Genomic DNA, 109709 nt, shown 5'->3' with positions numbered 1-109709 from the left:
TCGTATCCGTCGCACCGCCGCTGTCCCGCGGCCGGCGTCGGCCAGTAATAGCCAAATGGGGGTAGCGGGCGCTTTGATGCAGGTCAACCTGAGCGGCCAGTGTGGAAAACCCGCCTTTGCCAATGTCCGACATTGCCAGAGCATGCCCCCCATATTGTCTTGTTATTATAGTCAGGTTTCCGATGAATTCATTTTTCCAGCCGGGCCAGGGGTGGGTTCTGCCCCTCGCCATCGGCGCCGCCCTTGCCTACGCCCTTGCCACCGCCGGGATGAAACTGGCCGCCGGAGGGCAGGTCGGCTTCGCCTACCCGCTTGTAATCATTTGCCTCATCGCCGCTGCAGCCATCGAGATCACGCTGCTGCGGCAGACCGAGCTTTCCGTCATCTACATCTCGATCATCGCGCTCGAGACCATCGTGGTGCTCGGCTACGCGCATGTGATGGGAGAGCCGCTCAGCCTGCGCCAGCTCGCCGGCGCGGGCCTCGTTCTGGGGGGTCTCGTCATCACGACAGTATGAAGCCGGGGCCCATGCGCGGGGATTTGTCGCGCCCTGGCACGGGGGTGGATTCTGGGGCGGGGCGGGCCTAGCCTTCGCGCCAACCCTCTTTTCCCCTCATGGAGCCCCCGATGAGCCTCGACGCCGTCCTCGCCAAACTCGATTCCGATCTCGACCCCGCGCTGGAGCGGCTGCTGGAGCTCCTGCGCATCCCGTCGATCTCCACTGACCCGGCCTACAAGCAAGATTGCGCCCGCGCCGCCGACGCGCTGGTCGCCGACCTGCAATCCATCGGCTTCGAGGCCTCCGCCCGCCCCACTCCCGGCCACCCCATGGTCGTCGCCCATGGCGGGCCGGAGGGCGAAGGCCCGCATCTGCTGTTCTACGGGCACTATGATGTGCAGCCGGTGGACCCGCTGAAGCTGTGGAACACCCCGCCCTTCGAGCCCAGCATCGAGGAGACCCCCTCGGGCAAGGTGATCCGCGGGCGCGGCGCCGCCGATGACAAGGGCCAGCTGATGACCTTCATCGAGGCCTGCCGCGCCTGGGTGGCGGTTGAGGGCGCCCTGCCCTGCCGCATCACGATCTTCCTGGAGGGAGAGGAGGAGAGCGGCTCGCCGAGCCTCGTGCCCTTCCTCGAAGAGAACAAGGATGAGCTGTCCTGCGATCTCGCGCTGATCTGCGACACCGGCCTCTTCGACGAGAACACGCCAGCCGTCACCACCATGCTGCGCGGGCTGCTCGGGCAGGAGATCACCATCACCGGCCCCAACCGCGACCTGCATTCGGGCAGCTTCGGCGGCGCCGCGATGAACCCCATCCGCGTTCTCGCCCGCGTGCTCGCCAGCCTGCATGACGAGACAGGCCGCGTGACAGTGCCGGGGTTCTACGATGGCGTCCCCGAGCTCAGCCAGGAGATCTATCAGCAATGGCAGGGCCTCGGCTTCGATGCCGATGCCTTCCTCGCCTCCGTCGGCCTCAGCGCCCCGGCGGGCGAAGCCGGGCGCTCGGTGCTGGAGATGCTCTGGTCGCGCCCGACCTGCGAGATCAATGGGATCTCGGGCGGCTACGAGGGCGACGGCTTCAAGACGGTGCTGCCCTCGCAGGCCAGCGCCAAGGTGTCGTTCCGCCTCGTCGGCACGCAAGACCCGATCGCCATCCGCGAGAGCTTTCAGACCATGGTGCAGGAGATGCTGCCCGAAGATTGCACCGTGGAGTTCCACAATCACGGCGCATCGCAGGCCTCGGTCATGTCGACGGACAACCCCGCCTTCGAGCAGGCCCGGCTGGCCCTCTCGGCCGAATGGCCGAACGAGGCGGCTTTCATCGGCGCTGGCGGCTCTATCCCCGTTGCGGGGCACTTCAAATCGGTGCTGGAGATGGATTCGATGCTGATCGGCTTCGGCAAGGATGACGACCTCATCCACAGCCCGAACGAGAAGTACGATCTCAGCTCGTTCCACCGCGGCATGCGCTCGTGGGCGCGGGTCCTGAGCAACGTGACCAGCGGCTCCTAGCGCACTCTAGGTTACTTGCACGTTAACCTCTGGGGCACTCGCAAGGCGCAGGGCGGGCGAGTGCCCTTCTCTTGCCGAAGTCCCGCCCGCATAGCGCCCATTTGGCACCGCAGAACGGCCCAGACACAGCATCTGGAGAAAACCCCGTGCGGCGCGCTAAACACAGCCAGTCTTCGGACCCTGGCCTCGTAGCAGGTACAGCGCGACCCGGGCTGACCGTCGTGCCACTGACGGTGGCGGACGACGAGTGTTCAGAAGCCCCTCTCGCCCCCATCACCCCCCTCTGTGTTCTGCTGGCGCCCATCAGCTTCGCGGCCTGCTATCTGGCGGTCTTCTCGGTGCGCAACTGCGGCGCGCTCGGATTGATGGATAACGGTCCGCACATCCTCCACACCCAAGAGCCCGGCTTCCCGCTCGTCTGCGGCTCGGCTGCTCTGCTGGCTCTGGTGGCGGGGCTGTTCATCTTCGACCAACTGCGCGGGCTGCCATGGCGGTCGCTGCGCGCCTTCGGGCTGTCGGGCGTGTCAGGCGCCTCGGTGGGCCTGATCTTCGGCGCCGTATTCTGATCTGAAAATCTGGCGGAAGACGCTTCGAGACCAGCAGGTGCCGGCCCCGGAGGGCTAGCAAACCTGATGGTCTGGAAGGGAATGGCGCGGTTGACGGGGCTCGAACCCGCGACCCCCGGCGTGACAGGCCGGTACTCTAACCAACTGAGCTACAACCGCGCGTGGGGGGCCTTCTATGGCGAGCCAGTGGGGGCGTCAAGCGAGAATGTCGCCCCTTTTTGCACTCCGTTCGGAATGTCCCTGACACAGTGAATTTCGCATGAATAGTGACGTAGGGGCCGCCTGCTCGAAGCTCAGGAAGGCGCACTCGCCCCAGCCCCCAAACGCAAACAGGGGGCCGCGATTGCTGCCCCCTGCCCGTCTAGATCCGACCGCGCGCGGGGGCGCGACCGGAGGTCCGAAGACCCAAGCTTAGTTGAAGCTGTAGACCACCGAGGCGCCCAGCGTGCTGGAGGTGCGCTCCAGATCGTTGAAGTCCGAGCCGCCGAATTCGATCAGGTAGCTCGTGCGCAGCGACAGGGCGTTCGACAGGGCAACGCTCACCGCCAGGTCGTTCGAGACCGTGGTGTCGAAATCCGAACCGATGAGCTGGGTGTCGTTGGTCAGGGCGATGCCTTCGCTCAGCTCACGGTAGTAGTTGGATTCGACGACATAGGCAGCCTCGTCCACTTCGAAGCCAGCGCCGGTCTCGATGTAGCGGTAGCCTGGGCCGGCTTTCACGAGCCACTGGCTGTTCGCCTGGTCGATCACGCGGTAGCCGGCACCGAAGCCGAGGAAGCCGTCACGCGAGATCTCGTTGGCCTTCGCGACACGGTCGACGCGCACGGTGGCGTCGGCGAAGCCGAAGAAGCGCGTGCCGAAGTCACGGGTGTAGCCGATGCTGCCCGTCAGCCGGTCGGTGTCGGCGTCGCCATCTGTTTCCTGATAGGTGTACGACAGCGTCGCGTCATAGCCGTTAAGGCCATCATAGACGCTGTAGGACAGGCCAACGCCGAGCGAAGAAGTGTCTTCGCCATCGGCATCATCGGTGTCGACATAGCGCAGCGCGACCGAGCCGAAGGTGCCGATTTCGCGGCCACGGTTGCCGACGTTGATATCGCGCTCGGCGTCCGTCGCGATTTCCTCTTGCAGGTCTTCGACTTCCTGATCAGCGGCATCGTCGAGATCGAAAGCGGTCGTTTGCGCGACAGCCGTGGAGGCGACGAAGCTGGCCAGGACGGCCCCTGCGAATGCGTAGTTTTTCATGTCCATAGTTCCCTTTTTCCAACCTCATTCGGAGGAGGTCTTGCTCTGCATCTAAACGTAGGGTTGAGCGGCCGTTTGGAAACACGTCGCCGTCATGAATCGAAGCTATTTCCCTCACGATTTCGGGAACTTGCCGTGAATTGACGTGACGCGAAGCCAGCTGAGGCCCGGCGTGAGGTCAGGCCGCGCTTTGCGCCTTGCTATGCTGGGCTCTGGCGCTTTCGAGTACCTTGGAAAGGATGCTCGACGCCGCGGCGTCACCCATGTCTGCGGCGTTCACGAGGCCTTGAACGAAGGGGCGGCTGCGCAGCAGCACCGGCAGAGCCAGGCATTGCACGCTGCCCGGCTGATAGCCCGTGAGAGGCACCTCGTAGCCATGGCTCGGCGGGAAGCGCCCCGCCTCGGTCGCCCGCGTCAGGCTGCGAAAGCCGAGCTGCTCCAGCGTCGTCGCGCGCTGACCCCGTGCATCGACCACCGCATCAACGAGGAGAGGACCGGTGGCCAGATCGAAGCGGATGGCGCCGCCCTCCGCCTCCGGCAGGGTGTCGCCGCCTACTCGCTCCAGATGAAGCCGGCCCGCATCGTGCAGCGCCAGAAGACGCTCGATGGAGCGGTGCGGGACGCTTGCATAGCCATCGGTGAAGACAGGCTTCAGATGTGTATGGAACCGCTCCAGATCGGCCTCGGAGAGGAGCGTCGTCACCTCCTCCAGCACCTCATGCGCCGTCAGCAGCACCTGCCGCCATGGGACGCTCTTCTTGTGCAGCCGGTTGGCGCGCGCTTCGTCCAGATTGGCGCGGGCCCAGTCCCATGGGTCGGTAGCGAGGCGTTCGGCAAAGTGGCGCTCGGCAAATCCCTCGACCCGGTCGAGGGGCACGCGGGTGACATAAGACGGGTCCGCCGCCGCCATCTCGGTGGCGAGCAGTGCGAAGATGCGGTCGAGCAGGCCGGCCTGACCTTTGGCCGCCTCGCTCGAGACGGCCTCGGGAGTGAAATGGTCAAGCTCCGGCAGCGGCAGCGGGTAGTACCAGTCGGCCTCGGGCAGCAGGCCCTTGCGGGAGAGCAGCGTCAGCTCCATCTCGCCCGCATCCCCGTCAGGCTCCCAGACAAGCGCCTCGCCCTCGGTCACGAAGGCTCCGGCAGCAGTCGCCAGCGTCACCACCACGTCAATGGCAGAGAGCGAGGAGCCGAGGATAGCCACCCGCTGTCGCGCCAGAGGGCGCAGGCTATGGGCGGGCCAGGGGCTGCGCAGCGCCACGCCGTTCGACATGACCTGGTCGGGCCAGTCATGGCCGGTCGCGATGACGACATGGTCGTGCAGGCTCCGCCGCCGTCCTTCCGTCGTGCGCGCGGCAATCTCGATGCCCTCCGGGCCCGGGGCGATATCTTCGACATGGTGCCGCGTGGCGATCTCGATGGAATGCCCGGTGCTGCGGCCAAGGGCGACGACCTCTGCCAGCTCGGCAGTGTAGAAGGCGCCAAGGACGAGACGGCTGTAGAAGGTGGCATCGTCGATCGTCTCGCGCGCCACGCCGAAGCCGGCCAGCTCCTCGCTATCAAGAGACCGCAGGAAATCGACGAGACTGCGTGTTACCGGCGGCACCTCGCGAGACGCGATGTTCGACAGCATGATCGCCTCGTTGGTCCCCTCCCGATACGGCATGCCGGGCCCGGCGGAGCTTTCGCGCTCGAAGATCGTGACCTCCAGCGGCACGGGGGATCGGATCAGATGCAGCAGCGTATATACCGCCGTCGGCCCGCCGCCGACGATGGCGATGCTCGGCCGGCAGGCGGTGTCATCGCCAGCAGACTCCCCGGGCGCGCCGGTGATCGCCGCAAGAAGCGAGTCGATGTGATCCATGTTGTCTCCGAGGGAAGGCTGCGGAGAGAACGCCGGGGATGAGGGATAGTTGCAGCGCACCATGACATCACCGCGACGGGGCGAGGCGGAAGCCGGATGGTGGGTGATGAGAGGCTCGAACTCCCGACATCCTCGGTGTAAACGAGGCGCTCTACCAACTGAGCTAATCACCCTGCCGGCCGCATGTAGCAAGCGGGCGGGGCGGGAGGCAAGCGCGTCTCGACCGGAGCGCCGCGGTTAGGGCGCCAGCTCCTCATGCGCGCCGTTCGACAGGAAGTGGGCCACCCCCTGCCCGCCCGGCAGCTCGTCCAGCCTGTCCATCTCGTAGCCCATGGCAATCGTGCGCAGGACGCGGCTGGTGATGCCGTGGGTGACCAGAACGCTCGGGCCGGTCAGCCCCTCCAGCACGGCGCGGGCGCGGGCCCAGAGGGCCTCGAAGCCTTCGCCGCCCGGCGCCAGAGCGTAGAGGTCGAGGAAGTCGAGCTCTTCCGTCTCCGGCCGCTGGGCCAGGATCTCGTCGCGCGTCCAGCCCGTCCAGAGGCCGACGTCGATCTCGCGCAGGCGGGCGTCTTCGCGGGGCGGATGTGGCCAGCCGGCGGCCTCGGCGATCAGCTCGGCAGTGCGGCGGGCGCGGCCCTGCGGGCTGCACCAGAGCGTGTGGCTCTCCGCGATGCCTCTTGCCGCCAGAAGGCCGCCAAGGACGCGGGCTTGTGCCTCGCCCTGCGGGGTCAGCGGCGAATCGAAGGCGCCCTGCCAGCGGCCGAGGGCATTCCATTCGGTCTGACCGTGGCGGATGACGTAGAGGTCGGGAAGATCCATCGCTCGGGCCCTTTCAGCTGCGCGCCGCAAACGGCGGCCCGGCGATGCTTAAGGGGCGCGAGCCGGCGGTGCCAGCCCGCCCTGCCCCTCAGGAGACCTGATCCGTCCACACCTCGAAGCCCGTCAGCTCCGCCGGGCCGAAGCTCTGCGTCAGCGGCACGTCCGCCGCGTCGCGCCCGCGGGCCACGAGGATGCGGCTGCGGCGACGCGTATTGTTGCGCGGGTCGAACACCCACCAGCGCCCGCCGAGATAGACCTCCATCCAGGCGGCGAAATCGGCCGGCGAGAACGGCGGCGTTTGCCCGACATCGCCAAGGTAGCCGGTGCAATAGCGGGCCGGGATGTTCATGCAGCGGCAGAAGGCGACGGCGAGATGCGTGTAGTCGCGGCAAACGCCCTGCGCCTCGGCTAGCGCCTCGGAGGCGGTGCGCGTGGCCCGGGCATATTCGTAGCCGAACTGAATGTGGTTATGCACCCAGTCGCAAATCGCCTGCACGCGGCCCCAGCCCATGGGCGTGTTCTCGAACAGGCGCCAGGCCTCCGCCGACAGGATGTCGGTGTCGCAATAGCGGCTGCCGAGCAGGTAGACGAGCGTATCGTCCGGCAGCTCTTCGACCGCATGCTGCCAGGCGGCGGGCTCATAGCTATCAGCCTCTCCCGAATCGCGGATATAGGCGTCGCTGGTCAGGCTGAAGGTGCCGGCGGGCGCCACGAAGCGGGTGCACCAATTGCCGAACTCGTCGCGATAGGCATGCATCGGCACGGGCGGCGTGCTGAGCAGATGGTCGGGCCGGTCAAGATCTGGCGCGCGCGAGTAATGCACGTTGAGCAGGGCGATCATGGGGGTGGGCTGCGCCAGCTCGTAGGTCAGGCGGCAGCCGAGGCGGATCTGCATGAAGAATGTCCTCTCGGGGATGGGCGGCGGCCAGGGCGCGCCGGGCAAGCAGGCTTTGGGCAAGGCATCGGGCTGGGGGAGCGGCAGGCGCCCGTCAGCGGACCGTCAGAAGCAAAGGGGCACCGCCAGATGCGGCGCCGGGGCATTCATGAACTTCGCCGGCCCCGAAGGGGGCATGGCCAGCCATCAGCACGAGAGGAGTGGTGGGTGATAAGAGATTCGAACTCCTGACATCTTCGATGTGAACGAAGCGCTCTACCACTGAGCTAATCACCCGTGGGCCGGGCTGATAACGACACCCGGCGCCGGGTTCAAGTCGTCTCTTGCGCCCGAGGCGCCCGCTCTTCGTCTTTCGTGTTCTGGCGCGTCTGTTCCAGCCAGCTCAGGCAGGCCTCGCACCAGGCCGAGACGTCATCGCGCAGCACGCCCTCCAGCAGCGCCTGATGGCGCGCCTTGCGCTCTTCCAGCGGCATGGCAAGGCCGCGGGCGATGGCGCGGGCGATGTCATCGGCATCGTAGGGATTGATGAGCAGCGCCTCTTCCATCTGCTCCGCCGCACCGGCGGTGCGCGAGAGGACGAGAACGCCCGGGTCCTCCGGGTCCTGCGCGGCCACGTATTCCTTGGCAACCAGGTTCATCCCGTCGGCAAGCGGCGTCACGAGGCCGATGCGGGCCACACGGTAGAGCGCAGCCAGCGTCTCGCGCGGGACAGGGCGATGGATGTAGCGGATGGGCGTCCAGTCGAGCTCGGTATGGGCGCCGTTGATCTGGCCGGAGATCGCCTCCAGCTCGTCGCGAATCTCGGCATAGGCGGCTACATCCTCGCGTGTGGGCGGCGCGATCTGCAGAAAGGACACGCGGCGGTCGCCCTCTTCGCTGAGCTCCAGGAAGCGGCCGAAGCCACGGAAGCGCCCGGGCAGGCCCTTGGAGTAATCCAGCCGGTCGACCCCGATGATGATGTCTTCGCGGGGTGAGAGGTTCAGCAGGCTGCGCCCGTCCTGCTCTTTGGCCAGCTCGGCGAAGGCCGCGCCGTCGATGCCGATGGGCAGCGACAGCACGTCGAAGGTGCGGTCGCCCGCTTTCAGGCGGCCGTCGAGCATCATCTCGCCCTTACCGGCAGAGCGGTAGGCTTCAAGGCAGCGGGCGACGTCAGCTTGGGTTTGCAGGCCGACGAGATCGAAGGCCGCGATCCAGCGCAGGAACTCGTCGCGCTCGCTCAGCGCTTCGAGGTCGCCGGCATTGGGGAAGGGAATGTGCAGGAACAGACCAATCCGGCAGGTCACGCCCTCTTCCCGCAAAGCGGCTGCAAGGGGGAGGAAGTGGTAATCCTGCACCCAGATCTTGTCGTCGGGCTTGGCGATGCGGGCGATCATGCGCGCGATGCGCTTGTTGAGGCCCACGTAGCCGGGCAGATAGCTTGGGTCCATCGCCAGCAGGTCTGCCCGGTGGTGGCAGAGGGGCCAGAGAACGGAATTGGCATAACCGAGGTAATGGGTCTGGTGATCCTCTTCGGTGATGCGGAAGGCCTTTTTCTCGTAATCGCCCGAAGGCAGGTCTTCGAATTCCTCGCCTGCCTCGTCCACCCGGTCGGGATGCGCGCCGATCCACAGCCCGCCACGACCGGTCAGCGCCTCGTGGATTGCCACGACCAGCCCGCCAGAGGGGACATCCCCTGTCGGAATACGGTTCGAGACGACGATGAGCCGGCCGGTCATTGGGTCAGGTCCTTTCTATCCAGGCGCTGAGAAGCGCACGAAATTCTGAGGGCGTATCCAGCCGCAGGGATGCGGCGGTCTCGCCTGTGCCGATCTTCAGCGCGCTGCCACCCCGGGCCAGCGCCACCTCCATCATGGCTTCGTCGGTTCTGTCGTCGCCCGCGACAAAGGGCGTGCGGCCCGCGAATCGGCCTTCGATCAGCGCCTGCACGGCGGCACCTTTGGAGACGCCCTTGGGGTGCAGCTCCAGCGCCATCTTGGCGTGATGCAGCTCGTACCCCTCATGGGCGGCAACGATCTCTTCCATCGCGGCGCCCGCAGGCTCCAGCAGGCCCGGCGCCTGACGGAAGTGCAGCACAATGGAGACGGGCTTGTCCTCGACCAGCACATTCTCCTGCCGGTCGGCCCAGTCGCGGGCGGCGGCCTTCACTGCCTCCAGCTCGGGCGAGCCGGTTGCGGGGTGGCTTTCAAACTCACCGTCGATCCGACGCTCGGCGCCATGAGAGCCGACGACGGGCCCAGGGAAATCGGGCAGGAAACGGTCGATGTCAGAAACCTTGCGGCCCGAGATCAGCGCCGTGTGACCGCCGCTGCGCCGATAGAGCTCGGAAAGCAGCGCGGAGAGATCAGAGGGGACCTTCACGCCGTCCGGCGTTTCCGCCAGATCGACAAGGGTGCCGTCGAAATCAAGAAAGATCGCAGCTTCACCGAGCGGTGGCAGGGCAAGCGGATCTATCGAAGCGGGGCGTTCTGATGCTGTCTTTAAGGTCATAATCTGATGGCTACGCCCAAAGTCTATCCCCTCGATGACATCCACCAATCAACACCCAGGCGCCAAGATTGGTTCCAATTTTGGCAAATGCTGAATGGTCTGGCAGGTTGCCCGGCCAGCGGGCGAAGATGAGGCAGTGCTTGACCTAAACCTTACTTGAGATGCCACGGTTCTGAAAAGAACGATTCGGATCAACAAATGTCATCTGCCGATAGCCTCCAAACCGCCCCACGCCTGCTCGCCCCCGGCAACAGGGCGGCGCTCGCCCTGATTTCTGCGGGGATCGGCATGCATGCCTTCAACGATCTGGCCATCGCCGCCTCGCTGCCCATCGCGTTAGAAGAGCTGGGCGGCCTGCGCCAATTGCCGCTGCTCTACGCGCTCTATTTCATCGCGGTGGTGGCGGGCGGGCTGAGCTCGGCGCAGCTGCGCGCCCATATCGGTGCCGGGGCATTGGGGCTGGGCGCCGGGGTGGTGTTCTGCGCCGGGCTGGCGCTGATGGCGCTGGCAGAGGCGCCGCCCCTCTTCCTCGCCGGCCGGGCGATGCAGGGCCTGTCGGATGGGCTGATCGTGGCACTCTGCTACGGGCTGATCCCCGAGCTTTTCCGCCAGAGCCTGCTGCCCAAGGTGTTCGCGGTGGAATCGACCGTCTGGGCCAGCGCCGCCGTGGCAGGCCCGCTGCTCGGCGGACTGGCGACGGAGGGGCTGAGCTGGCGCGCCGCGATGCTGGTGGCCGCCCCCCTGGCGCTGGCCTTCCTCGCCTGCGCAGGGGTGGCGCTGGACAGCAGTCGCGGGGCACCGCCGCGCAAGGTCGCCGCGCTGGCGCCGGCCGCGCTCTGCCTCGCCGGTGCCGCGATCATCGCGCTGGCCTCGATGGTGCCGGGCGGCGCGCTGCTGGCGCTGCCACTCGGCCTGATCATCATCGCCGCTGCCTTTCGCATCGACGGCCGCTTCGCGCCGCGCTTCTTCCCCGCCGGCGCCTTCGGGCGGGGCGTGGTGGGGCGAGGCACCTGGCTGATCGTGCTGATGCCGGTCGGCCATGCGGCGAGCCAAGTCTACCTCGCCTTTGCGGTACAGGCGATCTGGGGCCTCTCGCCGATCTGGGTGGGGTTCATCATCGTCACCCTGGCCCTGAGCTGGAGCGGCACGGCCTTCACCATCGGCCAATTCAAATCGCGCGCGCTGTTCCAGCGGCTCCTGCGCACCGCCCCTGCCCTGCAGGTGGTGGGCTCGCTGGCGATTGCCGCCGGCCTCTCCACCGGGGCGCTGCCGCTGCTGATCGCCGGGCAGGCGCTGGTGGGCTCGGCCTTCGGCATGGCCTGGGGCCCGGCGATGCAGGCAATCATGGCGGCGACAGAGGAGGCGGAACGCAGCCGCACCTCCTCGTTCATGCCGAGCCTGCAGACCTCTGGCAGCGCTGTGGGTGCCGGCGTGGCGGGGCTGGTGGCGGGCAGCGCCGGGCTGGTGGGCCAGCTGCAGGCCGGCACGCCCTTCCCCGCGGTGGTCTGGGTGTGGGGAACGGCTGCAGTGGCGGCGACGCTGGCGCTGCTCGCGGCGCGGGGGATGGTGATCGGGAAGGATCGGTCGGAGTGAGGCGGGCAACGGGCGCCGACAGATCGAGCCGGTCCCATTCAGGAAACGTGGGCGGAAGAGCTGCCCCTCGCACGCCGGCCCGTGGGGTGGCGCCACTCCCTCCCCGCTACCGTCCTCTATACCTACCACACCCCTCCCAGCGGCGAGCTCAGCGCATACGACGGCCAGAGCGCCAGCCCGCCGGGACGGGCCGGCGCTCGCGCGGAGGTCTCAAGCCCTTGATTACGCGCAGGGCGGAGAGGTCTGAGCTAGGGCGCGGAGAGACGACTGGCTGAAGACCGCACCCAGTGCATCACGCATCCCCCGATGGCCCTACACCCCCACAAAAACAAAAGGCCCGCCAAACTGGCGGGCCTTCCGTGCCTCTCACCTCAAGGTTCAGTGCGCCGTGGCGCCCGGGCCTTCGGGGCGGCTGCTTTGGGCCGCCGCGAGCGCCGCGGCTTCCTCCGCCTCTTCGTCCCACTCGATGGGCTCCGGCTGGCGCACGAGCGCGGCCTTCAGCACCTCCGAGACGTGGCTGACGGGGATGATCTCCAGCCCCTGCTTCACGTTCTCCGGGATTTCGGTCAGATCCTTGGCGTTCTCCTCAGGGATGAACACCGTCTTGATGCCGCCCCTCAGCGCCGCCAGCAGCTTCTCTTTCAAGCCGCCGATGGGCATCGCATTGCCGCGCAGGCTGACCTCGCCCGTCATCGCGATATCCTTGCGGATCGGGATCTGCGTGAGCACCGAGACGATGGAGGTCACCATCGCCAGGCCCGCACTCGGCCCGTCCTTCGGCGTCGCGCCGTCGGGAACGTGGACGTGGATGTCGAGCTTGTCGAACTTCGGCGGTTTCACCCCGATGCTCGGCGCTATGCTGCGAACGTAGGAGCTCGCCGCGTCGATGCTCTCCTTCATCACGTCGCCCAGCTTGCCGGTGGTCTTCATCCGGCCCTTGCCAGGCAGGCGCAAAGCCTCGATCTGCAGCAGATCGCCGCCGACGGAGGTCCAGGCCAGGCCGGTGACGACACCGATCTGATCCTCTTTCTCCGCCAGGCCGAAGCGATGGCGCGGCACGCCGAGGAAATCCTCAAGGTTCTCGGCCGTGACCGAGACCATCTCGGTCTCCTTCTTGACGAGCTTGGTCACCGCCTTGCGGGCGATCTTGGCCAGCTCACGCTCCAGGCTCCGCACGCCCGCCTCGCGGGTGTAGGTCTGGATCATCGCGGTCAGCGCGCTGTCGTCGATCTCGAACTCCTTCGCCTTCAGGCCATGGTTCTTCATGACCTTGGGCAGAAGGTGCTGGCGGGCGATCTCGCGCTTCTCATCTTCCGTGTATCCGGCCAGCGGGATGATCTCCATCCGGTCGAGCAGCGGCCCCGGCATGTTGTAGCTGTTGGCCGTGGTCAGGAAGAGCACGTTCGACAGATCGTATTCCACCTCGAGATAGTGGTCGACGAAGGTGCCGTTCTGCTCGGGATCGAGCACCTCCAGCATCGCCGAGGCCGGGTCGCCGCGGAAATCCTGGCCCATCTTGTCGATTTCATCGAGCAGGATCAGCGGGTTGGTCGTCTTGGCCTTCTTCAGCGCCTGGATGATCTTGCCGGGCATCGAGCCGATATAGGTCCTCCGGTGACCGCGAATCTCCGACTCGTCCCGGACACCGCCGAGCGAGATGCGAATGAACTCGCGCCCCGTCGCCTTCGCCACGGATTTGCCGAGCGAGGTTTTCCCCACGCCGGGCGGGCCGACGAGGCAGAGGATCGGGCCTTTCAGCTTGGACGAGCGCGACTGCACCGCGAGATACTCGACGATCCGCTCCTTGACCTTCTCAAGGCCGTAGTGGTCGTCATCGAGCACCTTCTCGGCGTGGCCGAGATCCTTCTTCACCCGGCTCTTGGTGCCCCATGGCACGGCCAGGATCCAGTCGAGGTAATTGCGCACAACCGTCGCTTCCGCGCTCATCGGCGGCATCGACTTGAGCTTCTTGATCTCGGCTTCGGCTTTCTCGCGCGCTTCCTTCGAGAGCTTGGTCTCTTCGATGCGCTTCTCCAGCTCGGCCACTTCGCCTTCGCCGTCGTCGCCGTCACCCAGCTCGCGCTGGATCGCCTTCATCTGCTCGTTCAGATAATACTCGCGCTGCGTCCGCTCCATCTGGGATTTCACGCGGGTCTTGATCTTCTTCTCGACCTGAAGAACCGACATCTCGCCCTGCATCAGGCCGTAGACCTTCTCCAGCCGCTCGGCGACGGAGAGCGTCTCCAGAAGCTCCTGCTTCTGCTTCACCTCGATACCAAGGTGCCCCGCGACCAGATCCGCCAGCTTGGCCGGTTCGGTCTCGTCGGTGACAGAGGCCAGCGCCTCTTCGGGGATGTTCTTCTTCACCTTGGCATAGCGCTCGAACTCATGCGCCACGGTCGAGACGAGCGCCTTCACGATCTGCTCGTCACCGGGGATCTCGGTGAGCTTGGCGACCTTGGCCTCGAAGAAGCGGTCGTTCTCGACCCAGTCGGTGATGCGCACGCGGCCCTTGCCCTCAACGAGCAGTTTCACGGTGCCATCGGGCAGCTTGAGGAGTTGCAGCACATTGGCCAGCACACCGGCCTTGTAGAGGCCCTTGGTGGTGGGCTCGTCTTCCGACGGGTCCATCTGGCTGGCGATCAGGATCTGTTTGTCATCGGCCATCACGTCTTCTAGCGCGCGGACCGATTTCTCCCGCCCGACGAACAGCGGCACGATCATGTGCGGGAACAGCACAATGTCGCGCAGCGGCAGCACCGGGTAGGAGGGGCGAAGGGGGTCGTTCATGCTCGGTTCCTTGTCTGGCAGGCCGGTGCGCCCCGATTTCGGCAGCGACGCCGGCCCCTCTTTTTTCGGACACGTCAGGAGGTTGAACTTAGGCGCGGCGCCGCGCCGTTCAACCGCCCATGCACCTTTTGAGCCACCATGCCCCCGGCGGACCAGAGGGGCAAGGGTATGGCCCGGGGCGCCGTCGGATGGCGCGCCGCAAAATGCCCGCCGGCCGTCACGGCCCTGCCCCGCAAGTGCCGCATTAACCCTGCAGTGCTAGCAAAAGAGCGCTTCGCCGCCCGGCCCCGATCGCAAGGGGGCAGATGGGCGGCGGCAAAGCGTGTGACGGTTAAAGAGGCAGCACATGTTCACGCGGATCATCCGGCAAAGGCGGCGGCTCTTCGTTGGCACGGCGGGGGTGATGGTGGGCGCGATCCTGCTGTTCGGCCCGGGCCTGACCGCGCAGGCCGTGGCGCTGACCATGCTGATCTGCTCGGCGCTCGTCGTCACCTTCACGCCGCGCCTGCGCCAATGGGTCGAGGCGGTGGGCCTGGGCTTTCCCATCGGCGCGCTGCTGCCGGTCGATTCCGACGTGCGCATCGGGGTGATCCTGCTCGTCTCGGTCATCTTCCAGCGCTTCTTCTCCGACCGCAGCCTCGACGGGCTGCCCTTCAACGTCTCGCTCTCCTCCTCGCGCTCGGCGCGCTTCAACGAGCCGGCCCGCGAGATCTGGACGCGTCTGATCCCCGGCGAGAGCCACCCCGAGGATCACTGGACAGGCACGCTCATCGATTTCGACCGGGACTCCGAGGATGCCGACACGCTGCATCTGCGCTATCGCAACCCCTCCGGCCTCTTCGACGAGGTGACGGTGACGTTCCTCGAGCGCCGCTACCCGCATCACTGCCGCTATTACATCCAGCGCAGCGAGGGGAACCTCTTCGAGGAATCGGTGATGGACATCCGCTTCACCGAGCTCGGCAAGGGGCAGACGCTCATCGAGTCGCAGCTGAGGCACGAGCCGCTGCCGGTGCGCACAGCGCTGACCCGCTGGCTCGACGATGCCTTCGGCGACGAATGGGACAGCTTCTCCGCCTCGGTGGCCCGCCGCACGGATTGGTCTCTGCACCGCCACCAGCAGGAGCATGGCGAGCCGAAGCCGGAGACGAAGGCCGATGCCAAGGTGATCTGGTAAAGCGAAGGCGCGGGCCCAGCCTCTAGAGCCGCTCGATGTCGCCCTCGGCGCGCAAAGCGTGGAAGCCCTGCTCCCAGGCATCGAAGCCGCCCTCGGCAATCGCGCCCCGCATCCCCGCCATCAGCTCCTGATAATAATGCAGGTTGTGCCAGGTCAGCAGCATCCCCGCGATCATTTCCCCGGCCCGCACGACATGGTGCAGGTAGGCGCGCGAGTAATTGCGGCAGGCCGGGCAGCCACAGTCCTCATCCAGCGGCCGCGGATCATCGGCGTGGCGCGCATTGCGCAGGTTCACCTGCCCCCGCCGCGTCCAGGCCTGCCCCGTGCGGCCGGAGCGCGAGGGCAGCACGCAATCCATCATGTCGACGCCTCGCTTGACGGCGCCCACGATGTCATCGGGCTTGCCGACGCCCATCAGGTAGCGGGGCTTGTCCTGCGGCAGCATCCCCGGCGCATAGTCCAGCACGCCGAACATCGCCTCCTGCCCTTCGCCCACCGCGAGCCCGCCGATCGCATAGCCCTCGAAGCCGATCGCCCTCAGCGCCTCGGCGCTCTCGCCCCGCAGCTCCTCCGTCACCCCGCCCTGCTGGATGCCGAAGAGCGCGTGCCCCGGCCGGTCGCCGAAGGCGTCGCGGCTCCGACGCGCCCAGCGCATGGACAGCTCCATGCTCTTCTTCACCGTCTTCTCGTCGGCCGGCAGCGCCGGGCATTCGTCGAAGCACATGACGATGTCCGAGCCGAGCTGCCGCTGGATCTCCATAGAGGTCTCGGGGGAGAGGAGGTGCTTCGAGCCATCGATATGGCTCTGGAAGGTCACGCCCTCCTCCGTCAGCTTCCGCAGCCCCGCAAGGCTCATCACCTGAAAGCCCCCCGAGTCGGTCAGGATCGGCTTCTGCCAGTTCATGAACCGGTGCAGTCCACCCAGGCGCTCCACCCGCTCCGCCCCCGGCCGCAGCATCAGGTGGTAGGTATTGCCGAGCAGGATATCGGCGCCCGTCTCCGCCACGCTCTCGGGCATCATCGCCTTCACGGTGGCGGCGGTGCCCACCGGCATGAAGGCCGGCGTGCGGATCGCCCCGCGCGGCGTATCGATCTGCCCCGTCCGGGCGGCGCCATCCGTGGCATGCAACTGAAACTGAAATCCCATGACCGGCGCTTCTACCCCCCACTGCCCCCCTGCGAAAGCGCTTTCAACTCTCCCCCCTTCCAACCTTCGACTGCCAAATATCCTCGGGGGGGGCTGCCAACGGCAGCGGGGGGCAGACAGCCCCCCTCCGCCCTCTCCCCCTTGCGTCTCCCTCAATACTTCAATACTTCCCGAATCATGGAAATGAACTCCGCCACCACGGCCTTCGCGGCCCTGTCCCAGCCGACCCGCCTCTCGGCCTTCCGCCTGCTCGTTCAGGCGGGATCGGAGGGGATCGCCGCCGGCGACCTGGCAGAGCGCCTCGCCAGCCGCCCCAACACGCTCTCGGCCAATCTCTCGGTCCTGCTCTCCGCCGGGCTGGTCAGCAACCGGCGCGAGGGGCGTTCCATCCGCTACTTCGCCGAGCTCCCCCGCTTCTCGGCGCTGCTGGAGTTCATGATGGAGGAATGCTGCGGCGGCCGGCCAGAGCTCTGCCGCCCCGCAATCGCCGAAGCCATAGGAAGCAACACATGAGCCTCGCCCGCCGCCTGACTGCCGAGGCCCTCGGCACCGGCCTTCTCGTCTGCACCGTCGTCGGCTCCGGCATCATGGCGGAGTCGCTGACGGGCGACACCGCCCTCGCCCTCCTCGGCAATACACTGCCCACCGGGGCGATCCTCGTCGTGCTCATCACGCTCTTCGGCCCGCTCTCCGGCGCGCATTTCAACCCCGCCGTCACACTGGCTTTCGCGCTCCGCCGCGACCTGCCAGCCCTCGCCGCCTTTGCCTATGTGGCGGCACAGATCGCCGGCGGCATCCTCGGAACCGTCTCGGCCCATCTGATGTTCGCCCAGCCGGTGCTGCAGGCCTCGCTGCATATCCGCACCGGCGGCGCGCAATGGCTCGCCGAAGGGCTCGCCGCCTTCGGCCTGCTGCTCACCATCTTCGGGGGGCTGCGCTACCGGGCCGAGGCGATCCCGATGCTCGTCGGGCTCTACATCACGGCGGCCTATTGGTTCACCGCCTCGACCTCCTTCGCCAACCCCGCCGTCGCCATCGCGCGCAGCCTGACGGACACCTTCTCGGGCATTCGCCCCGCCGACCTGCCCGGCTTCATCCTGGCTGAATGCGCCGGCGCCGTGCTGGCGCTCGCCCTCGCCTCCTGGCTCTTCAAAGAGGACTGACATGGACATCGTCATCCACCACAACCCCGCCTGCGGCACCTCGCGCAACGTCGTCCGCATCGTGGAGGCCGCCGGCTATACCCCGACGGTAATCGAGTACCTGAAAACCGGCTGGACGCGCCCGCAGCTCCTCGCCCTCTTCGCCGCCGCCGGCCTAACGCCGCGCACGGCGCTGCGCAGCTCCAAGAGCCCGGCGGAGGAGCTGGGGCTGCTGGACGAGGGCGTCAGCGGCGAGATCATCCTAGATGCCATGCTGGAGCACCCGATCCTGGTGAACCGCCCGATCGTGGCGACGGCAAAGGGCGTCAGGCTCTGCCGCCCCTCGGGCGAGGTACTCGACCTGCTGGAGCACTGGCCCGCCGCCCCCTTCGCCAAGGACGACGGCTCGCTGGTGATCGACGCCGATGGCAAGCGCGTCGCAGGGGCCTGAGCGCCCGGAATTCGCGCGAATTCCGGTACGATTTCCGCGCGAAAATCGACTTAGCCCAGAAGCACCAGCGCAATGATCGAGACGGCGAGCAGCACCAGCCCCTGAAACTCGCGGCGGCTGATGCGCTCGCCGAACCATAGGGCAGAGAGGGCGAGAGAGAAGATCAGCTCCACCTGCCCCACCGCATTCACATATCCGACCGTCTGCAGCGTGAAGGCGGTGAACCAGCAGAACGAGCCCGCAAGCGAGGTCAGCCCGGTCACCCCCGCCACCCGCCAGGCGGCGAAGACGCGCCAGAGCTCAACCCGCTGCCGCCAGAGCATCCACAGCCCCAGGCCGATCGCCTGCGCCGCCGTCACGCACATCAGCGTCACCAGCGCCCGCAGCACCGCATCGCCGCCGCCGAGGCTGAGCGAGGCACCCCGGTAGCCCACGCCCGAAAGGCCGAACAGCAGGCCCGAGAGCAGCCCCAGCCCAGCTGCCGGGTGGAGGAGACGTCGCCAGCCGCTCCCCAGCGATGGCGTGTCGGTCAGCAGCAGCACGCCGCCGAAGCCGGCCACCATGGCGGCAAAGCCCGCCCAGGTGACGCCCTCGCCCAGGATCACCCAGCCGACGAGCACGCTCATCAGCACCTCGGTCTTCTTCAGCGTCATGCCGACGGCGAAGTTGCGCATCGAGAACAGCGTCACCGTGCAGACCGTCGCGAAGATCTGCGCCAGCCCGCCCGACAGTGCGTAGGGCCAGAAGCCGGCCGGCACCTGCGGCACTGCCTGCCCGCTCCACCTTGCATAGCCGAGCATCAGGAAAGGCACGAGCGGGGCCGAGAAGGCGAAGCGCGCGAAGGTGGCGCCGGCGCTGGAGAGGCCGGCGCTCTTCAGGTGCTTCTGCGTCGCGAAGCGCAGGGATTGAAACCCGGCGGCGGCGAGGGTGATGAAGATCCACGGCTCCATGGCGGAGCCATTGGCACGGCCTCAGCCGCGGCGCCAGAGCGGGTGCGACACCGGATCCTTCCGGGCGAAGAAATAGCGCCGGAAGACCTCACCGTAGCTGGCGAAGCGGTAATGCTCGTTTCGGCCGAGGTAGCGGCCCGGATTGGCCCGGTAGAGGCCGGGCAGCCGGTACCAGGGCACGCGCGGATGCATGTGGTGCACGACATGCAGGTTGTTGTTGAGAAAGAGCAGCGCCAGCGGCCCGCGATCCTCGATGATGACGGTGCGGGCGCGCACCTTCTCATGCGCCTGATGCTCCAGAAAGGTGCGGATCTTCAGCAGGCTGAGGCCCAGATAGGCAGCGACCAAATAGGCCCAGAGCGGCAGCGGCGACAGCGCGGCGAGGAGGAGCGGCGCGAGCATCGCCGGCAGGTGCCCGGCCCAGGCGCGGCTCACAGCCCGGTTGCCGGCGCGGATGGCGCGCAGGTCGCCCGCGATGAAGCTCGCCGAGCCGATGATCGGCCCGATGACCAGCCGCCCCAGCAGCGTGTTGTTGAAATTGTAGATCGCGCGGGCCATGCCCGGCAGGCTGTCCCACACCGTGCCGTCCAGATAATTCGTCTCGGGGTCGTCGAAGGGGTCGGTCAGCTGGCTGTCGCGGTGATGCGCCAGATGCGTGTCGCGGAAGCGCCGGTAGGGGATCACCAGCGCCAGCGCCGGCCAGACGATCAGCTCATTGGCCCAGCGCGCCTCAAACGGGTGGCCATGGATCGCCTCGTGCTGCAGCGAGGCATGCTGGGCGATCGCCCAGGCGAGCACCGGGATGGCCAGCCACGGGCTGAGAAGTGACAGCCCGAACAGGGCGGCGCCCCAAATGGAATAGGTGAGGGCCAACAGGCCCAGCGTCGGCCATTCGGCCGATCTGTGTTTTGCGATCATGTCTGCCCCTGAAGCCGCATTTCCCCTGCGGCTATGTCGCAGGCTAACTCAAACATGCCCCGCGTCGCAGACGGGATTGCTGCACCAGAACTTGAACATTGTTTCGTTTTGTCACCATATGCGGGAATGGACAAACGCGACCGCGCCACCATCTTCCGCGACCGGCTTGACCGGGCCATGCGCGACCAGGGCATGAGCCAGGCCCGGCTGGCCCGGCTCGTCGGCTCTGATCGCTCGACGATTTCGCAATTGTTAACGGATGGTAACCTCCGCCTGCCCAATGCGCAGTTCGTCGGCGAATGCGCCGCGGCGCTTGGCATCTCGTCGGACTGGCTGCTGGGCCTGACGGCCCGGCGCGAGCGCGCGGCCGATCTGGTGGCGGCCGCGATCTCGATGACAGAGGCGCCGCGCGCGCTGATCGATGAGCGCATCTTCGCCTGGCACCGAGAGGCCGCCGGCTACAAGATACGACATGTCCCGGCCGCCCTGCCCGACATGCTCAAGCTGCCAGAGCTGATGGCCTGGGAATACGAGCCGAGCCTTGGGCGCACCACGCAGCAGGCCATCGGCGCCTCGGAAGACCGGCTGACATGGATGCGGCAGAGTCAGTCCGATTATGAGATCGCCATGCCGCTGCACGAGGTCACCACCTTCGCGCGGGCCGAGGGCTATTATGCCGGCCTCTCAGCCGAGATCCGCCGCGCCCAGCTCGCCCATTTTCAGGCGCTGCATGCCCAGCTCTACCCGGCTCTGCGCATCTATCTCTTCGATGCGCGCCAGCTCTATTCGGCGCCGGTCACGATCTTCGGCCCGCTGCTGGCCGTGCTCTACCTCGGCCGCAACTACCTGACCTTCCGCGATACCGAGCGGGTGCGCGCCATCTCGCTGCATTTCGACACACTGGTGCGCGCCGCCAGCATCTCGGCCCGCGACCTGCCGGTGCATCTGGAAAGGCTGGCGGCGGAAATCGAGTGAGCCGCGGGGCCCCTACCCCTGCAGCGCAGCCAGGTCGTAGCCGTTGAAGTCGAGCATCTCGCGGGCGGCGTTCATCAGGTCGGGCCGCTGCCCCAGCTCGGGCCGCGTGAGCACGAAACCGAAGGAGCCGCCCGGCGTGCCGAGCACCGCGACGCGGAAGGTCTCGTCCGCCCAGAGCAGCCAGAGCGGCCCCGCCGGCGTGTCCCACCGCCCGGGCGCCACTTGCGTCAGCGCCCAGCTGCCATTGCCCCAGCGCAGCTCACCGGCCCCGCTGCCGGTGAGGCTGATGCTGACAGGGGCGCCGACGGCAGGCCCGGGTCCCGGATAGGCCGCCGCGACCTGCCAGTTCCCGGCCAGCGCATCCGCCGTGCCTCGGGTGGTGGAGGCGATGGGAGTGCCGGCCGTGCGATACGAGGCGGGTGCCGGGGCCTCGCGGGCGCAGCCGGCGAGAGCCAGCAGCGCAAGGGCGAGGGCCGCGCGGGGCAGGCTCAATACGGCATCGGGTGGCGCTTGTGGGCCACCTCGATCTCTTCGATCAGCTCGGGCGACAGCGTGGTGCCATAGCCGTTGAGGATATGTTCGAGCTGCGCATCCGTCCGGGCGCCGATGATGGGGGAGACGGCGAAAGGCCGCGTCGCCTGCCAGTTCAGCGCCATATGCACGGGGTCGATCCCGTGGCGCGCGGCGATCTCCAGATAGACATCCACCACCCCGTCGACCCGCTCAGAGGCGCGCCCACCGAGATCGTTCTGGCGCGATTTGCGGCTGCCCTCCGGCACGGCGCCTCCGGCATATTTGCCGGTCAGGTACCCCGCGCCGAGCGGCGAGTAGGAGAGGAGCGTCACGCCCTCATGCACCGACATCTCGGCCATGTCGGTATCCCACAGGCGGCAGAGCAGCGAATATTCGTTCTGCACTGTCACAACGCGCGGGGCGCTCAGCGCCTCGGCCCGGTCGATCCAGCGGATCGTGCCCCAGGCGCTTTCGTTGCTGAGCCCGAAATGGCCGATCTTGCCCTCGTCGCGCAGCGCCTTCAGCGTCAGCAGGCAATCGTCCATATGCGCCAGCGTCTCGGCGGTGTTCTGGTGCGAGGGATCGAAGCGCCAGTTCTGGCGGAAGGAATAGGCACCGCGGTTGGGCCAGTGGAACTGGTAGATGTCGATGTGATCGGTCTGCAGCCGGCGCAGCGAGGCGTCCACCGCCGCGCGCACGGCGGCGCCGTCGATGGGCGCGCCATCGCGGGCCACGCCGCCCTCGCCGGTGATCTTGGTGGCGATCTTCCAATCCTGCCGGCCATTGGCGGCGATCCAGGTGCCGATGAATTCTTCAGTGCGCCCAAGGGTTTCGGCGGTGACGGGAGCGACAGGATACATCTCGGCGGTGTCGAGAAAATCCATCCCGAAGGCGCGGGCGCGCGAGAGCTGGCGATGCGCCTCTGCCTCATCCGTCTGATTGCCGAAGGTCATGGTGCCGAAGCACCAATCGGACACATCGAGGCTGCCGCCGATCACTCGTCTTTTCATATCGTCCCGTCCCTGCTTCGGCGCGACACCCTAAGGACGGGGGCGCCGGGGGCAAGGGCGGCGGGGCGGAAATCTGAGCGGCGGTGGCTTGGGGGAGCTGGGAGGCGGCGTTTTGGGGCCGTGTACGGCACAGGCGAGGGCATTGTGCGACGCATGCTCCACCCGCCCTGCCCTTGAGTGCCCGCCTCGCACGCCGGCCCGTGGGGTGGCGCAGCTCCCCAGCGCAGGGCTAAGCGCAAGCGTCACCAGAGCGCCAGCCCGCCGGAACGGGCCGCGCTCGCGCGGCGGCCTGAAGGCCTTGATTCCGCGAGGGGCAAGGAGCGGTGCCGGCTCTGCAGAGAGCGGCGGTGCCGATTGCTCCACCACCGAGCATCCGAAAACGCCGCCTCTTGTCGCTATTGGCCAAGCAGGGGGAAAGCGGAAGGCGCACCCATTGCCCGGCCATGCGCCTGATGCTCACCTTCCTCCCGCTGCTGCTCTCCGTCATGCTCCTGCAGCTCTCCTCCGGCGGCGTCGGCCCGATGGACGCGCTGACGGGGCTGGCGGCCGGGTTCTCCACCGGCTCGGTCGGCCTGCTCGGCTCCGCGCATTTCCTCGGCTTCTTCGCCGGCTGCTGGTGGGCGCCGCGGCTCATGGGCTCCGTCGGCCATGCCCGCGCCTATGCCGGCTTCACCGCGCTCGGCGCCATCGGCCTCGCCTCGCATATCCTCGTCACCGACGCCTGGGCCTGGACGGTCATGCGCATGGCCACCGGCCTCTGCGTCGCCGGCTGCTATACCGTCATCGAAGCTTGGCTGATGGCGCGGCTGACCAACGAGACGCGCGGGCGGGCCATGGGCTCCTACCGGGTGGTCGACATCTCGGCGAGCCTCGTCGCCCAGTATCTGATCGGCGGGCTGGCCGACATGCCGACCTACACCGCCTATGCGCTGCTCACGATCCTCTGCTGCGCCTCGATCCTGCCGCTGGCCGTCACCCGCATCCCCGCCCCCGCCGCACCCACCGCCGGGCGGCTCCGCCCCGGCCTGGCCTGGCGCTGCTCGCCGCTCGCCGTGGCGGCGGTACTGGTCTCGGCCGTCTCCGGCGCCTCGTTCCGCATGGTCGGGCCAATCTATGGGCAGGAGGTCGGCCTGCAGGCCAGCCAGATCGGCGCCTTTCTGGCCTTCTATGTGGGCGGCGGCGGGCTGGCGCAGATCCCCGCCGGCTGGCTGGCCGACCGGGTGGACAGGCGGCATGTGCTGATCGGCCTCTCCGTCGCCGCCATCTTCGCCTGCGGCGCCACGGTGCTGGCGGCGGGCGGCGGCACGCTGGCGATCATGGCGGCGGCGATGCTGTTCGGCGCGGTCACGGTGCCGATCTATTCCGTCGCCACCGCCCATGCGCATGACTTCGCCACCTCCGACGAGCGGGTCGAGCTCTCTGCCGCGTTGATGTTCTTCTATGCCGTCGGCGCCATCGCGGCGCCATGGAGCACCTCGGCCCTGATCGCGGCCTGGGGCCCCTCGGCGCTCTTCCTCGTCATCACCCTGGCGCATGTGGCGCTGGTGGGCTTCAGCCTGATCCGCATGCGCAGCCGCCCGGCAGAGCGAAAGACCGCCTATGCCTATGCCCCGCGCACCAGCTTCCTGATCGGCTGGCTGACCCGGAAGGAGCGCGAGGCCCCTCAGAGCGCGAAACCGGGCACCCAATCGTAAAGCATCCGCTGCGGCAGCAGGATCGAGGGCACCCCCGCCTCTGAGCGCAGGGCGCCACCGCCGATGGCAGAGCCGGGGATGCCGGGCTGGCGGGTGCCCTTCTGCCAGTTCTCATAGGCATAGCTCAGCCCCTCGGGCCCCTCCGGCGGCTCGGCCAGCTCGACGCTCACCCGATTGCCGGACACCTCCACGCCACGCACCTCGCCCCGCGCCATGGCAAAGCCGTGCCGCCCGGATGGCGGCGCCGGGTCGAGCGCCAGCGGCCCGTCGGCGGCGAAGTCCAGATGGATGTGCCGGCCCTCCAGCCCCACACTCTGCAACAGCGGCAGGCCCCGAGCCTCGCCCCTCAGATCCGCCGCGATGGAGCGGCCGAGCGCCTCGCCCAGCAGCGCCTTCCCCTCGGCGCTGTGATGCACCCCATCCTCAAGCGGATATGGGTAACCGGTGGCGGCCAGAGTCGCATCCGGCCGCGCCGCCGCGAGATCGGCCACGGCCAGCCGGTTGGGCCAGGCATTGCCCGCGCCCTCCACCCCCGGCCCGGCCGCCTGCACGAAGTGCCAGTGGATCGGCAGGCCCAGCGGCGAGAGGGCTTCAGCGGTCATGTCGAGCATCGCGCCGGCATGGGTGAGGTACTCCGCCCGGCCCATCCGCCGCTCGCTCTCGCCATGCAGGAAGAGGCAGGCGATGGCGCCCACCGGCGTGCCGTCTCGTGCCGCCGCATCGCAGATCGCAGCCGTCACCTTCAGGAAATCCGTGAAGAGCGGCGAGAGCCCGCCGTCGAGCGTCTCCAGCAACCCGTCGATCTCGCGTTCGCCCTGCTGCAGGCCCAGCAGCCGCCGCCCGCCCTTGGCCCCGCTGCGCAGGATCACGCGGGCCGGCGCCGCCTCGCCCATCTCGTGCAACACCCGCGCCCCGGCAGCGGCGGTGAGCGACATGACGCGGCGCTCGAAGGGGGCAAAGGGCTCAAACCCGGTGATCGGCGCTTTCGGCGCCAGCCCCATGAGGCCGCGAAAGCCGTGCCCATCGTTGGGGATGACGAGACGCGGGTCCTCCAGCGGCGGCGCCTCCAGCCGCGGGCCGGCATTGTGGACATCGGCGTTGGACTGGCCGAAGGCCATGATCAGAAGGCTCTTGCCCTGCATCGCCCGCTCCCTGCCACGCGCCCTTTCAGGATGGCGGCTCGCACGGCCGCCCGCAAGGCCGCCCCCTCTGGCCAGCCCGCGCGCGCAAGGCTACATGGGCAGCGAACGACAGGAGACCCCATGGCCCGGCATCTCATCACCTCGGCCCTGCCCTATATCAACGGCATCAAGCATCTCGGCACGCTGATCGGCAGCCAGCTGCCCGCCGACCTCTACGCCCGCTACCTGCGGAACCGCGGCCACGAGGTGCTCTTTCTCTGCGCGACCGACGAGCACGGCTCGCCCGCCGAGATCGCGGCGCAGAAGGCCGGCATGGAGGTCGAAGCCTATTGCGCCGAGATGCACGAGACGCAGGCGCGGCTGGCCGAGGGCTTCGGGCTCTCCTTTGACCACTACGGTCGCTCCTCCGGGCCCCAGAACCGCCGGCTGACGCAGCATTTCGCAGCGCGGCTGGAAGAGGCGGGGCTGATCCGCGAAGTCTCCGAGCGGCAGATGTATAGCCATGCCGACGGTCGCTTCCTGCCCGACCGCTATATCGAAGGCACCTGCCCCAACTGCGGCTTCCCTGAGGCGCGCGGCGACCAGTGCGACAACTGTACCAAGCAGCTCGACCCGGTCGACCTGATCGAGCCGCATTCCACCATCTCGGGCTCGACCGACCTCGAGATGCGCGAGACCAAGCATCTCTACCTCCGCCAGTCCGCCATGAAGGACGCGCTAAACGAGTGGATCGACGCGCAGGGCGACTGGCCGATCCTCACCACCTCAATCGCCAAGAAATGGCTGAACGATGGCGACGGGTTGCAGGACCGCGGCATCACCCGCGACCTTGCATGGGGCGTGCCGGTGCAGAAGGGCGATGAGCCCTGGCCGGGGATGGAGGGCAAGGTCTTCTACGTCTGGTTCGACGCGCCCATCGAGTACATCGGCGCCGGGCAGGAATGGGTCGATGCCGGCAAGGGCGACGACTGGGAGCGCTGGTGGCGCACCGACAAGGGCGCCGACGACGTGCGCTACACCCAGTTCATGGGCAAGGACAACGTGCCCTTCCACACGCTCGGCTTCCCGGTCACGATCCTCGGCTCGGGCGAGCCGTGGAAGCTCGTCGATTACATCAAGAGCTTCAACTACCTCAATTACGATGGCGGCCAGTTCTCCACCTCGCGGGGGCGCGGCGTGTTCATGGACGCGGCCCTGGAGCTGCTGCCGGCGGATTATTGGCGCTGGTGGCTCCTGTCGCACGCCCCCGAGTCGGGCGACGCCGAGTTCACCTGGGAGAATTTTCAGGCCGGCGTGAACAAGGACCTTGCCGACGTGCTGGGCAACTTCGTCTCCCGCGTCACGAAGTTCTGCCGCTCCAAGTTCGGCGAGGCCGTGCCCGAGGGCGGTGCATACGGCGAGCGCGAAGAGGCGCTGATCGCCGAGATCGAGCGCCGCCTGCGCGCCTACGAGGCGCAGATGGAGGCCATCGAGGTGCGCAAGGCTGCCGCCGAGCTGCGCGCCCTCTGGGTCGCCGGCAACGAATACCTGCAAGCCGCCGCGCCCTGGGCCACCTTCAAGGAAGACCCGGACGCTGCCGCCGCGCAGGTGCGCATGGGCCTCAACCTCGCCGCGCTCTACGCGGTGATCTCCGAGCCCTTCCTGCCCTTCACCAGCGCCGCGCTGCGCAGCGCCCTCGGCATCAGCGGCGCCGGCTGGCCGGGGCCTGCGGAAGAGGCGCTGAGCGCCCTGGCCCCGGGCCATGCCTTCACGGTGCCGGAGAACCTGTTCTCCAAGATCACCGACGAGCAGCGCGAAGACTGGCAGGCCCGCTTCGCCGGCAAGCCCTCGGCGCTCAGCGAGGCCTGAGCAACAAGGCGGGGCGCTTCGGCGCCTCGCTGTTTAGGGGCCATCTCGCCGGTCCCGCCACCATAGGCGACGGCTGGCCTCCGCTCTGCGATTTCCTCAGCGTGCCCTTCCCCGCTATCCTCTACCCGAGCAGCAGCCCGGCCCACTCATTCAACCAAGAGCACAGCGAGCGCCCTCCGCGCTCGAAACGCTAGCCGCGCGCGCTCCCTCCCCGATCGTCGCCCCACACCGAAGCCAGCCCCTACCCCATCTTTGCTCAAACAAAATCCTCGGGGGGTGAATTGGCCCTCAGGCCAAGAGGGGGGCAGACGGCCCCCCACCGCCTTCTCCTCCCACGCACCACGACAGGTGCATTTCCCCCTTCCGCCGTCTTGCAATCACGCCCGCCCGGCTGTATCCGACCGCTCGCGTGCCGCCATAGCTCAGTTGGTTAGAGCGCTTGATTGTGGATCAAGAGGTCCCCCGTTCGAGCCGGGGTGGCGGTACCATTCCTCCCAGACAGCACCGGCCTCTCCCAGTGTCTCACCGGGAGCGTCGCGCCTAATCCCTCCGCAGCACCATCTCCACCGCCGCCGCGCTATGCGCAGCGACCAGCCGTTCCCTGTCGGCCCAGGGAAAGTGCGGGCGGGCGAGGAGCAGCGAGACGAGGCCGTGCAGCGTCGCCCAGAGGCTCTGGGCGCGGATGTCCAGCGCCTCCCCGGTCAGGTCGGGCCGCACCGCACTCACGATACGCAGCACATGTGAGAACGCGCGTGGCCCTGGATGGTCGGCCCCGAAGAAGTCGGTGACCCCGGTCTCGGACGCGGCCTTCGGGTGCTCGATCATGAAGGCGATGCGATAGGCCTGCGGATGCGTCAGGCCGAAGGAGACATAGGCTGCCACCAGCGCCGTGAGCTGCGCCTCGGGCGCCTCTGCGCGGGCCTCGTCCAGGCGAGCGGCGAGGCGGGCGAAAGCGCGGGCGCTGACCTCCTCCTCGATATGCTGGACCGAGGGGAAATGGGCGTAGAGCGAGGGCTGCGAGATACCCACGCGCGTCGCGATCTGCCGGGTGGTCACGGCCTGCACGCCGTGCTCGGCGAAGAGCTCCTCCGCCACCGCGAGGATCACGTCACGGCGCGAGGCGCCGCCTGCATCTGCGCGGGGTCTGCCCAGAATCTGCCCTTTCCGCTCGGCTGAGACCTCACTCCTAACAGGCGGGCTTGCCAGCGCAACCTATCATCGATAGGTATTCTGCCTATCATTGATAGGATGATCCCGATGACCGACCATCTCGCCGCCTGGCTGCCCGCCCCCTTCGCTTCGCTGGAGGTGGGGCCAGCCCCGCACATGCCGCCGGGCGAGGGGCAGATCCTCTTGCGGGCCCGCGCCGTCGCGATCAATCCTGTCGACCGCTACAAGCAGAAGATGGGCAACCTCATGTATTCGTGGATCAAATACCCCTTCGTGCTGGGCAACGATCTGGCGGGCGAGGTGCTGGAGGTCGGCCCCGGCGTGACGGGCTTCGCGCCGGGAGACCGCGTCGTGGCCCATGCGACAGGTATGGAGAAGAGCCGCAATCGCGCCGCCGAGGGCGCCTTCCAGAGCCATGTGCTGGTGCTGGCGCATATGGCCGCGAAGATCCCCGACAGCCTGGCTTTCGAGGCGGCGGCGGTGCTGCCGCTGGGCCTGTCCACCGCCGCCTCCGGGCTGTTCCTCGATGACCAGCTCGGGCTGGCGCCGCCGGGCCCGGTGGCCCAGGACCGGGGACAGAGCCTGCTCATCTGGGGCGGTTCGACCAGCGTCGGCAGCAATGCCATCCAGCTCGCGCGATTGGCCGGCTACCGCGTGGTGACCACCGCCTCGCCGCGCAACTTCGACTACGTGCGCGGCCTTGGCGCGGCAGAGGTGGTCGACCATGCCCCCCCCGACGCTCTGGACGCCGTGAGCCAGGCTTTGACCGGGCACAAGGTGGCCGGCGCGCTGGCGATCGGGCCGGGCTCGGGCCGGGCCTGCATCCGGGCGATGGCGCTGTGCGAAGGGCGCCCGAAGGTGGCCATGGCGACCTTCCCGCTCGACATCGACGCCCTGCCCGAAAGGCCGGGCACGGGCACCGCGATGACCCGCCTTCTGCCGCAGATGCTCGTCGGCGGCGGCGGGCTCTGGCTGCAGGCGCGGCGGGCGGGCGTGAAGACCAGCTCGATCTGGGGCACGGCGCTGATGGACAAACCCCTCAGCCGCCTGCTCTACGGCGAGCTCCTGCCCCGCTGGCTGGCCGATGGCTCTTTCACCGCCGCCCCGCCGCCCCTCGTCACCGGCCACGGGCTTGAGGCGATCCAGCCCGCGTTCGAGCGGCAGGCGCGCGGCGTCTCGGCGCAGAAGGTGGTGGTGACGCTCTGAGCGTCAGCCGCGCTCCGCCACCTCTCCCGTATTGCCTGATCGGCCGCCGCCGGCTAGCGCGAGAGCGGGCAAGCCCGTGCCGCCCGCCGCTCGCATCCTTCGGGACAGGGTGAAGGCTCTGGGACAGATGCCAAGAGACGCCCCCCGTATCCGCGCGGCACCTCCGGCAATGCGAGCACCGACGCCCAAGCCGCGCTGACATGGAGGTCGCTTCATGCGAACCTATCTCGACGCCAAACCCATGGCCCGGTCCCTGCGCGAGGCGCTGGCCGAGCAGGGCATCCCCCTCTCCCACTCCGCCAGCCTCGAGCTGGTCGCCCGCCAGTTCGGCCTCGCCGACTGGAACACCCTCGCCGCGAAGATCGGGCAGGTGCAGCCAGATGCGGCGCCGCTGCGCCTCCCCGCCGGCTGGGGAATGACCGGGGACGCGATCAACGGCGTGACCCATCGGCTGGGGCTCGACCCCGAGGCCCCCGGCGTTGCCCTCATCGAGAGCATCACGCCGCGCGGCGAGGGCACCGACCTCGCCGGCAAGATCGCCGTCCTGATGCAGAGCCTGCGCGCCGAGCCCTACCTCGGGCAGCGCCTCCGCCTGACCGTCTCGCTGCGGTGCGAGGCGGCGGACGAGGTGACGGCCTTCTTCCGGGTCGATGCGCCCGGCACCGGCACCCTGCGCTTCGACAACATGTTGAACCGGGGCGGCGGGCTGACGGGCACGGCGGGCTGGACGGAGCGGCAGATGGTGCTGGAGGTGCCGGACGGCGCCGGCAGCATCCACTACGGTTTCTTCCTTCGGGGCTACGGCCGCGCCTGGGCCCGCGACGTCTCGGTTGAGGCGGTGGGAGAGGACGTGCCGATCACCGCCCGCAACAGCCAGCACCTGGAGGCGCCGCGCAACCTCGACTTCCGCGAAAGCGCCTGACGGCCAAAAAGAAGGGGCCCCGCCAGCCGGCGGAGCCCCCCCCAAAGATCTGCGAGACGGACCGGCAGGTCCGGCAAGCGTCAGCCGTGCTCGGCCCGCACGATCTTCGCGCCTTCGGCCATCGCCTTCATCTTGCCGAAGGCGACATCGGCCGGCAGGTACTTCAGCCCGCAATCGGGGGCGACGATCACCTTGTCCGCATCGACATGCGGCAGGGCGCGGCGAATGCGGGCGGCGATCACCTCCGGCGTTTCCACCTGCATGTCGGAGAGGTCGAGCACGCCGAGGATGATCGTCTTGCCGCGCAGGCTCTCCAGCACCGAGGTATCGAGGTTCGACTGCGCCGTCTCGATAGAGATCTGGTTGCAGGAGCAGGCCGAGAGCTGCGGCAGGAAGGAATAGCCCTCCGGCCGGGCGTGGATGATGGCGGCATAGCCGAAGCAGATATGAACTGCCGTGGTGCCGGCGGCGCCGTCGAGGGCGGCGTTCAGCGCCTCCAGCCCGTATTGCTCGGCCGCCTCAGGGCGGGCCTGCATGTAGGGCTCATCGAGCTGCACCACGTCGGCGCCGGCGGCGAAGAGATCGGCGATCTCCTCCTTCACCGCGGCGGCATAGGCGAGCGCCAGAGCGCGCGGGTCACCGTAGTGATCGTCCTGCGCCTGCTGTGACATGGTGAAGGGGCCCGGCACGGTAATCTTCACCCTGCGGTCGGTGTGCTGGCGAAGGAACTTCACGTCCTCCACCTCGACGGGATGCATCCGGCGGATATCGCCGGTCACCCGCGGCACCGGGTTGGGGTGGCCCGAGCGGTCGAGCGCCGAGCCGGGATTGTCGAGATCGACGCCCTCCAGCGCATTGGCGAAGCGGTTGGAATAGCTCTCACGGCGGATCTCGCCATCGGTGATGATGTCGAGCCCCGCCTCTTCCTGCAGCTTGATGGCGGCGATGGTGGCGGTGTTCTGCGCCTCTTCCAGATGCTCGGGCGGGATGCGCCAGAGCTCGGTCGCCCGCGTGCGGGGCGGGAAGCGCCCTTTCAGCTTTTCGCGGTCGATCAGCCAGTCGGGCTGGCAATAGCTGCCGACGAGAGAGGTCGGGAAAAGCATGGAACATCCTCCACCAATGAAAAAGCCGGAGGCGACGGCCCCCGGCTTAGTCATAGGCGGGCCTTGGCCCCCTGTCAGCCTGCTGGGTCAGCCTTCGGGCGCCAGCGTGAAGTCGAACTCCACCACCGCGTCGGGGCGGCGGGCTGTTTGGAACGGCAGGTCGGCGTCGGATTTGACCGGCTTGACCTTGGCGATCAGCGAGTTGCGCACCCCGAAGACGGCGTCGTTGTCGACATATTCGGTGCCGTCGAAGAAGATCTCCGTCGTGATGGCGCGGTAGCCCTGCGCCCGCAGGATGAAGTGCAGATGCGCCGCCCGCCAGGAATGGCGCTTGCCGGCGCGCAGCAGGTCACCCACGGGGCCGTCATAGGGCACCGTATAGGGCTTGGGCAGCACCGTGGTGTAGTAATAGCGGCCCTGATCGTCGGCCTTGAAGATGCCGCGCAGGTCGTACTTGTCCTGCCCCTCCTCCTGGATCGGATAGGTGCCGGCGCTGTCGGCCTGCCAGGTGTCGAGGATCGCGCCCGGCAGCGGGTTCTTCAGCGTATCGCGGATCTGGCCGTGCATCAGCACCGTCACGCCCTCGCGCCCGTCGGACAGGTCCTGCCCCAGTTCCATCTTCGGCGCATTGTCGAGATAGAAGGGCCCCAGGTTCGACCCTTCGGTCGAGCCGCCCTTGGTGTTGATCATGTCGACCAGCGCCGACCAGCCAAGCACGTCGCTGAGCAGGATGAACTCGTGCCGCTCGGGCGTGGAGATCTGGCCGCAATTGTACAGGAACATGAGCGTCGCCATCCACTCGTCGTGGGTCAGCTTCGTTTCACGCGTGTAATCGTGCAGGTGATCGATCAGGTTATCGAGCAGATATTCCAGGCGGCTGCCCTTCTCGGTGTCGAACGAGTCCTTCACCCTCTGCGTCAGATTATATTCGTTGAGATCCATGGACATCCTCCCCGTTCATGGCTGTCGCGCTGTGCCCTCCTCGCGCGGCGCCAACTTCGCGAAAAGGCGCTGGCTCCGCAATGCGAAATGCGGGGGCTGCGACATCGGGTCGGGGATCTAGCGCTCGGGCAAGGTGAGGCGCTGCAGCTCCTCCCCCGACAGATCGTAGGCGATGACAAGGCCGCTGCGCGTGACGACGATGTAGTAATCTGGGCCGGCGGTCACCGCCTCGGCCGCCTCGCCGTCCGGCAGGGCGATGCTCTCAGGCAGCGGCAGGCCGGGGCCCGGGGCATTGAGGCGGGTGACCAGCACGGCTATGAGCAGGACGAACCCCACGATCATCACGCCCGCCAGCGAGATGACGAGCCATTTCAGCCAGAGAAGCTGCGGTGGCAGCTGGCCCAGCTCTTCGGAATCGTCCTGCATGCGCGTCACCTTTCAGATCGGGCCAAAGCCCCCCGCCCGGCTTGATAGGGCCCTGGCCCGCGATGTGCCAGACGAGGCCGCCCTCTCGCGCTCTCGCCTCGCCAAACTGCTGGCCGACGGCGCGGTGACGATCGACGGCGCGCCGGCCGGCTCGCCGAAGAGCGCCGTGGCCGAGGGCGCGTTGGTGGAAATCGAGATCGACGCGCCGGCAGAGGTGGAGACGGCGGCGGAGGAGATCCCGCTCGATATCGTCTTCGAGGATGACGAGCTGATCGTACTGAACAAGCCCGCCGGCATGGTCGTGCATCCCGCCCCCGGCAGCCCCGGCGGCACTCTGGTGAATGCGCTGCTGGCCCATTGCGGCGACAGCCTGGCCGGCATCGGCGGCGAAAAGCGCCCCGGCATCGTGCACAGGATCGACAAGGACACATCGGGGCTGCTCGTCGTTGCCAAGTCCGACCGGGCGCATCATGGCCTGTCGGCACAGTTTGCCGCCCACAGCGTCGAGCGCGCCTATCTGGCGCTCTGCCACGGTGTGCCCGACCAGGGCGATCCGCGGCTGCAGGGCGTGCGCGGCACCAGCTTCGAGCCGGGGGGCGTGCTGAAGATCCAGTCGCTGCTCGGCCGCCACAAGACCGACCGGCAGCGCCAGGCCGTCTCGTTCGAGCAGGGGCGCCACGCGGTGACGCGGGCGAAGGTGCTGGAGCGGTTCGGCGCGCCCGCCGCGCTGGCCCTCTGCGAATGCCGGCTGGAGACGGGGCGGACGCATCAGATCCGCGTGCATATGGCCCATGTCGGCCATGCGCTGGTGGGCGATGCCACCTATGGCGGCCGCCGCCGTGCCCCCTCCAAGGCGCTGGGCGCGGAACTGGCGGCGGCGGTGGATGCCTTCCCGCGGCAGGCGCTACATGCGGCGACCCTGGGCTTCGACCACCCGATAACTGGCGAACGGCTGACGTTTTCCGCCGAACCGCCGGAAGATCTGGCCGGTCTGCTGGCGGCACTGCGGGGCTGAACCCCACCCTAACCATCTGATCGCACGGCGATCTCCATATGGAAATCGCGGTCGGAAACCATATGGTTTCCGCGCCTCCGGCAAACCAATCTTTTTTCACTACCGGTCTTGAAAGAGAACCGGTAGCATTCCCATATCGGGTTCATGACGAATACAAGGCCCGTTTCATGCCACTGACGCACCGTTCTGACTGCCCCATCAACCTCGCCATCGAAGTGGTGGGCGACCGGTGGACGCTGCTTGTGCTGCGCGACATCATGTTCGGCGGCCGCCAGCACTTCCGCTCGCTGCTGGAAGGCTCTGAAGAGGGCATTTCTCCATCTGTTCTGGCCGAACGCCTGCAACGGCTCACCCAGGCCGGTATCCTGCGGCGCGAATGTTGCGCCACCCACCGCCAGAAGGGCTACTTTCGCCTCACCGAGATGGGCGCCGACCTTGTGCCAGTGATCGCGGCGCTGGGCGCCTGGGGCGCGCGCCACCGCGAGGCCAACCCCGAGCAGTGCGACAAAGTGCTCCAGCTCGAGCGCGGCGGACAGGATGCCTGCTGCGCGTTGAAGGCGAAATTGCTGGCCGATCAGGCGCCGGAAGCCGCCACGGGGGCCAGCGCATGACCAACGGAATAGCCAAAGGCCGCGCAAAATTGCGGGCCCAATACGAAATCTTCACCGAACAGGTGCAGGCCCCTCTTGAACAGGCCGGGCCAGCCCCCAAATCGAATGTTAATACGATAAACATGAGGGACATCTCGTGAGCACCTACGCCAACCTGCCGGCCCCCTCCCCCGAACAGGGCCTCAACCGCTACCTTCAGGAGATCCGGAAGTTTCCGCTTCTGGAGCCCGAAGAAGAGTACATGCTGGCCAAGCGCTGGGTGGATCATGAGGATACTCAGGCCGCCCACAAGATGGTCACCTCGCACCTTCGCCTCGCCGCGAAGATCGCCATGGGCTACCGGGGCTACGGCCTGCCGCAGGCAGAGGTGATCTCCGAGGCGAACGTGGGCCTCATGCAGGCCGTGAAGCGCTTCGACCCCGAGAAGGGTTTCCGCCTGGCCACCTATGCGATGTGGTGGATCCGCGCCTCGATCCAGGAGTACATCCTGAGGTCGTGGAGCCTTGTGAAGCTCGGCACCACCTCGGCGCAGAAGAAGCTCTTCTTCAACCTGCGCAAGGCCAAGGCCCGCATCGGCGCGCTCGAAGAGGGCGACCTGCGGCCCGAGAATGTCTCGCAGATCGCCCATGATCTCGGCGTGACCGAGACGGAAGTCATCTCGATGAACCGGCGCCTGTCAGGCGGCGATGCCTCGCTCAACGCCATGGTCGGCAGCGAAGGCGACAGCGCCACGCAATGGCAGGACTGGCTGGAAGACGACAGCGCCGACCAGGCCGGCGATTACGAGGAACGCGACGAGCTGGAAGCCCGGCGCGAGATGCTCGGCCAGGCGATGGACGTGCTGAACGACCGCGAGCGCGACATCCTCATGCAGCGCCGCCTGTCCGACGAGCAGGTCACGCTCGAAGATCTCTCGGGCCGCTACGGCGTCAGCCGCGAGCGCATCCGCCAGATCGAGGTGCGGGCCTTCGAGAAGATCCAATCGCGCATGCAAGAGCTCGCCAAGGGCAAAGGCATGCTGGAAGACGCGTAAGACCGGCCAGGAGCCGGGATGAGGGGCGCCGATCGGGCGCCCCTTTTTGCGTGCGGATCGCGGAGAGGGGACGCTTGCACCGTCTTTCTCCCTGTGGTGCCGCCCCCCGTCTCGGTTATGATGATTCAGAGCCGCGAGGAGCCTGCCATGTACGACCCCGACAGCCCCGAATACACCGAACCCACCCGGGATTCAGACGAGCATAAAGAGAGCCTGTGGCTTCGGCTGGTCTGGATGATCCTCATCGCCATCATGCTGCAGCTCGCCCAGACAGTGCTGGCCGTCGCGACGGTCTTCCAGTTCATCCTGATGCTCTTCAGCCGTGGCCAGCCCAACGAGCGGCTGGCGGAATTCGGCACGTCGCTGGGCATCTGGATCGCCAAGGCCGTGCGCTTTCAGACCGCCGCCAGCGAGACCCGCCCCTGGCCCTGGACGGACCTGGACTAGCCCGCCTCCTCTCAGGCTGCCGCGCCATCATAATGCGTGGCCTCTACAGCGCGAGGGTCGATGCCCTCAACGGCGTTGAGGTTGATCGCCACGATGGCCGAGCCGTCGGGCGCATCGCCGAAGCCGAAAGTCTCAATTCCGCAGGTCTTGCAGAAGCGGTGCGAGATCTTTTGGGTGTTGAACAGATATTCCGTCATCTCCCCCTCGCCCGAGAGCTGGGTGAAATTCCCCTTTGGTACGAAGGCGAAGACCGCGCCGAGCCGCTGGCAGCGCGAGCAGTTGCAGGTGACGGCGTGGTCCATATCGACATCCGCCTCGAAGCGGACGGCGCCGCATTGGCAGCTGCCTGTGACGTGAGTCAAAGCCATGGCGATTCTCCTTGGGCTGGCCGGGCGATCCTAGCCGCGGCGGGGCGCGGCGCAAACGATTTGTTCTCTATTTGTTCTTGCCCTCCTGCCCGAATGCGCGCCACCCGCTGTGGCGGCCGACTGCCGTCGCGGCGCGTGTCTTTACACTTTCGGGCCAGGGCCTAGGGTCTCCTTCGGGGTAGCATCGGGGGCGAGATGGCACGCAAATTGGGAATCCTCGGCGGCTCAGGGCTCTACGAGATCGACGGGCTGGAGAATGCCGCCTGGCAGAAGGTGGAAACGCCCTGGGGCCAGCCTTCCGATGCCTTCTTCACCGGCAGCCTCGATGGGCTGGAGCTGGCCTTCCTGCCCCGCCACGGGCGCGGCCATGTGCACAGCCCCAGCGACGTGCCCTACCGCGCCAATATCGACGCGATGAAGCGGCTGGGCGTGACAGATATCCTGTCGATCTCCGCCTGCGGAAGCTTTCGCGACGAGATGGCGCCGGGGCATTTCGTGGCCATCGACCAGTTCATCGACCGGACGGTCGCGCGCCCGTCGAGCTTCTTCGGTTCGGGCTGCGTGGCCCATGTCTCGATGGCCCATCCGGTGTGCGACCGCCTGCGCGGCGCCGCCGTCGCCGCAGCCCGGCAGGCCGGCGCGACGGTGCATGAGGGCGGCACCTACCTGGCGATGGAGGGGCCGCAATTCTCCTCCCGCGCCGAAAGCCGGATGTACCGAGAGAGCTGGGGCGCCGACATCATCGGCATGACCAACATGCCCGAGGCGAAGCTGGCCCGCGAGGCCGAGATCTGCTTCGCCACCCTCGCCATGGTCACGGATTACGACAGCTGGCACCCCGAGCACGGCTCGGTCGACATCCGCGACATCATCTCAACGCTCGCCGCCAATGCCGACCATGCCCGCAGCACGGTGGCCGCAATGCCGGGCCACCTGGATCACGCGACGCCCTGCCCCTGCGGCTGCGACCGGGCGCTGGACCATGCCGTAATGACCAAGCCCGAAGCCCGCGACCCCGAGCTTCTGGAGCGCCTGTCGGCGGTGGCGGGCCGAGTTCTGGGCTGAACGGCGGGTGAAGGGACTTTCAATTTTGCAACCTCAGGCGGCCTTAATGACCGATATTCGCCAGTACATCCGTACAATTCCCGACTTCCCGCATGAGGGCATCCTGTTTCGGGACGTGACGACCCTGTTTCTCCATCCCGACGGGATGCGCGAGGCGATCGACCAGCTTCTGGAGCCCTATCGCGGCGAGAAGATAGACGTCGTGGCGGGGCTGGAGGCACGTGGCTTCATCCTTGGCGGCGCCATCGCCTACCAGCTCGGGCTGGGCTTCGTGCCGATCCGCAAGGCAGGCAAGCTGCCGGGTGCGGTGCTGTCACAGGCCTACCAGCTGGAATACGGCGAGGCGGTGATGGAGGTGCATGACGATGCAGTGCAGCCGGGCCAGCGTGTGCTGCTGGTGGACGACCTGCTGGCGACCGGCGGCACGGCGGAGGCCGGCATTCGTCTGATCGAGAAGATGGGCGGCGAGGTGATGGGCTGCGGCTTCCTCATCGACCTGCCGGACCTGGGCGGACGGGCGAAGCTGGAAGGGCTGGGCATGAAGGTGCATGCGCTGACAGCGTTCGAGGGGGAGTGAACGGGGTGGCGGGCTGAAGCCGGCCTTACGGGAGAGGCACTCCCAAAGATGCGCGCTTCGCCGAGGCCGCTCCGTACTTCGCCCGGAATCAAGCCGCAGGCGCCGGGCGAGCGTCGGCTCACCTTCCCCTCCCTGCCCTCTCCCCCTACCCTCGCGCCATGCTCGACCGTCTAGAACTCTTCCTCATCCTCGCGCGCACCCGGCATTTCGGGCGGGCGGCGGAGGAGGCCGGGATCACGCAGCCGTCTCTCTCGGCCGCAATCCGGCAGCTGGAGAACCAGCTTGGCGTCGTGCTCGTCAACCGCGGCTCGCGCTTCCAGGGGCTGACGCCCGAGGGGGAGCAGGTGCTGAGCTGGGCGCGGCAGCTGACCGGCGACGTACGCGCCATGAAGGCGGAGCTGCGGGCCGCCCGTGAAGGGCTGACGGGGCGGCTCCACCTCGCCGTCATCCCCACCGCGCTCACCGCCGCCGCGCGGCTCTCCGCCGCCATTGCGGCGAAGCATCCCGGCCTGAAGCTCACGATCACCTCTGCCTCCTCCAGCGACATCCTCGCCGGGCTGGAGGACCTGACCATCGATGTCGGCCTCACCTATCTGGGCAACGAGCCCCTCGGCCGCGCCCGCACCCTGCCGCTCTATGAAGAACGCTACGTGCTGGTCACACGGCAGGACGACGCTCCCGGCACCGAAACCCTGCCCTGGGCCGAGCTGGCGGAGATGAACCTCTGCCTGCTGACGCCGGATATGCAGAACCGCCGCATCATCGACGGCCATCTCGGCGAGGCGGGCATCGCCGCCAGCCCGCAGGTAGAGACGAACTCCACGATCACGCTGATCGCGCATGTCCTCTCCGGCGGCTGGGCGACGATCCTGCCCCTGCGCGCGGCCGAGGCCTTTCTGGCCACCGGGCCGCTGAAGGCCACGCCGCTGGTAGAGCCGGATGCGCATCACCAGGTCGGGCTGGTCTATGCACCGCGCGAGCCGCAGCCGCCGCTGGTGCGGGCGTTTCTCGATATGGCGAAGGGGTTCGTTGATTGAGAGGATGGAGGGGGCGCTGCCCCCGCCTGCGGCCCCCCGGGATATTTCCAGAAAAGCGAGGCTCGATAGGGAGCGCCTATCGTTTGACTGATCTGCGATATTGATTTGGCGCCCAATCGGGCGGAGGGTCGTCCTGTATATTCGACGGGGCGCCCCATGACTGACACGACCTCGCCGGCAGACCTGCAGTCGCGGCTCGCCGAGATCCTTGCCGAGCATCAGGCGCTCGAAGGGCCGCTTTTGCCTATTCTTCACAGCGTGCAGGCCGAATGGGGCTATGTGCCCAAGGCGGCGGTGCCCGTGATCGCGCAGGGGCTGAACATCAGCCGAGCCGAAGTGCATGGCGTCGTCTCCTTCTACCACGATTTCCGCAAGGCCCCCGCCGGCACGCATACGCTGCGCATCTGCCGGGCCGAGGCCTGCCAGGCCCAGGGCGGCGCGGGGCTGCAGGAGCTGGCGCAGGAACGGCTCGGTATCGGCTGGCACGAGACCTCCGCCTCGGGCGGCGTGACGCTGGAGCCGGTTTACTGCCTTGGCCTTTGCGCCTGCGGGCCGGCGGCGATGGTGGATGACAAGGTGCATGGCAACCTCACGCGCGAGCGGTTTCTGGCGCTGATCGAAGGGCTGGGCGCATGAAGATCTGGCTCTCGCAGGATGCCGCCGCCCGGGCGCTCGGCGCCGATGAGGTCGCGGAGGCGCTGGCCTCCGCAGCTTCGGAGCGCGGCGTGGAGCTGGAGCTTGTCCGCACCGGCAGCCGCGGCATGGTCTGGCTGGAGCCGATGGCCGAGGTGGAGGTGGCGGGCGTGCGCCATGCCTTCGGGCCCTTGGAGCCCGGCGATGCCGAGGCGCTGCTCGCCGGGACCTGCGAGAAGGGCCAGGGCCCGACGGAGGAGATCCCCTTCTTCGCCGCGCAGACCCGGCTGACCTTCGCGCGCTGCGGCGTGATCGACCCGCTCTCGCTTGAGGACTACCGCGCGCACGGCGGCCTCGCGGCGCTGGAGCGCGCGCGCGCCATCGGCGCCGAGGCGGTGCTGGAGGAGGTGATGACCTCAGGCCTGCGCGGGCGCGGCGGCGCGGGCTTTCCCGCCGGCATCAAGTGGACGACGGTGGCGAAGGCGCAGGCCGACCGCAAGTACATCGTCTGCAATGCCGACGAGGGCGACAGCGGCACCTTCGCCGACCGGATGCTGATGGAGGGCGACCCCTTCACGCTGATCGAGGGCATGGCCATCGCCGGGCTCGCCTGCAACGCGCATAAGGGCTACATCTACATCCGCAGCGAGTATCCCGATGCGATCCGCGTGCTGGGCGAAGCGCTGCGCATCGCGCGGGGCGCGCAGGTGCTGGGGACCGGCTTCGACATCGAGCTGCGCGTCGGCGCCGGGGCTTACGTGTGCGGCGAGGAGACCTCGCTACTCAATTCCCTCGAAGGCAAGCGCGGCGTCGTGCGGGCCAAGCCACCGCTGCCGGCGCTCGAGGGCGCCTTCGGCGCGCCGACGCTGGTGAACAACGTGCTCACGCTGGCCTCGGTGCCGGCGGTGCTGACGGGGGGCGGCGCGGCCTATGCGGGCTACGGCGCCGGCAAATCGAAGGGCACGATGCCGATCCAGATCGCCGGCAACGTGGCGAGGGGGGGGCTCTTCGAGGCGCCCTTCGGCATGAGCCTCGGCGAGCTGGTGGAAGAGATCGGCGGCGGCACCCGCTCCGGCGCGCCGGTGAAGGCGGTGCAGGTGGGCGGCCCCTTGGGCGCCTACTTCCCCCCCGCCCTCTTTGACACGCCCTTCACCTATGAAGATTTCGACGCGGCGGGCGGGCTGATCGGCCATGCCGGCATCGTGGTCTTCGACGACAGCGCCGACATGGTGGCGCAGGCCCGCTTCGCAATGGAGTTCTGCGCGGTGGAAAGCTGCGGCAAGTGCACCCCCTGCCGGGTCGGCGCCGTGCGCGGGGTGGAGACCATCGATCGCATCGCGAACGGCGACGCCGCCGCGCTGCCGCTGCTGGAAGATCTCTGCAACACCATGAAGCTCGGCTCGCTCTGTGCGCTGGGGGGCTTCACGCCCTACCCGGTGATGAGCGCCGTGCGGCACTTCCCCGAAGAATTTCAGCTCGCGCGGGAGGCGGCGGAATGAGCGACAAGGTCAAAGGCCCCGCCTCCTACTTCCCCTCCATCGAGGCGAAATACGGCAAGCCCATCGATCACTGGATGGGCACGCTCGACGGTGCCGGCGAGAAGACACACATGGACCATGTGACCTGGCTGAAGTCCGAGTTCGGCATGGGCCACGGCCACGCCAACGCCCTCGTCGCCGCCTGGCGCGCCGGGCGGGAAAAAGGCTGAGCCGTGCGTACCCTCGGTCGATCCATGGAACTCTACTTCATTGACGGTGACCCGAATGGGATGCTCACCGCAGAAGTGTTCAACTGGACGGGCCATATTCTCATGGCCCCAAGAACGCGAATCCGCGAAGCTCTGACACGCCGGGAGGCGAGCTATTCGGGCGTTTACCTTCTCATTGGCGAAGATGAAGGCCGAACGAAAATCTATATCGGCGAGTCTGACAATATCGCACGGCGCATCGGCCAACATGATGTCGCCAAAGATTGGTGGACGTCAGCCGTGATCATCGTCTCGGCGGCCAATACGCTCCACAAGGCTCATGCAGCATATCTTGAATCTCGACTCGTCGAGATTGCTTCGGACGTGGGCCGCTATGACGTCGACAACCGGAACGCTCCGTCGCGTGCCAGCTTGCCGGAAGCTGCAGTGGCTAACATGGAGGCGTTCCTAGAGAACATTCTCATGGTGCTGCCAGCGCTAAGAATTGACGGCTTCTTGAGTCGCAAGCGGCGGTCCAAGGAAATTGCTGACGAACGCCTTCCGGGCGACCCCGAGTTCGAGATGGGTCAAAAGTCGACCGGCATCAATGCAAGAGCACTGTTGAGCGACGGTGAATTTGTGGTTCTTGCTGGCTCGCAAGCGCGCCATGAGTGGGTCGGGATTCCGTCAGGATATCAGACGCTCTACGCCGAACTCGTCGACCAAGGGGTTCTAGGCCCCCAAACAGGCGACAAACGCTTGTTCCTGGACAACTACGCATTCTCCAGCCCGAGTGCTGCAGCAGCCGTCATTCTGGGCCGCGCGGCAAATGGCACGACGGAGTGGAAAGCTAAAGGCACTTCTCAAACCTACAAGGCTTGGGAAGCAGCTCAACTCATTGCAGAGGTGGCAGAATGAAAGACTTCATCATCCCCGATGACGGCCCCTTCTCCACCCGCGACATGGGCACGCCCGCCAAGCAGGGCGCGCCGGTCACACTGACGATCGACGGCTTCGAGGTCACCGTGCCCGAGGGCACCTCTGTCATGCGCGCCGCCGCCGAGGCGGGCATCTCGGTGCCGAAGCTCTGCGCCAGCGACAATCTCGAGGCCTTCGGCTCCTGCCGGATGTGCCTCGTCGAGATCGAGGGCCGGCGCGGCACCCCCGCCTCCTGCACGACGCCGGTGGCCGAGGGCATGGTGGTGCAGACCGAGACGCCGCAGATCCGCCAGCTGCGCAAGGGGGTCATGGAGCTCTACATCTCCGACCACCCGCTCGATTGCCTGACCTGCGCCGCCAATGGCGATTGCGAGCTGCAGGACACCGCCGGCGCCGTCGGCCTGCGCGACGTGCGCTACAAACCCGGTGAGAACCACTACGACCCCGCGGGCATCGGCGCCCGCAGCCAGGCCGAGGCGCATTGGCGCGCGCCCGAGGCCGACGCGAACCCCAAGTACATCCCCAAGGATGAATCGAACCCCTATTTCACCTACGACCCGGCCAAGTGCATCGTCTGCTCGCGCTGCGTGCGGGCCTGCGAAGAGGTGCAGGGCACCTTCGCGCTGACCATTGAGGGCCGGGGCTTCGACAGCCGCGTCTCCTTCGGCGATGCCGGGGCGGATGTCTTCTCGTCTGACTGCGTCTCCTGCGGGGCCTGCGTGCAGGCCTGCCCGACGGCGACGCTGCAGGAGAAGAGCATCGCCGAGCTCGGCACGCCCGACCGCAAGGTCATCACCACCTGCGCCTATTGCGGCGTCGGCTGCTCGTTCGAGGCGCATATGCGCGGCGATCAGGTCGTGCGGATGGAGCCCTACAAGCACGGCAAGGCCAACCGGGGCCATAGCTGCGTGAAGGGCCGCTTCGCCTATGGCTATGCCAATCACGCCGAGCGCATCACCGAGCCGATGATCCGCGACAGCATCGACGAGCCCTGGCGCGTGGTGAGCTGGGAGGAGGCCATCGCCTTCTCCGCCACCAAGCTGCGCGGCCTGCAGGAGAGCCACGGGAAAGAGGCCATCGGCGTCATCACCTCCTCGCGCTGCACCAACGAGGAGACCTACCTCGTGCAGAAGCTGGCGCGCGCCGTCTTCCACAACAACAACACCGACACCTGCGCCCGCGTTTGCCACTCGCCCACGGGTTACGGCCTGAAGACCGCCTTCGGCACCTCGGCCGGCACGCAGAACTTCGACAGCGTCGAGCACACCGATTGCGCCATCGTCATCGGTGCCAACCCGACCGACGGCCACCCCGTCTTCGCCAGCCGCCTCAAGAAGCGGCTCCGGCAGGGCGCCGGGCTTATCGTGATCGACCCGCGCCGCATCGACCTCGTGCGATCGCCCCATATCAAGGCCGCGCATCACCTCGCCCTCCGCCCCGGCACCAATGTCGCCGTGCTCACCGCGCTGGCGCATGTGATCGTGACCGAGGGCCTGATGGACGAGGCCTTCATTCGCGAGCGCTGCGACTGGGACGAGTTCCTCGCCTATGCCGAGTTCGTCAGCGAAGAGCGGCACTCCCCCGAGGCCGTGGAAGCCAACACCAGCGTCCCCGCCGCGACGATCCGCGAGGCGGCCCGGATGTATGCCTCCGCCCCCAACGGCTCGATCTACTACGGGCTCGGCGTGACGGAGCATAGCCAGGGCTCGACCACCGTCATGGCCATCGCCAATCTCGCGATGCTCACCGGCAATATCGGCCGGCCCGGCGTGGGGGTGAACCCGCTGCGCGGCCAGAACAACGTGCAGGGCTCCTGCGACATGGGGAGCTTTCCCAACGAGTTCCCCGGCTACCGCCATGTCAGCGACGATACCGCCCGCGGTATCTTCGAGCAGGCCTGGGGGGTGGAGCTGGAGTCCGAGCCCGGCCTGCGCATCCCCAACATGCTCGACGAGGCGGTCAACGGCCGCTTCAAGGGCATCTACATCCAGGGCGAGGACATCCTGCAATCCGACCCCGACACCAAGCATGTCGCGCGCGGCCTGAAGGCGATGGACTGTGTCATCGTGCAGGATCTCTTCCTGAACGAGACGGCCAATTACGCCCATGTCTTCCTGCCCGGCTCGACCTTCCTCGAGAAGGACGGCACGTTCACCAACGCCGAGCGCCGCATCAACCGCGTGCGCGAGGTGATGAAGCCCAAGAACGGCTATGCCGACTGGGAGATCACCCAGCTTCTGGCCAACGCCATGGGCGGCAACTGGCACTACACCCATCCCTCCCAGGTGATGGACGAGATCGCCTTCACCACCCCGGGCTTCGCCGGCGTCAATTACGAGATGCTGGAAGAGCGCGGCTCCGTCCAATGGCCCTGCAACGACGCGGCGCCCGAGGGCTCGCCCGTGATGCACGTGGATGGCTTCGTGCGGGGCAAGGGCCAGTTCATCCACACCGAATACGTGGCGACGGATGAGAAGACCGGGCCCCGCTTCCCGCTGCTGCTCACCACGGGCCGCATTCTCAGCCAGTACAACGTCGGCGCCCAGACCCGGCGGACGGAGAACGTGCGCTGGCACGAGGAGGACCGGCTGGAGATCCACCCCTTCGACGCCGAGAACCGCGGCCTGAAGAGCGGCGACTGGGTGCGCCTCGCCTCCCGTTCCGGCGAGGTCTCGCTGCGCGCCGAGGTGACGGACCGGGTGGCGCCGGGCGTGGTCTACACCACGTTCCACCACCCCTCGACGCAGGCCAACGTGGTGACGACCGACTATTCCGACTGGGCGACGAATTGCCCGGAATACAAGGTCACGGCGGTGCAGGTCGGCGCCTCGAACGGGCCGACGGATTGGCAGGAGAGCTACGAGGCCGAGGCCGAGCTGGCCCGCCGCATCCTGCCGGCGGCCGAATAGCCATGGCGCTGCCGCCGGTCAGCCGCGTCGTCGCCGGGCGCCCCCTCGCCGAGGAGGTGCCCGTCGCGCTCGTCTTCAACGGCACGACGCAGGCGGTGATGATGGCGACCCCGGCCGACATCGAGGACTTCGCCACCGGCTTCGCGCTGACGGAGGGGCTGGCGGCGCGGGAAGAGATCGGCGAGGTCGAGGTCATCGCCCAGCCGAACGGCCTCGAAGCCCGCCTCTGGCTGCCGAAAGAGCGCGCCGCCGCCCTCGCCGCCCGCCGCCGCGCCATGGCTGGCCCGGTGGGCTGCGGCCTCTGCGGCATCGACTCGCTGGAGCAGGCGGTGCGCCCTCTGCCCCGGCTGCCGGAGGGCGGCATCACCATGAGCCCCGTCCAAGCGGCGGGTGCGCTCGACGCGCTTCGCCAGCTGCAACCCCTGCATGACGAGACCCGCGCTGTGCACGCCGCCGGCTTCTGGCTGCCGAACAAGGGCGTTTTGCTGGCGCGCGAGGATGTCGGCCGCCACAACGCGCTCGACAAGCTCATCGGCGCGCTCCTGCGCTCCGGTCTCACCGCCGCCGAGGGCGCTCTCATCGTCACCTCGCGGCTCTCGGTCGAGATGGTGCAGAAGGCGGTGATGGCGGGCGCGCCGATCCTCGTTTCTGTCTCCGCTCCCACCGCCCATGCGGTGCGACTCGCCGAAGAGGCGGGGCTCACGCTGATCAGCCGCGCCGGCGGCACGCTCACCGCCTATAGCCATTCCCACCGTCTTCACGAGGGCGCCCATGCAAGCTGAGAAGCTCGTCCGCATGACCAACCAGATCGCCACCTTCTTCGCCACCCAGCCGCAGGGCGACCCGGCAGAGCGCACGGCGGGCCACCTGCGCGACACCTGGTCCCCCCAGATGCGCCGCGATCTCAAGAGCCTGCTCGCGGAAGGCGGCGAGGGCCTCTCGCCCATCGCGAAGGACGCCGCGGGCCGGCTGGCCTAAGAGGGGGCCCTGCCCCCGCTGCCTTCGGCAGCCCCCCGGAGTATTTTGAAGAAAGCGAGAACAAGGAAGCGCGCCCCACACCGACCGCTCACTTCGAGCTCGACGTGGAGCGCGCCCTTTGCGGCTGCCGGCAACCTGCCTGTCCCGCGAGTCGGAGCTTGACGGATCTTGGTTAGCAAGGCGTGAACTGCTCTCGCTTACTTCAAAATACTCTCGGGGGGTCCGGGGGGCAGACGGCCCCCCGGCCTCTGAACCCGCGAACCCGCCTATATCGGCAGCGCCACCGTCGACTTGATCTCCTCCATCGAGAGGAGCGCGGTCACGTTGTGGATTTTCACCTCCGAGATCAGCGCCTGGTAGAAGGCGTCGTAAGCGCGGGCGTTCTTCACGCGCACCTTTAGAATGTAGTCGATATCGCCCGCCAGCCGGTGCGCCTCCTGCACCTCGGGGCGCTCGCGGAGAGCCTTCAGGAAGCGCTGTTGCCACTCGGCCTCGTGCTCGGCCGTGCGGATCAGCACGAAGAAGCAGGCCTCGAAGCCAAGTGCCTCGGCATCCACCAGCGCCACCTGGGCGCCGATGATGCCAGCCTCCTTCATCTTGCGAATGCGGTTCCAGACTGGGGTCTTCGACGAGCCGATGGCGCGGGCGATCTCCTCCAGCGGGCGGGAGGCATCGCGCTGCAATTCCGAGAGGATTTTCCTGTCGATCTCGTCAATGCGGACAGACATTCCGGCTGACCTCCCAAGCTAGGACATCCGGCCTGCGGGGCACCCCGGCCGGGAAGGGCGTTCTTATTTCCTCGCAGACATGGCGCCGAATTGGAACAGGGTTCTATATTCGGGGCCAGACAACGGAGACGCCGCAATGCAGCACTTCCCGATCTTCCTCGATCTCGACGCCCGCCGCGTGCTTGTCGCCGGCGGCGGCGAGACGGCCCTCGCCAAGCTCCGGCTGATCCTGAAAACGACGGCGCAGGTCGAGGTCTTCGCCGAAGAGGCCAAGCCAGAGCTGCACCGCCTCGCCCGCGCCGGCAAGCTGACGCTGCACACCCGCAGGATGACGGCAGAAGACGCACAGGGCGCCGCCCTCATCTACGCCGCCGAGGACGATGCCGCGCGGGATGGCGAGACGGCGCGGCTCGGTCGCGCGGCGAGCGTGCTCGTCAATGTCGTCGACGATCTGCACGGCTCCGATTTCATCACCCCCGCCATGGTCGACCGCGATCCGGTCACCATCGCCATCGGCACCGAGGGCGCAGCCCCGGTGCTGGCGCGGATGATCAAGGAAGATCTCGAAGCCCGCCTGCCCTCCGAGCTTGGGCTGATGGCCCGCGTCGGCAAGGCGTTTCGCAGCTTTGCAGACCAGCTTCCCATGGGCCGCAAACGCCGCGACTTCTGGGCGGAGTATTATCAGCAGGTTGGCCCGCGCCTGGCCGAGGGCGGCGCCGCCGCGCTGGAAGGCGGGCTGCACGCCCTACTCGCCAAGCACGAGCATGCGGCCGAGCGGCCCGGCCATCTCGACCTCGCCGGCTACGGCCCGGGCGACCCGGAGCTGATGACGCTGGCCGCCCGCAAGGCGCTCGACGCCGCCGATCTGGTGATCCACGCCCCCGGCACCCCCGATGCGGTGCTGGAGCTGGCGCGCCGCGAGGCGATCCGCGTTGAGGCCAGCGATATCGAGGCCGCGGCCGCCCGCGCCGGGCGCGCTGTGCAGCGCGGTCGTCAGGTGATCTGGCTGGAGCCGGGCGCCCCGGCTGCCGAGGGCGCGCTGGCCCGGCGGCTCTCCGCTGCCGGCTGGTCGTTCCACCTGATCCCCGGTATCGCCGCCCTGCCCGCGCATGGCCCTGCCGCCAACCAGCCTGACTACCCCAAAACGAGAGACACCGCCCGATGAGCCGCCGCTTCACTCCCAAGGTCGTCACCGCCAACGCCCTTCTGGAGGGCGATGCCGTCTGGCTGCGCGCCGATGGCGGCTGGAGCCGCGAGATGCACGAGGCGCAGCTCTTCGAGGAGGAGGAGCTGGCCAACGAGGCCCTGCGCCACGCCCTCACCCAGCCCGACCTCGTCGTCGGCGCCTACCTTGCCGACGCCAAATCCGGCCCCGAGGGCCCGGTACCGACCCATTTTCGCGAGGAGTTCCGCACGCACGGGCCCTCGAACTACCCACACGGCAAGCAGGCGGAGGCCTGATTCATGTATCGCTATAATGACTTCGACGATGCCTTCGTGCGCAGCCGCGTCGCCCAGTTCCGCGGCCAGGTCGAGCGGCGGATCGACGGCTCGCTGACGGAAGACGAGTTCAAGCCGCTGCGGCTGATGAACGGCCTCTACCTGCAGCTGCACGCCTACATGCTGCGCGTGGCCATCCCCTACGGCACGCTGCGGTCCGACCAGATGCGCCAGCTCGCCATGATCGCCGAGCGCTGGGACAAGGGCTACGGCCACTTCACCACCCGGCAGAACATCCAGTTCAACTGGCCGAAGCTGAAGGACGTGCCCGACATTCTGGAGGCGCTGGCCGATGTCGAGATGCATGCCATTCAGACCTCGGGCAACACGATCCGCAACGTGACGGCGGACCATTTCGCCGGCGCCGCCGCCGACGAGATCGAAGACCCGCGCCCGGTGGCCGAGCTCCTGCGGCAATGGTCGACCGACCATCCGGAATTCCAGTTCCTGCCCCGAAAGTTCAAGATCGCCATCACCGGCAGCCCGAATGATCGCGCCGTGGTGAAGGCGCATGACATCGGCCTTCGCATGGTGCGCAATGCGGCGGGCGAGCCCGGCTTCGAGGTGCTGGTGGGCGGCGGCCTTGGCCGGACGCCGATGATCGGCCAGGTGGTGCGGGAATTCCTGCCGAAGGAAGACCTCTTACCCTATTGCGAGGCCATCGTCGGCGTTTACAACCTGCTTGGCCGGCGCGACAACAAGTACAAGGCGCGCATCAAGATCACCGTGCACGAGAACGGCATCGACAAGATCCGCGAGCTGGTCGAGGCGAAGTTCCTGCAAACGCGCGAGGCCTTTGGCGGCGCCGATCAGGAATTGCTTGCCGAGATCGAGGAGGCGTTCGCTCCCCCGTCCTTCCGGACGGTCTCGCCCGAGGCCTATGAGGCCGCGCGAGAGGCTGACCCGGTGTTCCGCGCCTGGGCGGATACGAACCTCGCCGACCACAAGGCCGAGGGCCATACCATCGTCACCATCAGCCTCAAGAAGCACGGCGCCACGCCGGGCGACGCGACGGCCGAGCAGATGCGCGTGATGGCCGAGCTGGCCGACCTTTACAGCTACGGCGAGCTGCGCATCAGCCACGAGCAGAACGTCATCCTGCCGCATGTCGCCAAGGGCGACCTGCCGGCGCTGCATTCGGCGCTGAAGGCAGTGGACCTCGCCACGGCGAACCTCGGCCTCATCAGCGACATCATCGCCTGCCCCGGCATGGATTACTGCTCGCTCGCCACGGCCCGCTCGATCCCCATCGCGCAGGAGATCGCCGAGCGCTTCGACGAGCTGAAGCTGGAGCACGATATCGGCGAGCTGAAGCTGAAGATCTCGGGCTGCATCAACGCCTGCGGGCACCACCATGTCGGCCATATCGGCATCCTCGGGCTCGACCGGGCGGGGGTGGAGAATTACCAGATCACCCTCGGCGGCGATGCCACCGAGACAGCCTCGATCGGCGAGCGCGCCGGCCCCGGCTTTCCCGCCGAGGAGATCACGGGCGCCATCGAGCGGCTCGTGCTTGGCTATCTCGATGTGCGCGAGGGGCCGGAGGAGACCTTCCTGCAGGCCTATCGCCGGCTCGGCCCCGCGCCCTTCAAGGCCGCGCTCTATCCGGACACCAAAGATGCCGCTTGATACCCCCATCGGCGAGCGGGTTGACGCGCTGAACAATCGCTATCGCCACCATTCGGCGACGGCGGTTCTGGAGCACGCGCTGCGAGACCCGCAGGTCGGCCGCGTGGCGCTCGTCTCGTCCTTCGGGGCGGAATCGGTGGTGCTGCTGCACATGGTGGCGACGCATCAGCGCGACCTGCCGGTGCTGTTCATCGACACCGAGATGCTCTTCCCCGAGACGCTCGCCTACCAGAAGGAGCTCTCCGAGCGGCTGCATCTGACCAACGTGCAGGTCATCAAGGCGACCGAGGAGGAGATCGCCAAGCGCGACCCCTTCGGCCTGCTGCACAAGGCGAATACCGACGCCTGCTGCGACCTGCGCAAGACCGTGCCGCTGGAAGACGCGCTCTCCGCCTATGGCTCGTGGATCACCGGCCGCAAGCGCTACCAGGGCGGCCAGCGGGTGACGCTGAACTTTTTCGAAGAAGAAGACGGCAAGCGCATCAAGATCAACCCGCTCGCCCATTGGACTCCGAAAGACGTGCAGGAGTATATCGCCGAGAACCGTCTGCCCCGGCATCCGCTGGTCGCGCAGGGCTACCCCTCGATCGGCTGCGCGCCCTGCACCAGCCGCGTCGCCGAGGGGGAAGACCCGCGCGCCGGGCGCTGGCGCGGGCAGGACAAGGATGAATGCGGCATCCATTTCATCGGCGGCAAGATGGTCCGCGGCAAGGAAGCGCCCGGTGAGATGCCCCGTGCCGAGATGTCGCCCGATGGCGTCGAGGTGCTGACCACCGAGCCGGCCCAGCCGGTCGCCGCCCAAGTTGATAAGACCGTCGCCGAGACGGCAGAGGAGAGCCAGATGAACGTTATCGTCACCGACACAGGCTTCGCGCCCGACAGCTTCAATGCCGAGCCGCTGGACCTTGGGTCGGACACCGATCTCGCCAATCTGCCCGAGCATTGGGAGCAGGCGGCGATGATCCGCATCGCCTTCCCCTCATTCAGCGACGGGCGCGGCTTCACCCTGGCCCGCGGACTGCGGGCGAAGGGCTTTGAAGGTCGCCTGCGCGCCCAGGGGCACGTGATCGCCGACCAATATGCCATGGCGCGCCGGGCCGGGTTCGACGATGTCGAGATCTCGCCGGAGCTTGCCGAGCGTCAGCCCGAAGAGCAATGGCTGGCCAGGGCCGACTGGCGGGCGCATGATTACCAGGCGCGCCTGCGCGGCCGCCCCGCCGCCTGAGCCGACCCATCCTGGAGAGAGCCCGAAGGCCAGGGCAGCCGCCCCGACAGACCGAGAGAGCCATGACCGATCAGACCGCCGCCAAAGCCGAAGCCCAATCCGCCACGCAGCCGACCAAGGCCAAGATGACCCTGCCCGACGCGCAGACCGTCACCTCGGTGCGCCATTACACCGACCGTCTGTTCGCCTTCCGCGTGACGCGGCCGGCGAGCCTGCGCTTTCGCTCGGGCGAGTTCGTGATGATCGGCCTGATGGGCGACAACGGCAAACCGCTGCTGCGGGCGTATTCCATCGCCTCGCCTTCGTGGGACGAAGAGCTGGAGTTCTACTCGATCAAGGTGCAGGACGGCCCGCTGACGTCGAAGCTGCAGCACATCCAGCCGGGCGACCAGGTGATCCTGCGCCCCAAGCCCGTGGGCACGCTGGTGCATGACGCGCTCCTGCCCGGCAAGCGGCTCTACCTCTTCTCGACGGGTACGGGCTTCGCCCCCTTCGCCTCGCTCCTGCGCGACCCCGAGACCTACGAGCGCTTCGACGAGGTCATCATGACCCACACCTGCCGCGAGGTCGAGGAGCTGACCTATGGCCGCGAGCTGATCGAAGGGCTGAAGAGCGACGAGCTGATGCAGGAGCTTCTGGGCGAGGGGCTGAACAAGCTGAAGTACTACCCCACGACGACCCGCGAAGAGAGCGCCAAGATGGGCCGCATCACGACGCTGATCGAGAACGGAGAGCTGTTCGAGGATCTGGGTGTGCCGCCGCTCAACCCCGAGACGGACCGCGCGATGATCTGCGGGAGCCTGGCGTTCAACGTCGATCTCAAGGCGCTGCTGGAGAAGGCGGGCCTGCGCGAGGGCGCCAATTCGGAGCCGCGCGAGTTTGTGGTGGAGAAGGCCTTCGTGGGCGAAGGGGTTTAGGCGCGGCGTCCGGTAGTGGCGGGGTGAACCCCGCCGCGGGTCACGACGTCAGGACGGACCGGCCCCGCGACGGTGGGTTTGTGACCCACCCTCCCCCGCCAGCCACAAGCGTCCCCCTTCGCACGCCGGCCCGCGGGCTCGCGCCTGCGCGTCGGCCCGACGGCCTTTGATTCCGCGCGAGGGGAGAGAGCGGCATCGTTGCAGCATGGTGGGTTACAAACCCACCCTACGGCGCGCATCCCCGGAACCGGCCTCACCCCCAAACCCTTGATCCCCGCGCCCTCCCCGGTCCAGCATCGCCCCCATGCTCTGGATCGCCCTCGCCGCCGCCGCCGCCTTCGCCCTGCTCGCAATCACCTGGCTGATCCTGCGCCCTGCATGGATGGGCCTGTCAGGCCGGACGATGTGGGACTGGATCAGCCTGCTCGCCGTGCCCAGCATGGTGGCGCTCGCCACCGCGCTCCTCACCGCCGCGCAGTTCCGCATCGAGCAGGAACGCGCCGCCGAGGAGGCGCTGCTCAGCTATGTTGACCGGATCAGCAATCTCGTCCTCGCCCGGCCGGAGGGGCTTGATGCCGCCGGTGCCGCAGTGGCGCGGGCGCAGACCGATGTGATCCTGCACCTGCTGGAAGGCGAACGGGCCGGGCGGGCGCTGTCGTTCTTGGCCGAGCTGGAGGTGCTGGGGATCGTGCGCCCGCCCTTGGAGGAGCGCGCGCTGTCGGGGGCCGACCTGAAGGGGCTCGACCTGACCGGAGCGGATCTCGAGGGCTCGGACCTCGCTGGTGCCGAACTGGAAGAGGCCGTTCTGATGGGAGCCGACCTTGAATCCGCCGATCTGACGGGCGCCGATTTCAAGGATGCCGACCTGAGGGGCGCGGAGCTTGGCCATGCCCGTCTGCAGCGCGCCGATCTCGACCATGCCGACCTGCGCGGCGCCGATCTGCATCTCGCCGAAGGGCTGACGCGGGCGCAGATCGCGCTCGCCTGCCTCGATACCTCCACCCGCCTGCCCGACGATCTGGCCCGCCCCGAAGGCGGGGGCCGCCGCTGCACCGGGCGCGCCGAGATGGCGGAGCCGCTCTTTATCGCGGGAGAGGACGACGACGAAGATGACGAAGAGGATGACGATTGAGCCCGCCGCCGGAGGCTGAGCGGGCGAGGCAGCTTATCGCCGCCCCGCCGCAATCGCCTAGCTGATCTTCGTCAGCAGCTCTTCGACGCTCTTCTTCGCGTCGCCGTAGAGCATCCGCGTGTTGTCCTTGTAGAAGAGCGGGTTCTCGATGCCCGAGTAGCCCGTGCCCTGCCCGCGCTTCGAGACGATGACGTCCTTGGCCTTCCACACTTCCAGCACCGGCATGCCGGCGATGGGGGAATTGGGGTCGTCCTGCGCGGCGGGGTTCACGATGTCATTGGAGCCGATGACGATGGCGACGTCCGTCGAGGGGAAGTCGTCATTGATCTCGTCCATCTCCATGACGATGTCGTAGGGCACCTTCGCCTCGGCCAGGAGCACGTTCATGTGCCCCGGCAGGCGGCCCGCGACGGGGTGGATGGCGAAGCGCACCTCTTTCCCCTTGGCGCGCAGGCGGCGCGTCAGCTCCGCCACCGGCTGCTGGGCCTGGGCGACGGCCATGCCGTAGCCGGGGATGATGATCACGCTGTCGGCCTCTTCGAGCAGGTTGGCCACGGCATCGACATCCGTCGCCACCATCTCGCCCTCGACCTCCTGCGCGGGGCCAGAGGTGCCGCCGAAGCCGCCGAGGATCACCGAGATGAACTTCCGGTTCATCGCCTTGCACATGATGTAGCTCAGGATCGCCCCGGAGGAGCCGACGAGCGCCCCCGTCACGATCAGCAGGTCATTGCCCAGCGTGAAGCCGATCGCCGCCGCCGCCCAGCCGGAATAGCTGTTCAGCATCGACACGACGACGGGCATGTCGGCGCCGCCGATGCCCATGATCAGGTGCCAGCCGATGAAACCGGCGAGCAGCGCCACCAGCACCATCGTCCAGAGCCCGGCGCCCGAGACGAACATGATGCCGAGGATCAGGCAGAGCACGGCGGCCGCCAGGTTCAGCATATGGCCGCCCGGCAGCTTGCTCGGCTTGCCGTTCACCCGGCCGGCGAGCTTGCCGAAGGCGACGACGGAGCCGGTGAAGGTGACCGCGCCGATGAAGATGCCAAGGGCCACCTCGACATGGAAGATGTTCAGCTCGACCGCATCCTTCATCCAGAGCTTGACGCCAAAGGCCGTCAGCTCTTTCTGCGCGATCAGTATCTGCGGGTCAGACCCGGCAAGCTGCAGCTCCTGTACGCGGCTCAGCATGATGTCGGCGGAGAGGCCGATGAACACCGCGGCGAGGCCGACGAAGCTGTGCAGCGCCGCAACGAGCTGCGGCATCTCCGTCATCTGCACGCGGCCCGCCACCATGTATCCGGCGAAGGAGCCTGCCGCGATGGCGATCAGGATGAAGAAAAGGTTGTAGACCCCGGGCGCAAAGACGGTGGCAAAAACGGCCACCGCCATGCCGGCAATGCCGTACCAGATGGCGCGCTTGGCGCTCTCCTGGTTGGAGAGGCCGCCGAGGGCGAGAACGAACAGGACGGCCGAGATAAGATAGCAGGCCGCGACGAAACCGATGCTCATGCTGGCCTCCTCAGGATTTCTGGAACATGGCGAGCATGCGCCGGGTGACGAGGAACCCGCCCACGATATTGATCGAGGCGATCAGCACCGAGACAAAGGCGAGCAGACCCACGATGAAGTTGCTCGACCCGATCTGCAGCAGCGCGCCCAGGATGACGATGCCCGAGATGGCATTCGTCACCGCCATAAGCGGCGTGTGCAGGGCGTGGCTGACATTCCAGATCACCTGGAAGCCAACGAAGCAGGCCAGCGCGAAGACCATGAAATGCTGCATGAAGGTCTCGGGCGCGAAGGCGCCGATCACCAGCATCACCAGCGCGCCGACACCGAGCACGGTGATCTGGCTGCGGGTCTGCTGCTTGAAGGCCTTCAGTTCGCTCGCCCGCTTCTCCTCGGGGGTCGGCTCTTGCACCTTCTCCTTCGGGCGCGCCGCAATGGCGGGCACCTTGGGCGGCGGCGGCGGCCAGGTGATTTCGCGATCCTTCACGACGGTGGCGCCGCGGATCACGTCATCTTCCATGTTGTGGTTGAGCGTGCCGTCCTTCTCGGGCGTCAGGTCGGTCAGCATATGGCGGATATTGGTGGCGTAGAGCGTCGAGCTCTGCGTCGCCATGCGGCTGGGGAAGTCGGTATAGCCGACGATGGTCACGCCATTGTCGCTGACGATCTTCTCGTCCTTCACCGTCAGTTCGCAGTTCCCGCCGCGCTCGGCCGCAAGGTCGACAACGACAGAGCCGGGCTTCATCGCCTCGACCATGTCCTTCGTCCAGAGCACGGGCGCATCGCGGCCGGGGATCAGCGCGGTGGTGATGACGATGTCCATCTCCGGCGCCAGCTCGCGGAATTTCTTCAGCTGCGCTTCGCGGAATTCGGGGCTGGAAGGCGCGGCGTAGCCGCCCGTCGCGGCGCCGTCCTGCGAGGCTTCCTCGAACTCGAGGTAGACGAACTCGGCGCCCATGCTCTCGATCTGCTCGGCCACTTCGGGGCGCACGTCGAAGGCATAGGTCACGGCGCCGAGCGAGGTGGAGGTGCCGATGGCGGCAAGCCCCGCCACCCCGGCGCCGACGATCAGCACCTTGGCAGGCGGCACCTTGCCGGCGGCGGTGACCTGGCCGGTGAAGAAGCGCCCGAAATTGCTGCCGGCCTCGATCACGGCGCGGTAGCCGGCGATATTGGCCATGGAGCTGAGCGCATCCATCTTCTGCGCGCGGCTGATGCGGGGGACCATGTCCATCGCGACGAGCGTCGCGCCCTTCTCCTTGGCCCGCTCCATCAGCGCTTCGTTCTGCGCCGGATAGACCATCGAGATCAGCGTCTGCCCCTCGTGCAGGCGGTCGACCTCTTCGTCCGTCGGCGGGCGGACCTTCACGATCACCCCGGCGGCGGCGAAGAGCGCATCGGCATCGGCGGCGATTTCGGCTCCGGCCTCTTCATAGGCCGCATCGGTAAAGCCCGCCTTCGCTCCGGCACCGGCCTCGACGATGGCCTCGTGCCCCAGCTTGGCGAGGTCCTTCACCGACGCTGGTGTCATCGCGACGCGCGCCTCGCCGTCTTGTGTTTCCTTCGGTGCCCCGATCTTCACGAGCGCCTCCCATCCCGGCAAAGTTTCGCGCAAGGATAGAGGTCTCGCAGGGTTTCACAAGCACGGGAGGTGCAATGCGGATCGTCATATATTTCAATATCTTTTCCGGCGGAGTTCATCGGGTGCCCGCAGCCGCGTCAATCCGCCGTACCTGCCCTTCGGCGAGCGGCGCAAATGCATGCAGCGCAGCATGACGCTGCGGAGACCGAGCCGGCGTCCGTTGACTGCATCTGTTGATATAAACATGTTCCAGGGATGGAGCCCCGCACCCCGCCCACCTATGCCGACACGCTGCATGTGCGTGACACGTGCCTGTGCCTCCACGCCCAGCGGGCCGCGCGGGCGCTGGCGCGGCGCTTCGATCTGGCGTTCCGGCCGCTGGGGCTGACGAACGGACAATTCTCGCTGCTGATGTCGCTCAACCGGCCGGAGCCGCCGCGCATGGGAGACGTAGCCCATGTTCTGGCGATGGACCGCACGACGCTGACGGCAGCACTCAAACCGCTGGAGCGGCGCGGTTACCTCAGCGTCGAGCCTGACCCCGACGACCGGCGCGCCCGGCGCCTGCGGCTGACGGAGGAAGGCCATGACATCCTCGGCCAGGCGCTGCCGATCTGGACGGCGGAACATGCCGCGCTCAACGAGCAGCTGTCCTCGCCCGGCCTGGCCGAGAGCCTGATGCAGGTCGCCGCCGTCTGCGACACGGCCGAAGAATAGCGCCCCTACGATTCCCCCCGGTTCAAGTCGGCCAAAGGCGGGCGAAGCACCCTGACGCGGGGCCCCTCGCCCGCCCCTCGATCAAGCCTGATCGCGGGCAGAGCCTCCAAACAGCCTCTCAACAGCATCCCCCCGGCCCCGGCGCACCTCCGCCCGCCTCCCGCCCCCTCCTTCATCTGGCCAAAAATACCTCGGGGGCCCGGGGGCTGGCCCCCGGCCGTCCGCAATCCCTCGCGCCGCCCGGGACGTGATGAGACCTCCCCCCGCCGCCGAACGCCTCAACCGCCCCAAACCGCCCGCTCGCGCCAAGCTGCCCTGGCGCGCCGGGGTGGGTGGGCGGGAGGCCTGCCAGGGCAGCGGGATCAGGCGACCAGCGCCTCGGCTTTCTTGAGATCGACCGAAACGAGCTGGCTGACGCCCTGCTCGCCCATGGTCACGCCGAAGAGCCTGTCCATCCGCGCCATCGTCACCGCGTGGTGGGTGATGACGAGGAAGCGCGTCTCAGTCCGGCGGGTCATTTCGTCGAGCATGTCGCAGAAGCGGGTGACGTTGGCGTCGTCCAAAGGCGCGTCCACCTCGTCGAGCACGCAGATCGGCGCCGGGTTGGCGAGGAACACCGCGAAGATCAGCGCCAGCGCCGTCAGCGTCTGCTCGCCGCCCGACAGCAGCGACAGGGTGGAGAGCTTCTTGCCCGGCGGCTGGCAGAGGATCTCCAGCCCCGCATCGAGCGGGTCGTCCGATTCCACCAGCTCCAGCCGCGCATCGCCGCCGCCGAAGAGCGAGGTGAAGAGCATCGAGAAGTTGCTGTTCACCTGCTCGAAGGCCGTCAGCAGGCGCTCGCGGCCCTCCTTGTTGAGCGCGGCGATGCCGTGGCGGAGCGTGCGGATCGCCTCTTCGAGGTCGCCCTTCTCCTTCACCAGAACGTCGTGCTCGGCCGAAACCTCCTGCGAATCCTCTTCGGCGCGCAGGTTCACGGCGCCGAGCGCGTCGCGCTGGCGGCGGAAGGTGGCGATCTGCGTCTCGATCTCCTCGGCGCTCTGCTGGCCGGTGACGGCCTCGCCGAGGGCCTCGCGCAGCTCCTCCGGGCTCTGTTCCAGCGCCTCTTCGATCCTGTCGGCGGCGCCCGCGACGGCCTCGCGCGTGGCATCGCGGCGAGCCTCGGCAGCGGCGCGAGCCTCGCGGGCGGCGCCGGCAGCGCTTTCGGCCTCGCGGGCGGCGATGGCGGCCTCGCGCAGGGCCTTCTCGCCTGTGGTCAGCGCCTCGGTGGCGGCGGTCTTGCGGGCGGTGGCCTTGGCGATGGCGCCCTGCAGCCCGGCGCGTTTCTCGGCGATGGCGGCGGGGCCGCCCTCTGCCGCGGACAGCTTCTCTTCCGCCTCCTGCTGCCGCGACACCAGATCGGCGCGGCGCGTGCCGGCATTATCGAGCCGCTCCTGCCAGCTCTGCCGCTCCCGAGCGATGGTGGCCTCGCGCCGGGCGCGCGCCTCGCCCTCGCGGCGCAGCTCGTCATGCGCGGTGCGGCGGGCGATCATGGCGAGGCGCGAGGCCTCCACACCGGTGCGCAACTCTTCCACCGCGGCGCGGGCGGCAGCGAGATCGCCCAGCTCCGACAGCCCCGCCTCGGCGGCACGCACAGCCTCCGCCGCCTCGCGCGCCTCCGCCTCATGGCGGGCCTGCGCCAGGGCGGCGCTCTCACGCTTGCCGTCGGCGATGTTGCGCTCGGCCTCGGCGCGGGAGGCGCGGCGGCTCGCCTCGCCCACCGCCGCCTCGGCCTCGCGCCGGGCGGCGCGGGCGGCCTTCTCGGCCTCGGTCTCTTCGGTCAGCCGGCTGGCGAGGGCCGCATGCGCCGCGCCCGCTGTCTCGGCCCGCTCCGCCGCCGCCTCCAGCTCACGGCGCAGCTCGGCGAGGCGGTTGAGCTGCTGCAGGCGCAGCGCGGCGGCCGAGGGCGCATCCTCCGCCCCGGCACGATAGCCGTCCCAGCGCCAGAGGTCGCCCTCCTGCGATACCAGCCGCTGGCCGGGCTGAAGCGCCGCCTGCAGCCGCGTCCCCTCCCCTGCCGCAACCAGCCCCACCTGAGCGATGCGGCGGGCGAGCACATCCGGCACCTCCATATGCGCGGCGAGCGGCGTGACCCCGGTCGGCAGCGAGGGCGCGGCCTCATAGGCCGGCAGCTCGGCCCAGCCGGTGGCGCCATCGCCGATAAGAGGGGCGCGCAGATCGTCGGCCAGCGCAGCACCGAGCGCCTTCTCGTAGCCCGGCGCCACGGAGAGCAGATCGAGCACCTGCCCGCCTTCGCCGCGGTCGCGCTCAACCAGCCGCTCCAGCGCGGCGACCTCGGCGCGCAGGGCATTCGCCTCACCCTCGGCGCCGGAGCGGGCAGCGCGGGCCTCGGCCTCGGCGCCCTGCGTCTCGGCGCGCGCCGCCTCCGCCGCCGTCAGCGCCGTCTCCGCCTCGGCGGCCCGCGTGCCGGCCTCGGCCACCGCCGCCTCGGCCGCCGCATATTCCGACGCAGCCGCCTCCAAGGCCTTCGCCGCCTCATCCCGGGCAGCTTCCGCGCGGGCCATCGCCTCCTTCGCCTTGGTCTCCATCGCCCGGCGCTCTTCGATCAGGCGCTGCGCCGACTGATGGCGGGCAGCGAGCCGGGCGGCATCCTCGGTGCGCTCGCCCAGCGCCGCCTCTCGCCCGGCCAGCGCCTCTGCGGCCTCGCGCGCCGCCTCGGCCTCTTCGGCCAGGCGCGCATCATGGCCGGCGCCGGCCTGCGCCAGCTCCTCCGCCTCCGCCGCGAGCCGGGCGAGCGTCTCCTCGGCATCGCCCCGCAGCTCGGCCTCGCGGGCCTCGTCCTTCTGCAGCTGGGCGAGCGTCGCCTTCAGGCCGGCGATCGCAGCCTCGGCGCGGCGCTCCTCCTCCTCCAGCTGGCTCTCTTCCAGCGCCAGCCGCTGGGCGAGCGCGGCGGCGATGGCCTCTTCCTCGCGCAGCCCCGGCATCGCCTCATCTGCCTTGGCCCGCGCCGCCTCGGCCGCCCGCGACGCCCCCTCGGCCTGCGAGGCCTCCAGCACCCGCTGTCGCTGCGCCTGCTCGGCAGCTTCCAGCGCCGCGCCCGCCTCGCGCCAGCGTCGGTAGAGCAGCAGCCCCTCCGCCTCGCGGAGCTTCGCGCCGATCTCTCGATACCGCGCCGCCGCCTTGGCCTGACGCGCAAGCTGGGCGAGCTGGCCCGCGAGCTGCTCGACCACGTCATCGACGCGCGAGAGGTTCTGCTCGGCCCCGTTCAGCTTCAGCTCCGCCTCGTGGCGCCGCTGGTAGAGGCCCGAGATCCCCGCCGCCTCTTCCAGAATGCGCCGCCGCGCCGCCGGCTTGGCATTGATCAGCTCGCTGATCTGCCCCTGCCGCACCAGCGCCGGCGAATGCGCCCCGGTCGAGGCATCGGCGAAGAGCATCTGCACGTCGCGCGCCCGCACCTCCTTGCCCGACAGGCGATAGGCCGAGCCGACGTCGCGGGTGATGCGCCGCGTGATCTCGATCTGGTCGCTGTCGTTGAAGGCGGCGGGGGCGAGCCGCTCGCTGTTGTCGATATGCAGCGCGACTTCGGCATGGTTGCGGGCCGAGCGAGTGGCGGCGCCGGCGAAGATCACGTCTTCCATGCCGCCGCCGCGCATCGCGGTGGGCCGGGTCTCGCCCATCACCCAGCGCAGCGCCTCCAGCAGGTTAGACTTGCCGCAGCCATTGGGGCCGACAACGCCCGTCAGCCCCTCGGCGATCACCAGATCGGTGGGGTCAACGAAGCTCTTGAAGCCATTGAGACGGAGCCGGGTAAAGCGCATCGGGTGGTCTGCTCGCGATTCTTCTGATTGCGATCAGTCTCGCAATCGCTCCCCGCACGAGTCAACGCGCCACAGCCCATATCAAGCGGCCGCCCGCAACTTATCCACAAGATATGGCCCCATTGTCGGTCCTATTTCCCTTCGACGTCCAAATATCCTCGGGGGGAGCCGCAGGCGGGGGGCAGACAGCCCCCCTCCTCCGCCTACCGGCCCGCGCGCCCTGCCGCCCCCGCGCCCCGATCCGCCGCTTTCGCCCCTTGACCCCTTTCCTCCCCATGCCCACAAACGGGCCAGCAAGGTTCCCCGCCGTGCGGCGCCACGCCGCCAGGGGTGAAACGGGAATGCGACGGGCCTGATCCACTCAGGAGGGCCCGGAATGCAGCCGCCCCCGCGACTGTCCGCGGTGAGCGCCCGGCGACATGCCACTGGGAGGAGACCCGGGAAGGCCGCCGCGCGCCACGATCCGCCAGCCAGGAGACCGGCCTTGTCATGACGCAACCAACCCCGTCGGTGGGACGGGAAGGAGATAGACATGGCACTGACCCAAGGCTCCACCGGAGCCGCCTCCCCCCGTGCGGGCCGCATCCCGGCCACCATCGTCACCGGCTTCCTCGGCGCCGGCAAGACGACGCTGATCCGGCACCTGCTGGCAAATGCGAACGGCCGGCGCATCGCGCTCATCATCAACGAATTCGGCGATCTCGGCGTCGATGGCGAGATCCTGCGCGGCTGCGGGGATGCCACCTGCCGCGAGGAGGATATCGTCGAGCTCTCCAACGGCTGCATCTGCTGCACCGTAGCGGATGACTTCCTGCCGATGATGGAGGCGCTGCTCGCCCGCCCCGACCGGCCCGACCACATCGTCATCGAGACCTCCGGCCTCGCCCTGCCCCAGCCGCTCGTGCGCGCCTTCGCCTGGCCCGGCATCGCCACGAAGGTCACCGTCGACGGCGTCATCGTGCTGGTCGACGGCCCAGCGGTGGAGGCCGGCCGCTTCGCCCATGACCATGCCGCGCTGGAGGCCCAGCGCGCCGCCGATGACAGCATCGACCACGAGACCCCGCTCTCGGAGCTCTTCGACGACCAGCTCGCCTGCGCCGACATGATCGTCGTCTCCAAGACCGACCTGATGGACGACGCCGGCCCGCTGACGGCCCGCCTCACCGCCGCCGCCCGCAAGGGCGTCAGCGTCGTGAAGGGCACCCCGCCGGTCGACGTGCTGCTCGGCGTCGGTGCCGCGGCCGAGGGGGATATGGAGGCCCGCGGCGAGGTCCACCACCATCACCACGACGATGATGAAGACGACCACCACCACCACGAGCACGGCCACGACGAGTTCGAGAGCTTCGTCGTCGACCTGCCCGAGGTGAGCGACCCCAAGGCCCTCACCGCCCGCCTAGCCGAGGTCATCGCCGCCCACGACATCCTGCGCCTCAAGGGCTTCGCCGCCATCACCGGCAAGCCGATGCGCCTCGCCATCCAGGCCGTCGGCCCGCGCGTCGACAGCTACTTCGACCGCCCCTTCGGCGCCGACCCCCGCGCCGGCCGCCTCGTCGTCATCGGCCTCTCCGGCCTCGACCGCGCGGCGATCACCAAGGCCATCGCCGGCGAGCACGCCGAGGCGGCATGACCGAGGCCCCCACGCTCACCCTCCGCCGGGTCTCGCCACGCGAGCCCGGCGCCGAAGCCTTGCTCAACGAGAGCCAGGCGCTGATGCGCTCGATGTTCCCGCCCGAGCAGAACAACTTCCTCAGCCACGACGCGCTCGCCGCGCCGCATATCCACCTCTACCTCGCCGAGGCGGGCGCCGAGCCGCTCGGCACCGGCGCGCTGGCGATCTTCGATGGCTACGGCGAGATCAAGTCGCTCTACACCTCCGCCGCCGCCCGCGGCCGCGGCGTCGCCGCCGCCCTCCTCACCCGGCTGGAGGAGGAGGCCCGCGCCGCCGCCCTCCCCTGGCTGCGGCTGGAGACAGGCCCCGGCCTCGACGCCGCCCAGCGCCTCTACCGCCGCTTCGGCTACACGCTCTGCGGCCCCTACGGCGCCTACACCGAGAGCCCCGGCTCGATCTTCTATGAAAAGGCGCTGACGTGAGCGGAGCCTGCGGCGCGCCCGCGACGCTCCTCGGCCTATTGCCCCGCCCACGGAGGCTCCCGTGCACCTGATCGCCGCCACCCCCGGCGCCATCGGCGATGGCCAGAGCCCGGTCGACACCACGCAGTCGCCCGCCGATCTGGTGGTCATCTCCGCCGCCGATACCGAGCTCGCCGCCCTCTCCATCGCCCGCGCCGAGATGCCGGACGCGCCCGAGCTCCGCCTCATGCGCCTGCAGCACCTCTCGCACCCGATGAGCGTGGACCTGCACCTCGAGAGCTGCGCCACGAAATCCCGACTCGTCGTCGCCCGCCTCCTCGGCGGCTCGGCCTACTGGCCGCACGGGCTCGCCCAGTATTCCGCCCACCTTGCAGAGACCGGCGTCGCCTTCGTCGCCCTGCCCGGCGACGACAAGCCCGACGAGGAGCTTGCCGCCCTCTCCACAATCAGCGCGGAAGACTACCGCGCCCTGCACGGCTTCCTCACCGAGGGCGGCCCCGCCAACGCCGCCGGCTTCCTCGCCCATGCCCGCGCCATGATCGACGACGCCCCGCGCCCGCCCGGCCCGAAACCCTTCCTCAAGGCCGGCCTCTACTGGCCCGGCCAGCCAGAGCCCTCCCTCTCCGACCTCCGTGCCCACTGGCCCGAGGGCGCCCCCATCGTCCCCATCGTCTTCTACCGCGCCCTTCTTCAGGGTGGCGGCCTCGCCCCGGTGGACCGGCTCACCAAGGCGCTCCTGCGCGCCGGCCTCGCCCCGATGCCGGTCTTCGTCGCCTCCCTGAAGGACGACCTCTCCGCCGCAACGCTCGAAGGCCTCTTCACCGAGGCCCCGCCCTCCGTCATCCTCAACCTCACCTCCTTCGCCACCGCCGCCCCCGGCGCGACCGGCCGCAACCCGCTCGCGAGCCCCGCCGCGAACGAGGCGCCCGTCCTGCAGGCCATCCTCGCCGCCGGCAGCCAGGAGATGTGGGAGGCCTCCGCCGCCGGCCTCTCCGCCCGCGACGTGGCGATGAACGTGGCGCTGCCGGAGGTCGACGGCCGCCTCATCACCCGCGCCATCGCCTTCAAGGACGCCGCCTTCCGCGACGATGCCACGGAGTGCGAGATCGCCACATGGTCAGCCCACGGCAACCGCATCACCTTCCTCGCCCGCCTCGCCGCGAACTGGGCGCGCCTGCGCGCCACGCCTCCCTCCGAGCGCCGCATCGCACTCGTCCTCGCGAACTACCCCAACAAGGACGGCCGCCTCGCCAACGGCGTCGGCCTCGACACGCCCGCCTCCACCACCGAGGCGCTCCGCCTGATGGCCTCCGCCGGCTACGACACCACCGGCGCGCCCGAGACCTCGGCCGACCTCATGACCACCCTCATGGCCGGCCCCACCAACTGGCTCACCGACCGCACCGAGCGCGCCGGCGGCACCCGCTACCCCCTCTCCGCCTACAGGCAGGCCTTCGCCGCCCTCCCCTGGGAGGCGAAGGAGCAGATCCTCACCCGCTGGGGCCCGCCCGAGGCCGATCCATTCATCTGGCCCCAAATACCTCCGCCGGAGGCAGCCGAAGGCTCCGCGACGCCCGCCACGGAGCCCGCCTTCGCCCTCGCCGCCCACACCTTCGGCAACACCACCGTCGCCATCCAGCCCGCCCGCGGCTACAACATCGACCCCGACGAGACCTACCACTCGCCTGATCTCCCCCCGCCGCACCACTACCTCGCCTTCCACTTCTGGATGCGGGAGGAGTTCGGCGCGCATGCTGCCGTCCACATGGGCAAGCACGGCAACCTCGAATGGCTGCCCGGCAAGGGCCTCGCCCTGTCGGAGACCTGCTGGCCCGAGATTGCGCTCGGCCCGCTGCCGAACCTCTACCCCTTCATCGTCAACGACCCTGGCGAGGGCTCTCAGGCCAAGCGCCGCACCGCCGCCGTCGTGCTCGACCACCTCACTCCGCCGATGACCCGGGCGGAAACCTACGGCCCCCTCGCCGACCTCGAAGCGCTGGTGGACGAGTATTACGAGGCCGCGAGCCTCGACCCCTCGCGCGCCGCCCGCCTGTCGAAGGACATCCTCTCCCTCGCCGAGACCACCGGCATCGCCGCCGATGCCGGGCTGACGGCGGCGGATGACCTCTCGCGCCTCGACGCCTGGCTCTGCGAGATCAAGGAGGCGCAGATCCGCGACGGCCTGCACATCTTCGGCCTCTCGCCCGAGGGCCCCCAGGCCCGCGACCTCGCCCTCGCCCTCGCCCGCCTGCCCCGCGGCGAGCGCCCCTCGCTCCTCCGCGCCCTCGCGGACGACCTCTGCCTCGCCTTCGACCCGCTCACCGCCACCCTCTCCGACCCGTGGCAAGGCCCCCGCCCCACCGCCCTCGACGCCCCCGCCCCCTGGCGCACCACGGGCGACACCGTCGAGCGCCTCGAAGCCCTCTCCCTCCGCCTCGCGGATGGCGAGACGCGCCCGCCCGGGCCCGCGAGCAGCGCCGTCCTCGCCGAACTGCAATCCGAACTCGCCCCCGCCATCGCCGCCTGCGGCCCGGCGGAAGCAGAGGCCCTGCTCACCGCCCTCGACGGCCGCGCCATCGCCCCCGGCCCCTCCGGCGCCCCCACGCGCGGGCGGCCTGACGTGCTGCCCACCGGCCGCAACTTCTACTCCGTCGACGCCCGCGCCGTGCCGACCCCCACGGCCTGGCAAATCGGCCGCCATTCCGCCGACCTCCTCGTCGAGACCTACCTGCAGGAGCATGGCGACTGGCCGCGCGCCATGCTGCTCACCGCCTGGGGCACGGCCAACATGCGCACCGGCGGCGACGACATCGCGCAGGGCCTCGCGCTCATGGGCGTGAAACCCACGTGGGACGCCGCCTCGCGCCGCGTCACCGGCTTCGAGATCCTGCCCCTCTCGCTCCTCGGCCGCCCCCGCGTCGACGTCACGCTCCGCGTCTCGGGTTTCTTCCGCGACGCCTTCCCGCAGCTCATCGCCCTCTTCGACTCAGCCGCCAAGGCCATACAGGCGCTCGACGAACCCGCCGCCGAGAACCCCGCGACCGCCTCCCCCGGCCCCCGCGTCTACGGCTCCAAGCCCGGGGCCTACGGCGCCGGCCTTCAGGCCCTGATCGACGAAGGCGGCTGGTCCTCGCGCGACGATTTCGCCGAGGCGTATCTCCAATGGGGCGGCTACGCCTACGAGGCCGGCCGCGAGGGCGCCGAGGACCGCGCCGGCCTGCAGGCCCGCCTCAGCCAGACCGACGCCATCGTCCAGAATCAGGACAACCGCGAGCACGACCTCCTCGACAGCGACGATTACTACCAGTTCGAAGGGGGCGCCGCCGCCGCCGTCGCCATGCTGCAGGGCGCCGACCGCCCCATCTACCACAACGACCATTCCCGCCCCGAACGGCCCGTCATCCGCCGGCTGGAGGAGGAGATCTCCCGCGTCATGCGCGCCCGCGTGGTCAACCCCAAGTGGATCGAAGGCGTCAAACGCCACGGCTACAAGGGTGCCTTCGAGATCGCCGCGACGGTCGACTACCTCTTCGCCTTCGCCGCCACGACCGGCGCCGTGAAGGCCCACCATTTCGACCTCTGCGAGGCCGCCTTCCTCGCCGACGACGACACGCGCGCCTTCATCGAAGAGGCCAACCCCCCCGCCCTCGCCGAGATCGCCCGCCGCCTGCAGGAAGCCATCGACCGCGGCCTCTGGGTTCCCAAGTCCAACTCCGCCCGCGCCCGCATCTCGGCCCTTCTATGAGCCACCTCCGCTACGCAGACGCCTCCCCCGAGGCCCAGCGCGCCGCGCTGATCCAGATCGTGCGCGCCTCGCCGAAGCTCATGCGCGCCTTCCACATCGCCCGCGAGATGGCCCTGCCCGATTGGTGGATCGTCTCCGGCGCGCTCTACAACCAGGTCTGGAACGCCCTCACGGGCCGGCCCGAGCTCCATGGCGTCAAGGACATCGACCTCTTCTACTTCGACCCCGACACGAGCTGGGAGGCGGAGGACCGCGTCATCCGTACCGGCGCCCGCCTCTTCCCCGAAGACCCGCCGGTCGAGATCCGCAACCAGGCGCGCGTGCACCTCTGGTACGAGCAGCACTTCGGCCAGCCCTGCCCGCCCTATGCCAACGCGCGCGAGCCGATAGCCGCCTTCGCCTGCCGCACCCATGCCGTGGGGATGCGCCTGCGGGAGGATGACGATTTCGAGGTGGAAGCCCCTTACGGGCTGGGGGACATCTTCAGCTTCCGGGTGACGCCAAACCCGATCCGCCCGAATCGCCTCACGCATGAGACCAAGGCGGCGCGCCAGAAGGCGCTCTGGCCAGAGCTCACAATCGAGCCCTGGCCAGAAGATTGATCAGGTCATCGCCAGAGCAGCGACACCGACATAGGCAAAGAGAAGGGCAATGGAAAAGTAAGCCATCTTGACTGTCCGATCCTCGTAAATGGCGGGGCTGGCCCCGCCTTGTTGCTGACGCGCTCACGCGCTGTTGCGGGAACAGCGCAGAAAGCCGCTCATCGGTTCCCTTCCACTTGCATTTCTCCGCCGACCCCGTCTTGACGCCCCTGCGCCCGCGCTCCAGCGTCGCGCAATGACTCGCTCCGGACATTGCCTCTGCGGCGCCACCGCCTTCTCCTACGAGGGAGACGAGAACTGGCGCTCCTATTGCCATTGCGACAGCTGCCGCCGCTTCACCGGCGCGCCCGTTGCCGCCTACCTTGGCGTGCCGCATGGCGCCTGGTCGTGGACGGGGGAAGAGCCCCGCCGCTATGAAAGCTCGCCCGGCACCGGCTGGCTGAGCTGCGGCACCTGCGGCAGCGCCATCGCCTATGATTCGGACAGGGAGCCGGACGAGATCCATTTCATGGCGTCGCTGCTGGACGACCCCTCGGGCATCGAGATGCAGCACCACAGCCATCACGAGGAACGCCTGCCTTGGTTCAACCTGCACGACGACCTGCCGAAGCACTCGGGCTGAGGCGCCTTTCTCCCGGCGACCCCGCCCTCGCGGAGGTCCTGGCGCTGATCCAGGCCGAATTCGCCTATATGGAAGGCCGGATCGACCCGCCCTCCTCCATGCAGCGCCTCACTCTTGCCGATGTCGAGGCTCAGGCGGCGCTCGGCGAGGTCTGGGCCATCGGCGCCCCCGTCATCGCCTGCCTCTTCCTCACCGCGAAGCCGCCCTCGCTCTACCTCGGCAAGCTCGCCGTCGCCGCCGAAGCCCGAGGCCGCGGCCTTGCCCGCACCCTCATTTCTCAGGCCGAGGCGCGCGCCCGCGCCCTTGGGCTGGAGGCGCTGGAACTGCAAACCCGCGTCGAGCTCACCGACAACCACGCCACCTTTGCCGCCCTCGGCTTCACCGAAGTCGCCCGCACCGCCCATCCCGGCTACGCCCGCCCCACTTCCGTCAGCCTGCGCCGCCCTCTCCCCTAGCCGCCCTGTCTTTGCTCCAGCAAAATCCTCGGGGGGGCTGGCGCAGCCAGCGGGGGGCAGACAGCCCCCCTCCGCCCCCTCAACCCGCGCCCCCCCACAACACCCTTTTCAAATCCCCCGATCCCCGCTATGGCAGCGCCCTCAACCGGCGCCTGATCACCCTTGGAGGAGGGCGCCACAGACAAGTTAGGAATATCCGATGGCTGGTGAGATCCCAGATCTGATCGCCACGGCACGTGCGGGGACAGGCAAGGGGGCCGCCCGCCAAGCTCGCCGTAACGGCGACGTGCCTGGCATTGTTTACGGGGGCGGTGTCGATCCGCTGCCGATCAACCTGGACTTCAACTACCTGCTGAAGCATCTCCGCGCGGGCCGCTTCCTCTCCACGCTCTTTAACCTGAAGGTTGAGGGTCAGGAAGACGTGCGCGTCATCTGCCGCGCCGTCGAGCGCGACGTGGTGAAAGACCTGCCCAAGCATGTCGACTTCATGCGCCTGCGCCGCACGAGCCGTGTGAAGCTGTTCATCGCGGTCGAGTTCATCAACCACGCGGCCGCGCCCGGCATCAAGAAGGGCGGCGTGCTCACGGTTGTGCGCCCCGAGGTGGAGCTGGACGTTGTGGCCGGGGATATCCCCGATCACATCACCGTCGACCTGACGGGCTGCGAAGTCGGCGATGTCATCCACATCAACGACGTCGAGCTGCCGAAGGGCGCCAAGTCGGTGATCGACCGGAACTTCGTCATCGCCAACATCTCGGCACCGTCCGGCCTGCGCGCCGCTGACGCCGAGGATGCGGACGAGGCCGATGAGGCCGAAGCCGGCGACGACAGCGAAGAGTGATCCTTGGCCAATATGGCTGATCCAAACGCGGGGCCTTCGGGCCCCGCTGCCATTTCTGGCGGGGTGTCTGGCGAGGCCTTCGCCGCTGATTGCAGCCGTTGCGCCGCCCTGTGCTGCCTGGCGCTGGCGCTCGACAAGGGGCCGCGCTTCGCCATCGACAAGCCGGCGGGCTCGCCCTGCCCCAACCTCTCCGGTCATGCCTGCTCGATCCATGACAGCCTGAATGGGCGCGGCTTTCCCGGCTGTGTCGCCTATGATTGCGGCGGCGCAGGCCAGCGCGTGGTGCAGGAAGTCTTTGCGGGCCACAGCTGGCAGAGCGAGCCGGCCCTGACCGCGCCGATGATGGCGGCCTTTGCCGCGATGCGCGAGGTGCAGGCCCTGCATCAGCACCTGCTCACCGCCGCCGGCCTGCCCCTGCCGCCCGCCGAAGAGGCCGCCCGCCAGCGCTGGCTGGACGAGCTAGCGCCGGGGCGCGACTGGACAGAAGACGCGCTGGACGAGGCGGCGCGGCACACAGCCCCGGCGATCCGCGGCTGGCTGCGATCTTTGGCGCCGCATCTGGCGCGCCGCGGCGCGGCGTCGTAACCTGAGCCCATGAAAATTTTCGCAGGTCTCGGCAATCCGGGCGCCAAATACGCGCGCAACCGGCACAATATCGGCTTCATGGCGGTAGAGGAGATTGCCTCTGCCCACGGCTTCTCGCCCTGGCGCGGGCGCTTTCAGGGCTCTGTCACCGAAGGGGTGCTCGGCGGCGAGAAAGTGCTGCTGCTGCGGCCGGAAACCTTCATGAACCTCTCCGGCCAGTCGGTGGGCGAGGCTTTGCGTTTCTACAAGCTCGGGCCCGAGGATCTGGTCGTCTTCCATGACGAGATCGACCTCGCCCCCGGCAGGATCAAGCTCAAGCAGGGCGGCGGCCATGCCGGCCACAACGGCCTGCGCTCGATCCATCAGCATGTCGGCGAGGCCTACGGGCGCGTGCGCATGGGTGTTGGCCACCCGGGCCGAAAGGAAGCCGTGCCGGGCTACGTGCTGCACGATTTCCCCAAGGCCGACGAGGAGTGGCTCGACGACATGATCCGCGGCTGCGCCGACGGGGCGGAGGCTCTGGCCAAGGGCGACGGGCCGGGCTTCCTGAACGCCGTGAACCGCCGTCTGAACCCGGCACGCAACGGCCCGAAGCCCGAGGCGAGCAGCGGGGCGAAGGCCTCGCCAACGCCGAAGCCGCAGCCGAAAACGCCGAAGCCGGCAGAGAACAAGACGCCGTTCTACCGGCTGAAGGGTATGTTCAAATGAGCGCCGCCCCCTCGGCCCGGCTGCGCGAAGCCTTTGAATTCCAGGCCAAATCCTGCGAAAATCTCGGCTCGCCCTTCATGGCGCGGCTCTGCACCGCCCTGCCCGGCCTGCTACCGGAGACGCTGATCGAGCGGCTGGAGAGCTTCGAAGGCGATCTCTCTCCCTCCGGCCATTCCGTGCCCCTGCGCGTCTGCGGCGCGCTGCATGCGTTGCGCCTGCAGAACCGCGCCGGCCTCGCGGCGATCTACCCGCCGCATGAGCCGGCGGATGCCGCCTTCGAGGCTGGCATCTCCTCTGCCCTGCGGGACGAGGCGGATTTCATCCACGAATTTATCCACAGCCCGCCGCAGACCAACGAGGTGCGCCGCTCCGTCGCCCTGCTGCCCGCCGTCGCCTGGCTCGCCAGCCGCCGCGCGCTGCCCTTCACCCTGTCGGAACTCGGCGCCTCCGCCGGGCTGAACCTGCACTTCGTCAGCTATGCGGTGCAAACGCCCGCCGGCCTGCTCGGCTCTGCCGGCCCGGCGCTGACGCTCCGCCCGGAATGGCGTGGCGAGGCACCGGTCATCGCGCCCGTCACTACGGTCGCGGCGCGGGGCACCGATCTGAACCCGCTCTCCCCCGTGGACGACAGGCTGCGCCTGCTCGCCTATCTCTGGCCCGACCAACCGGAGCGGCTGGAGCTGACGGAGGCCGCGCTCTCGCTGCCGCCCTCGCAGGTCGACCGCGCCGATGCCGCCGACTGGCTGGACGAGCGGCTGCAAACCCCGCACCCTGGCCAGTGGCACATGATCTACCACACCATCGCTTGGCAATATTTCCCCGATAAGGTGAAAGCGCGGGCCGAAGCAGCCATTCGCGCCGCCGGTGCGGCAGCCAGCGCAGAGGCGCCGCTCGCCTGGGTGGGCATGGAGGCTGACCAGAACGGCGCGGGCGCCGGGCTGATTGCCCGCATCTGGCCGGAGGGCGAAGCCTGGCAACTCGCCCGGGTGGATTTTCACGGCCGGTGGATCGACTGGGGCCCCCGCCCTATCTGACGCCAAACACCTTCCTTCAAAGGAGGACGCCACATGGAAAAGGACTTTCCCGTCAACGTTCTCGGCGAGGCCCTGCACCCTTGCTCGGGCGACCCGCTGACAGGGTTCTTCCGCGACGGCCATTGCAATACCTGCACGGAAGACAGCGGCAGCCACACCGTTTGCGCGGTGATGAACGCCGAATTCCTTGCCTACTCGAAATATGTCGGCAACGATCTCTCCACGCCCCGCCCCGAGTTCGGCTTTCCCGGCCTGCAACCCGGTGACCGCTGGTGCCTGTGCGCCAGCCGCTTCATGCAGGCGCATGACGAGGGCTGCGCGCCCGAGATCGACCTCTCCGCCACGCATCGCCGCGCACTCGAGATCGTGCCGATGGAGGTGCTCGAGGGCCATGCAGTGGCCGCCGACTAGACGCGCAAAGGCCGCCACCCGGCTGGGCGGCGGCCATCTCCTCTCGGCGAAGCGCGACGAAGGCTAGTTGCTCGCCTCGTCGTCCATGTCGTCGTCGTCCATGTCGTCCCCGGACATGTCGTCGTCCGTGGCGTGATCATCGCTCATCTCGCCCGACATATCCGCGTTGTAGACGAAGGGTTCCACCACGGGGCTGCCGTCGAGCATTACGGGGGTATCGTCCTCGACATCGTCAGGGCCGAAATCATAGGTGTCGTTGCCGTTCGTCTCTTCGTGGAGCATGGCGATATAGGTCGCACCATCTTCGAAGGCCGGATCGGGTGTCACCGTGACGTCGGTGTTCTCGCCCGCGCTGATCGCGACATGGCCGATGGATTCGGGTGCCACGGGCGCACCGTTCTGATCGGTCTCGTGGATCACGAGATAGCCGTCGCTCGCCGCTGTGACGGTCGCGAAAGTGACGGAACCATCGGCGAAGGTGACGCTCTCGGCGTCGATCATCGGCGTGTCGTCTTGGGCGAAGGCGCCGGTGGCGGCGAGCGCGGCAGCGGCGGCGGTGGTGAAGAGCAGTTTCATGACAGGTCCTCCCAGTCGTTGAACTCGGCCTGGGGCGCGGGTCTCTGGCCTGCGTCTCTCCCGAGCATGCGACCAGAACGCCGCTGCCCGGGGCTTCGTTCACTGCCTTCAAGCGAGCGTGAGAGCCCGCGACCGGTTAGTCCATGTCGAAGCCGAGGTGCTTCGCCACCGTGAAGATGTCCTTGTCACCCCGACCGCACATGTTCATGCAGATCAGCGTCTCCGCCGGCAGATCGGGGGCGATCTTCATCACATGCGCCAGCGCGTGACAGGGCTCCAGCGCCGGGATGATCCCTTCCAGCTCGGTGCAGAGCTTGAAGGCCTCCAGCGCCTCCTTGTCGGTGATGGAGACATACTCGGCGCGGCCGCTGTCGTGCAGCCAGGCATGCTCGGGCCCGATGCCGGGATAGTCGAGACCGGCCGAGATCGAGAAGCCTTCCAGGATCTGGCCGTCATCGTCTTGCAGCAGGTAGGTCCGGTTGCCATGCAGCACACCCGGGCGCCCGCCCGTGAGCGAGGCGCAATGCTCCATCTTGTCGTTCACGCCCTTGCCGCCGGCCTCGACGCCGATGATGCGCACCGAAGGGTCATCGAGGAACGGGTAGAACAGCCCCATCGCATTGGAGCCGCCGCCGATGGCCGCCGTCAGAATGTCGGGCAGGCGCCCCTCGGCCTTCAGCATCTGGGCCTTCGCCTCCTGCCCGATGATCGACTGGAAGTCGCGCACCATGGCCGGGTACGGATGCGGGCCGGCGACGGTGCCGATGCAGTAGAACGTGTCGCGCACGTTGGTCACCCAGTCGCGCAGCGCGTCGTTCATCGCGTCTTTCAGCGTGCCGCGGCCGGAGGTCACAGGGATCACCTCGGCGCCCAGCAGCTTCATGCGGAAGACGTTGGGCTTTTGCCGCTCGACGTCATGCGCCCCCATGTAGACGACGCATTTCAGCCCGAATTTGGCGCAGACCGTCGCGGTCGCGACGCCGTGCTGGCCCGCGCCCGTCTCGGCAATGATGCGGTCCTTGCCCATCCGGCGGGCGAGCAGGATCTGGCCGAGCACGTTGTTGATCTTGTGCGCGCCGGTGTGGTTCAGCTCATCGCGCTTGAAGTAGATCTTGGCGCCGCCGAGATGCTCCGTCATCCGCTCGGCATAGTAAAGCGGCGAGGGGCGGCCGACGTAATGCTCCCACAGATCGTCCATCTCCGCCCAGAACGACTCGTCTGTCTTCGCGCGCTCGTATTCCTGCTCGAGTTCCAGGATCAGCGGCATCAGCGTTTCGGAGACGAAGCGCCCGCCGAAGATGCCGAACCGGCCGGTCTCGTCGGGGCCTTGCGTGAAGGAGTTGATGCGATCGTCGGGCATGGGGGCCTCTTCGGGGTATGGCGGCGTCGGGCCGCGCGCCAACCTAGACGGGCGGGCGGCGCCGAACAAGGCCGCTGGGTCAGCCGGCGGCCTTCGCGCGCTGCTTGGCCCTGCGGGCCTCCATCGCTGCCAGCTCGTTCTGGCGGAGGCCTTTGAGGAGAGCGAGTATGTCGTCGCCGCTGTTGGCAGGCTCATGGCCGAGCTCTCGGATATGGCTGGCCAGATCGGGCCCGAGCGATTGGCCATAGGCCAGCATCTCGTCGATGCTCGCGAAGGCCTTGCCGCGCGGCTCGTCGGGCGGGAAGCGACTGCCCATGCGCTCTTCCATCCAGGCGATGTCGTCGGCCCATTCCTTCAGAACCGGCGCCACCAGATCGGGGTGGAAGCCGAAGCTCGACGACCCGAAATCGCGCAGGCCCCGGACAAGGCTGATATTGGCGAGGTTTTCCTTGCCGTAATGGCTCGCCGCACCCTCGTCGGATCGCAGGAGCGCCAGCACCGCCACCGCCTCCGCCGAAAGCGAGGTATTGGCGTCGCCCTTCTTGTTGCGCTTGGCCAGCGCGGTATCAAGCCCGAAGCGGTGCGCGAAATCGGCAAGAAGGTCGCCGTCGTGGAACGTTTCGCGCGAGAAGCGGGCGTATTCCAACCGGCCGCGACCGTCCATCGCCGCGTCCCAGCCCTCGAAGCGCCGGCGGTACTGGGGGTAGAAGTGGGCAAGCTTGGAAGGCGGCATCGCCCGCTTGATGCGCTGCTGGTAGTCCGAGCGGATAAAGCCCACCGGGTCGCGAACATAGACGAGCGCGTGCAGATCATCGGTGTTTCCGGCCAGATGCTCGGCAGCCCGTTCTGCCTCGTCAGGGGTGAAAACCGAGAAGTCTTCGGCCGAGAGGATGCCGCCTTTCTCGCCCTCGCTCAGCACCTCTTCCAGCTTGGCTCGAAATTCGGCCTGCTCGGCCTTGCGCGCTTCAGGATCGGCCGAGGTGAAAAGCCGGTTCTGCGGCTTGTCGGCGTAGGAAAGGCCAACGAACCGCGCATGCAGGCCACCGAGCGGCAACCATTCCGTCTGACCGTCGTCGTAAGACGAATAGGCCTGCTGGATGGTCGTCGAGCCGGCCTTGTTCATGCCGAGATGAATGAGAAGCCGTCTACGCATTGCTTTGTCCTTTTGCCGGCAGGGGCTCCGCCTTTGCCGATTGCTCTCGGGCCTGCTGTTTCTGTCGCAACTTGCGCGCCTTCGTTTCTTGCGCCTGCTGGCGCTTCAACTCTCTGAGGCGGCGATGCACGTCGAGGCGATAGGTCATCCTGTTGCGGAAGGTATCCTCGATCTCAAGAAAATGCATGACCATACCGCGCATCAGCCCCGGCACGCTCCGCCCCGAGTTGGCGGGCTCATAGCCCTGCTCATGCAGCCACTCGGCCAGCTCCGGGCCGAGCCCGCGCGCGTAACGGATGATCTGCCGGCTGTCGGAGAACATGACCGGCCCCAGCTTCGGCGCAGGGAAAGGCCTGCCGATCAGCTCTTGGATCCAGTCGATCTCTTCGGCGTTCTCAGCCAGCAGAGGCTGAATCGCCTCGGGGTCGAGCCGGATCGGGTTGCGCCCGAAGCCGTACATCAGGTTGATGAGCTTGATCTGCGCCTCATGCTCTTCGCCCCGCACCGGGCTCGGCCCGTCTGCATGTCGGAAGGCGTAGAAGACCGCAGCCCCCTCGGCCGTGAGCGAGGGGTTGGCCTTGGCACCCACGTCGCGCAGGTGCGAGGGATCGAGGCCGGCGCGGGCGACGAAGTCGTTCACGACATCGCCGTTCTCGTAGCTGGCGGGGTCGTAGAGCGACAAGTCGAAGCCATTGCCCGCTCGCTCCATCACGTAGTTCCAGCCGAAGAAGCGGAAACGATAGCGCGGATAAAGCGCCAGAAGGTTGAATTGCCGGAAGCCCGCCTGCACCCGCTGGCCGAATTCCGAGGCCATGAACCCCGCCGGATCGCGGACATAGCCGATGACCTTCACCTCATCGACCTGCCGGCGCAGATGCGAGATCAGCCGCGGGCGGAACGGCCCGTTGGGAAAGGTCGAGAGCTCTTCGCCGGAGATCACCACATTGGCGGGCGCCGCGTCGCGCAGGGCCTTGGCGATGCGCTTGCGGGCTGCCTCGCGCTCGGCAGGCCAGGCGGCCTCGTCGTCGCTGGCGTAGAAAGCCTTGGGCGGGTTGTCGAGATAGGCGAGCTTGAGCGGGATCGAGTGGTTCGGGTAGCCGAGGTCGAGATACTTGGTCTCGCCATCGTCATAGCCGGCCAAGCGGTGCTGCAGCGTCGTCGTGCCGGTCTTGTGCATGCCGATATGCAGCGTCGCCACGCGGCTCATGCGGTGGCGCCCTCAGGCACGCCCGCGGCCCGCGCGAAAGCGGCCATCATCGCGGCATCCTTGAAGCCCGGCGCGCTCTCGACGCCCGAGGAGACATCGATCTGGCGCGCGCCCGTCAAGCGGATCGCCTCGGCCACGTTGCCGGCATTCAGCCCGCCTGCCAGCATCCACGGCACTGGCCAGCGCCGCCCGGCGATCAGGCGCCAGTCGAAGGGCACGCCATTGCCGCCGGGCAGCACAGCCCCCTTCGGCGCCTTCGCATCGACGAGAAGCTGGTCGGCGACGGAGCCATGCGCCTCGAGCTCGGCCAGATCGCCCTCCCCCGACACGCCCACCGATTTCATCACCGGCAGGCCGGTCAGGCGGCGCACCTCGGCCACCCGCTCGGGCGTCTCGGCTCCATGCAGCTGCACCATGTCGAGCGGCACCTCGGCCAGCATCGCATCGAGTTCGGCATCGCTTGGATCGACGAACAGGCCCACCTTCATGCGCCCCATCGGCACGGCCCCGGCCAGCGCAGCGGCCTCGGCGGCGGTGACATAGCGGGGCGAGGGCGGGAAGAAGTTGAAGCCGAAATAAGCCGCGCCGGCCGAAGCGGCGGCGGCGATCTGCTCCGCCTCGCGGAGGCCGCATATCTTGAGCCGGATAGTCATGCGGGGCTTCTAGTCGAGGGGGGCGGAATTGGGAAGCACCGGCCCTATTCGAGCAGGGCCAGAACCTCGTCTTTGCCCTCGTGCTTCTCGGTCTTCAGGCGGCCGACCTCGCGCTTGAGATCGTTCACCTCGCGGGCGCGCCGGCGGGATTCGCTGCGCTGGCGGGATTCGCGGATCCACTCCCAGAAGAAGCCGATCAGCAGGCCAGCAGCGACGCCGAGGAAGATGACCACGAAGAGAGGCACGTCGATGTCGGGCGAGATGTTGAGAAGGTCGCTCAGCGTCTCGGGCATGGCGCGCACGGTCACAAGCGAACGGTTGGCTATGCCGATGGCGATCAGGCAAAGCGCAACCACACCCCAGAAGGCGAAACGAATGGTTCTCATGGGCTCGATCCTACTTGCCGTTCAGGCGGTCGCGCAACAACTTGCCGGTCTTGAAGAAGGGCACGCACTTCTCATCGACCTCAACCGCCTCACCCGTACGCGGGTTCCGCCCGGTTCGCGAGTCCCGTTTCTTGACGGAGAAGGCCCCGAAGCCGCGCAATTCGACGCGGTTACCGCCGGCCATGGCATCGGTGATTTGCTCGAAGATCGTGTTCACGATCTTCTCGACGTCGCGCTGATACAGATGAGGGTTCTCGTCGGCGATCTTCTGGATCAGCTCTGAGCGGATCATCGGCTACCTCCCCTGGGGCACGCGGCAACGTTTCTTCTTGTTCTGGTTTTCGACTATAGGATGAAAAAAACGAGCCGGAAATAGCAGCCTGCAGCCAAACTGCCGGATTGTGAGCGCGAACGGGGCGTCATTCCGCCTTTTCGCCCGGCGAAGTCGCCGCCCGAAGGCCTGCGGCGGTTTGCCGCACCGCAGTATGCGACAAGCGATTCGGGCCGAGCTGAAGCGGGCGCAGAAAAAGGCTTGGCGAGGATTTAAGTCCATCCTAATATAAGTGAATTCTTGCAAGGGAATCGCACATGACCTTTGACCAGCATCTCGGCGCGGTGCAGCGCAGCGTCGCCAGCCTGAACGTCGAGGGGCGCGAGGCCCGCGCCGTCACGCTAACCCGCCCCTACGAGACAGACGCCGCCGACCTGTGGGACATTCTGACCAACCCCGAGCGCCTGCCCCGCTGGTTCGCCCCCGTCGACGGCGACTTCGAGCTAGGCGGCCGCTTCAAGGTGACCGGCAATGCCGGCGGCAAGATCCTGGAATGCGCCCCGCCCCGAAAGCTGGAGCTGACCTGGGAGATGGGGGAGGACATCAGCTGGGTCTCCGTCACGCTGGAGGAGCTGGGGCCGGAGCGCACAGAGCTGACGCTCGTTCACACCGCCTTTGTCAGCCCCTTCTGGGATCAGTTCGGCCCCGGCGCGGTCGGCGTCGGCTGGGACGGCGCGCTCCTCGGCCTGGCCCTGCACCTCTCCGACCCGTCGGCGGAGAAGCCGGACGAGAACACCTTTCACCTGCAGCCGGACGGCCGCGCCTTCATCACCGGATCGGCAGAGAGCTGGGGCAAGGCCGAGGAGGCTGGCGGCGAGAGCGCCGAGAATGCGCAGCGCCGCGCGGCGGCCACCGCCGCCTTCTACACGGGCGAACAGCCGCCGGGCGCCTGATGGGCGCCTTCGACATCCTGGGAGACCCGGTGCGCCGCCGCATCCTGGAGCTGCTGGCGGAGGGGGCTCACAGCTCCGGCCAGATCGTCGAGGTGATCCGCGCCGAGCACGGCATCACGCAGGCCGCCGTCTCGCAGCATCTGCGGGTGCTGCGCGAGGCCGGCTTCGCCACCGTCACGCCCGAAGGCGCCCGTCGCATCTACACGTTAGATCCCGCCCCCCTGGCGGAGGTGGACGCCTGGCTCGGCCGCTTCCGCGCCTTCTGGGAGCCCAAGCTCTCTGCCATCGAGACGGAGGTGGCGCGAGGCAAGAAGGCGCGGCGAGGGAATTAGCTCGCCGCCTCCTCGATCATGGCCTTCGCCTTCGGCATGCGGGCAAGGGCAGCGTCGATCCGCTGGCGCCATCTCGGCCCGCAAGTTACCCAACGAAAATATCTTTTGTGGGGTAACCCCTCGCCTGCCCTACCCCAAACGAAAAGCCCCGCGCCATCTCTGGCGCGGGGCTCTCCTTCAGGCCGAAGCCTTCAGGATCAGTCGTCGTCGTTGCCGCGCAGGGCCGCGCCGAGGATGTCGCCGAGCGAGGCGCCGGAGTCGGAGGAGCCGTACTGCTCGACCGCTTCCTTCTCTTCGGCGATCTCGCGGGCCTTGATCGACAGACCCAGCTTGCGGGTCTTGCTGTCGACCTGGGTGACGCGCACGTCGACCTTGTCGCCCACACCGAAGCGCTCAGGGCGCTGCTCGGAGCGGTCACGCGACAGATCGGAGCGGCGGATGAAGGACTTCATGCCTTCGTATTCCACCTCGATGCCGCCATCCTCGATCTTCGTCACTTCGACGGTGACGATCGAGCCCCGCTTCACGCCGCCGATGGCCTCGGCGAACGGGTCGTCGCCCAGCTCTTTGATCGAGAGCGAGATACGCTCTTTCTCGACATCGACCTCAGAGACCTTCGCCTTGACGATATCGCCCTTGCGATACTCCTGGATGGCCTGCTCGCCGCGCTGATCCCAGCTGAGATCGGAGAGGTGAACCATGCCGTCGATATCGCCCGGAAGGCCGACGAAGAGGCCGAACTCGGTGATGTTCTTCACCTCGCCCTCGACTTCGGTGCCCGCCGGATGCGTCTCGGCGAAGACTTCCCACGGGTTGCGCATCGTCTGCTTCAGGCCGAGCGAGACGCGGCGCTTGGCGCTGTCGATCTCGAGGACCATGACATCCACTTCCTGCGAGGTGGAGACGATCTTGCCGGGGTGCACGTTCTTCTTCGTCCAGGACATTTCCGAGACGTGAACCAGACCTTCGACACCGGGTTCCAGCTCCACGAAGGCGCCGTAATCGGTGATGTTGGTGACGCGGCCGGAATGCACCGAGCCGAGCGCGAACTTCTGCTCGACCGAATCCCACGGGTCGGCCTGAAGCTGCTTCATGCCGAGCGAGATGCGGTGCGTCTCTTTGTTGATCTTGATGACCTGGACTTTCACGGTCTCGCCGATCGACAGGATCTCCGAGGGGTGGTTCACACGGCGCCAGGCCATGTCGGTGACGTGCAGCAGGCCGTCCACGCCGCCGAGGTCAACGAACGCACCGTATTCGGTGATGTTCTTGACCACACCGTCGACCGCCTGGCCTTCGGTGAGATTGGCGATGACTTCGGCACGCTGTTCGGCACGCGACTCTTCCAGAATGGCGCGGCGCGAGACAACGATGTTGCCGCGGCGACGATCCATCTTGAGGATCTGGAAGGGCTGCTTGAGGCCCATGAGGGGGCCCGCGTCGCGCACGGGGCGCACATCGACCTGGGAGCCGGGCAGGAAGGCCACGGCGCCGCCGAGATCGACGGTGAAGCCGCCTTTGACGCGACCGAAGATGGCGCCTTCGACGCGCTCTTCGTCGGCATAGGCCTTCTCGAGCCGGTCCCACGCCTCTTCACGGCGCGCCATCTCGCGGGAGATGACGGCTTCGCCGCGGGCGTTCTCGACCTGGCGGAGGTAAACCTCGACTTCATCGCCGACGCTGATGTCGGGCGACTCGCCGGGGTTCGCGAATTCCTTGAGATCGACGCGGCCTTCCATCTTGTAGCCGACATCGATGATGGCCTGACCCGCTTCGACAGCGATCACGCGGCCTTTTACGACACTGCCTTCGTTCGGCGTGTCCATTTCGAGGCTTTCGTTCAGAAGGGCCTCGAATTCCTCCATAGATGTATCTTGAGCCATGTGGCTAATCGTTTTCCTTTTCGTACGTTTATACTGGCCTCGCGGTTGTCTCCGCGGGTCTTTGATGTGGCTTGGCCGAGAGGCTTTTGGGCGGAGCGTAAACAAAAAGGGCCGGTTGTCCCGACCCCGCCCCTCACGCTCTGCCCGCGACTGTTCCGCCGCTTCGGCAGCGCCCATATAGGCGCCGGGGACATGCAGGGCAAGGGAAAACGGGCCAAGAGCCCCGCTGACGCTTGACAGACGCGGCCGGAGCTGCGGATAAAGGTTGATATCAAACCTGTTCTGGAGCGCCGCACATGTCGGATCAGACCATGGCGCGGATCGGCTGGGGCCTGACCGTGCTTTTCGCTCTCTTCATGGCCTTCGCCTCGGTGATGCCGAAGCTCGTCATGGATGTCGGCGCGCAGACGATGGCCGATCTCGGCTGGCCCGAGGCGCCTGTCGGGCTGATCGGCATGCTGGAACTGGTCTGCACGATCCTCTTCGTCATCCCGGCCACCGCGCTTCTGGGGGGCATCCAGATGATGGCGATCCTTGGCGGGGCCATGGTCACGCAGATCCGGGCCGACATGCCGCTGTTCTCCAACGAGCTCTTCAGCGTCTATCTCGGCATCCTGATGTGGGGCGCGCTCTGGCTGCGCGCCCCCCGCTTCCGCGCCCTCTTCCCGATTCGCCGCGATTAGGGCTCGGGCTCACCTGGCCCTCCCCGGCGAAGGCCGGATGGGGCGGAGGCAAGAGCGGCCGGGTCATAGCGCCGGGGTTACAAACCCACCCTTAACTTGCCGGCTCCTGCGCAGCCTCCGTCACCGCGGCGACGATCTCGTCCACCACATCCGCCATCAGCCGCTCGTCCTCGGCCTCGGCCATCACGCGGATCAGCGGCTCGGTGCCCGACTTGCGAATGACCAGCCGGCCCGAGCCGTTCAGCCGCTTTTCGCCATCGGCAATCGCCGCGCTCACCCGGGCCGTCTCCAGCGGCGCCTGCCCCGCGGCATAGCGCACGTTCTTCAGAACCTGCGGCACCCGGTCGAACTGGCGCACCAGCTCGCTCGCCGGCTTGCCGCTTTCCACCATAGCCGCCAGCACCTGCAGCCCGGCCAGCAGGCCGTCGCCGGTGGTAGCGTAATCCGTCATCACGATATGGCCCGATTGCTCGCCGCCGAGGTTGAACCCCCCCGCCCGCATCGCCTCCACCACATAACGGTCGCCCACGCGGGTCCGGTGCAGGTTCAGCCCCTGCCCGTCCAGGAACTGCTCCAGCCCGAGGTTGCTCATCACCGTCGCCACCAGCGTGCCGCCATTCAGCCGCCCTGCCCCGGCCCAGCGCGCTGCCATCAGCGCCATCAGCTGGTCGCCATCGGCCTCCTCGCCGTTCTCGTCGAGGATGATCACCCGGTCGGCATCGCCATCGAGGCAGATGCCAATGTCGGCGCCATGCGTCACCACCGTCTCGGCCGCCGTGCGCGTATGGGTGCTGCCGACCCGGTCGTTGATGTTGAAGCCGTCGGGCTTGGTGCCAACCTCGATGACGGTCGCGCCCAGCTCCCACAGCACCTCGGGCGCCACCTTGTAGGCCGCACCGTTGGCGCAATCGATCACCACCTTCAGCCCGCTCAGACGCAGCCCATGCGGGAAGGTGCTCTTCAGCCGCTCGGCATAGCGGAAGCGGCCGTCGTCGATGCGCTTCGCGCGGCCGATGTTGTTCGCCTGCGCCGGCTCGATCTCGCCCGCCACCAGCGCCTCGATCTCGGCCTCCGCCGCGTCGTTCAGCTTGAAGCCGTCGGGCCCGAAGAACTTGATGCCGTTGTCCTGGTGCGGGTTGTGGCTGGCGGAGATCATGATCCCCACGTCGGCGCGGATGGAGGTCGTCAGCATCCCCACCGCCGGTGTCGGCACCGGGCCGAGCAGGAACACGTTCATCCCCGTCGATGTCAGCCCCGCCGTCAGCGCGTTCTCGAACATGTAGCCCGAAAGCCGCGTGTCCTTGCCGATCACCACCCGGTGGCCATTGGACCCATCATTGCGAAAGTACCGCCCGGCGGCGGCGCCGATCTTCAGCGCCATCTCCGCGGTCATCGGCCAGGTATTGGCCGTGCCGCGCACACCGTCGGTTCCGAAAAGCTGCCTCACCATGTCTCTGCCTCTATCAGGGCCGTCTGTAGGCGCAGCCCTTGCCGTGTTTGCGTCGTGTCATGCACCCGGATGATCTGCACCCCCGCCCGCGCGCCTGCCAGCGCCACCGCGAGAGAACCACCCAGGCGCTCCTCTGCCACCTCCGCCTCGCCGATCGTGCCGATGAAGCGTTTGCGCGAGGCCCCGAGAAGAAGCGCCGTGCCAAGGTCATGATATAGGGGCAGATGCGCGAGAAGACTCACGTTATGTTGCAGGGTCTTGCCGAAGCCGATGCCCGGATCGGCGATGATCCGCCCGCGCGGGATGCCGTGGGATTCGGCCAGCGCGATCCGCTCGGCGAGATGCTCGAAGACCTCCGCGACGACATCGCCGTAACGCGCCTGCTTCTGCATCGTCGCCGGGTCGGCGACGGAGTGCATCAGGCAAACGGGGCAGCCCCGCTCCGCCACCAGGGGCGCCATCTCGTTATCAAAGCGGAAGGCGGCCACGTCGTTGACGATGTCGGCCCCCGCGTCCAGAGCCGCCGCCGCCACCTCCGCCTTGCGCGTGTCGATGGAGATGGGCGTGGCGATCCCCGCCTCGCGGATGGCGCGGATCACTGGCGCGGTTCGGGCAATCTCCTCGGCCCGGCTGACCTCCTCGGCCCCGGGCCGGGTGCTCTCGCCGCCGATGTCGATGATGTCGACCTCGCCGGCCATCTCCCGTGCCCGCGCCAGCGCCCGCTCGAGCGTTGCGTGGCGCCCGCCATCCGAAAAGCTGTCGGGTGTCACATTGAGGATGCCCATCAGCCGCGGCCGGTCCATGCTGAGCCCGCAGATATCGGCGCGCCGCTCGCTGAGCCGCGCCCGCTCATCGGCAGCCAGATCAGCGACCGGCCGGCGCGCCCCGCCCCAATCCTGCACCTCTCCGAACCAGAGGCCGTCCACCCCGGCGACAGGCAAGGCCCCCTCCGGCGCCCGCCCGGTGCGCGGCAAAGGCGCGATCATCGGGGCAGCTCCCGCGCCGGCACCAGCGTTGCCGGTACAGGCCCGCCAAGGCTCACCAGCTCGACCGCCCCCAACTCGTCGGCCAGCCAGGCGGCGAGGGTCGCGGCGTCGGTGGCCTCCGGCGCGTCCGGCGTGTTCAGCACCAGCCGAGAGGGCAGCCAGAGCGACCGTTGGGCATGGCGCAGCCCCCAGTCGAGCTCCGTCCGGCTGGAGACGGGCACCAGCCCCTCCACCCGCGCCGCCAGCGCCCAGCCCGCCTGCTCGATGGCCAGCAGCGCGATCCGCCGCGCCGCCATGCTCTCCGCCGCCGCCGGCACTGGCAGGTCCGCCGGCCCCGTCACGACGATCACAGGATGATCCGCCGCCAGCTCGTCCAGCCGCTCCGCCAGCCCCTCCGCCTCGGGACGCGTCAGCAGCACCACGCGCGGCCTCGGCGGCGGTGATGCCTCGCCCACGGCCTCGCCTTTGGCGCGCACAATCTCCACACCCAGCGCATAGGGGCCCCGGTCGAGCTTCTGAATGCGCAGGATCACCCGGGCAGCAAGCGGCTCGGCAAGGATGCGGGCCGCGATCGCCTCCGCCAGGCTTTCCAGCAGGTCATGCCGTGCCGCGGCCAGCTCGGTCTCGATCGCCTCTGTGATCTTGTCGTAGGAGAGGATGGCGTCGACATCGTCTCCGGCGCCCTGCCCGGCCACCTCGACCACTGCGTCGAACTGCAGCCCCTGCCGCAGACCACGCTCGGATTGAAAGGCGCCGATCTCGGCCTCAAGCCGGAAATCCCGCACCGAGATCCGGTCCGCCATCGCCCGCGCCCGCCCCTCGGGGTGACCGAACGCCTCGGCAATCTCGTCACTCATGAAAGCCTCCCGCTGCCCAGCCAGACCTAAGTCGCCAGCCCCCGGCCCGCAACATCGCCCCAAGGCTCACGTGCCCCCTTCGACTGCCAAATATCCTCGGGTGGGCTGCCAAAGGCAGCGGGGGCAGACAGCCCCCCTCCAACACCAGCCAACCACGCCCCCGCCAGCGCCGCTCGCGAGGCGCTCCGTCAGGAGCGACGAGCAGCGTCAGGTCTGCCGATAGAACAGATGCGCGCCGATCTGCGCGGTCTGCGGGAAGCTCCGGGCCCAGGAGGGGCGCACGGCATTGGTGTGGTAATAGGTGGCGCCGCCGGTCAGCTGGCGGTCCGCCCCGTCCAGCATCAGCCGGGCGACCTTGCCCACCCGGTCCCAGGCCGCCTGCTCGTGCACCACATCGGGCGAGCCGTCGCAGGTATAGGTAAACTGGCACTGGTAGCGCGCGCCGGTGCCCTGGTGGATCACACCGCAGACAGAGCCAGGGAAGCGCGGCGAATCGACCCGGTTCATGATGACCTCGGCCACCGCAAACAGGCCCTGGGCGCTCTCGCCGCGGGCCTCGAAATAGAGCGCCTCGGTCAGGCACTGCCATTCCTCACCGCCGTTGGCAGACGGCTGCTCGGAGAGGAAGGCTTCGGTGTAGGCCACGTCGCCCATGGCGGCGAGGCGTTCTTCAGAGGGGGAGGTCACCGCAAGCAGCCTGGCCTCTGGCGTCGCCGAGAGCGCGCTGCGCTCCTGTCCCAGAAGATCGGAAAGCTGGCCTGCCAGTTCGTTCTGCGCCGCCGCGATGGAGGGCAGCGCGAGAGCCAGCGTGACAAGGGCGCCCTTGAGCGCCCGGAACCCCATCTGAGTAAGCTGCATTGTCTCTTAAACCCCTTGGGCGCGACAGAGCCGCCGCGCAAGCAAGCGGCTGCTACCCGGCCTCGGGCGGAGCGTCGAATCCGGCGCGCCGCGACTCCGCCTGTTTGGGCGGAAGTTCGCTTAAACTTTGATCTCTGCGACAACAGCTGGTGGCCTGTGACCCCTCAGCCACAAGCCCCGCGACAGCCTTCGCGTCACCCTCGCGCGTTCCGCCCCTCTGCGATGGCGAGCTGGGCGGCAGAGAGTCGCGCCACCGGCACCCGGAAGGGCGAGCAGGAGACGTAGGTGAATCCCTCGCCCCGGCAGAAGGCGATGGCCCGCTCGCTGCCGCCATGCTCGCCGCAGATCGCCAGCGTCACGCCCGGCCGGCCCTGCCGGCCACGCTCCGCTCCGATGCGCAGCAGTTCGCCCACCCCTTCTGTGTCGAGCAGGTGGAACGGGTCTTCCTCGTAGACGCCGGCGCGGACATAGGCGCCCATGAACCGCCCCGCATCGTCTCGCGACAGGCCGTAGGTCATCTGAGTGAGGTCATTGGTGCCGAACGACAGGAAATGCGCATGCGCCGCGATATCGGCGGCGCGCAGGGCGGCGCGCGGTGTCTCCACCATCACGCCGAGCCGGTAGTCGAACGTCGCCCCGGTCTCGGATCGCACGGCGGCGGCCACGGCATCCACCATGCCCTTCACCACCTCGACCTCGCGTGCGGCGGAGACCAGCGGGATCATGATCTCCGGCACCACCGTCTCGCCCGCCTGCCCGGCCTCGATGGCCGCCTCGAAGATGGCCCGCGCCTGCATCTCGTAGATCTGCGGCACCGCGATGCCGAGCCGCACGCCGCGCATGCCCAGCATCGGGTTGTATTCGCTCAGCGCCTCCACTCGCGCCTGCACATCGGCGAAGGGCTTGCCCAGCCCCTCGGCCATGTCCTTCAGGCCCCGCTTGTCGGTCGGCAGAAACTCGTGCAGCGGCGGGTCGAACAGGCGGATGCAGACGGGCTGGCCCTGCATGATCTCGAACAGGCGGATGAAATCGCCCCGCTGCAGCGGCAGCAGGCGAGATAGGACGGCTTTGCTCTCTTCCTCGGTCTCCGAGAAGATCACCTCGCGCATCAGCCCGATGCGCCCCTCCTCGAAGAACATGTGCTCGGTCCGGCAAAGGCCGATGCCCTCGGCCTCGAAGCGGCGGGCCACCTGGGCGTTGACCGGCGTGTCGGCATTGGCGCGCACGCCGATATCGCGATACTGGTCGGCCCAGCCAAGCAGGGTGCGGAAGCTCTCGTCCAGCCCGCCCTCGATCAGCTTCGCCTCGCCCGACAGGATCTCGCCGGTGCTGCCGTCGATGGTCACCCAGTCGCCCGGTTTCAGCACCCGTCCGCCCGGCGCCTGCACATGGCCCTGCCGGTCGATCGACAGATCCGCCGCGCCAACGACGCAGGGCAGGCCGATGCCGCGCCCGATGACGGCGGCGTGGCTCGTCATGCCGCCGCGAATGGTGATGATGCCCTGCGCCACCTGCATGCCGCGGATATCTTCCGGGCTGGTCTCGCGCCGGATCAGGATGGTCGGCTCTTCGCGCGTCGCGGCGGCCTGCGCCTCATCGGCCGTGAACACCAGCCGGCCGCTGGCGGCGCCGGGCGAGGCGGCTATGCCGCGCGCGATGACATCGCGCTTCGAGGCGGCATCGACCTGCGGGTGCAGCAGCGCCGTCAGCGAGCTGGCAGAGACGCGCATCACCGCCTCGGCCTCGGGGATCACGGCATCCAGCGCCAGATCGACGGCGATCTTCACCGTGGCGCGCGGGCCGCGCGGCAGGCGCACGGCATCGAGGATGGCGACGCGCCCGCTCTCTATGGTGAATTCCACCTGCATCTCTTCGCGCAAGCGCTGCCGGCAAAGCTCGCCCGCCGCCACCAGCTCGGCAAAGGCCTCGGGCGCCTGCTCTTCCAGGGAGGGGCCGCGCGGATCGCGGGTGAGGTAGAGCGCGCCGGTCGAGGCACCCAAAGCCTCGCGACCCTGGCTCTGGCCGAGGTAGCGCCCGGTGATCTGCGGCTCGCCTGTTTCCGCATCGACGAAGCAGATGACGCCCGAGCCGCATTCCCCCGGCCCCACGCCCAGTGCCATGGCCTGCACGACGAGGCCGAGCCCGGCATCGGCGGGCGCCCCTTTCGACTGGCGCAGCAGCCGGGCCGAGGTGCCCTCCCATGCGCGCGCCATCGAGCGGAGCACTTCCGCGAGCTGCACCTCGGGCGTCTGCGGGAAGGGCTCGTCCATCTCCTCTTCGTAGAGGCTGCGCATCTTCTCCACCGCCTCGGGGGTCGGCGTGTCGGGCAAATGAAAGAGATCGGCATCGAGCCGGGCGACATGCTCGGCATAGGATTGGATGAACCGCAGATAAAGCGCGTTGGCCGCCTCTTCGCCGATGCTCTCGCAAAGCGCAGCGTGGCGCTGATCGTTCATGCCGATGTTCAGAATGGCGCTCGGGCCGCCCCAATCCTGATCCTGGCTGGAGGGGCGCACGCAGAGCAGCGGCGCGTCGCCGAAGGGGTCGAGGATCTCGCCCACCGGCGGCGCCTTGCCCATGGCAATCTCGTGCACCGCCTCGAACGAGAGCGCCACCGTGGTGGGCACGTTGAAGCCCAGCCGGACCAGCCGCTGCAGACATTTCGCGCGGCCGCCATGCTCCTGCGGCGACATGCGCGCCGTCGGCGTGATAAGCGTGACCTTATCGAAGCGCAAAGATTGCTGCATTGCGGCATGACCTCCCGAAGGCACCTTACGCCTTCGGGATAGCCATGCAAGCGCGGCGGGCGCGGGCCGTCGGGCCCGTCAGCCCTCCAGCCGGGTCAGATCGGCCGCCTCAAGGCAGACGGCCCGGATTCGGCTGAGCAGGTTCAGACGGTTGCGGCGCAGAAGCTGGTTGTCGGCATTCACCTGCACCGCCTCGAAGAAGGCGTCGATTGGCGCGCGCAGGCTGGCCATCGCGGCCATGGCGGCGGCGAAATCCTCGGCCTTGAGGGCGGGGGTGATCTTCGCCTCGGCCGCGTCGAGCGCGTCGAACAGGGCGATCTCCGCCGGGTCTTCGGCGAACTTGCGATCCGCCCCGAAGGAATATTCCACGCCATCCGCGGCTTCCGCCTGGCTGAGGATGTTGTTGGCGCGCTTGAAGCCCTGCACGAGGTTCACGCCGTCATCCGTTTTCACCACATCCGCCAGCGCCTCGGCCCGCGCGGTGACCAGGGCGAGATCGGCCGAATTTCGGCCAAGGCAGGCGTCGATCACGTCGTGCGGGATGCCGGCCTCGCGCAGGTGCACCTTCAGCCGGTCGTGGAAGAAGCGCAGCAGATCGCCCGCCTCGGCATCGGGATGCGCCCGCGCGATCAGCTCACCCAGCGGCAGGCGCAGGTTGTTGGCGAGGATCAGGCGGATCACGCCCAGCGCGGCACGGCGCAGCGCGAAGGGGTCTTTGCTGCCCGTGGGCTTCTCGTCGATGGCCCAGAAGCCGGCCAGCGTGTCGAGCTTGTCGGCCAGCGCCAGCGTGACGGAGACCGGCGCCGTGGGCACATCGTCAGACGGCCCGAGCGGCGCGTAATGCTCCTGCACGGCGGCTGCGACCTCGGGGGCGTGGCCCGCCTCGGCGGCGTAGTAGCGCCCCATCAGGCCCTGCAGATCGGGGAATTCACCGACCATCTCGGAGCGGAGGTCTGCCTTCGCGATGCGCGCCGCTTCTGCCGCCTGCTCGGGGTCAGCCCCGGCCATGGGGGCGATGTGGCGCGCCAGCGCCTCAATGCGGGTCACGCGATCGGCCTGGCTGCCGAGCTTCGACTGGAAGGTCACGTTCGCCAGCCCCTCGGCCATGCCGGTCAGCCCGCCTTCGCGGATCGCGTGCAGGTCATTGTCCCAGAAGAACTTGGCGTCCGACAGGCGGGCGCGCAGCACCCGCGAATTGCCGGCCAGAATGGCGGCGCCGCCGTCGGCCGCTTCGATATTCGCAACGGTGATCCAGGCCTCGATACGGCCCGTCTTCGGGTTGCGCACCGAGAAGAACTTCTGGTGCTCTTTCATCGAGGTCTGCAGCACCTCCGGCGGCAGGCCGAGGAACTGCTCCTCGATGCCGCCCATCAGCACGACCGGCCATTCCACCAGCCCGGCCACTTCGGCGAGGAGGCCCTTGTCTTCCACCACCTCGAAGCCCTTGGCGAAGGCGAGCTGCGTGGCATCGTGCCAGATCGCCTCGGCCCGCGCCTCGGGGCGCAGGATCACGCGGGCGGCCTTCAGCTTGGCTTCGTAATCGTCGAAATCATGCGCGCTGATCGCGGCGGGTGCCATGAAGCGGTGGCCGAACGTGCGGTCGCCGGCACTCAGCCCGTCAAGCTCCAGCGGCACGACCTCTGCCCCGCTCTCATCCGAGAGTACGCAGAGGATCGAATGCAGCGGCCGCACCCAGCGCAGATTGCCCGAGCCCCAGCGCATCGACTTGGGCCAGGGGAAATTGCGGATGGTCTTCTCGAGCACATCGGCCACGATGGCCGAGGCCGGGCGGCCGGGGCTGACGATGGTGGCGAAATAGGCCTCGCCCTTCTTGTCGGCGCGCACCTCCAGATCGTCCATCGTCAGGCCGGTGGAGCGCAGGAAGCCCTCGACGGCCTTCTCGGGCGCGCCAACCTTGGGGCCCTTGCGCTCTTCGCGGCTCTCCTGGCTGGCCTCGCTCAGCCCCTCGACCACGAGCGTCAGACGGCGCGGCGTCGCGAAGGCGGCGGCGGAGGCATAGGTAAGCCCGGCCTCGACAAGGCCATTGGTCATCAGCGATTTCAGATCGTCAGAGGCCCGGCCCTGCATGCGCGCCGGGATCTCTTCGCTGAACAGCTCGATCAGCAGCTCTTTCATTGCGTGTATTCCTCTGGCGGCGGCGGGCAGCCCTCGGGCGCCGGCTCGCCATCATAGACGGCCTCGCCGCAGGCGTTGATCTGGTGCCAGGCAAAGGCCCGGCCATCGGGATAAAGGGCGACCACCCGGTCGATGCCGTAGCGCACCTCGGCCTGGCCGAGCAGGGCCACCGCCTCGCCGCTTTCAAGCGCCTCGCCGATGCTCTTGGCGTTGTAGCAATCGAACCAGCGCGGCCCGGTCAGCGGCTCGGCTACCGGATAGGGCTGGTAGTCCTCCGGGTTCACATCGGGTAGTTCGAAGCAGGCGCGGTAGCGGATCGGAGAGGAATCCGCATCGATAGCCTTGCCATTTTCGAACCTCAGCGAGACCACAGCCCCCGTTTCGGCATCCGTGAGTTGCACATTTTCAACCGCAATCTCGTAATAGTAGCCGCGCGTCTGCAGGTACCACATGCCGCCGCCGACGATGAGCGCGACAATAACCATGGCGATGATGGCAAAGCGTGCCATCACGCGGCCTTCGCGGCATCGGTGGTGACGAAGGCATCGGCACAGGCCTTCGCCAGCGCCCGCACCCGGCCGATATAGGCCTGCCGCTCGGTGACAGAGATCACGCCCCGCGCGTCGAGCAGGTTGAAGACATGGCTGGCCTTGATGCACTGGTCATAGGCCGGATGCGCCAGAATGATGCGCTTGCCGCTGCGCGGGTCGATCTCCGGCACGGCGAGCAGGCGGGCGCATTCGGCCTCGGCATCCTCGAAATGGCGCAGCAGCATCTCTGTCGAGGCGACGTCGAAGTTGTGGCGCGAGTATTCCTCTTCCGTCTGGCGGAAGATGTCGCCGTAGGTCAGCGGGATCGGCGACTGCGGATCGTTGAACGGCATTTCCATGACATGCTCGACGCCGAGCACATACATCGCCAGCCGCTCAAGCCCATAGGTCAGCTCGCCAGAGACGGGGCGGCAATCGTGCCCGCCGACCTGCTGAAAATAGGTGAACTGGCTCACCTCCATCCCGTCGCACCAGACCTCCCAGCCCAGGCCCCAGGCGCCGAGCGTGGGGCTCTCCCAATCGTCCTCGACGAAGCGGATGTCGTGGTTGGCCATGTCGATGCCGATGGCTTCCAGCGAGCCCAGATACAGCGCCTGCAGGTCCGGCGGCGAGGGCTTCAGGATCACCTGATACTGGTAGTAATGCTGCATCCGGTTCGGGTTCTCGCCATAGCGCCCGTCGGTCGGGCGGCGCGAGGGCTGCACGTAAGCCGCGGCCCAGGCCTTCTCGCCCAGCGCACGCAGCGTGGTGGCGGGGTGAAAGGTGCCGGCGCCGACCTCCATGTCGTAGGGCTGCAGCACGGCGCAACCGCGGCTTGCCCAGTAGGATTGCAGGCGCAGGATGATCTCCTGAAAGCTCCTCGGGGCATCGGCCATGGCAAGCGTCTTTCATGAGGGACGGACGGGTGTGACGGGCGGGGCATAGTCCGCTGGCGCGAGAGGGTCAATCGCGCCACGCTGGGCGCCCAATTGCGCAAACACACGGTATTTTCGGGTGCGGCGCCGCCCCCGCGCCGATAAAGGGGCAAAAACGGCTGCCCGGGCGGCCAAAGCTTTGCGGGAAGAGATTTGTGACGAGATTGCGGGTGTTGGCTCTGGTCTGGGGCCTGGTTTCGGCGGGGGCCGCCTGGGCCCAGGAGAATGTGTGGGTTCAGGTCGAAGCGCGGCCGACGCTTTCTTCCGCGCAGGAGCGGGTGCGCGAATATGCCGGCGAGCTGCCCGACGTGGTGGGCTATGCGCTCGCCTCGGGCTGGTACGGCATCGCCCTTGGCCCCTACACAAGGCCCGATGCCGAAAGCGTGCTGCGCCAGCTGCGCAATTCCGGCGCCATCCCCAACGATGCCTTCATCGCCACCGGCGCCACCTACCGCCAGCAATTCTGGCCCATCGGCACAGGAGCCCCGCAGACGGCGCAACCCCTGCCCGACGGCGTGACGCCCGACGATTCCGAACAGTCGCTCGAAGATGCGCTGGATGCCATGCTGGGCGGCGGCGAGACGGATGAGGTGGAGGAGCCTGCACCCGCGCAGGACGAGCCCGAAGTGACCGCGCCGCCAGCGCCCGACGAAACCCCGCAAGAGGCCCGCCAGAGCGAGGCGCAACTCACCCGCGACGAGCGGATGGAGCTGCAGGTGATGCTGCAATGGGCTGGCTTCTACGAGGGCGCCATCGACGGCGCCTTCGGGCGCGGCACCCGCGGCTCGATGTCGGCCTGGCAGGAGGCCAAGGGCTACGAGCCCACCGGCGTGCTCACCACCATGCAGCGCGCCGCGCTGGAGGCCGATTACAACGCCGTCTTCGACTGGCTGGGGCTTGAGACGGTGCGCGACCGGCAGGCCGGCATCGAGTTGCTGATGCCGCAGGGCGCCGTGCAATTCGCCGATTACGCCCCGCCCTTCGCCCGCTACGAGCCGGTCAGTGACGATCTGCCCGTCGAGATGCTGCTGATCAGCCAGCCCGGCGATCAGGACAGGTTCTTCGGCCTCTTCGAAATCATGCAGACGCTGGCCGTGGTGCCCACTGACGGCCCGCGCAGCCGCGATTCCGCGCACTTCACCATCGAGGGCATGGATCGCCAGCGGCACACCTTCGTAGAAGCCTGGCTCGAAGATGGCCAGATCAAGGGCTACGCGCTGATCTGGATCGCCGGGGATGAAGAGCGTTTCACCCGCGTGCTTAGCGAGATTCGCCCCACCTTTACCCGCCTGCCCGGCGTGCTCGACCCCGCGGTCGCGCCTCCCGGCGAGGATCAGGCGATCGACATGGTTTCCGGCCTGGCGGTGCGCCAGCCGAAGCTGACGCGGACGGGCTTCTATGTCTCCGAGGCCGGCGAGGTGCTGACCACAGACGTCGCCGTCGCGGCCTGCGGTGAGGTCACCATCGGCAGCACGCCTGCGGATGTCGTCGCCAGCGATCCGTCGCGGGGCGTGGCGCTGCTTCGCCCGCGGACGGCGCTGGCGCCGCTTTCGGTGGCGGAGTTCCAGACGGCCGTGCCGCTGATCGGCTCTGAGGTCGCGGTGGCGGGCTTCCCCTTCGGCGGCGTCCTCTCGACCCCCGCGCTGACCTTCGGTGAGCTGGAGGACATTCGCGGCCTGAACGGCGAGGACGATCTGTCGCGCCTGTCGCTGCAGGCTGAAGCGGGCGATGCCGGCGGCCCGGTGTTCGACGGCACGGGCGCGGTGCTCGGCATGCTCATCGAGCCGCTGCAGAACGGCGGCACGCAGCTGCCCGACGATGTGAGCTTCCTGCTGGAATCGGGCGCCATCCTGCCCGCGCTGGAAAGCGTGGGCGTGACGGCGGGCGCCGAGAACCGCGCCACGCCGATGTCGCCGCAGATGCTGACCCGTCATGCCGGCGACGTGACGGTGCTGGTGAGCTGCTGGGAATGACGGCAGGGGGGCGGGCTGAAGCCCGCCCTACCAGCGCCAGGCGCCCTACCCGATCAGGATCGCCCGGAAATCGTTGACGTTCGTCCCCGTGGGCCCCGGCGAGAACAGGTCGCCCAGCGCATCGAACGCCGCATAGGCATCGTGGCCGGCGAGCATCGCCGCCGGGTCGTGCCCCAAGGCCCGCAGCCGCGCCGCCGTTTCACCATCGACGAAGGCGCCGGCATTCGCCTCGCTGCCGTCGATGCCGTCCGTGTCCGCCAGCAACGCGGTGAAGGCATAGCCCTCCGCCGCCAGCGCCAGCGACAAGGCGAATTCGCTGTTGCGCCCGCCGCGGCCCGGCGCGTCGCCCAGCGTGACCGTGGTCTCCCCGCCCGAAAGCAACACCACCGGCGGCACGAAGGGGCGGCCGTGCTCGGCGACCTCGCGCAGGATGGCGGCCTGCATCTTGGCCACCTCCCTCGCCTCACCCTCTACCGAGTCCGACAGGATCGTCGCGCCGACGCCGGCCGCGAGGGCCACGTCCTCCGCCGCCTCCAGCGAGCGGCCGGCGGAGGCGATGATGCGCCATTCGTGCCGCGCGAAGCCCTGATCCACCGGCAGCGGCGTCGGGTTCTCGTCGCCCGCCAGCGCCAGCATCGCGGCCTCGGGCAGCGCGATCTTCCAGGCCGTCACCAGCTTACGCGCTGCGGCCCGGCTGTCGGGGCTGGCGCCCGGCACGGTGGGGCCAGAGGCGACCTGCTCGGGCCGGTCGCCCGGCACGTCCGAGACGATGAGCGAGACCACGCGGGCCGGCGCCGCCGCAAGCGCCAGACGGCCACCCTTGATGAGAGAGAGCTCGCTGCGAATGGCGTTCATCACCGAGATCGGCGCGCCTGAGGACAGCAGCGCCTTCGCCACCTCGACCTCATCGGCAAGGCTCATCCCCGGCCCCGGCGCGGGCAGCAGGGCCGAGCCGCCGCCGGTGATCAGCGCCACGACGAGGTCATCCTCCGTCAGCCCCTGCACGAGCTTCAGCACATCCTTGGCGGCGCGCAGGCCCTCTTCATCCGGCACCGGATGGGCCGCCTCGCGCAGTTCCAGCCGCTCCAGCGGCACGCCGTAGCCGTAGCGGGTGACGACCAGCCCTTCGAGCGGGCCGTCCCAGGCGGCCTCGAAGGCGCGGGCGAGCTGGGCCGCGCCCTTGCCGGCGCCGATGACGATGGTGCGCCCCTTGGGCCGCTCGGGCATGTTGCCCTCCAGCGCCACTGCGGGGTCGGCGGCGGCGATGGCGGCGTCGAACATCTCGGTGAGCAGCGCGCTCGGGTCAGAAATCGAAGTCATGTCGCCTCGGGCTGGGGCGTTGCGGAACGCCGGGAAGGATGCAGAGCATCTCGTAGACAAGCGCCGCCGCGACCATGGCGGTATTGCCGGAGGTATCGAACGGCGGCGAGACCTCGACGAGATCGCAGCCGACGAGGTTGCACCCCGCCAGGCCGCGGATGATCTGCAGCGCCTGCCAGTCCGCCAGCCCGCCCGCCTCTGCCGTGCCGGTGCCGGGGGCGAGGCCGGGCGCCAGGCTGTCGATATCGAACGACAGGTAGAGCGGCGCGTCGCCTACCAGATCCGCCACCTGCGCCATCAGCCCGGTCAGGTCGCGCCCGGCGCATTCCTCCGCCGTCACGATCTGCCAGCCGAGATCGCGGCCCCAGTCGAAATCATCCGGCCCGTAGCCGGTGCCGCGAAGGCCGATCTGGATGACCCGGTTGTCGTCGAGACAGCCCGCCTCATGCGCCCGGCGGAACGGCGTGCCATGCGCCAGCGCCTCTCCGAACATCGCTTCGTTCACATCGACATGGGCATCGACATGCACCAGCGCCACCGGCCCGTAGCTCTCGGCCACACCCTGCAGCGCCGGGAAGGTGAGCGTGTGATCGCCACCCAGCGTGACAGGCACGGCGCCCGAGGCCGCAACATGGGCGATGGATTGGCGGATGATCTCGACCGACGCTTCGAGATTGAAGAGGTTGATCGGCACGTCGCCGATATCGGCGATCTGGCAATGGTCGAAGGGCGCGGCGCCGGTGGCCATGTTGTAGGGCCGCAGCATCCGGCTTTCGTCGCGGATGGCGCGGGGGCCGAGGCGGGTGCCGGGTCGGTTCGAGGTGCCGATATCCATCGGAATGCCGAGGATCGCCGCATCCAGCCCCTCCGGCCCCGAGGCCGAGGGCAGCCGCATGAAGGTGGCCGGGCCTCCGGGGCGCGGCATGTCGTTGCCGCCGAGCGGCTGATTGAACCTGGAGTCCATGAGATTGGAGCTAAGCGGGTTTTTCCTGACGTGGAAAGGGGGCTTTGCCCCCTCGCCGCCTTCAGCGGCTCACCCCCAGGATTTTTTGGAGCAAAGACAGGCTTCCGGTGGGGGCGGAGGCGCCCCATATGGATCGGATGGAGCCCGTCGCCACCGCCGAAGCGCTGACCGAGATAGACCCGGCCGACCCTTTCGACCGGGCGCGCGCGGGCGTGGATGATTTCGTCGCCCGGCACTTCAGCTTTCGCGGCTCGCTGCGGCTGCATCGCGCGGCGCTGGGGTGGGACCTGCTGCGCGCGCCGGCCAACGTGGTGCTCGCCCCGGTGCAGATCATGTCGCGGCTGGCGCAGCCGCTTTTGCGGCTTTTGCGCCTGCGCGGCGCGGCGGACTGGCTGGCGCGGCATCCGCTGATCCTGCGCACCGCGCTCTCGGCCCGCATCTCGCAGCTGATCCGCACCGAGCTGCTGGCGCCGCTGGCTGAGATCGAGGCGCTGGAGACGCATCTCACCTCCTATGCCGAAAGCCGCGGCGCCATGGCGGAGCTGACGACGCAGATCGGCACGCTCGGCACCGGCGCGGTACTGTTCAAGAGCCTGACGCCAGGCATGCTCTCTTTCGCCCCCGCGGTCGCCCTCGGCTTTGCCCAAAGCGCCGCCATCGCCGCCTTCCCGCTCGGCGCGGCGCTCGGTTCGGGCTGGTACGCGCTGTTTCCTGCCTCCGCGCCGGCCTCGCTCACGCTGACCACCATGCTCCTCTTCGCCGGCCTCGGCGCCCTGCTCACCACCTTCGCCGGGCTCGTGGCCGACCCGCTGCAGCGCGCGCTCGGCCTGCACCAGCGCCGCCTGCGCCGCCTGATCGACGCGCTGGAAGGCCGCGCCCGGGGCTTCTCGCCGAAAGAGCCCTATATCGCCCGGCTCGGCGACGCGGCAGACCTGGCCGCCACAATCTCCCGCGCCTTCCGGGGCTGACCCCTTGGCGCCCGCCGCCGCCCCGGCCTATAAGCCGCGGCGGAGCGAGAGGAGCCCCCCATGCGCAGCGCCAGCATCAGCCGAACCACCAGCGAGACCGCCATCGAGGTGAGCCTCGATCTGGATGGCACCGGCAAATCCGAGATCGCCACCGGCATCGGCTTTTTCGATCACATGCTGGATCAGCTCGCCCGGCATTCGATGATCGACATCACGCTGAAGGCGACGGGCGATCTGCATATCGACGATCACCACACGGTCGAGGATTGCGGCATCGCCCTCGGCCAGGCGCTGACACAGGCGCTCGGCGACAAGGCCGGTATTCGCCGCTACGGCGCCTGCCACCTGCCGATGGATGACGCGCAGATCCGCGTGGCGCTCGACCTCTCTGGCCGGCCCTACCTGCTGTGGAACGTCAGCTTCGCGGCAGAGAAGATCGGCACGTTCGATACCGAGCTGGTGCGCGAGTTCTTCCAGGCGCTCTCTACCCACGGCGGCATCACGCTGCATGTCGACCAGCTGCACGGCATCAACGCCCACCACATCGCCGAGGCCGCCTTCAAGGCGCTGGCCCAGGCGCTGCGGCAGGCGGTCGAGCCCGATGCGCGCCGCGCGGGCGCCATCCCCTCGACCAAAGGGGCGCTCTAGCCCATGAGCGTGGCGCTGATCGACTACCAGAGCGGCAACCTGCATTCCGCCCGCAAGGCCTTCGAGCGTATCTCGGCCGAGGTTGGCGCCGGGGCGGTGACGGTCACCGACAGCCCCGATGTCGTGGCTGCCGCCGACCGGATCGTGCTGCCGGGCGACGGCGCCTTCCCTGCCTGCGCCCGCGCCCTGCGGGCCATCGAGGGCATGGAAGAGGCGCTGGTCGAGGCCGTGCACAACCGGGGCCGGCCCTTCCTTGGCATCTGCGTCGGCATGCAACTGCTCGCGACCACGGGCTACGAATACGAAGAGACCCCCGGCCTCAGCTGGATCGACGGCTCGATCCGCCGCATCGAGCCGGGCGAGGCGGGCCTGAAGGTGCCGCATATGGGCTGGAACGATCTGGTGCTGGAGCAGCCGCATCCGCTGCTGGACGGCATCTCCACCGGCGATCACGCTTATTTCGTGCATTCCTACGCTATGCAGGTGGACCATCCCGAAGACCGGCTGGCCCATGCGGAGTACGGCGCCGACATCACAGCCATCGTGGCGAAGGGCAATGTGGCTGGCATGCAGTTCCACCCCGAAAAGAGCCAGGCAATGGGTCTGCAGCTGATCCGCAACTTCCTGGCCTGGGCGCCCTGAACCGGCCCTAAGCGCGACCCGTTCCGCAAGGTCACTGCCTGCGCGCCGGTATTTTCCCCGGCGCAGGGAACATCTCTCCCTGCGGGCCGCTTGTCTGTGGCCACCTCAGGAGTCCCCCCTTTGCAAATCTTCACCTGCCCGGCCTGCAACGCGCCGCTCTATTTTCAGAACCTGTCCTGCGGCGCCTGTGGAGCAGAGGTCGCCTTCGACCCCGAACGCCAGGCCATGACCACGGGCGCGCCGACCTGCGCGCACCGGAACGATATCGGCTGCAACTGGGTGGCCGAGCGCGGCGATCTCTGCCGCTCCTGCGCGATGACCGAGGTCGTGCCCGACCTGCGAGCCTCCGACAACCTACCGCTCTGGTCAGACACCGAGCTGGCCAAGCGCTGGATGCTGGCGAACCTCGGCCGCTGGGGCTGGTTCTCCGCTGCCGACACAGGCGAGCGCCCCGTGTTCAAGCTGCTCTCGGAAGAAACGGTGACCGGCGAGACGCAGGTGACCATGGGCCACGAGAGCGGCACGATCACCATCAACGTCTCGGAAGCGCATGAAGCTACCCGCGCAGAGCGGCAGGAGCAGATGGGCGAGCTCTATCGCACCATGCTGGGGCATATGCGCCACGAGATCGCGCATTTCCTCTTTGAGAGGCTGGCTGAGGCGAAAGGCGCGGAGGAGGGCTTCCTGCCCGCCTTCCGCGAGCTTTTCGGCGACGAGCGGGCCGATTACGGCGCCGCCCTGCAGGCGCATTATGCCAATACCAAGCCGGCGGACGAGAACCACATCACCAGCTACGCCACCTCGCACCCGCATGAGGATTGGGCGGAGACGATCGCCCATCTGCTCCACCTGGTGGACCTCGCCGATTCCGCCGCAGCCACCGGCCTGTCGCTGAAGGACGGCGCGATCCTGCCACGCCGCAAGGGCTTCTCCTTCCGCAGGACGGCCGCGGCCCAGACGGGCGATGCCTATCAGGAGACGGATACCGAAGCGCTGCTCAGCCGCGCCATCGACCTGACCATCGCGGTGAACCACGTGAACCGCACGATGGATCTGCCCGACCTCTACCCCTTCGTGCTGCCGCAGGGCGTGCGTGACAAGCTCGCTTTCGCCCACCAGGCCATCCGGCAGGTGCCGCCGGCCTGAGCGCAACGAAAATGGCCGGAGGCGTGAGCCCCCGGCCGTTCTTCATTGGGCGTCACTGTGTCAGCCCACACGCGCCCAGGTTTGGCTGGCGCAGAACAGGCCGCCCGCGACGCAGCCGCGCAGCTGCATCCGGTCGCCGTTAACCTCGACCTTGCCGAGATAGACCTTGTCGTTCGAGGGGCGCCAGACCTGCCCCTCGTAGGCATTGCCGCCCTGCGGGACCATGTCGATGACGATCTGCCGGCCGATGGTCTCGGCCTGGAATTCACCCTCCGACGTGAAGGTGCGCGAGATGGTGCCGCAATAGGCGTTGCCGCAGGGCGCGATGGTGACAAGCGCGTAGGCGCCGTCGTCGACCTCGGTCTGCCAGAGCCCCTCGATGGGGTCGGCCAGGGCGGCACCGGCAAGGGCGACGAGGCCGACAAGGGCCAGCCCCAGGCGGGCGAAGAGATGTCTCATGAATGGGTCCTCCTTTGGCCTCACGTTGGGGCAGGCGCGCCGATCCCGGCAAGTCTGACGTGAGGTCGCATGCCCCCCGCCCCACACTTGCCGGCCGACCCGGCCCATGGCATTCGCCCCACAACTGCACCAAGGAGCGGCCCGCGATGATCCTCTACCCCGCCATCGACCTCAAAGACGGCCAGGCCGTGCGCCTTCTGCGCGGCGAGATGGACGCCGCCACGGTGTTCAACGACAGCCCCGCCGATCAGGCCCGCGCCTTCGTGGCGGCCGGCTGCGGCTGGCTGCATCTGGTCGATCTGAACGGCGCCTTCGCCGGCCGCCCGGTCAACGGTGCGGCAGTCGAAGCGATCCTTGAGGCCTGCCCCGGTGTGAGCACCCAGCTCGGCGGCGGCATCCGCGACATGGCCACCATCGAGACGTGGCTGACGAAGGGCCTCAGCCGCGTGATCCTAGGCACCGTCGCCGTCGAAGACCCCGACCTCGTGCGCCAGGCCGCCGCCGCCTTCCCCGGCCAGGTCGCCGTGGGGATCGACGCGCGGGGCGGCAAGGTGGCGACGAAGGGCTGGGCGGAGGAGACCGAGGTGCTGACGACCGAGCTCGCCCAGCGCTTCGAGGATGCCGGCGTCGCGGCCATCATCTACACCGATATCGAGCGCGACGGCGCCATGGCAGGCCCCAACGTCGCGGCGACCGCAGCCCTCGCCCGCGCCGTGACCATCCCCGTGATTGCCTCGGGCGGCGTCTCCTCGATGGACGACCTGACCGCGCTGGCCGAGACGGGCGTCATCGCCGGCGCCATCTCCGGCCGGGCGCTCTACGAAGGCGCCATCGACCTGAGAGAGGCGCTGGCTGCACTGGCCTAAGCGCCCCCCTCAGCGCTCGGCCAGCGGCGCGCCCAGTTCCCAGACATGGCCGGCCGGGTCTTGCAGCGACAGGGTGCGCAGGCCCCAGGGCCGGTCCATCGGACCGTTGAGCAGCGTCAGCCCGGCGGCGCGCAGGCGCTCGGCCTCGGCATCCACATCATCGACGCCTATCGAATAGACGGCCCGCACTCCAGGCGCGGCCATGGCGGCCGGCTCGATCAGCTCGGGCACCGCCTGGACATGCAGCAGGTTGATCATGGTGGGGCCGACCTTGAAGACGCAGGAATTGTCGTCGGCGAAGATGGGATCGACCCCGAGGAAGCTGTCATAGAAGGCCTTCGACGCGGCGAGATCCTCGCAAAACAGCGTCATAGCGGCGGGGGCATCGGGCCAGCTGGGCATCGCACATCCTCCAATGGCAACAGGCGTTCAGCGTGACAGGCGGCGGCCCGGCTGGCAATCGGCACGGCGCGCCGGTGGGCGGCGCCGGCTATAGCCTGCCGGTCTGCCAGAGCCGCACCTTCAGCGGCCCATGCGGCACGGGCGGGCCGGGCGGCTGCCAGGGCAGCCCGGTGGCGCGAGCGAGTTTCTCCTCGCTCGTCACAAGCCCCACGCGCCAGCCCGCGAACTCCGCCCGCAGGCGCTCGCCCAGCACCTTGTGCACGCCGACCAGCACGCCGCGATTGCCGATGCGGTCGCCATAGGGCGGGTTGACGATCACCAGGCCGGGCGGCCCCTCCGGGCGCTGCAGCTCAGCCACCGGCCTCGTCTCGAAACGGCACCACTCGGCCACCCCTGCCCGCTCGGCATTGGCGGTGGAGAACCGGATGGCCCCGGCGTCGCGGTCGCTGCCGTGGAAGCGCTGGCCCGGCGCTTTTCCCGCCGCCCGCCGAAGCGCCTGCACAGCCGCCTCGTCGTAGCCCGCCATCCGCTCGAAGGCGAAGGCGCGGTCGCGCCCCGGCTGCAGGCCAGCGGCGATCTCCGCCGCCTCCAGCAGGAAGGTGCCCGAGCCGCACATCGGGTCGAGCACCGGCTCGGCGCCATCGTAGCCGCAGGCGCGCAGGAACAGCGCCGCCATGGTCTCGCGCATGGGCGCCTTGCCGACGGCCTCCTTGTGGCCGCGCCGGTGGAGCGGCTCGCCGGAGGTGTCGAGCGAGAAGGTCACCATATTGCGCTCGATCCGCGCCAGCAGCCGCACGCCGCCGTCGCCGAGCGGCGCGCCCAGCTCCTCGGTGATCGCCCGGCCGATGCGCTCTGCCGCGGCGCCGGCGTGGTAGATCTTCGAGGCTCGGCTCGTCACCTCCACCTTCACCGGCACGTCGGGGCGCAGCACCTCGCCCCAGGCGAACCTGCGCGCCCGCTTGTCGAGCTGGGCCAGATGCAGCGCCGGAAAGCCGCCGATGCGCAGCAGCACCCGGCCCGCACCGCGCAGCTGGATATTGGCGCGCCAGACCTCCGCCCAGCCGCCCTGGCAGGTTACGCCGCCCGGCACCTCGGCCACCTCGGCAAAGCCCGCCTCGCGCGCCTCTGCTGCCAGCAGCGGCTCCAAGCCCGGCTGGGTCGCCAGGAAAATCTCATGTGTCTCGCTCATCCCGCACCCATACAGGGGCGGCCCGGCGAAGCCGAGGGGCAAAGCCTTGGCCCCGGCGGGCGGGCACGGCATGCTGCGCGCGAGCGTAGGGGAGAGACATGCCGGGCAACAGCACAGAAGACGACCTCCCCGGCCGGCCCTTTGCCGACGCGGCCGCGCTGGAGGCCTGGCTGGCCGAGAACCATGCCAGCGAGACCGAGCTCTGGGTGCGGCTCTACAAGAAGGGCTCCGGCCTTGCCTCCGTCACCTGGGGCGATTGCGTGATCGCCGGTCTGATCTGGGGCTGGATCGACGGGCAGAAGAAACCGCTCGACGAGACGAGCTGGCTGCAGCGGATGACACCCCGCCGCCCCCGCTCGCCCTGGTCGGCCCGCAACGTGGGCCATGCCGAGCGGCTAATCGCCGAGGGGCGGATGCAGCCGCCGGGCCTCGCCCAGGTGGAAGCAGCCCGCGCCGATGGCCGCTGGGAGGCCGCCTATTCCGCGGGGGCGGAGATGGAGGTGCCGGCGGATTTCCTTGCCGCACTCGAGGAGCGGCCGGAGGCGAAGGCACGCTACGACAGCCTCAAGCGGGCCGAGCTCTTCGTCATCTACTACCGCCTGCAAAGCGCCAAGCGGCCCGAGACGCGCGCCAAGCGGATGGAGACCTTCCTCGCCCAGCTGGCGCGCGGCGAGGCGCCGCACTGAGGGAGTGGGCCCTTCCCTCTTCCACCTGGGCCGGCGACACTCCGCGCCATGGTAAAGACGCTCTTCCTCATCGGCCTCGTGCTCGTGCTGATCGGCCTCGCCCCCATCGCATCGGTCGCGCTGGCGAGCCTTCTTGCCGATCGGGCCGGCTGCGAGCTGCATGAGGGCTATGCCAATGCCTGCATCATCGCCGGCAAGGACCGGGGCGATATGCTCTACACCATGTTCGTCGCGGGCTGGCTCATGCTGATGACGATCCCGCTCGGTTTCATTGGCCTTGTGCTGCTGGCGGTCTCCGGCGGGGTGGCGCTCTGGCGGCGGCGGGCCTGAGCCCTTGGCCTCCCGTACGCTCTGGCCAGCCGGCGCCCCCCGGCCTATGACAGCGCCATGCTGAAGACCCGTCTTATCCCCTGTCTTGATGTCGCCGATGGCCGCGTGGTCAAGGGCGTCAACTTCGTTGGCCTCCGCGATGCGGGCGACCCGGTAGAGGCGGCCAAGGCCTATGATGCCGCCGGCGCCGACGAGCTGTGCTTTCTCGACATCCACGCCACGCATGAAAACCGCGGCACCATGTTCGATCTCGTCACTCGCACGGCAGAGAGCATCTACATGCCGCTCACCGTGGGCGGCGGCGTGCGCACCAGCGAAGACGTGCGCGCCCTGCTCCTCGCCGGGGCCGACAAGGTGAGCTTCAACTCCGCCGCCGTCGCCGACATCACCGTCGTCTCCCGCGCGGCAGAGCGCTTCGGCGCCCAGTGCATCGTGGTGGCGATCGATGCCAAGGAGGTGGCGCCGGGCCGCTGGGAGATTTTCACCCACGGCGGCCGCAACCCCACGGGCATCGACGCGGTAGAGTTCGCCCGCAGCGCCGAGGCGCATGGCGCGGGCGAGATCCTGCTGACCTCGATGGACAGGGACGGCACCAAATCGGGCTTCAACCTAGGCCTCACCCGCGCGGTGAGCGACGCGGTGCAGATTCCGGTCATCGCCTCGGGCGGGGTGGGCAATCTCGACCATCTGGTCGAGGGCGTGCGAGAGGGCCATGCCTCTGCGGTGCTGGCCGCCAGCATCTTCCATTTCGGCACCTATACGATTGGCGAGGCCAAGGCGCATATGGCCGCCGCCGGGCTCGACATCCGTCTGGAAGGAGGCGCGCCATGAGCATCCACAAGCTCGCAGAAACCATCGCCGCCCGCGCCGGCGCCGACCCCGAGACAAGCTGGACAGCCAAGCTGCTCGCCAAGGGGCCGGAGAAGGCCGCCGAGAAGTTCGGCGAAGAGGCCGTGGAGGCCATCATCGAGGCGGTGAAGGGCGACCGGGAGCGGCTGACGAGCGAGGCGGCGGATGTGCTCTACCACCTGCTGGTCATGTGCCAGGCGAGGGGCGTGACGCTTGCCGAGATCGAGGCAGAGCTGGAGCGCCGCGAAGGAGAGAGCGGGATCGCGGAGAAGGCAGGGCGGTAGAGCGCGGGATGGGCCCTAGCTCACTGTGAGCAGGCATCAGCCTCACCACTCCTCCCCCCGCACGGAATCAACGCCGTCAGGCCGCCGCGCGAGCGCCGGCCCGTCCCCGCGGGCTGGCGCGCTGGTGAAGTCAGCGCTTCGCCCGCCGCTGGGAGGGGCTTGGCAGGCATAAAACGCAGAAGCGGGACCGGAGGGGCGCCATCCCCCGGGCCGGCGTGCAACGTGGTCTCCTTTGCCCCTGTGGAAGACGAGCACGAACCCGCCCCACCACAGCAGGCCACCTCCACCCCCGAGCCTTGCCCGACTCTCCGCCCAAGCCTATACGCGGCCCCGATGCTCCGAATGGCCCCGGCCCGGACTCCCTTACGCTAGAGAGACAGATCATGATCCTGACACGACGTGCCGCCCTTGCCATGGGCGGCGCCGCCGCGGCCATGGCCGCGCTCCCCCACACCGCCGCCGCGCTTTATGCCCCGGAACCGGGCACCCCGCGCACCTATCGCCTCACCACCCGCGTAGAGCTGCCCCGCAATGGCGCTGCCGCTCAGGCCTGGGTGCCCGTGCCCTCGCTGGAAGCGTCTTGGACGCAGCCGGGCGAGACCACCTTCGAGACAAACGCTCCCGAAGCCATCCTCGTCGATGACACCGAGCAGCGCGTTCGCTTCGTCCATGCCATCTGGCCCGCCGGCGACGAGCCCGCCGTGCTCGAGGTCGTCTCCACCGTCATCACGCAGGACCGCTCCGTCGATCCCACCGCTGACACCGGCGCCACGCTGACCGAGGCCGAGCGCGCGCATTTCACCAGCGCCACCATGCTGCTGCCCACCGACGGCATCGTGAAGGACACCGCCGAATCCATCGTCCGCTTCGCCTGGGGCCAGCGCCGCAAGGCCGAGAAGCTCTACGATTTCGTCGTGGAGAGCACCGAGCGTGACCCCGATGTGCGCGGCTGCGGCCTCGGCGATATCGCCACGATGCTGGAATCGGGCGCCCTCTCCGGCAAATGCGCCGATCTCAACGCGCTCTACGTTGGCCTCGCCCGCGCCGCCGGCATCCCGGCGCGCGATCTCTACGGCATCCGCGTCGCGCCCTCCGCCTTCGGCTACAAGAGCCTCGGCGCCGGTTCTGCCGATGTAACCAAGGCCCAGCATTGCCGCGCCGAGGTGTTCATCGAGGGCACCGGCTGGGTCCCGACCGACCCGGCAGACGTGCGCAAGGTCGTGCTCGAAGAGCCGCCGAAGGACCTCACGCTGGAAAGCCCCGAGGTGCAGGACGTGCGCGCCGCGCTCTTCGGTGCCTCCGAAGGCAACTGGGTCGCCTATAACGACGCGCATGACGTGGTGCTGCCCGGCTCCGAGCAGGGCATGCTGCCCTTCCTGATGTATCCCCAGGCCGAGATCGACGGCGTGGCGCAGGACGAGCTCAGCCCCGACAGCTTCGTTTACACGATCACCGCCGAAGAGCTGCCTGCCTGATCCTGATCCCGGCCCGCCACCTCGGCAGGCGCCCCGCCCTTGGCGCGGGGCGCCCCCGGCCCTACCTTTAAGGCAAGGTAGACGAAGGATCGGAACATGGCCGGAGGATGGGCCCGCGACGGCGCGGTGGAAGAACAGATCGAAGCGTCGATCGAGGATGAACTCTCACGCATGAAGGCGCGCCGCGCCCTCGTGGGCGAAAGCGCGACCGAATGCGCCGAATGCGGCGACGAGATTCCGCAGGCCCGGCGCGAGGCGATCCCGGGTGTGAAGCTCTGCATCGAGTGCCAGACGGGCCGCGACAAGCGCCCGCAATCGCGAGGCGGCTTCAACCGCCGCGGCTCGAAGGACAGCCAGCTCAAGTAGCTCCCCTTCCCCTGTCTTTGCTCCTTAAAATCCCGGGGGTCCGGGGGCTGGCCCCCGGCCCGCTCTCTCAGCCCGCGCAAGGCCGACCGCTTAGCTGCCCGCTGGCAGCTTTCTCACCGCGCTCAGCCCAAACCGCCCTTCCGATCTCACCGCTCTTCACGCCGCGCGAAATCAAGGCCGTCAGGCCGCCGCGCGAGCGCCGACCTGCCACCACGGGCCGGCGTGCAACGTGCCCTCAACTGGCACCCGGAATGGTGGCGCCCCCCCACCCTCCGGGCAACCGCCCTCTCAGGCGTCGAGCAGCCGGGGGATCTCGATCGCCGGGCAGCGGTCCTGCACGACCTTCAGCCCCTTCGCCCGCGCCACTTCGGCGGCGGCGAAGCTGGTCACGCCCACCTGCATCCAGATGCTCTTCAGCGTCTTGAAATGCGACATCGCGGCGAGGGCGACGCTCGGCACGTCCTCCGACTTGCGGAATATGTCGATCATGTCGACCTCCTCCTCGATCTCGCGCACGTCGCCGTAGACTTTCTCGCCCAGCAGCTCCTTACCAGCGAGGCGGGGGTTGACCGGGATCACCCGGTAGCCGCGCGATTGTAGAAACTTCATCACCCGGTGCGAGGGGCGATCCTCCTTGTCGGAGGCGCCGATGAGGGCGATGACCTTGGCCTCGGTCAGCACGTCGCGGATGTAATCGTCGGGTTGAATCAGTCGCATGGGGTCTCCTCTCCCTCTGCCCGCAGGCTTCTCAGAAAAAAGCGCCTGGAGCAAAGGCCCCAGGCGCATAGGTGTGGAACGAGGGACAGTGATCGAAAGCGCTGGTGTTCCAGAGAAGCGCCTTCATGAGACAATATTGGCACAGGCAAGCGTTTCGGAAAGAGCAGGTCGACAAAACGTGATAATGTGGCCGGCGCGCCTAACCCAGCACCTCGGGCCAATGCGCATCCGCTTCCGCGATGTAGCCCGCCATGTCGCTGCGCCAGCGCTCGCGCACGGGCAGCGAGTAGTTCAGATAGAGCCGGTCGCCATGCAGGGTGAAGGCTTCGGGCACCGAGCTGGCAAGCACGCCCTCGGCCATCGCATAGGCGCAATAGCCGCCGTAGCGCGGGGCGTAGGCCTGCGGGTTCATCTCGAAGCGGGCGCGGGAGGCCTCGCTTTCGAACAGCCAGATGGCATCGCGCCACATCAGCCCGATCTCCGGCGAGCCGGGCCGCGGTTCGCCGTGGGTGAAGTAGCTCATGGGATCGGTGCCGCGCAGGGCGAGGCCGTTCTCCGCGTAGACGGCTCCGCCCGCGGCGCGGGCAAGGCCGGGCGCGACCGAGGCGAGCGGCGAAAGGGCCAGGCCTTGCAGCAGGCGGCGGCGGCTGAGCATGAGACCTCCGGGTCTTGGGCGTCTGCCGATAGAATGCGGTGTTGCGGCACACCCTGCCAGACCCGCTCTCGCGGAGGTGAAAGTTCGCGCGGATTGTTTCAGCGGGGGGCCGGCGGAGGGATGCCGCGAATTCGTTGAGGTGCCAGAGGCTTAGACGCCTGGCGCCCTGCCCCGCGGGGTTGCCCGGCCTGCCGGCCCGGCGCCCACGCCGCCGCACGCACGTAACAATCGCCGGGCCCCCGGAAGCCTCAGCCGATCTTCTGCGCCTGCTGAACCGCATACAGCGCCACGGCGGCGGCGTTGGAGACGTTGAGCGAGCCAAAGACCCCGGCCGGGTCGATCCGCACCAGCGCGTCGCAGAGCTCACGGGTGCGCTCGCGCAGGCCGGGCCCCTCGGCGCCCAGCACCAACGCAACCTTGGCCGTATCGCGCGAGGCCAGGGCGTCGCCGATAGCCTCGTCGCCCTCGCCGGCCAGGCCGAGCACGAGCCAGCCCTGATCCTGTAGCGTCTGGATCGTGTCGGCGAGGTTGCGCAGCCGCAGATAGGGCTGCCGCTCCAGCGCGCCGCTGGCCGATTTCGCCAGCGATCCGGTCTCGGGCGCCGAATGCCGGGCCACGCCGATCACGGCCCGGGCGCCGAACACCTCGGAAGACCGCAGGATGGCGCCCACGTTATGCGGATCGCTCACCCGGTCGAGCAGCACCAGCAGGCCCGGTCCGGGCTTGGCCAGCAGCTCCGGCAGCCCGCCCCAGTCGAGCGGTTTCGCTTCCAGCGCGGCGCCCTGGTGGACAGAGCCAGGGTCGAGCGGCGCATCGAAGCGGCGTGCATCCACGATCTCCGGCTCGATGCCGGCGTTCGGCAGCGCATCCGCCAGCCGGTCGGCGGCGTTCTGGGTCAGCATCAGGCGCAGCTTTTCGCGGGCCGGATTCATCAGCGCGTCTCGCACGGCATGCAGCCCGAAGAGCCACACCGTCTCCGCCGCGGCGGCACGGCGCGAGCGCTCTTTCTCGATAACCCATTTCGGCTTTTTCATCCCGCTTCCCTGCCCTGCCCTGCCGGTCTTCGCAAGAGGCGCATGTCTTGGGCAGAACCTTCATCCAACCCCATTGACCTCCCCCTGAACCCCGACTATCCCCCACCCCGCGTCGGGCGACGAGCTGCAAGGTGCGGCAGCGGACTGTAACTCCGCCGGGGAGACCCACGCCTGGTTCGATTCCAGGGTCGCCCACCACTCCCCCAATTTTTGCAGAAAAAACAATGGAGTGGTGTCCCGCAGCGCGCTCATACCAGTTGATGGAAAACAATGAGTTAGCAGGTGGGTGTCCCGCAGAATTCACCTCGCCGTCGCAGCGGGTTGGTCGAATCCGCCCAAAGATTCTGGCCGCCAGTTCCGCTTCGGCGCTTCATGCCTGTCGCAGACACTTCGGGCCCAAACCGGATGTTCGGGGCATGGTCGGCGCCGCAGTGCAGAGTCACGAAACCGGCAGCGCATGAATCGCACAGCATTCGCTTAGGATGAATGACTGCTATGCGGACAGAGCCGCCTTTCAGTTCTGACGCACGAATGACTGCTCCTGCAATGTCATGGCTGTTGCCAGTACGGGCTCGACGTTTCTCGCTTTCGACCTGTCAGGCAGTTTCATCAACATCC

The 109709-nt window shown here is 68.3% G+C and carries 106 protein-coding genes, 5 tRNA genes, 1 pseudogene and 1 riboswitch; of the genes and pseudogenes, 63 read left to right on the top strand and 49 right to left on the bottom strand.

The features are described from left to right. Positions 1–182: 182 nt before the first annotated feature. The 3 genes from ACXN5S_RS08045 (at position 183) to ACXN5S_RS08035 (ending at position 2580) form a co-directional block, all read left to right on the top strand. Complete coding sequence (locus tag ACXN5S_RS08045; RefSeq protein WP_458604902.1) at positions 183–518, top strand: 5-aminolevulinate synthase; 336 nt, start codon at positions 183–185, stop codon at positions 516–518. 110 nt (positions 519–628) lie between these two features. Continuing rightward, positions 629–2014 (top strand): M20/M25/M40 family metallo-hydrolase, encoded by a 1386-nt coding sequence (locus ACXN5S_RS08040; protein ID WP_458604901.1) that lies wholly within the window; start codon positions 629–631, stop codon positions 2012–2014. 233 nt (positions 2015–2247) lie between these two features. Further along, positions 2248–2580, top strand: coding sequence for a hypothetical protein (locus ACXN5S_RS08035; RefSeq protein WP_458604900.1), 333 nt, complete (start codon positions 2248–2250; stop codon positions 2578–2580). 82 nt (positions 2581–2662) lie between these two features. On the opposite strand, the gene ACXN5S_RS08030 is transcribed toward ACXN5S_RS08035, so the two are convergent. The 9 genes from ACXN5S_RS08030 to otsB form a co-directional block, all read right to left on the bottom strand. Beyond that, positions 2663–2739, bottom strand: a tRNA-Asp gene (locus ACXN5S_RS08030). Between the two features lie 252 nt (positions 2740–2991). Beyond that, the gene (locus ACXN5S_RS08025; protein ID WP_458604899.1) at positions 2992–3825 is read right to left on the bottom strand and encodes a DUF481 domain-containing protein; all 834 of its coding nucleotides are present in this window, start codon (positions 3823–3825) and stop codon (positions 2992–2994) included. 178 nt (positions 3826–4003) lie between these two features. Then, positions 4004–5686 (bottom strand): FAD/NAD(P)-binding protein, encoded by a 1683-nt coding sequence (locus ACXN5S_RS08020; protein ID WP_458604898.1) that lies wholly within the window; start codon positions 5684–5686, stop codon positions 4004–4006. 97 nt (positions 5687–5783) lie between these two features. Then, positions 5784–5859 (bottom strand) — tRNA-Val (locus ACXN5S_RS08015). A 64-nt stretch (positions 5860–5923) separates the two neighbouring features. Next, positions 5924–6505: a histidine phosphatase family protein gene (locus ACXN5S_RS08010; protein ID WP_458604897.1), complete on the bottom strand. Its 582-nt coding sequence runs from the start codon at positions 6503–6505 to the stop codon at positions 5924–5926. Positions 6506–6593: 88 nt separating this feature from the next. Continuing rightward, positions 6594–7400, bottom strand: a complete 807-nt coding sequence (locus ACXN5S_RS08005; RefSeq protein WP_458604896.1) for a transglutaminase-like domain-containing protein — start codon at positions 7398–7400, stop codon at positions 6594–6596. A gap of 201 nt (positions 7401–7601) precedes the next feature. Beyond that, a tRNA-Val gene (locus ACXN5S_RS08000) sits at positions 7602–7676 on the bottom strand. A 35-nt stretch (positions 7677–7711) separates the two neighbouring features. After that, the gene (locus tag ACXN5S_RS07995; RefSeq protein ID WP_458604895.1) at positions 7712–9115 is read right to left on the bottom strand and encodes an alpha,alpha-trehalose-phosphate synthase (UDP-forming); all 1404 of its coding nucleotides are present in this window, start codon (positions 9113–9115) and stop codon (positions 7712–7714) included. 4 nt (positions 9116–9119) lie between these two features. Further along, positions 9120–9932: a trehalose-phosphatase gene (gene otsB / locus ACXN5S_RS07990; RefSeq protein ID WP_458604894.1), complete on the bottom strand. Its 813-nt coding sequence runs from the start codon at positions 9930–9932 to the stop codon at positions 9120–9122. A gap of 153 nt (positions 9933–10085) precedes the next feature. Between otsB and ACXN5S_RS07985 the strand changes: the two genes are divergently transcribed. Next, the gene (locus tag ACXN5S_RS07985; RefSeq protein ID WP_458604893.1) at positions 10086–11480 is read left to right on the top strand and encodes an MFS transporter; all 1395 of its coding nucleotides are present in this window, start codon (positions 10086–10088) and stop codon (positions 11478–11480) included. 378 nt (positions 11481–11858) lie between these two features. Here ACXN5S_RS07985 and lon read toward each other — a convergent pair whose 3' ends face one another. After that, a complete protein-coding gene (gene lon, locus ACXN5S_RS07980) occupies positions 11859–14270 on the bottom strand; it encodes an endopeptidase La (RefSeq protein WP_458604892.1) in 2412 nt (803 codons plus the stop codon). A 346-nt stretch (positions 14271–14616) separates the two neighbouring features. On the opposite strand from lon, the gene ACXN5S_RS07975 reads away from it, so the two are divergent. Beyond that, positions 14617–15447: a hypothetical protein gene (locus ACXN5S_RS07975; protein WP_458604891.1), complete on the top strand. Its 831-nt coding sequence runs from the start codon at positions 14617–14619 to the stop codon at positions 15445–15447. Between the two features lie 22 nt (positions 15448–15469). Here ACXN5S_RS07975 and tgt read toward each other — a convergent pair whose 3' ends face one another. Further along, on the bottom strand, positions 15470–16594 hold the full coding sequence (gene tgt, locus ACXN5S_RS07970; protein WP_458604890.1) for a tRNA guanosine(34) transglycosylase Tgt: 1125 nt from the start codon (positions 16592–16594) through the stop codon (positions 15470–15472). Positions 16595–16771: 177 nt separating this feature from the next. On the opposite strand from tgt, the gene ACXN5S_RS07965 reads away from it, so the two are divergent. The 3 genes from ACXN5S_RS07965 to ACXN5S_RS07955 are packed head-to-tail and all read left to right on the top strand — an operon-like array spanning position 16772 to position 18187. Further along, positions 16772–17107 carry an ArsR/SmtB family transcription factor gene (locus tag ACXN5S_RS07965; protein WP_458604889.1) on the top strand — a complete coding sequence of 112 codons (336 nt, stop codon included), beginning with the start codon at positions 16772–16774 and terminating at the stop codon, positions 17105–17107. After that, positions 17104–17757 carry an aquaporin gene (locus ACXN5S_RS07960; RefSeq protein ID WP_458604888.1) on the top strand — a complete coding sequence of 218 codons (654 nt, stop codon included), beginning with the start codon at positions 17104–17106 and terminating at the stop codon, positions 17755–17757. The genes ACXN5S_RS07965 and ACXN5S_RS07960 overlap by 4 nt, the downstream gene beginning before the upstream one ends. 1 nt (position 17758) lies before the next feature. After that, positions 17759–18187, top strand: coding sequence for an arsenate reductase family protein (locus ACXN5S_RS07955; protein ID WP_458604887.1), 429 nt, complete (start codon positions 17759–17761; stop codon positions 18185–18187). Between the two features lie 50 nt (positions 18188–18237). On the opposite strand, the gene ACXN5S_RS07950 is transcribed toward ACXN5S_RS07955, so the two are convergent. Beyond that, positions 18238–19137, bottom strand: a complete 900-nt coding sequence (locus ACXN5S_RS07950) for an EamA family transporter (protein WP_458604886.1) — start codon at positions 19135–19137, stop codon at positions 18238–18240. 21 nt (positions 19138–19158) lie between these two features. Further along, positions 19159–20055: a fatty acid desaturase gene (locus ACXN5S_RS07945; protein WP_458604885.1), complete on the bottom strand. Its 897-nt coding sequence runs from the start codon at positions 20053–20055 to the stop codon at positions 19159–19161. A gap of 126 nt (positions 20056–20181) precedes the next feature. On the opposite strand from ACXN5S_RS07945, the gene ACXN5S_RS07940 reads away from it, so the two are divergent. Next, complete coding sequence (locus ACXN5S_RS07940; protein ID WP_458604884.1) at positions 20182–21030, top strand: helix-turn-helix domain-containing protein; 849 nt, start codon at positions 20182–20184, stop codon at positions 21028–21030. Between the two features lie 12 nt (positions 21031–21042). Here ACXN5S_RS07940 and ACXN5S_RS07935 read toward each other — a convergent pair whose 3' ends face one another. Then, complete coding sequence (locus ACXN5S_RS07935) at positions 21043–21522, bottom strand: lipocalin/fatty acid-binding family protein (RefSeq protein WP_458604883.1); 480 nt, start codon at positions 21520–21522, stop codon at positions 21043–21045. Next, complete coding sequence (locus ACXN5S_RS07930; protein ID WP_458604882.1) at positions 21519–22553, bottom strand: aldo/keto reductase; 1035 nt, start codon at positions 22551–22553, stop codon at positions 21519–21521. The genes ACXN5S_RS07935 and ACXN5S_RS07930 overlap by 4 nt, the downstream gene beginning before the upstream one ends. Before the next feature lie 443 nt (positions 22554–22996). Here ACXN5S_RS07930 and ACXN5S_RS07925 point away from each other — a divergent pair, with 443 nt between their 5' ends. After that, positions 22997–24247 carry an MFS transporter gene (locus tag ACXN5S_RS07925; RefSeq protein ID WP_458604881.1) on the top strand — a complete coding sequence of 417 codons (1251 nt, stop codon included), beginning with the start codon at positions 22997–22999 and terminating at the stop codon, positions 24245–24247. On the opposite strand, the gene ACXN5S_RS07920 is transcribed toward ACXN5S_RS07925, so the two are convergent. Continuing rightward, positions 24217–25389 carry a hypothetical protein gene (locus tag ACXN5S_RS07920; protein ID WP_458604880.1) on the bottom strand — a complete coding sequence of 391 codons (1173 nt, stop codon included), beginning with the start codon at positions 25387–25389 and terminating at the stop codon, positions 24217–24219. The genes ACXN5S_RS07925 and ACXN5S_RS07920 overlap by 31 nt on opposite strands. A 120-nt stretch (positions 25390–25509) precedes the next feature. Between ACXN5S_RS07920 and metG the strand changes: the two genes are divergently transcribed. Continuing rightward, positions 25510–27237: a methionine--tRNA ligase gene (gene metG, locus ACXN5S_RS07915; RefSeq protein ID WP_458604879.1), complete on the top strand. Its 1728-nt coding sequence runs from the start codon at positions 25510–25512 to the stop codon at positions 27235–27237. Positions 27238–27648: 411 nt separating this feature from the next. Beyond that, a tRNA-His gene (locus ACXN5S_RS07910) sits at positions 27649–27725 on the top strand. Positions 27726–27777: 52 nt separating this feature from the next. Here the strand turns inward: ACXN5S_RS07910 and ACXN5S_RS07905 are convergent. Continuing rightward, positions 27778–28344, bottom strand: a complete 567-nt coding sequence (locus ACXN5S_RS07905; RefSeq protein WP_458604878.1) for a TetR/AcrR family transcriptional regulator — start codon at positions 28342–28344, stop codon at positions 27778–27780. 150 nt (positions 28345–28494) lie between these two features. Between ACXN5S_RS07905 and ACXN5S_RS07900 the strand changes: the two genes are divergently transcribed. Both ACXN5S_RS07900 and ACXN5S_RS07895 read left to right on the top strand, forming a co-directional pair. Next, a complete protein-coding gene (locus tag ACXN5S_RS07900; RefSeq protein WP_458604877.1) occupies positions 28495–29613 on the top strand; it encodes a zinc-binding alcohol dehydrogenase family protein in 1119 nt (372 codons plus the stop codon). A 214-nt stretch (positions 29614–29827) separates the two neighbouring features. Then, complete coding sequence (locus ACXN5S_RS07895; RefSeq protein WP_458604876.1) at positions 29828–30535, top strand: glyoxalase superfamily protein; 708 nt, start codon at positions 29828–29830, stop codon at positions 30533–30535. Between the two features lie 80 nt (positions 30536–30615). On the opposite strand, the gene ACXN5S_RS07890 is transcribed toward ACXN5S_RS07895, so the two are convergent. From ACXN5S_RS07890 to ACXN5S_RS07880, 3 genes are all read right to left on the bottom strand, one after another. After that, entirely contained in the window at positions 30616–31638 is a 1023-nt protein-coding gene (locus ACXN5S_RS07890; RefSeq protein ID WP_458604875.1) for a uroporphyrinogen decarboxylase family protein, read from the bottom strand. Between the two features lie 87 nt (positions 31639–31725). Next, the gene (locus ACXN5S_RS07885) at positions 31726–32580 is read right to left on the bottom strand and encodes a dioxygenase family protein (protein WP_458604874.1); all 855 of its coding nucleotides are present in this window, start codon (positions 32578–32580) and stop codon (positions 31726–31728) included. Between the two features lie 117 nt (positions 32581–32697). Beyond that, positions 32698–33006 carry a DUF6476 family protein gene (locus ACXN5S_RS07880; protein WP_458604873.1) on the bottom strand — a complete coding sequence of 103 codons (309 nt, stop codon included), beginning with the start codon at positions 33004–33006 and terminating at the stop codon, positions 32698–32700. Here ACXN5S_RS07880 and ACXN5S_RS07875 point away from each other — a divergent pair. From ACXN5S_RS07875 to ACXN5S_RS07860, 4 genes are all read left to right on the top strand, one after another. Beyond that, on the top strand, positions 33005–34021 hold the full coding sequence (locus tag ACXN5S_RS07875; protein WP_458604872.1) for an RluA family pseudouridine synthase: 1017 nt from the start codon (positions 33005–33007) through the stop codon (positions 34019–34021). The two genes, ACXN5S_RS07880 and ACXN5S_RS07875, sit on opposite strands and share 2 nt — an antisense overlap. A gap of 38 nt (positions 34022–34059) precedes the next feature. Then, the gene (locus ACXN5S_RS07870) at positions 34060–34632 is read left to right on the top strand and encodes a winged helix-turn-helix transcriptional regulator (protein ID WP_458604871.1); all 573 of its coding nucleotides are present in this window, start codon (positions 34060–34062) and stop codon (positions 34630–34632) included. Between the two features lie 136 nt (positions 34633–34768). After that, positions 34769–35665 (top strand): RNA polymerase sigma factor RpoH, encoded by an 897-nt coding sequence (rpoH, locus tag ACXN5S_RS07865; RefSeq protein ID WP_458604870.1) that lies wholly within the window; start codon positions 34769–34771, stop codon positions 35663–35665. A 147-nt stretch (positions 35666–35812) separates the two neighbouring features. Beyond that, positions 35813–36112 (top strand): DUF4389 domain-containing protein, encoded by a 300-nt coding sequence (locus ACXN5S_RS07860; protein ID WP_458604869.1) that lies wholly within the window; start codon positions 35813–35815, stop codon positions 36110–36112. A gap of 11 nt (positions 36113–36123) precedes the next feature. Here ACXN5S_RS07860 and ACXN5S_RS07855 read toward each other — a convergent pair whose 3' ends face one another. After that, entirely contained in the window at positions 36124–36480 is a 357-nt protein-coding gene (locus ACXN5S_RS07855; RefSeq protein WP_458604868.1) for a GFA family protein, read from the bottom strand. A 195-nt stretch (positions 36481–36675) separates the two neighbouring features. On the opposite strand from ACXN5S_RS07855, the gene ACXN5S_RS07850 reads away from it, so the two are divergent. From ACXN5S_RS07850 to ACXN5S_RS07805, 10 genes are all read left to right on the top strand, one after another. Then, positions 36676–37545, top strand: coding sequence for an S-methyl-5'-thioadenosine phosphorylase (locus ACXN5S_RS07850; protein ID WP_458604867.1), 870 nt, complete (start codon positions 36676–36678; stop codon positions 37543–37545). Between the two features lie 46 nt (positions 37546–37591). Continuing rightward, a complete protein-coding gene (locus tag ACXN5S_RS07845; protein WP_458604866.1) occupies positions 37592–38122 on the top strand; it encodes an adenine phosphoribosyltransferase in 531 nt (176 codons plus the stop codon). A gap of 158 nt (positions 38123–38280) precedes the next feature. After that, positions 38281–39159 carry a LysR family transcriptional regulator gene (locus ACXN5S_RS07840; RefSeq protein ID WP_458604865.1) on the top strand — a complete coding sequence of 293 codons (879 nt, stop codon included), beginning with the start codon at positions 38281–38283 and terminating at the stop codon, positions 39157–39159. A gap of 156 nt (positions 39160–39315) precedes the next feature. After that, positions 39316–39795, top strand: coding sequence for a formate dehydrogenase subunit gamma (locus ACXN5S_RS07835; protein WP_458604864.1), 480 nt, complete (start codon positions 39316–39318; stop codon positions 39793–39795). After that, on the top strand, positions 39792–41291 hold the full coding sequence (locus tag ACXN5S_RS07830) for a formate dehydrogenase beta subunit (protein WP_458604863.1): 1500 nt from the start codon (positions 39792–39794) through the stop codon (positions 41289–41291). Before ACXN5S_RS07835 ends, ACXN5S_RS07830 begins: the two co-directional genes overlap by 4 nt. Beyond that, a complete protein-coding gene (locus tag ACXN5S_RS07825; RefSeq protein ID WP_458604862.1) occupies positions 41288–41500 on the top strand; it encodes a DUF4287 domain-containing protein in 213 nt (70 codons plus the stop codon). The genes ACXN5S_RS07830 and ACXN5S_RS07825 overlap by 4 nt, the downstream gene beginning before the upstream one ends. Before the next feature lie 24 nt (positions 41501–41524). After that, on the top strand, positions 41525–42397 hold the full coding sequence (locus ACXN5S_RS07820; RefSeq protein WP_458604861.1) for a GIY-YIG nuclease family protein: 873 nt from the start codon (positions 41525–41527) through the stop codon (positions 42395–42397). Further along, positions 42394–45327 (top strand): formate dehydrogenase subunit alpha, encoded by a 2934-nt coding sequence (gene fdhF, locus ACXN5S_RS07815; protein WP_458604860.1) that lies wholly within the window; start codon positions 42394–42396, stop codon positions 45325–45327. The genes ACXN5S_RS07820 and fdhF overlap by 4 nt, the downstream gene beginning before the upstream one ends. Positions 45328–45329: 2 nt before the next feature. Beyond that, complete coding sequence (fdhD, locus tag ACXN5S_RS07810) at positions 45330–46109, top strand: formate dehydrogenase accessory sulfurtransferase FdhD (RefSeq protein WP_458604859.1); 780 nt, start codon at positions 45330–45332, stop codon at positions 46107–46109. Further along, complete coding sequence (locus tag ACXN5S_RS07805; protein ID WP_458604858.1) at positions 46099–46305, top strand: formate dehydrogenase subunit delta; 207 nt, start codon at positions 46099–46101, stop codon at positions 46303–46305. Before fdhD ends, ACXN5S_RS07805 begins: the two co-directional genes overlap by 11 nt. A gap of 266 nt (positions 46306–46571) precedes the next feature. Here ACXN5S_RS07805 and ACXN5S_RS07800 read toward each other — a convergent pair whose 3' ends face one another. Then, complete coding sequence (locus tag ACXN5S_RS07800) at positions 46572–47033, bottom strand: Lrp/AsnC family transcriptional regulator (RefSeq protein ID WP_458604857.1); 462 nt, start codon at positions 47031–47033, stop codon at positions 46572–46574. A gap of 136 nt (positions 47034–47169) precedes the next feature. Here ACXN5S_RS07800 and ACXN5S_RS07795 point away from each other — a divergent pair, with 136 nt between their 5' ends. The 7 genes and pseudogenes from ACXN5S_RS07795 to ACXN5S_RS07765 all read left to right on the top strand — a co-directional run bounded on the left by ACXN5S_RS07795 (position 47170) and on the right by ACXN5S_RS07765 (position 53436). Next, positions 47170–48198: a siroheme synthase gene (locus ACXN5S_RS07795; protein WP_458604856.1), complete on the top strand. Its 1029-nt coding sequence runs from the start codon at positions 47170–47172 to the stop codon at positions 48196–48198. Continuing rightward, complete coding sequence (locus tag ACXN5S_RS07790) at positions 48195–48494, top strand: DUF2849 domain-containing protein (RefSeq protein ID WP_458604855.1); 300 nt, start codon at positions 48195–48197, stop codon at positions 48492–48494. The genes ACXN5S_RS07795 and ACXN5S_RS07790 overlap by 4 nt, the downstream gene beginning before the upstream one ends. Before the next feature lie 3 nt (positions 48495–48497). Beyond that, positions 48498–50162 (top strand): nitrite/sulfite reductase, encoded by a 1665-nt coding sequence (locus ACXN5S_RS07785; RefSeq protein ID WP_458604854.1) that lies wholly within the window; start codon positions 48498–48500, stop codon positions 50160–50162. Continuing rightward, positions 50152–50871: pseudogene (locus ACXN5S_RS07780) on the top strand (phosphoadenylyl-sulfate reductase); the annotation flags it as partial. The gene ACXN5S_RS07785 and the pseudogene ACXN5S_RS07780, both read left to right, overlap by 11 nt. Next, entirely contained in the window at positions 50860–51387 is a 528-nt protein-coding gene (locus ACXN5S_RS07775) for a DUF934 domain-containing protein (protein WP_458605163.1), read from the top strand. The pseudogene ACXN5S_RS07780 and the gene ACXN5S_RS07775, both read left to right, overlap by 12 nt. Before the next feature lie 62 nt (positions 51388–51449). Continuing rightward, a complete protein-coding gene (locus ACXN5S_RS07770) occupies positions 51450–52304 on the top strand; it encodes a ferredoxin--NADP reductase (protein WP_458604853.1) in 855 nt (284 codons plus the stop codon). A 304-nt stretch (positions 52305–52608) separates the two neighbouring features. Further along, positions 52609–53436: a pentapeptide repeat-containing protein gene (locus ACXN5S_RS07765; RefSeq protein WP_458604852.1), complete on the top strand. Its 828-nt coding sequence runs from the start codon at positions 52609–52611 to the stop codon at positions 53434–53436. A 57-nt stretch (positions 53437–53493) separates the two neighbouring features. On the opposite strand, the gene ACXN5S_RS07760 is transcribed toward ACXN5S_RS07765, so the two are convergent. Continuing rightward, entirely contained in the window at positions 53494–54951 is a 1458-nt protein-coding gene (locus ACXN5S_RS07760) for an NAD(P)(+) transhydrogenase (Re/Si-specific) subunit beta (protein WP_458604851.1), read from the bottom strand. Positions 54952–54961: 10 nt separating this feature from the next. Continuing rightward, positions 54962–56533 (bottom strand): Re/Si-specific NAD(P)(+) transhydrogenase subunit alpha, encoded by a 1572-nt coding sequence (locus ACXN5S_RS07755; RefSeq protein WP_458604850.1) that lies wholly within the window; start codon positions 56531–56533, stop codon positions 54962–54964. A gap of 255 nt (positions 56534–56788) precedes the next feature. Between ACXN5S_RS07755 and ACXN5S_RS07750 the strand changes: the two genes are divergently transcribed. Further along, a complete protein-coding gene (locus ACXN5S_RS07750) occupies positions 56789–57250 on the top strand; it encodes a MarR family winged helix-turn-helix transcriptional regulator (RefSeq protein ID WP_458604849.1) in 462 nt (153 codons plus the stop codon). Between the two features lie 362 nt (positions 57251–57612). On the opposite strand, the gene smc is transcribed toward ACXN5S_RS07750, so the two are convergent. Beyond that, on the bottom strand, positions 57613–61065 hold the full coding sequence (gene smc / locus ACXN5S_RS07745; RefSeq protein ID WP_458604848.1) for a chromosome segregation protein SMC: 3453 nt from the start codon (positions 61063–61065) through the stop codon (positions 57613–57615). Positions 61066–61346: 281 nt separating this feature from the next. Next, positions 61347–61566: riboswitch (cobalamin riboswitch) on the top strand. Positions 61567–61597: 31 nt separating this feature from the next. Between smc and cobW the strand changes: the two genes are divergently transcribed. The 11 genes from cobW to ACXN5S_RS07690 all read left to right on the top strand — a co-directional run bounded on the left by cobW (position 61598) and on the right by ACXN5S_RS07690 (position 72162). Continuing rightward, positions 61598–62695, top strand: coding sequence for a cobalamin biosynthesis protein CobW (gene cobW / locus ACXN5S_RS07740; RefSeq protein ID WP_458604847.1), 1098 nt, complete (start codon positions 61598–61600; stop codon positions 62693–62695). After that, entirely contained in the window at positions 62692–63159 is a 468-nt protein-coding gene (locus ACXN5S_RS07735; protein ID WP_458604846.1) for a GNAT family N-acetyltransferase, read from the top strand. The genes cobW and ACXN5S_RS07735 overlap by 4 nt, the downstream gene beginning before the upstream one ends. A 61-nt stretch (positions 63160–63220) precedes the next feature. After that, positions 63221–66904 carry a cobaltochelatase subunit CobN gene (gene cobN, locus ACXN5S_RS07730; protein ID WP_458604845.1) on the top strand — a complete coding sequence of 1228 codons (3684 nt, stop codon included), beginning with the start codon at positions 63221–63223 and terminating at the stop codon, positions 66902–66904. Further along, positions 66901–67506, top strand: a complete 606-nt coding sequence (locus ACXN5S_RS07725; protein WP_458604844.1) for a nucleotidyltransferase family protein — start codon at positions 66901–66903, stop codon at positions 67504–67506. The genes cobN and ACXN5S_RS07725 overlap by 4 nt, the downstream gene beginning before the upstream one ends. Positions 67507–67741: 235 nt before the next feature. Further along, the gene (locus tag ACXN5S_RS07720; RefSeq protein WP_458604843.1) at positions 67742–68128 is read left to right on the top strand and encodes a GFA family protein; all 387 of its coding nucleotides are present in this window, start codon (positions 67742–67744) and stop codon (positions 68126–68128) included. After that, positions 68086–68583 (top strand): GNAT family N-acetyltransferase, encoded by a 498-nt coding sequence (locus ACXN5S_RS07715; protein ID WP_458604842.1) that lies wholly within the window; start codon positions 68086–68088, stop codon positions 68581–68583. The genes ACXN5S_RS07720 and ACXN5S_RS07715 overlap by 43 nt, the downstream gene beginning before the upstream one ends. 199 nt (positions 68584–68782) lie before the next feature. Further along, positions 68783–69424 (top strand): 50S ribosomal protein L25/general stress protein Ctc, encoded by a 642-nt coding sequence (locus ACXN5S_RS07710; protein ID WP_458604841.1) that lies wholly within the window; start codon positions 68783–68785, stop codon positions 69422–69424. Between the two features lie 12 nt (positions 69425–69436). Further along, entirely contained in the window at positions 69437–70009 is a 573-nt protein-coding gene (locus ACXN5S_RS07705; RefSeq protein WP_458604840.1) for a hypothetical protein, read from the top strand. A gap of 9 nt (positions 70010–70018) precedes the next feature. Further along, positions 70019–70717: an aminoacyl-tRNA hydrolase gene (pth, locus tag ACXN5S_RS07700; RefSeq protein ID WP_458604839.1), complete on the top strand. Its 699-nt coding sequence runs from the start codon at positions 70019–70021 to the stop codon at positions 70715–70717. After that, positions 70714–71751 (top strand): DUF2332 domain-containing protein, encoded by a 1038-nt coding sequence (locus ACXN5S_RS07695; protein WP_458604838.1) that lies wholly within the window; start codon positions 70714–70716, stop codon positions 71749–71751. The genes pth and ACXN5S_RS07695 overlap by 4 nt, the downstream gene beginning before the upstream one ends. A 33-nt stretch (positions 71752–71784) precedes the next feature. After that, on the top strand, positions 71785–72162 hold the full coding sequence (locus ACXN5S_RS07690) for a DUF2237 family protein (RefSeq protein ID WP_458604837.1): 378 nt from the start codon (positions 71785–71787) through the stop codon (positions 72160–72162). A 63-nt stretch (positions 72163–72225) separates the two neighbouring features. Here ACXN5S_RS07690 and ACXN5S_RS07685 read toward each other — a convergent pair whose 3' ends face one another. The 7 genes from ACXN5S_RS07685 to ihfB form a co-directional block, all read right to left on the bottom strand. Next, entirely contained in the window at positions 72226–72738 is a 513-nt protein-coding gene (locus ACXN5S_RS07685; RefSeq protein ID WP_458604836.1) for a DUF7282 domain-containing protein, read from the bottom strand. A 136-nt stretch (positions 72739–72874) separates the two neighbouring features. Further along, positions 72875–74098 carry a tryptophan synthase subunit beta gene (gene trpB / locus ACXN5S_RS07680; protein ID WP_458604835.1) on the bottom strand — a complete coding sequence of 408 codons (1224 nt, stop codon included), beginning with the start codon at positions 74096–74098 and terminating at the stop codon, positions 72875–72877. A gap of 79 nt (positions 74099–74177) precedes the next feature. Further along, entirely contained in the window at positions 74178–75251 is a 1074-nt protein-coding gene (locus ACXN5S_RS07675) for a hypothetical protein (RefSeq protein WP_458604834.1), read from the bottom strand. Continuing rightward, a complete protein-coding gene (locus ACXN5S_RS07670) occupies positions 75244–76458 on the bottom strand; it encodes a hypothetical protein (RefSeq protein ID WP_458604833.1) in 1215 nt (404 codons plus the stop codon). The genes ACXN5S_RS07675 and ACXN5S_RS07670 overlap by 8 nt, the downstream gene beginning before the upstream one ends. Further along, the gene (locus ACXN5S_RS07665) at positions 76455–77111 is read right to left on the bottom strand and encodes a phosphoribosylanthranilate isomerase (RefSeq protein WP_458604832.1); all 657 of its coding nucleotides are present in this window, start codon (positions 77109–77111) and stop codon (positions 76455–76457) included. The genes ACXN5S_RS07670 and ACXN5S_RS07665 overlap by 4 nt, the downstream gene beginning before the upstream one ends. Positions 77112–77155: 44 nt before the next feature. Next, the gene (locus ACXN5S_RS07660; RefSeq protein WP_458604831.1) at positions 77156–77497 is read right to left on the bottom strand and encodes a lipopolysaccharide assembly protein LapA domain-containing protein; all 342 of its coding nucleotides are present in this window, start codon (positions 77495–77497) and stop codon (positions 77156–77158) included. A gap of 10 nt (positions 77498–77507) precedes the next feature. Next, positions 77508–77789 (bottom strand): integration host factor subunit beta, encoded by a 282-nt coding sequence (ihfB, locus tag ACXN5S_RS07655; protein WP_458604830.1) that lies wholly within the window; start codon positions 77787–77789, stop codon positions 77508–77510. Positions 77790–78085: 296 nt separating this feature from the next. Here ihfB and ACXN5S_RS07650 point away from each other — a divergent pair, with 296 nt between their 5' ends. After that, on the top strand, positions 78086–78721 hold the full coding sequence (locus ACXN5S_RS07650; RefSeq protein ID WP_458604829.1) for an SRPBCC family protein: 636 nt from the start codon (positions 78086–78088) through the stop codon (positions 78719–78721). Further along, positions 78721–79053, top strand: coding sequence for an ArsR/SmtB family transcription factor (locus ACXN5S_RS07645; RefSeq protein WP_458604828.1), 333 nt, complete (start codon positions 78721–78723; stop codon positions 79051–79053). The genes ACXN5S_RS07650 and ACXN5S_RS07645 overlap by 1 nt, the downstream gene beginning before the upstream one ends. 197 nt (positions 79054–79250) lie before the next feature. On the opposite strand, the gene rpsA is transcribed toward ACXN5S_RS07645, so the two are convergent. Beyond that, entirely contained in the window at positions 79251–81113 is a 1863-nt protein-coding gene (gene rpsA, locus ACXN5S_RS07640) for a 30S ribosomal protein S1 (RefSeq protein WP_458604827.1), read from the bottom strand. Positions 81114–81232: 119 nt separating this feature from the next. On the opposite strand from rpsA, the gene ACXN5S_RS07635 reads away from it, so the two are divergent. Beyond that, positions 81233–81619 (top strand): DoxX family protein, encoded by a 387-nt coding sequence (locus ACXN5S_RS07635; RefSeq protein ID WP_458604826.1) that lies wholly within the window; start codon positions 81233–81235, stop codon positions 81617–81619. A 91-nt stretch (positions 81620–81710) separates the two neighbouring features. Here ACXN5S_RS07635 and glmM read toward each other — a convergent pair whose 3' ends face one another. The 8 genes from glmM to ACXN5S_RS07595 all read right to left on the bottom strand — a co-directional run bounded on the left by glmM (position 81711) and on the right by ACXN5S_RS07595 (position 92079). After that, entirely contained in the window at positions 81711–83069 is a 1359-nt protein-coding gene (glmM, locus tag ACXN5S_RS07630; RefSeq protein WP_458604825.1) for a phosphoglucosamine mutase, read from the bottom strand. Further along, positions 83063–84055: a dihydropteroate synthase gene (gene folP, locus ACXN5S_RS07625; protein ID WP_458604824.1), complete on the bottom strand. Its 993-nt coding sequence runs from the start codon at positions 84053–84055 to the stop codon at positions 83063–83065. The genes glmM and folP overlap by 7 nt, the downstream gene beginning before the upstream one ends. Continuing rightward, positions 84052–84912, bottom strand: a complete 861-nt coding sequence (locus tag ACXN5S_RS07620; RefSeq protein WP_458604823.1) for a dihydroneopterin aldolase — start codon at positions 84910–84912, stop codon at positions 84052–84054. The genes folP and ACXN5S_RS07620 overlap by 4 nt, the downstream gene beginning before the upstream one ends. 207 nt (positions 84913–85119) lie before the next feature. Beyond that, entirely contained in the window at positions 85120–85770 is a 651-nt protein-coding gene (locus ACXN5S_RS07615) for a cell wall hydrolase (RefSeq protein WP_458604822.1), read from the bottom strand. A gap of 194 nt (positions 85771–85964) precedes the next feature. Then, complete coding sequence (locus ACXN5S_RS07610; protein WP_458604821.1) at positions 85965–88517, bottom strand: putative PEP-binding protein; 2553 nt, start codon at positions 88515–88517, stop codon at positions 85965–85967. Between the two features lie 78 nt (positions 88518–88595). Further along, on the bottom strand, positions 88596–90653 hold the full coding sequence (gene glyS / locus ACXN5S_RS07605; protein ID WP_458604820.1) for a glycine--tRNA ligase subunit beta: 2058 nt from the start codon (positions 90651–90653) through the stop codon (positions 88596–88598). Then, positions 90650–91162 (bottom strand): DUF6446 family protein, encoded by a 513-nt coding sequence (locus tag ACXN5S_RS07600; protein ID WP_458604819.1) that lies wholly within the window; start codon positions 91160–91162, stop codon positions 90650–90652. Before ACXN5S_RS07600 ends, glyS begins: the two co-directional genes overlap by 4 nt. Beyond that, the gene (locus ACXN5S_RS07595) at positions 91162–92079 is read right to left on the bottom strand and encodes a glycine--tRNA ligase subunit alpha (RefSeq protein WP_458604818.1); all 918 of its coding nucleotides are present in this window, start codon (positions 92077–92079) and stop codon (positions 91162–91164) included. The genes ACXN5S_RS07600 and ACXN5S_RS07595 overlap by 1 nt, the downstream gene beginning before the upstream one ends. A 209-nt stretch (positions 92080–92288) precedes the next feature. Between ACXN5S_RS07595 and ACXN5S_RS07590 the strand changes: the two genes are divergently transcribed. Next, positions 92289–94091 (top strand): serine protease, encoded by a 1803-nt coding sequence (locus ACXN5S_RS07590; protein WP_458604817.1) that lies wholly within the window; start codon positions 92289–92291, stop codon positions 94089–94091. A 45-nt stretch (positions 94092–94136) separates the two neighbouring features. Here ACXN5S_RS07590 and ACXN5S_RS07585 read toward each other — a convergent pair whose 3' ends face one another. Continuing rightward, positions 94137–95411, bottom strand: a complete 1275-nt coding sequence (locus ACXN5S_RS07585; protein WP_458604816.1) for a glycerate kinase type-2 family protein — start codon at positions 95409–95411, stop codon at positions 94137–94139. Then, the gene (gene speB / locus ACXN5S_RS07580) at positions 95395–96375 is read right to left on the bottom strand and encodes an agmatinase (RefSeq protein ID WP_458604815.1); all 981 of its coding nucleotides are present in this window, start codon (positions 96373–96375) and stop codon (positions 95395–95397) included. The genes ACXN5S_RS07585 and speB overlap by 17 nt, the downstream gene beginning before the upstream one ends. A 128-nt stretch (positions 96376–96503) precedes the next feature. Between speB and ACXN5S_RS07575 the strand changes: the two genes are divergently transcribed. The 4 genes from ACXN5S_RS07575 (at position 96504) to ACXN5S_RS07560 (ending at position 99779) form a co-directional block, all read left to right on the top strand. Further along, entirely contained in the window at positions 96504–97343 is an 840-nt protein-coding gene (locus tag ACXN5S_RS07575) for a DUF6635 family protein (RefSeq protein ID WP_458604814.1), read from the top strand. Between the two features lie 60 nt (positions 97344–97403). Then, on the top strand, positions 97404–97991 hold the full coding sequence (gene hisB / locus ACXN5S_RS07570) for an imidazoleglycerol-phosphate dehydratase HisB (RefSeq protein ID WP_458604813.1): 588 nt from the start codon (positions 97404–97406) through the stop codon (positions 97989–97991). A 3-nt stretch (positions 97992–97994) separates the two neighbouring features. Continuing rightward, positions 97995–98633, top strand: a complete 639-nt coding sequence (gene hisH, locus ACXN5S_RS07565; RefSeq protein WP_458604812.1) for an imidazole glycerol phosphate synthase subunit HisH — start codon at positions 97995–97997, stop codon at positions 98631–98633. A gap of 120 nt (positions 98634–98753) precedes the next feature. Further along, complete coding sequence (locus ACXN5S_RS07560; protein ID WP_458604811.1) at positions 98754–99779, top strand: zinc-binding metallopeptidase family protein; 1026 nt, start codon at positions 98754–98756, stop codon at positions 99777–99779. Positions 99780–99839: 60 nt separating this feature from the next. Here the strand turns inward: ACXN5S_RS07560 and ACXN5S_RS07555 are convergent, their stop codons facing one another. Continuing rightward, entirely contained in the window at positions 99840–100238 is a 399-nt protein-coding gene (locus ACXN5S_RS07555; protein ID WP_458604810.1) for a DUF2147 domain-containing protein, read from the bottom strand. Positions 100239–100384: 146 nt separating this feature from the next. Between ACXN5S_RS07555 and hisA the strand changes: the two genes are divergently transcribed. Beyond that, a complete protein-coding gene (gene hisA, locus ACXN5S_RS07550) occupies positions 100385–101104 on the top strand; it encodes a 1-(5-phosphoribosyl)-5-[(5-phosphoribosylamino)methylideneamino]imidazole-4-carboxamide isomerase (RefSeq protein WP_458604809.1) in 720 nt (239 codons plus the stop codon). Between the two features lie 9 nt (positions 101105–101113). Here hisA and ACXN5S_RS07545 read toward each other — a convergent pair whose 3' ends face one another. Further along, the gene (locus tag ACXN5S_RS07545) at positions 101114–101506 is read right to left on the bottom strand and encodes a VOC family protein (RefSeq protein ID WP_458604808.1); all 393 of its coding nucleotides are present in this window, start codon (positions 101504–101506) and stop codon (positions 101114–101116) included. An 88-nt stretch (positions 101507–101594) separates the two neighbouring features. Then, a complete protein-coding gene (locus ACXN5S_RS07540; RefSeq protein ID WP_458604807.1) occupies positions 101595–102695 on the bottom strand; it encodes a THUMP domain-containing class I SAM-dependent RNA methyltransferase in 1101 nt (366 codons plus the stop codon). A 98-nt stretch (positions 102696–102793) separates the two neighbouring features. Here ACXN5S_RS07540 and ACXN5S_RS07535 point away from each other — a divergent pair, with 98 nt between their 5' ends. The 6 genes from ACXN5S_RS07535 (at position 102794) to ACXN5S_RS07510 (ending at position 106685) form a co-directional block, all read left to right on the top strand. Continuing rightward, positions 102794–103381, top strand: a complete 588-nt coding sequence (locus ACXN5S_RS07535) for a YdeI/OmpD-associated family protein (protein WP_458604806.1) — start codon at positions 102794–102796, stop codon at positions 103379–103381. A 48-nt stretch (positions 103382–103429) separates the two neighbouring features. Continuing rightward, the gene (locus tag ACXN5S_RS07530) at positions 103430–103711 is read left to right on the top strand and encodes a hypothetical protein (protein WP_458604805.1); all 282 of its coding nucleotides are present in this window, start codon (positions 103430–103432) and stop codon (positions 103709–103711) included. A 57-nt stretch (positions 103712–103768) separates the two neighbouring features. Then, on the top strand, positions 103769–104542 hold the full coding sequence (gene hisF / locus ACXN5S_RS07525) for an imidazole glycerol phosphate synthase subunit HisF (RefSeq protein ID WP_458604804.1): 774 nt from the start codon (positions 103769–103771) through the stop codon (positions 104540–104542). Further along, positions 104539–104844 carry a phosphoribosyl-ATP diphosphatase gene (locus tag ACXN5S_RS07520; protein WP_458604803.1) on the top strand — a complete coding sequence of 102 codons (306 nt, stop codon included), beginning with the start codon at positions 104539–104541 and terminating at the stop codon, positions 104842–104844. Before hisF ends, ACXN5S_RS07520 begins: the two co-directional genes overlap by 4 nt. Positions 104845–105227: 383 nt before the next feature. Further along, entirely contained in the window at positions 105228–106319 is a 1092-nt protein-coding gene (locus ACXN5S_RS07515) for a transglutaminase-like domain-containing protein (RefSeq protein ID WP_458604802.1), read from the top strand. A 96-nt stretch (positions 106320–106415) separates the two neighbouring features. Continuing rightward, the gene (locus tag ACXN5S_RS07510) at positions 106416–106685 is read left to right on the top strand and encodes a DksA/TraR family C4-type zinc finger protein (protein WP_458604801.1); all 270 of its coding nucleotides are present in this window, start codon (positions 106416–106418) and stop codon (positions 106683–106685) included. A gap of 288 nt (positions 106686–106973) precedes the next feature. Here the strand turns inward: ACXN5S_RS07510 and ACXN5S_RS07505 are convergent, their stop codons facing one another. The 3 genes from ACXN5S_RS07505 to rlmB form a co-directional block, all read right to left on the bottom strand. Beyond that, positions 106974–107402 carry a CoA-binding protein gene (locus tag ACXN5S_RS07505; RefSeq protein ID WP_458604800.1) on the bottom strand — a complete coding sequence of 143 codons (429 nt, stop codon included), beginning with the start codon at positions 107400–107402 and terminating at the stop codon, positions 106974–106976. A gap of 199 nt (positions 107403–107601) precedes the next feature. Continuing rightward, entirely contained in the window at positions 107602–108057 is a 456-nt protein-coding gene (locus tag ACXN5S_RS07500) for a YHS domain-containing (seleno)protein (protein ID WP_458604799.1), read from the bottom strand. Between the two features lie 248 nt (positions 108058–108305). Next, on the bottom strand, positions 108306–109091 hold the full coding sequence (rlmB, locus tag ACXN5S_RS07495; protein ID WP_458604798.1) for a 23S rRNA (guanosine(2251)-2'-O)-methyltransferase RlmB: 786 nt from the start codon (positions 109089–109091) through the stop codon (positions 108306–108308). 114 nt (positions 109092–109205) lie between these two features. Between rlmB and ACXN5S_RS07490 the strand changes: the two genes are divergently transcribed. After that, positions 109206–109289 (top strand) — tRNA-Tyr (locus tag ACXN5S_RS07490). Positions 109290–109709 lie beyond the last annotated feature (420 nt).

The organism is Pseudoroseicyclus sp. H15 (assembly GCF_054353345.1).
Note: the sequence above shows the minus strand (reverse complement) of the source record. Positions and strands in the feature narration are given on the sequence as shown.

What these genes read in the sequence shown, in the direction of transcription:
- ACXN5S_RS07800 (WP_458604857.1), bottom strand. Translation starts at nt 47,033, where the DNA reads ATGTCTGTCCGCATTGACGAGATCGACAGGAAAATCCTCTCGGAATTG.
- ACXN5S_RS07820 (WP_458604861.1), top strand. Translation starts at nt 41,525, where the DNA reads ATGGAACTCTACTTCATTGACGGTGACCCGAATGGGATGCTCACCGCA.
- ACXN5S_RS07775 (WP_458605163.1), top strand. Translation starts at nt 50,860, where the DNA reads ATGGTCCGCGGCAAGGAAGCGCCCGGTGAGATGCCCCGTGCCGAGATG.
- ACXN5S_RS07650 (WP_458604829.1), top strand. Translation starts at nt 78,086, where the DNA reads ATGACCTTTGACCAGCATCTCGGCGCGGTGCAGCGCAGCGTCGCCAGC.
- smc (WP_458604848.1), bottom strand. Translation starts at nt 61,065, where the DNA reads ATGCGCTTTACCCGGCTCCGTCTCAATGGCTTCAAGAGCTTCGTTGAC.
- ACXN5S_RS07515 (WP_458604802.1), top strand. Translation starts at nt 105,228, where the DNA reads ATGATCCTGACACGACGTGCCGCCCTTGCCATGGGCGGCGCCGCCGCG.
- ACXN5S_RS07520 (WP_458604803.1), top strand. Translation starts at nt 104,539, where the DNA reads ATGAGCATCCACAAGCTCGCAGAAACCATCGCCGCCCGCGCCGGCGCC.
- ACXN5S_RS07760 (WP_458604851.1), bottom strand. Translation starts at nt 54,951, where the DNA reads ATGAGCATCGGTTTCGTCGCGGCCTGCTATCTTATCTCGGCCGTCCTG.
- ACXN5S_RS07645 (WP_458604828.1), top strand. Translation starts at nt 78,721, where the DNA reads ATGGGCGCCTTCGACATCCTGGGAGACCCGGTGCGCCGCCGCATCCTG.
- ACXN5S_RS07720 (WP_458604843.1), top strand. Translation starts at nt 67,742, where the DNA reads ATGACTCGCTCCGGACATTGCCTCTGCGGCGCCACCGCCTTCTCCTAC.
- speB (WP_458604815.1), bottom strand. Translation starts at nt 96,375, where the DNA reads ATGGACTCCAGGTTCAATCAGCCGCTCGGCGGCAACGACATGCCGCGC.
- ACXN5S_RS07545 (WP_458604808.1), bottom strand. Translation starts at nt 101,506, where the DNA reads ATGCCCAGCTGGCCCGATGCCCCCGCCGCTATGACGCTGTTTTGCGAG.
- ACXN5S_RS07535 (WP_458604806.1), top strand. Translation starts at nt 102,794, where the DNA reads ATGCCGGGCAACAGCACAGAAGACGACCTCCCCGGCCGGCCCTTTGCC.
- hisB (WP_458604813.1), top strand. Translation starts at nt 97,404, where the DNA reads ATGCGCAGCGCCAGCATCAGCCGAACCACCAGCGAGACCGCCATCGAG.
- cobW (WP_458604847.1), top strand. Translation starts at nt 61,598, where the DNA reads ATGGCACTGACCCAAGGCTCCACCGGAGCCGCCTCCCCCCGTGCGGGC.
- ACXN5S_RS07950 (WP_458604886.1), bottom strand. Translation starts at nt 19,137, where the DNA reads ATGGAGCCGTGGATCTTCATCACCCTCGCCGCCGCCGGGTTTCAATCC.
- ACXN5S_RS07890 (WP_458604875.1), bottom strand. Translation starts at nt 31,638, where the DNA reads ATGCTTTTCCCGACCTCTCTCGTCGGCAGCTATTGCCAGCCCGACTGG.
- ACXN5S_RS07840 (WP_458604865.1), top strand. Translation starts at nt 38,281, where the DNA reads ATGCTCGACCGTCTAGAACTCTTCCTCATCCTCGCGCGCACCCGGCAT.
- ihfB (WP_458604830.1), bottom strand. Translation starts at nt 77,789, where the DNA reads ATGATCCGCTCAGAGCTGATCCAGAAGATCGCCGACGAGAACCCTCAT.
- ACXN5S_RS07965 (WP_458604889.1), top strand. Translation starts at nt 16,772, where the DNA reads ATGGAAATGAACTCCGCCACCACGGCCTTCGCGGCCCTGTCCCAGCCG.
- ACXN5S_RS07795 (WP_458604856.1), top strand. Translation starts at nt 47,170, where the DNA reads ATGCAGCACTTCCCGATCTTCCTCGATCTCGACGCCCGCCGCGTGCTT.
- ACXN5S_RS07695 (WP_458604838.1), top strand. Translation starts at nt 70,714, where the DNA reads ATGAGCGCCGCCCCCTCGGCCCGGCTGCGCGAAGCCTTTGAATTCCAG.
- ACXN5S_RS07790 (WP_458604855.1), top strand. Translation starts at nt 48,195, where the DNA reads ATGAGCCGCCGCTTCACTCCCAAGGTCGTCACCGCCAACGCCCTTCTG.
- ACXN5S_RS08040 (WP_458604901.1), top strand. Translation starts at nt 629, where the DNA reads ATGAGCCTCGACGCCGTCCTCGCCAAACTCGATTCCGATCTCGACCCC.
- ACXN5S_RS08045 (WP_458604902.1), top strand. Translation starts at nt 183, where the DNA reads ATGAATTCATTTTTCCAGCCGGGCCAGGGGTGGGTTCTGCCCCTCGCC.
- ACXN5S_RS07895 (WP_458604876.1), top strand. Translation starts at nt 29,828, where the DNA reads ATGCGAACCTATCTCGACGCCAAACCCATGGCCCGGTCCCTGCGCGAG.
- ACXN5S_RS07925 (WP_458604881.1), top strand. Translation starts at nt 22,997, where the DNA reads ATGCGCCTGATGCTCACCTTCCTCCCGCTGCTGCTCTCCGTCATGCTC.
- ACXN5S_RS07940 (WP_458604884.1), top strand. Translation starts at nt 20,182, where the DNA reads ATGGACAAACGCGACCGCGCCACCATCTTCCGCGACCGGCTTGACCGG.
- ACXN5S_RS07500 (WP_458604799.1), bottom strand. Translation starts at nt 108,057, where the DNA reads ATGCTCAGCCGCCGCCGCCTGCTGCAAGGCCTGGCCCTTTCGCCGCTC.
- glmM (WP_458604825.1), bottom strand. Translation starts at nt 83,069, where the DNA reads ATGGTGAGGCAGCTTTTCGGAACCGACGGTGTGCGCGGCACGGCCAAT.
- ACXN5S_RS07985 (WP_458604893.1), top strand. Translation starts at nt 10,086, where the DNA reads ATGTCATCTGCCGATAGCCTCCAAACCGCCCCACGCCTGCTCGCCCCC.
- rpsA (WP_458604827.1), bottom strand. Translation starts at nt 81,113, where the DNA reads ATGGGCGCTGCCGAAGCGGCGGAACAGTCGCGGGCAGAGCGTGAGGGG.
- glyS (WP_458604820.1), bottom strand. Translation starts at nt 90,653, where the DNA reads ATGAAAGAGCTGCTGATCGAGCTGTTCAGCGAAGAGATCCCGGCGCGC.
- ACXN5S_RS07725 (WP_458604844.1), top strand. Translation starts at nt 66,901, where the DNA reads ATGAGCCACCTCCGCTACGCAGACGCCTCCCCCGAGGCCCAGCGCGCC.
- ACXN5S_RS07530 (WP_458604805.1), top strand. Translation starts at nt 103,430, where the DNA reads ATGGTAAAGACGCTCTTCCTCATCGGCCTCGTGCTCGTGCTGATCGGC.
- metG (WP_458604879.1), top strand. Translation starts at nt 25,510, where the DNA reads ATGGCCCGGCATCTCATCACCTCGGCCCTGCCCTATATCAACGGCATC.
- ACXN5S_RS07555 (WP_458604810.1), bottom strand. Translation starts at nt 100,238, where the DNA reads ATGAGACATCTCTTCGCCCGCCTGGGGCTGGCCCTTGTCGGCCTCGTC.
- hisH (WP_458604812.1), top strand. Translation starts at nt 97,995, where the DNA reads ATGAGCGTGGCGCTGATCGACTACCAGAGCGGCAACCTGCATTCCGCC.
- ACXN5S_RS08010 (WP_458604897.1), bottom strand. Translation starts at nt 6,505, where the DNA reads ATGGATCTTCCCGACCTCTACGTCATCCGCCACGGTCAGACCGAATGG.
- ACXN5S_RS07945 (WP_458604885.1), bottom strand. Translation starts at nt 20,055, where the DNA reads ATGATCGCAAAACACAGATCGGCCGAATGGCCGACGCTGGGCCTGTTG.
- ACXN5S_RS07830 (WP_458604863.1), top strand. Translation starts at nt 39,792, where the DNA reads ATGAAGATCTGGCTCTCGCAGGATGCCGCCGCCCGGGCGCTCGGCGCC.
- rlmB (WP_458604798.1), bottom strand. Translation starts at nt 109,091, where the DNA reads ATGAAAAAGCCGAAATGGGTTATCGAGAAAGAGCGCTCGCGCCGTGCC.
- ACXN5S_RS07860 (WP_458604869.1), top strand. Translation starts at nt 35,813, where the DNA reads ATGTACGACCCCGACAGCCCCGAATACACCGAACCCACCCGGGATTCA.
- ACXN5S_RS07615 (WP_458604822.1), bottom strand. Translation starts at nt 85,770, where the DNA reads ATGCAGCTTACTCAGATGGGGTTCCGGGCGCTCAAGGGCGCCCTTGTC.
- ACXN5S_RS07735 (WP_458604846.1), top strand. Translation starts at nt 62,692, where the DNA reads ATGACCGAGGCCCCCACGCTCACCCTCCGCCGGGTCTCGCCACGCGAG.
- ACXN5S_RS07770 (WP_458604853.1), top strand. Translation starts at nt 51,450, where the DNA reads ATGACCGATCAGACCGCCGCCAAAGCCGAAGCCCAATCCGCCACGCAG.
- ACXN5S_RS07920 (WP_458604880.1), bottom strand. Translation starts at nt 25,389, where the DNA reads ATGCAGGGCAAGAGCCTTCTGATCATGGCCTTCGGCCAGTCCAACGCC.
- ACXN5S_RS07875 (WP_458604872.1), top strand. Translation starts at nt 33,005, where the DNA reads ATGCGCGTCACCTTTCAGATCGGGCCAAAGCCCCCCGCCCGGCTTGAT.
- ACXN5S_RS07765 (WP_458604852.1), top strand. Translation starts at nt 52,609, where the DNA reads ATGCTCTGGATCGCCCTCGCCGCCGCCGCCGCCTTCGCCCTGCTCGCA.
- ACXN5S_RS07575 (WP_458604814.1), top strand. Translation starts at nt 96,504, where the DNA reads ATGGATCGGATGGAGCCCGTCGCCACCGCCGAAGCGCTGACCGAGATA.
- tgt (WP_458604890.1), bottom strand. Translation starts at nt 16,594, where the DNA reads ATGGGATTTCAGTTTCAGTTGCATGCCACGGATGGCGCCGCCCGGACG.
- hisA (WP_458604809.1), top strand. Translation starts at nt 100,385, where the DNA reads ATGATCCTCTACCCCGCCATCGACCTCAAAGACGGCCAGGCCGTGCGC.
- ACXN5S_RS07805 (WP_458604858.1), top strand. Translation starts at nt 46,099, where the DNA reads ATGCAAGCTGAGAAGCTCGTCCGCATGACCAACCAGATCGCCACCTTC.
- ACXN5S_RS07960 (WP_458604888.1), top strand. Translation starts at nt 17,104, where the DNA reads ATGAGCCTCGCCCGCCGCCTGACTGCCGAGGCCCTCGGCACCGGCCTT.
- fdhD (WP_458604859.1), top strand. Translation starts at nt 45,330, where the DNA reads ATGGCGCTGCCGCCGGTCAGCCGCGTCGTCGCCGGGCGCCCCCTCGCC.
- ACXN5S_RS07870 (WP_458604871.1), top strand. Translation starts at nt 34,060, where the DNA reads ATGGAAATCGCGGTCGGAAACCATATGGTTTCCGCGCCTCCGGCAAAC.
- ACXN5S_RS07750 (WP_458604849.1), top strand. Translation starts at nt 56,789, where the DNA reads ATGGAGCCCCGCACCCCGCCCACCTATGCCGACACGCTGCATGTGCGT.
- folP (WP_458604824.1), bottom strand. Translation starts at nt 84,055, where the DNA reads ATGATCGCGCCTTTGCCGCGCACCGGGCGGGCGCCGGAGGGGGCCTTG.
- ACXN5S_RS07610 (WP_458604821.1), bottom strand. Translation starts at nt 88,517, where the DNA reads ATGCAGCAATCTTTGCGCTTCGATAAGGTCACGCTTATCACGCCGACG.
- ACXN5S_RS07685 (WP_458604836.1), bottom strand. Translation starts at nt 72,738, where the DNA reads ATGAAACTGCTCTTCACCACCGCCGCCGCTGCCGCGCTCGCCGCCACC.
- ACXN5S_RS07825 (WP_458604862.1), top strand. Translation starts at nt 41,288, where the DNA reads ATGAGCGACAAGGTCAAAGGCCCCGCCTCCTACTTCCCCTCCATCGAG.
- hisF (WP_458604804.1), top strand. Translation starts at nt 103,769, where the DNA reads ATGCTGAAGACCCGTCTTATCCCCTGTCTTGATGTCGCCGATGGCCGC.
- lon (WP_458604892.1), bottom strand. Translation starts at nt 14,270, where the DNA reads ATGAACGACCCCCTTCGCCCCTCCTACCCGGTGCTGCCGCTGCGCGAC.
- ACXN5S_RS07620 (WP_458604823.1), bottom strand. Translation starts at nt 84,912, where the DNA reads ATGAGTGACGAGATTGCCGAGGCGTTCGGTCACCCCGAGGGGCGGGCG.
- ACXN5S_RS07675 (WP_458604834.1), bottom strand. Translation starts at nt 75,251, where the DNA reads ATGCGTAGACGGCTTCTCATTCATCTCGGCATGAACAAGGCCGGCTCG.
- ACXN5S_RS07660 (WP_458604831.1), bottom strand. Translation starts at nt 77,497, where the DNA reads ATGAGAACCATTCGTTTCGCCTTCTGGGGTGTGGTTGCGCTTTGCCTG.
- ACXN5S_RS07585 (WP_458604816.1), bottom strand. Translation starts at nt 95,411, where the DNA reads ATGACTTCGATTTCTGACCCGAGCGCGCTGCTCACCGAGATGTTCGAC.
- ACXN5S_RS07845 (WP_458604866.1), top strand. Translation starts at nt 37,592, where the DNA reads ATGACCGATATTCGCCAGTACATCCGTACAATTCCCGACTTCCCGCAT.
- ACXN5S_RS07975 (WP_458604891.1), top strand. Translation starts at nt 14,617, where the DNA reads ATGTTCACGCGGATCATCCGGCAAAGGCGGCGGCTCTTCGTTGGCACG.
- ACXN5S_RS07995 (WP_458604895.1), bottom strand. Translation starts at nt 9,115, where the DNA reads ATGACCGGCCGGCTCATCGTCGTCTCGAACCGTATTCCGACAGGGGAT.
- ACXN5S_RS07835 (WP_458604864.1), top strand. Translation starts at nt 39,316, where the DNA reads ATGACTGACACGACCTCGCCGGCAGACCTGCAGTCGCGGCTCGCCGAG.
- ACXN5S_RS07855 (WP_458604868.1), bottom strand. Translation starts at nt 36,480, where the DNA reads ATGGCTTTGACTCACGTCACAGGCAGCTGCCAATGCGGCGCCGTCCGC.
- ACXN5S_RS07885 (WP_458604874.1), bottom strand. Translation starts at nt 32,580, where the DNA reads ATGGATCTCAACGAATATAATCTGACGCAGAGGGTGAAGGACTCGTTC.
- pth (WP_458604839.1), top strand. Translation starts at nt 70,019, where the DNA reads ATGAAAATTTTCGCAGGTCTCGGCAATCCGGGCGCCAAATACGCGCGC.
- trpB (WP_458604835.1), bottom strand. Translation starts at nt 74,098, where the DNA reads ATGCCCGACGATCGCATCAACTCCTTCACGCAAGGCCCCGACGAGACC.
- ACXN5S_RS07900 (WP_458604877.1), top strand. Translation starts at nt 28,495, where the DNA reads ATGACCGACCATCTCGCCGCCTGGCTGCCCGCCCCCTTCGCTTCGCTG.
- ACXN5S_RS07635 (WP_458604826.1), top strand. Translation starts at nt 81,233, where the DNA reads ATGTCGGATCAGACCATGGCGCGGATCGGCTGGGGCCTGACCGTGCTT.
- ACXN5S_RS07665 (WP_458604832.1), bottom strand. Translation starts at nt 77,111, where the DNA reads ATGACTATCCGGCTCAAGATATGCGGCCTCCGCGAGGCGGAGCAGATC.
- ACXN5S_RS07505 (WP_458604800.1), bottom strand. Translation starts at nt 107,402, where the DNA reads ATGCGACTGATTCAACCCGACGATTACATCCGCGACGTGCTGACCGAG.
- ACXN5S_RS07670 (WP_458604833.1), bottom strand. Translation starts at nt 76,458, where the DNA reads ATGAGCCGCGTGGCGACGCTGCATATCGGCATGCACAAGACCGGCACG.
- ACXN5S_RS08020 (WP_458604898.1), bottom strand. Translation starts at nt 5,686, where the DNA reads ATGGATCACATCGACTCGCTTCTTGCGGCGATCACCGGCGCGCCCGGG.
- ACXN5S_RS07850 (WP_458604867.1), top strand. Translation starts at nt 36,676, where the DNA reads ATGGCACGCAAATTGGGAATCCTCGGCGGCTCAGGGCTCTACGAGATC.
- ACXN5S_RS08005 (WP_458604896.1), bottom strand. Translation starts at nt 7,400, where the DNA reads ATGCAGATCCGCCTCGGCTGCCGCCTGACCTACGAGCTGGCGCAGCCC.
- ACXN5S_RS07955 (WP_458604887.1), top strand. Translation starts at nt 17,759, where the DNA reads ATGGACATCGTCATCCACCACAACCCCGCCTGCGGCACCTCGCGCAAC.
- ACXN5S_RS07540 (WP_458604807.1), bottom strand. Translation starts at nt 102,695, where the DNA reads ATGAGCGAGACACATGAGATTTTCCTGGCGACCCAGCCGGGCTTGGAG.
- ACXN5S_RS07595 (WP_458604818.1), bottom strand. Translation starts at nt 92,079, where the DNA reads ATGGCCGATGCCCCGAGGAGCTTTCAGGAGATCATCCTGCGCCTGCAA.
- ACXN5S_RS08025 (WP_458604899.1), bottom strand. Translation starts at nt 3,825, where the DNA reads ATGAAAAACTACGCATTCGCAGGGGCCGTCCTGGCCAGCTTCGTCGCC.
- ACXN5S_RS07785 (WP_458604854.1), top strand. Translation starts at nt 48,498, where the DNA reads ATGTATCGCTATAATGACTTCGACGATGCCTTCGTGCGCAGCCGCGTC.
- ACXN5S_RS07510 (WP_458604801.1), top strand. Translation starts at nt 106,416, where the DNA reads ATGGCCGGAGGATGGGCCCGCGACGGCGCGGTGGAAGAACAGATCGAA.
- ACXN5S_RS07880 (WP_458604873.1), bottom strand. Translation starts at nt 33,006, where the DNA reads ATGCAGGACGATTCCGAAGAGCTGGGCCAGCTGCCACCGCAGCTTCTC.
- ACXN5S_RS07710 (WP_458604841.1), top strand. Translation starts at nt 68,783, where the DNA reads ATGGCTGGTGAGATCCCAGATCTGATCGCCACGGCACGTGCGGGGACA.
- ACXN5S_RS07600 (WP_458604819.1), bottom strand. Translation starts at nt 91,162, where the DNA reads ATGGCACGCTTTGCCATCATCGCCATGGTTATTGTCGCGCTCATCGTC.
- fdhF (WP_458604860.1), top strand. Translation starts at nt 42,394, where the DNA reads ATGAAAGACTTCATCATCCCCGATGACGGCCCCTTCTCCACCCGCGAC.
- ACXN5S_RS07705 (WP_458604840.1), top strand. Translation starts at nt 69,437, where the DNA reads ATGGCTGATCCAAACGCGGGGCCTTCGGGCCCCGCTGCCATTTCTGGC.
- ACXN5S_RS07690 (WP_458604837.1), top strand. Translation starts at nt 71,785, where the DNA reads ATGGAAAAGGACTTTCCCGTCAACGTTCTCGGCGAGGCCCTGCACCCT.
- ACXN5S_RS07930 (WP_458604882.1), bottom strand. Translation starts at nt 22,553, where the DNA reads ATGAAAAGACGAGTGATCGGCGGCAGCCTCGATGTGTCCGATTGGTGC.